This is a genomic window from Collimonas sp. (genome assembly GCF_035566555.1).
GTDB lineage: Bacteria > Pseudomonadota > Gammaproteobacteria > Burkholderiales > Burkholderiaceae_D > Collimonas.
Genome location: NZ_DATMRB010000174.1, coordinates 1 through 105,541, shown reverse-complemented (window position 1 = coordinate 105,541; position 105,541 = coordinate 1). Strand labels below are relative to the sequence as shown.

100 protein-coding genes, 2 pseudogenes and 1 riboswitch are annotated in these 105,541 nt (G+C 59.8%); of the genes and pseudogenes, 41 read left to right on the top strand and 61 right to left on the bottom strand.

The window, feature by feature from the left end:
- The coding region (locus tag VNZ65_RS22200; RefSeq protein WP_325656166.1) for a cold-shock protein at nucleotides 1-88 on the bottom strand (88 nt) is incomplete at its 3' end.
- Nucleotides 89-415: 327 nt separating this feature from the next.
- Here VNZ65_RS22200 and clpS point away from each other — a divergent pair.
- Both clpS and clpA read left to right on the top strand, forming a co-directional pair.
- Complete coding sequence (gene clpS, locus VNZ65_RS22195; RefSeq protein WP_325672936.1) at nucleotides 416-724, top strand: ATP-dependent Clp protease adapter ClpS; 309 nt, start codon at nucleotides 416-418, stop codon at nucleotides 722-724.
- Nucleotides 721-3,021: an ATP-dependent Clp protease ATP-binding subunit ClpA gene (gene clpA / locus VNZ65_RS22190; RefSeq protein ID WP_168229025.1), complete on the top strand. Its 2,301-nt coding sequence runs from the start codon at nucleotides 721-723 to the stop codon at nucleotides 3,019-3,021. Before clpS ends, clpA begins: the two co-directional genes overlap by 4 nt.
- A 92-nt stretch (nucleotides 3,022-3,113) precedes the next feature.
- Here the strand turns inward: clpA and VNZ65_RS22185 are convergent, their stop codons facing one another.
- The 12 genes from VNZ65_RS22185 to speE form a co-directional block, all read right to left on the bottom strand.
- The gene (locus VNZ65_RS22185; protein ID WP_325672932.1) at nucleotides 3,114-4,199 is read right to left on the bottom strand and encodes a M48 family metallopeptidase; all 1,086 of its coding nucleotides are present in this window, start codon (nucleotides 4,197-4,199) and stop codon (nucleotides 3,114-3,116) included.
- Nucleotides 4,200-4,210: 11 nt separating this feature from the next.
- Complete coding sequence (dut, locus tag VNZ65_RS22180) at nucleotides 4,211-4,660, bottom strand: dUTP diphosphatase (RefSeq protein ID WP_062112717.1); 450 nt, start codon at nucleotides 4,658-4,660, stop codon at nucleotides 4,211-4,213.
- Between the two features lie 165 nt (nucleotides 4,661-4,825).
- Nucleotides 4,826-6,031 carry a bifunctional phosphopantothenoylcysteine decarboxylase/phosphopantothenate--cysteine ligase CoaBC gene (gene coaBC, locus VNZ65_RS22175; RefSeq protein WP_325672929.1) on the bottom strand — a complete coding sequence of 402 codons (1,206 nt, stop codon included), beginning with the start codon at nucleotides 6,029-6,031 and terminating at the stop codon, nucleotides 4,826-4,828.
- A 57-nt stretch (nucleotides 6,032-6,088) separates the two neighbouring features.
- Nucleotides 6,089-6,601 (bottom strand): signal peptidase II, encoded by a 513-nt coding sequence (gene lspA / locus VNZ65_RS22170; protein ID WP_325672927.1) that lies wholly within the window; start codon nucleotides 6,599-6,601, stop codon nucleotides 6,089-6,091.
- 154 nt (nucleotides 6,602-6,755) lie between these two features.
- A complete protein-coding gene (gene ileS, locus VNZ65_RS22165; protein ID WP_325672925.1) occupies nucleotides 6,756-9,650 on the bottom strand; it encodes an isoleucine--tRNA ligase in 2,895 nt (964 codons plus the stop codon).
- A 77-nt stretch (nucleotides 9,651-9,727) separates the two neighbouring features.
- Nucleotides 9,728-10,726: a bifunctional riboflavin kinase/FAD synthetase gene (locus tag VNZ65_RS22160; RefSeq protein ID WP_325672923.1), complete on the bottom strand. Its 999-nt coding sequence runs from the start codon at nucleotides 10,724-10,726 to the stop codon at nucleotides 9,728-9,730.
- Nucleotides 10,727-10,969: 243 nt separating this feature from the next.
- Nucleotides 10,970-11,428, bottom strand: coding sequence for a YidB family protein (locus VNZ65_RS22155; RefSeq protein WP_325672921.1), 459 nt, complete (start codon nucleotides 11,426-11,428; stop codon nucleotides 10,970-10,972).
- 236 nt (nucleotides 11,429-11,664) lie between these two features.
- Nucleotides 11,665-12,390, bottom strand: coding sequence for a 16S rRNA (uracil(1498)-N(3))-methyltransferase (locus VNZ65_RS22150; RefSeq protein WP_325672919.1), 726 nt, complete (start codon nucleotides 12,388-12,390; stop codon nucleotides 11,665-11,667).
- A gap of 37 nt (nucleotides 12,391-12,427) precedes the next feature.
- Complete coding sequence (locus VNZ65_RS22145; protein WP_325672918.1) at nucleotides 12,428-12,835, bottom strand: DUF350 domain-containing protein; 408 nt, start codon at nucleotides 12,833-12,835, stop codon at nucleotides 12,428-12,430.
- A 72-nt stretch (nucleotides 12,836-12,907) separates the two neighbouring features.
- Nucleotides 12,908-14,053, bottom strand: coding sequence for a glutathionylspermidine synthase family protein (locus VNZ65_RS22140; RefSeq protein ID WP_325672916.1), 1,146 nt, complete (start codon nucleotides 14,051-14,053; stop codon nucleotides 12,908-12,910).
- 2 nt (nucleotides 14,054-14,055) lie between these two features.
- The gene (locus VNZ65_RS22135; RefSeq protein WP_325672914.1) at nucleotides 14,056-14,472 is read right to left on the bottom strand and encodes a hypothetical protein; all 417 of its coding nucleotides are present in this window, start codon (nucleotides 14,470-14,472) and stop codon (nucleotides 14,056-14,058) included.
- Between the two features lie 42 nt (nucleotides 14,473-14,514).
- Nucleotides 14,515-15,774, bottom strand: a complete 1,260-nt coding sequence (gene speE / locus VNZ65_RS22130; protein WP_325672912.1) for a polyamine aminopropyltransferase — start codon at nucleotides 15,772-15,774, stop codon at nucleotides 14,515-14,517.
- Between the two features lie 275 nt (nucleotides 15,775-16,049).
- Between speE and tkt the strand changes: the two genes are divergently transcribed.
- From tkt to VNZ65_RS22110, 4 genes are all read left to right on the top strand, one after another.
- Complete coding sequence (tkt, locus tag VNZ65_RS22125) at nucleotides 16,050-18,044, top strand: transketolase (RefSeq protein ID WP_325672910.1); 1,995 nt, start codon at nucleotides 16,050-16,052, stop codon at nucleotides 18,042-18,044.
- Nucleotides 18,041-18,613, top strand: a complete 573-nt coding sequence (locus tag VNZ65_RS22120; protein WP_325672908.1) for a GNAT family N-acetyltransferase — start codon at nucleotides 18,041-18,043, stop codon at nucleotides 18,611-18,613. The genes tkt and VNZ65_RS22120 overlap by 4 nt, the downstream gene beginning before the upstream one ends.
- Before the next feature lie 167 nt (nucleotides 18,614-18,780).
- On the top strand, nucleotides 18,781-19,794 hold the full coding sequence (gene gap, locus VNZ65_RS22115) for a type I glyceraldehyde-3-phosphate dehydrogenase (RefSeq protein ID WP_014007231.1): 1,014 nt from the start codon (nucleotides 18,781-18,783) through the stop codon (nucleotides 19,792-19,794).
- A gap of 125 nt (nucleotides 19,795-19,919) precedes the next feature.
- A complete protein-coding gene (locus VNZ65_RS22110; protein WP_062112739.1) occupies nucleotides 19,920-20,270 on the top strand; it encodes a putative signal transducing protein in 351 nt (116 codons plus the stop codon).
- Between the two features lie 16 nt (nucleotides 20,271-20,286).
- Here VNZ65_RS22110 and glnE read toward each other — a convergent pair whose 3' ends face one another.
- Nucleotides 20,287-23,037 carry a bifunctional [glutamate--ammonia ligase]-adenylyl-L-tyrosine phosphorylase/[glutamate--ammonia-ligase] adenylyltransferase gene (gene glnE, locus VNZ65_RS22105; protein WP_325672905.1) on the bottom strand — a complete coding sequence of 917 codons (2,751 nt, stop codon included), beginning with the start codon at nucleotides 23,035-23,037 and terminating at the stop codon, nucleotides 20,287-20,289.
- Nucleotides 23,038-23,242: 205 nt separating this feature from the next.
- On the opposite strand from glnE, the gene VNZ65_RS22100 reads away from it, so the two are divergent.
- The 4 genes from VNZ65_RS22100 (at nucleotide 23,243) to VNZ65_RS22085 (ending at nucleotide 30,387) form a co-directional block, all read left to right on the top strand.
- Nucleotides 23,243-27,463, top strand: a complete 4,221-nt coding sequence (locus VNZ65_RS22100; protein ID WP_325672903.1) for a YhdP family protein — start codon at nucleotides 23,243-23,245, stop codon at nucleotides 27,461-27,463.
- Nucleotides 27,464-27,516: 53 nt separating this feature from the next.
- Nucleotides 27,517-28,341, top strand: coding sequence for a carbon-nitrogen hydrolase family protein (locus tag VNZ65_RS22095; protein WP_325672901.1), 825 nt, complete (start codon nucleotides 27,517-27,519; stop codon nucleotides 28,339-28,341).
- A gap of 101 nt (nucleotides 28,342-28,442) precedes the next feature.
- Nucleotides 28,443-29,903: a metalloprotease TldD gene (gene tldD, locus VNZ65_RS22090; RefSeq protein WP_325672899.1), complete on the top strand. Its 1,461-nt coding sequence runs from the start codon at nucleotides 28,443-28,445 to the stop codon at nucleotides 29,901-29,903.
- 16 nt (nucleotides 29,904-29,919) lie between these two features.
- Nucleotides 29,920-30,387, top strand: coding sequence for a GNAT family N-acetyltransferase (locus VNZ65_RS22085; protein ID WP_325672897.1), 468 nt, complete (start codon nucleotides 29,920-29,922; stop codon nucleotides 30,385-30,387).
- 70 nt (nucleotides 30,388-30,457) lie between these two features.
- On the opposite strand, the gene VNZ65_RS22080 is transcribed toward VNZ65_RS22085, so the two are convergent.
- A complete protein-coding gene (locus VNZ65_RS22080; protein WP_325672894.1) occupies nucleotides 30,458-30,901 on the bottom strand; it encodes a VOC family protein in 444 nt (147 codons plus the stop codon).
- Between the two features lie 124 nt (nucleotides 30,902-31,025).
- Here VNZ65_RS22080 and VNZ65_RS22075 point away from each other — a divergent pair, with 124 nt between their 5' ends.
- Nucleotides 31,026-32,048, top strand: coding sequence for a cupin-like domain-containing protein (locus VNZ65_RS22075; protein WP_325672891.1), 1,023 nt, complete (start codon nucleotides 31,026-31,028; stop codon nucleotides 32,046-32,048).
- Between the two features lie 137 nt (nucleotides 32,049-32,185).
- Nucleotides 32,186-32,557 (top strand): cupin domain-containing protein, encoded by a 372-nt coding sequence (locus VNZ65_RS22070; protein WP_325672889.1) that lies wholly within the window; start codon nucleotides 32,186-32,188, stop codon nucleotides 32,555-32,557.
- A 16-nt stretch (nucleotides 32,558-32,573) separates the two neighbouring features.
- Here the strand turns inward: VNZ65_RS22070 and VNZ65_RS22065 are convergent, their stop codons facing one another.
- The 5 genes from VNZ65_RS22065 to VNZ65_RS22045 all read right to left on the bottom strand — a co-directional run bounded on the left by VNZ65_RS22065 (nucleotide 32,574) and on the right by VNZ65_RS22045 (nucleotide 36,100).
- Nucleotides 32,574-32,873, bottom strand: a complete 300-nt coding sequence (locus VNZ65_RS22065; RefSeq protein ID WP_325672887.1) for an Ada metal-binding domain-containing protein — start codon at nucleotides 32,871-32,873, stop codon at nucleotides 32,574-32,576.
- Nucleotides 32,870-33,949, bottom strand: coding sequence for a bifunctional DNA-binding transcriptional regulator/O6-methylguanine-DNA methyltransferase Ada (ada, locus tag VNZ65_RS22060; RefSeq protein WP_325672885.1), 1,080 nt, complete (start codon nucleotides 33,947-33,949; stop codon nucleotides 32,870-32,872). The genes VNZ65_RS22065 and ada overlap by 4 nt, the downstream gene beginning before the upstream one ends.
- A gap of 79 nt (nucleotides 33,950-34,028) precedes the next feature.
- Nucleotides 34,029-34,697: a DNA-3-methyladenine glycosylase gene (locus VNZ65_RS22055; RefSeq protein WP_325672883.1), complete on the bottom strand. Its 669-nt coding sequence runs from the start codon at nucleotides 34,695-34,697 to the stop codon at nucleotides 34,029-34,031.
- Nucleotides 34,697-35,350, bottom strand: coding sequence for a DNA oxidative demethylase AlkB (alkB, locus tag VNZ65_RS22050; RefSeq protein WP_325672881.1), 654 nt, complete (start codon nucleotides 35,348-35,350; stop codon nucleotides 34,697-34,699). The genes VNZ65_RS22055 and alkB overlap by 1 nt, the downstream gene beginning before the upstream one ends.
- 9 nt (nucleotides 35,351-35,359) lie before the next feature.
- A complete protein-coding gene (locus VNZ65_RS22045) occupies nucleotides 35,360-36,100 on the bottom strand; it encodes a 2OG-Fe(II) oxygenase (RefSeq protein ID WP_325672879.1) in 741 nt (246 codons plus the stop codon).
- 236 nt (nucleotides 36,101-36,336) lie between these two features.
- On the opposite strand from VNZ65_RS22045, the gene VNZ65_RS22040 reads away from it, so the two are divergent.
- The 4 genes from VNZ65_RS22040 to aroG all read left to right on the top strand — a co-directional run bounded on the left by VNZ65_RS22040 (nucleotide 36,337) and on the right by aroG (nucleotide 39,922).
- A complete protein-coding gene (locus VNZ65_RS22040; protein WP_325672877.1) occupies nucleotides 36,337-37,542 on the top strand; it encodes an MFS transporter in 1,206 nt (401 codons plus the stop codon).
- 172 nt (nucleotides 37,543-37,714) lie between these two features.
- Nucleotides 37,715-38,026, top strand: a complete 312-nt coding sequence (locus VNZ65_RS22035; RefSeq protein WP_325672943.1) for a type II toxin-antitoxin system RelE/ParE family toxin — start codon at nucleotides 37,715-37,717, stop codon at nucleotides 38,024-38,026.
- A 2-nt stretch (nucleotides 38,027-38,028) separates the two neighbouring features.
- Nucleotides 38,029-38,319 (top strand): NadS family protein, encoded by a 291-nt coding sequence (gene nadS, locus VNZ65_RS22030; RefSeq protein WP_325672874.1) that lies wholly within the window; start codon nucleotides 38,029-38,031, stop codon nucleotides 38,317-38,319.
- Nucleotides 38,320-38,854: 535 nt separating this feature from the next.
- Nucleotides 38,855-39,922: a 3-deoxy-7-phosphoheptulonate synthase AroG gene (aroG, locus tag VNZ65_RS22025; protein WP_325672872.1), complete on the top strand. Its 1,068-nt coding sequence runs from the start codon at nucleotides 38,855-38,857 to the stop codon at nucleotides 39,920-39,922.
- A 74-nt stretch (nucleotides 39,923-39,996) separates the two neighbouring features.
- On the opposite strand, the gene VNZ65_RS22020 is transcribed toward aroG, so the two are convergent.
- Entirely contained in the window at nucleotides 39,997-40,638 is a 642-nt protein-coding gene (locus VNZ65_RS22020) for a retropepsin-like aspartic protease family protein (protein WP_325672871.1), read from the bottom strand.
- Nucleotides 40,639-40,756: 118 nt separating this feature from the next.
- Nucleotides 40,757-41,242 (bottom strand): YajQ family cyclic di-GMP-binding protein, encoded by a 486-nt coding sequence (locus VNZ65_RS22015; protein WP_061938160.1) that lies wholly within the window; start codon nucleotides 41,240-41,242, stop codon nucleotides 40,757-40,759.
- Nucleotides 41,243-41,432: 190 nt separating this feature from the next.
- Between VNZ65_RS22015 and murB the strand changes: the two genes are divergently transcribed.
- Nucleotides 41,433-42,464 (top strand): UDP-N-acetylmuramate dehydrogenase, encoded by a 1,032-nt coding sequence (gene murB, locus VNZ65_RS22010; RefSeq protein ID WP_325672868.1) that lies wholly within the window; start codon nucleotides 41,433-41,435, stop codon nucleotides 42,462-42,464.
- 164 nt (nucleotides 42,465-42,628) lie between these two features.
- Here the strand turns inward: murB and VNZ65_RS22005 are convergent, their stop codons facing one another.
- From VNZ65_RS22005 to VNZ65_RS21980, 6 genes are all read right to left on the bottom strand, one after another.
- The gene (locus VNZ65_RS22005) at nucleotides 42,629-42,943 is read right to left on the bottom strand and encodes a pyrimidine/purine nucleoside phosphorylase (RefSeq protein WP_325672866.1); all 315 of its coding nucleotides are present in this window, start codon (nucleotides 42,941-42,943) and stop codon (nucleotides 42,629-42,631) included.
- Nucleotides 42,944-43,029: 86 nt separating this feature from the next.
- Nucleotides 43,030-44,364 carry an argininosuccinate synthase gene (argG, locus tag VNZ65_RS22000; protein WP_325672864.1) on the bottom strand — a complete coding sequence of 445 codons (1,335 nt, stop codon included), beginning with the start codon at nucleotides 44,362-44,364 and terminating at the stop codon, nucleotides 43,030-43,032.
- Nucleotides 44,365-44,371: 7 nt separating this feature from the next.
- Nucleotides 44,372-44,785 (bottom strand): VOC family protein, encoded by a 414-nt coding sequence (locus VNZ65_RS21995; protein WP_325672862.1) that lies wholly within the window; start codon nucleotides 44,783-44,785, stop codon nucleotides 44,372-44,374.
- A gap of 3 nt (nucleotides 44,786-44,788) precedes the next feature.
- Entirely contained in the window at nucleotides 44,789-45,706 is a 918-nt protein-coding gene (gene argF / locus VNZ65_RS21990) for an ornithine carbamoyltransferase (protein WP_061938174.1), read from the bottom strand.
- A 255-nt stretch (nucleotides 45,707-45,961) separates the two neighbouring features.
- Nucleotides 45,962-46,918 (bottom strand): ribosome small subunit-dependent GTPase A, encoded by a 957-nt coding sequence (rsgA, locus tag VNZ65_RS21985; RefSeq protein WP_325672859.1) that lies wholly within the window; start codon nucleotides 46,916-46,918, stop codon nucleotides 45,962-45,964.
- Complete coding sequence (locus tag VNZ65_RS21980) at nucleotides 46,911-48,182, bottom strand: M48 family metallopeptidase (RefSeq protein WP_325672857.1); 1,272 nt, start codon at nucleotides 48,180-48,182, stop codon at nucleotides 46,911-46,913. Before VNZ65_RS21980 ends, rsgA begins: the two co-directional genes overlap by 8 nt.
- Before the next feature lie 220 nt (nucleotides 48,183-48,402).
- On the opposite strand from VNZ65_RS21980, the gene orn reads away from it, so the two are divergent.
- The gene (gene orn, locus VNZ65_RS21975) at nucleotides 48,403-49,008 is read left to right on the top strand and encodes an oligoribonuclease (RefSeq protein ID WP_325672855.1); all 606 of its coding nucleotides are present in this window, start codon (nucleotides 48,403-48,405) and stop codon (nucleotides 49,006-49,008) included.
- A 59-nt stretch (nucleotides 49,009-49,067) separates the two neighbouring features.
- Here the strand turns inward: orn and VNZ65_RS21970 are convergent, their stop codons facing one another.
- The gene (locus VNZ65_RS21970) at nucleotides 49,068-49,778 is read right to left on the bottom strand and encodes a UPF0149 family protein (RefSeq protein ID WP_325672853.1); all 711 of its coding nucleotides are present in this window, start codon (nucleotides 49,776-49,778) and stop codon (nucleotides 49,068-49,070) included.
- 142 nt (nucleotides 49,779-49,920) lie between these two features.
- Between VNZ65_RS21970 and VNZ65_RS21965 the strand changes: the two genes are divergently transcribed.
- On the top strand, nucleotides 49,921-50,430 hold the full coding sequence (locus VNZ65_RS21965; protein WP_325672851.1) for a GNAT family protein: 510 nt from the start codon (nucleotides 49,921-49,923) through the stop codon (nucleotides 50,428-50,430).
- A gap of 8 nt (nucleotides 50,431-50,438) precedes the next feature.
- Here the strand turns inward: VNZ65_RS21965 and VNZ65_RS21960 are convergent, their stop codons facing one another.
- From VNZ65_RS21960 to VNZ65_RS21945, 4 genes and pseudogenes are all read right to left on the bottom strand, one after another.
- The gene (locus VNZ65_RS21960; RefSeq protein WP_325672849.1) at nucleotides 50,439-51,311 is read right to left on the bottom strand and encodes a DNA ligase; all 873 of its coding nucleotides are present in this window, start codon (nucleotides 51,309-51,311) and stop codon (nucleotides 50,439-50,441) included.
- A gap of 102 nt (nucleotides 51,312-51,413) precedes the next feature.
- Nucleotides 51,414-51,800, bottom strand: a complete 387-nt coding sequence (locus tag VNZ65_RS21955; RefSeq protein WP_325672847.1) for a VOC family protein — start codon at nucleotides 51,798-51,800, stop codon at nucleotides 51,414-51,416.
- A 76-nt stretch (nucleotides 51,801-51,876) separates the two neighbouring features.
- A complete protein-coding gene (locus tag VNZ65_RS21950; protein ID WP_325672845.1) occupies nucleotides 51,877-52,293 on the bottom strand; it encodes a type II toxin-antitoxin system MqsA family antitoxin in 417 nt (138 codons plus the stop codon).
- Between the two features lie 2 nt (nucleotides 52,294-52,295).
- Nucleotides 52,296-52,586 (bottom strand): annotated as a pseudogene (locus tag VNZ65_RS21945) (type II toxin-antitoxin system MqsR family toxin); the annotation flags it as partial.
- A 163-nt stretch (nucleotides 52,587-52,749) separates the two neighbouring features.
- Here VNZ65_RS21945 and VNZ65_RS21940 point away from each other — a divergent pair.
- Nucleotides 52,750-53,742 carry a serine/threonine protein kinase gene (locus VNZ65_RS21940; RefSeq protein WP_325672843.1) on the top strand — a complete coding sequence of 331 codons (993 nt, stop codon included), beginning with the start codon at nucleotides 52,750-52,752 and terminating at the stop codon, nucleotides 53,740-53,742.
- Between the two features lie 18 nt (nucleotides 53,743-53,760).
- Here the strand turns inward: VNZ65_RS21940 and VNZ65_RS21935 are convergent, their stop codons facing one another.
- Nucleotides 53,761-54,090, bottom strand: coding sequence for a DMT family transporter (locus VNZ65_RS21935; protein WP_098495873.1), 330 nt, complete (start codon nucleotides 54,088-54,090; stop codon nucleotides 53,761-53,763).
- Nucleotides 54,091-54,138: 48 nt separating this feature from the next.
- A complete protein-coding gene (locus VNZ65_RS21930; RefSeq protein ID WP_325672840.1) occupies nucleotides 54,139-55,035 on the bottom strand; it encodes a LysR family transcriptional regulator in 897 nt (298 codons plus the stop codon).
- Between the two features lie 136 nt (nucleotides 55,036-55,171).
- Between VNZ65_RS21930 and VNZ65_RS21925 the strand changes: the two genes are divergently transcribed.
- From VNZ65_RS21925 to fahA, 3 genes are read left to right on the top strand one after another with little or no spacing between them, the layout of a single operon-like run.
- On the top strand, nucleotides 55,172-56,536 hold the full coding sequence (locus VNZ65_RS21925) for an MFS transporter (RefSeq protein ID WP_325672838.1): 1,365 nt from the start codon (nucleotides 55,172-55,174) through the stop codon (nucleotides 56,534-56,536).
- Between the two features lie 25 nt (nucleotides 56,537-56,561).
- A complete protein-coding gene (gene hmgA, locus VNZ65_RS21920; RefSeq protein ID WP_325672836.1) occupies nucleotides 56,562-57,866 on the top strand; it encodes a homogentisate 1,2-dioxygenase in 1,305 nt (434 codons plus the stop codon).
- Nucleotides 57,867-57,879: 13 nt separating this feature from the next.
- On the top strand, nucleotides 57,880-59,148 hold the full coding sequence (fahA, locus tag VNZ65_RS21915; protein WP_325672834.1) for a fumarylacetoacetase: 1,269 nt from the start codon (nucleotides 57,880-57,882) through the stop codon (nucleotides 59,146-59,148).
- Between the two features lie 90 nt (nucleotides 59,149-59,238).
- Here the strand turns inward: fahA and VNZ65_RS21910 are convergent, their stop codons facing one another.
- The 4 genes from VNZ65_RS21910 to lpxO form a co-directional block, all read right to left on the bottom strand.
- Nucleotides 59,239-59,622 (bottom strand): type II toxin-antitoxin system HicB family antitoxin, encoded by a 384-nt coding sequence (locus VNZ65_RS21910; RefSeq protein ID WP_325672832.1) that lies wholly within the window; start codon nucleotides 59,620-59,622, stop codon nucleotides 59,239-59,241.
- A gap of 8 nt (nucleotides 59,623-59,630) precedes the next feature.
- A complete protein-coding gene (locus VNZ65_RS21905) occupies nucleotides 59,631-59,813 on the bottom strand; it encodes a type II toxin-antitoxin system HicA family toxin (protein WP_325672941.1) in 183 nt (60 codons plus the stop codon).
- Nucleotides 59,814-60,123: 310 nt separating this feature from the next.
- The gene (locus VNZ65_RS21900) at nucleotides 60,124-61,188 is read right to left on the bottom strand and encodes a purine nucleoside permease (RefSeq protein WP_325672830.1); all 1,065 of its coding nucleotides are present in this window, start codon (nucleotides 61,186-61,188) and stop codon (nucleotides 60,124-60,126) included.
- A 162-nt stretch (nucleotides 61,189-61,350) separates the two neighbouring features.
- Nucleotides 61,351-62,253: a lipid A hydroxylase LpxO gene (gene lpxO, locus VNZ65_RS21895; RefSeq protein WP_061938231.1), complete on the bottom strand. Its 903-nt coding sequence runs from the start codon at nucleotides 62,251-62,253 to the stop codon at nucleotides 61,351-61,353.
- 160 nt (nucleotides 62,254-62,413) lie between these two features.
- Nucleotides 62,414-62,586: riboswitch (yybP-ykoY riboswitch) on the top strand.
- Nucleotides 62,587-62,697: 111 nt separating this feature from the next.
- On the opposite strand from lpxO, the gene VNZ65_RS21890 reads away from it, so the two are divergent.
- Nucleotides 62,698-63,702, top strand: a complete 1,005-nt coding sequence (locus tag VNZ65_RS21890) for a sodium:calcium antiporter (protein ID WP_325672826.1) — start codon at nucleotides 62,698-62,700, stop codon at nucleotides 63,700-63,702.
- A 20-nt stretch (nucleotides 63,703-63,722) separates the two neighbouring features.
- Here VNZ65_RS21890 and VNZ65_RS21885 read toward each other — a convergent pair whose 3' ends face one another.
- Entirely contained in the window at nucleotides 63,723-64,046 is a 324-nt protein-coding gene (locus VNZ65_RS21885) for a YnfA family protein (RefSeq protein WP_325672824.1), read from the bottom strand.
- Nucleotides 64,047-64,173: 127 nt separating this feature from the next.
- Between VNZ65_RS21885 and sugE the strand changes: the two genes are divergently transcribed.
- The gene (gene sugE / locus VNZ65_RS21880; RefSeq protein ID WP_325672822.1) at nucleotides 64,174-64,494 is read left to right on the top strand and encodes a quaternary ammonium compound efflux SMR transporter SugE; all 321 of its coding nucleotides are present in this window, start codon (nucleotides 64,174-64,176) and stop codon (nucleotides 64,492-64,494) included.
- Nucleotides 64,495-64,508: 14 nt separating this feature from the next.
- On the opposite strand, the gene VNZ65_RS21875 is transcribed toward sugE, so the two are convergent.
- Complete coding sequence (locus tag VNZ65_RS21875; protein ID WP_325672820.1) at nucleotides 64,509-64,829, bottom strand: ribbon-helix-helix domain-containing protein; 321 nt, start codon at nucleotides 64,827-64,829, stop codon at nucleotides 64,509-64,511.
- A 71-nt stretch (nucleotides 64,830-64,900) separates the two neighbouring features.
- Entirely contained in the window at nucleotides 64,901-65,482 is a 582-nt protein-coding gene (locus VNZ65_RS21870) for a DJ-1/PfpI family protein (protein ID WP_092416454.1), read from the bottom strand.
- 260 nt (nucleotides 65,483-65,742) lie between these two features.
- Between VNZ65_RS21870 and folE the strand changes: the two genes are divergently transcribed.
- Entirely contained in the window at nucleotides 65,743-66,369 is a 627-nt protein-coding gene (gene folE, locus VNZ65_RS21865) for a GTP cyclohydrolase I FolE (RefSeq protein ID WP_325672816.1), read from the top strand.
- A 72-nt stretch (nucleotides 66,370-66,441) separates the two neighbouring features.
- On the opposite strand, the gene VNZ65_RS21860 is transcribed toward folE, so the two are convergent.
- Nucleotides 66,442-67,686, bottom strand: a complete 1,245-nt coding sequence (locus tag VNZ65_RS21860) for an MFS transporter (protein WP_325672814.1) — start codon at nucleotides 67,684-67,686, stop codon at nucleotides 66,442-66,444.
- A 180-nt stretch (nucleotides 67,687-67,866) separates the two neighbouring features.
- Entirely contained in the window at nucleotides 67,867-68,775 is a 909-nt protein-coding gene (locus tag VNZ65_RS21855; protein WP_325672812.1) for a LysR family transcriptional regulator, read from the bottom strand.
- 125 nt (nucleotides 68,776-68,900) lie between these two features.
- Here VNZ65_RS21855 and VNZ65_RS21850 point away from each other — a divergent pair, with 125 nt between their 5' ends.
- The 3 genes from VNZ65_RS21850 to VNZ65_RS21840 all read left to right on the top strand — a co-directional run bounded on the left by VNZ65_RS21850 (nucleotide 68,901) and on the right by VNZ65_RS21840 (nucleotide 73,699).
- Nucleotides 68,901-69,785 (top strand): MBL fold metallo-hydrolase, encoded by an 885-nt coding sequence (locus VNZ65_RS21850; RefSeq protein ID WP_325672810.1) that lies wholly within the window; start codon nucleotides 68,901-68,903, stop codon nucleotides 69,783-69,785.
- Nucleotides 69,779-70,501: a DsbA family protein gene (locus VNZ65_RS21845; protein ID WP_325672808.1), complete on the top strand. Its 723-nt coding sequence runs from the start codon at nucleotides 69,779-69,781 to the stop codon at nucleotides 70,499-70,501. The genes VNZ65_RS21850 and VNZ65_RS21845 overlap by 7 nt, the downstream gene beginning before the upstream one ends.
- A 381-nt stretch (nucleotides 70,502-70,882) precedes the next feature.
- Nucleotides 70,883-73,699, top strand: coding sequence for an autotransporter domain-containing protein (locus VNZ65_RS21840; protein WP_325672806.1), 2,817 nt, complete (start codon nucleotides 70,883-70,885; stop codon nucleotides 73,697-73,699).
- A gap of 108 nt (nucleotides 73,700-73,807) precedes the next feature.
- On the opposite strand, the gene VNZ65_RS21835 is transcribed toward VNZ65_RS21840, so the two are convergent.
- Entirely contained in the window at nucleotides 73,808-74,968 is a 1,161-nt protein-coding gene (locus VNZ65_RS21835) for a saccharopine dehydrogenase family protein (protein WP_325672804.1), read from the bottom strand.
- Between the two features lie 155 nt (nucleotides 74,969-75,123).
- Here VNZ65_RS21835 and VNZ65_RS21830 point away from each other — a divergent pair, with 155 nt between their 5' ends.
- Complete coding sequence (locus VNZ65_RS21830) at nucleotides 75,124-75,570, top strand: Lrp/AsnC family transcriptional regulator (protein WP_061938265.1); 447 nt, start codon at nucleotides 75,124-75,126, stop codon at nucleotides 75,568-75,570.
- 176 nt (nucleotides 75,571-75,746) lie between these two features.
- Here VNZ65_RS21830 and VNZ65_RS21825 read toward each other — a convergent pair whose 3' ends face one another.
- Complete coding sequence (locus VNZ65_RS21825; RefSeq protein ID WP_325672801.1) at nucleotides 75,747-76,607, bottom strand: NmrA family NAD(P)-binding protein; 861 nt, start codon at nucleotides 76,605-76,607, stop codon at nucleotides 75,747-75,749.
- Nucleotides 76,608-76,718: 111 nt separating this feature from the next.
- Here VNZ65_RS21825 and VNZ65_RS21820 point away from each other — a divergent pair, with 111 nt between their 5' ends.
- From VNZ65_RS21820 to VNZ65_RS21810, 3 genes are all read left to right on the top strand, one after another.
- A complete protein-coding gene (locus VNZ65_RS21820) occupies nucleotides 76,719-77,627 on the top strand; it encodes a LysR family transcriptional regulator (RefSeq protein ID WP_325672799.1) in 909 nt (302 codons plus the stop codon).
- A gap of 114 nt (nucleotides 77,628-77,741) precedes the next feature.
- On the top strand, nucleotides 77,742-78,797 hold the full coding sequence (locus VNZ65_RS21815) for a permease (protein ID WP_325672797.1): 1,056 nt from the start codon (nucleotides 77,742-77,744) through the stop codon (nucleotides 78,795-78,797).
- Nucleotides 78,798-78,954: 157 nt separating this feature from the next.
- The gene (locus tag VNZ65_RS21810; RefSeq protein WP_325672795.1) at nucleotides 78,955-79,179 is read left to right on the top strand and encodes a hypothetical protein; all 225 of its coding nucleotides are present in this window, start codon (nucleotides 78,955-78,957) and stop codon (nucleotides 79,177-79,179) included.
- Between the two features lie 56 nt (nucleotides 79,180-79,235).
- Here the strand turns inward: VNZ65_RS21810 and VNZ65_RS21805 are convergent, their stop codons facing one another.
- Complete coding sequence (locus VNZ65_RS21805) at nucleotides 79,236-79,685, bottom strand: acetyltransferase (protein WP_325672793.1); 450 nt, start codon at nucleotides 79,683-79,685, stop codon at nucleotides 79,236-79,238.
- A gap of 95 nt (nucleotides 79,686-79,780) precedes the next feature.
- Here VNZ65_RS21805 and VNZ65_RS21800 point away from each other — a divergent pair, with 95 nt between their 5' ends.
- Complete coding sequence (locus VNZ65_RS21800; protein ID WP_325672791.1) at nucleotides 79,781-80,413, top strand: hypothetical protein; 633 nt, start codon at nucleotides 79,781-79,783, stop codon at nucleotides 80,411-80,413.
- Between the two features lie 15 nt (nucleotides 80,414-80,428).
- Here VNZ65_RS21800 and VNZ65_RS21795 read toward each other — a convergent pair whose 3' ends face one another.
- Complete coding sequence (locus tag VNZ65_RS21795; protein ID WP_325672789.1) at nucleotides 80,429-81,709, bottom strand: MFS transporter; 1,281 nt, start codon at nucleotides 81,707-81,709, stop codon at nucleotides 80,429-80,431.
- A gap of 152 nt (nucleotides 81,710-81,861) precedes the next feature.
- Between VNZ65_RS21795 and VNZ65_RS21790 the strand changes: the two genes are divergently transcribed.
- A complete protein-coding gene (locus VNZ65_RS21790; RefSeq protein ID WP_325672787.1) occupies nucleotides 81,862-82,785 on the top strand; it encodes a LysR substrate-binding domain-containing protein in 924 nt (307 codons plus the stop codon).
- Here the strand turns inward: VNZ65_RS21790 and VNZ65_RS21785 are convergent.
- The 4 genes from VNZ65_RS21785 to VNZ65_RS21770 all read right to left on the bottom strand — a co-directional run bounded on the left by VNZ65_RS21785 (nucleotide 82,775) and on the right by VNZ65_RS21770 (nucleotide 85,785).
- Nucleotides 82,775-83,497: a helix-turn-helix transcriptional regulator gene (locus VNZ65_RS21785; RefSeq protein WP_325672785.1), complete on the bottom strand. Its 723-nt coding sequence runs from the start codon at nucleotides 83,495-83,497 to the stop codon at nucleotides 82,775-82,777. The genes VNZ65_RS21790 and VNZ65_RS21785 overlap by 11 nt on opposite strands.
- Nucleotides 83,498-83,615: 118 nt before the next feature.
- Nucleotides 83,616-84,584: an AraC family transcriptional regulator gene (locus tag VNZ65_RS21780; RefSeq protein WP_325672783.1), complete on the bottom strand. Its 969-nt coding sequence runs from the start codon at nucleotides 84,582-84,584 to the stop codon at nucleotides 83,616-83,618.
- A gap of 19 nt (nucleotides 84,585-84,603) precedes the next feature.
- Nucleotides 84,604-85,212: a LysE family translocator gene (locus VNZ65_RS21775; protein WP_325672781.1), complete on the bottom strand. Its 609-nt coding sequence runs from the start codon at nucleotides 85,210-85,212 to the stop codon at nucleotides 84,604-84,606.
- 42 nt (nucleotides 85,213-85,254) lie between these two features.
- Nucleotides 85,255-85,785: a helix-turn-helix domain-containing protein gene (locus VNZ65_RS21770; RefSeq protein ID WP_325672779.1), complete on the bottom strand. Its 531-nt coding sequence runs from the start codon at nucleotides 85,783-85,785 to the stop codon at nucleotides 85,255-85,257.
- 151 nt (nucleotides 85,786-85,936) lie between these two features.
- Here VNZ65_RS21770 and VNZ65_RS21765 point away from each other — a divergent pair, with 151 nt between their 5' ends.
- Nucleotides 85,937-86,590 (top strand): hypothetical protein, encoded by a 654-nt coding sequence (locus VNZ65_RS21765; protein WP_325672777.1) that lies wholly within the window; start codon nucleotides 85,937-85,939, stop codon nucleotides 86,588-86,590.
- On the opposite strand, the gene VNZ65_RS21760 is transcribed toward VNZ65_RS21765, so the two are convergent.
- Nucleotides 86,558-87,754 (bottom strand): MFS transporter, encoded by a 1,197-nt coding sequence (locus VNZ65_RS21760; RefSeq protein WP_325672939.1) that lies wholly within the window; start codon nucleotides 87,752-87,754, stop codon nucleotides 86,558-86,560. The genes VNZ65_RS21765 and VNZ65_RS21760 overlap by 33 nt on opposite strands.
- Nucleotides 87,755-87,946: 192 nt before the next feature.
- Between VNZ65_RS21760 and VNZ65_RS21755 the strand changes: the two genes are divergently transcribed.
- Nucleotides 87,947-88,408: a helix-turn-helix domain-containing protein gene (locus tag VNZ65_RS21755; protein ID WP_325672775.1), complete on the top strand. Its 462-nt coding sequence runs from the start codon at nucleotides 87,947-87,949 to the stop codon at nucleotides 88,406-88,408.
- A 15-nt stretch (nucleotides 88,409-88,423) separates the two neighbouring features.
- On the opposite strand, the gene VNZ65_RS21750 is transcribed toward VNZ65_RS21755, so the two are convergent.
- From VNZ65_RS21750 to VNZ65_RS21715, 8 genes are all read right to left on the bottom strand, one after another.
- Nucleotides 88,424-89,050 (bottom strand): trimeric intracellular cation channel family protein, encoded by a 627-nt coding sequence (locus VNZ65_RS21750; RefSeq protein WP_325672773.1) that lies wholly within the window; start codon nucleotides 89,048-89,050, stop codon nucleotides 88,424-88,426.
- Nucleotides 89,051-89,215: 165 nt separating this feature from the next.
- Nucleotides 89,216-90,946 (bottom strand): ABC transporter ATP-binding protein, encoded by a 1,731-nt coding sequence (locus VNZ65_RS21745; protein WP_325672771.1) that lies wholly within the window; start codon nucleotides 90,944-90,946, stop codon nucleotides 89,216-89,218.
- Between the two features lie 8 nt (nucleotides 90,947-90,954).
- On the bottom strand, nucleotides 90,955-92,133 hold the full coding sequence (locus VNZ65_RS21740) for an ABC transporter permease (protein ID WP_325672769.1): 1,179 nt from the start codon (nucleotides 92,131-92,133) through the stop codon (nucleotides 90,955-90,957).
- 8 nt (nucleotides 92,134-92,141) lie between these two features.
- The gene (locus VNZ65_RS21735; RefSeq protein WP_061938311.1) at nucleotides 92,142-93,080 is read right to left on the bottom strand and encodes an ABC transporter permease; all 939 of its coding nucleotides are present in this window, start codon (nucleotides 93,078-93,080) and stop codon (nucleotides 92,142-92,144) included.
- Between the two features lie 19 nt (nucleotides 93,081-93,099).
- The gene (locus VNZ65_RS21730) at nucleotides 93,100-95,115 is read right to left on the bottom strand and encodes a M3 family metallopeptidase (RefSeq protein WP_325672767.1); all 2,016 of its coding nucleotides are present in this window, start codon (nucleotides 95,113-95,115) and stop codon (nucleotides 93,100-93,102) included.
- 85 nt (nucleotides 95,116-95,200) lie between these two features.
- Nucleotides 95,201-96,949: an ABC transporter substrate-binding protein gene (locus tag VNZ65_RS21725; protein WP_325672765.1), complete on the bottom strand. Its 1,749-nt coding sequence runs from the start codon at nucleotides 96,947-96,949 to the stop codon at nucleotides 95,201-95,203.
- Nucleotides 96,950-97,106: 157 nt separating this feature from the next.
- Nucleotides 97,107-98,915, bottom strand: a complete 1,809-nt coding sequence (locus tag VNZ65_RS21720) for an ABC transporter substrate-binding protein (RefSeq protein ID WP_414649197.1) — start codon at nucleotides 98,913-98,915, stop codon at nucleotides 97,107-97,109.
- A 297-nt stretch (nucleotides 98,916-99,212) separates the two neighbouring features.
- Nucleotides 99,213-100,967 (bottom strand): ABC transporter substrate-binding protein, encoded by a 1,755-nt coding sequence (locus VNZ65_RS21715; protein ID WP_325672762.1) that lies wholly within the window; start codon nucleotides 100,965-100,967, stop codon nucleotides 99,213-99,215.
- Between the two features lie 224 nt (nucleotides 100,968-101,191).
- Between VNZ65_RS21715 and VNZ65_RS21710 the strand changes: the two genes are divergently transcribed.
- From VNZ65_RS21710 to VNZ65_RS21695, 4 genes and pseudogenes are all read left to right on the top strand, one after another.
- The gene (locus VNZ65_RS21710; protein WP_325672760.1) at nucleotides 101,192-101,422 is read left to right on the top strand and encodes a hypothetical protein; all 231 of its coding nucleotides are present in this window, start codon (nucleotides 101,192-101,194) and stop codon (nucleotides 101,420-101,422) included.
- Between the two features lie 184 nt (nucleotides 101,423-101,606).
- The gene (locus VNZ65_RS21705; RefSeq protein WP_325672758.1) at nucleotides 101,607-104,189 is read left to right on the top strand and encodes a TonB-dependent receptor; all 2,583 of its coding nucleotides are present in this window, start codon (nucleotides 101,607-101,609) and stop codon (nucleotides 104,187-104,189) included.
- Between the two features lie 315 nt (nucleotides 104,190-104,504).
- Nucleotides 104,505-105,158, top strand: coding sequence for an energy transducer TonB (locus tag VNZ65_RS21700; protein WP_325672756.1), 654 nt, complete (start codon nucleotides 104,505-104,507; stop codon nucleotides 105,156-105,158).
- Between the two features lie 68 nt (nucleotides 105,159-105,226).
- Nucleotides 105,227-105,541: pseudogene (locus VNZ65_RS21695) on the top strand (MotA/TolQ/ExbB proton channel family protein); the annotation flags it as partial.

Here is a 105,541-nt window from a genome sequence, read left to right as displayed (position 1 = left end):
GTGCAAACAAATCTTCACCGCCGTCATCCGGAGTGATAAAGCCGAAGCCCTTAGAATCGTTGAACCACTTGACTGTACCTGTTGCCATAAAATAGCGTCTTTCAAATAATAACAATCACACGAGCCGTAAAAGCAAGAAGCTTCGCGTAACGCTGCCCCTTCTAGAACTTGCTCACTTCTATTAATAAGCGGAAACATGCTCACCAATGAATGTCATTCTTTGCGCAAAAAATAAAAAAGTCAAGTAATTTCCAATATGCAATTAAATTTCAGAAATCGATGCTTTTTTAGCTCTTGATTTAATCTGTTCCAACGTCATCTGCATAGCAATCGGAAAACGCGTAATATCGATATAAACGTTATTTTATTCAGTGTGGCGCGTTGCGCATTTGCAGGAAGGTTTTAGAATAGGCGCATGGTAACCAAGCACGAAGACGGGACAGTAGCGACGCGACAAGAGCAGAAGCTCAAGCCGCCACCCATGTATCAGGTATTTTTACTGAATGACGACTACACTCCAATGGAGTTCGTGGTCGCTATCCTGCAGGAATACTTCCAAAAGGATCGTGAAGCCGCAACCCAGATTATGTTGAAAGTGCATCGCGATGGCAAAGGCATGTGTGGTGTGTATCCTAAAGATATTGCATCCACAAAAGTTGAACTGGTATTAACGCACGCACGCAAAGCGGGACATCCCCTGCAATGCGTGATGGAGGAAGCATGATTGCGCAGGAACTGGAAGTAAGTTTGCACATGGCGTTTGTCGAGGCACGGCAAGCAAGGCACGAGTTCATCACCGTGGAACATCTGCTGCTGGCCTTGCTCGACAATCCGTCGGCAGCAGAGGTGCTGCGCGCGTGCGCCGTCAACATCGATGACATGCGCAAGACGCTGACCATCTTTATTGGCGACAACACGCCGACGGTGCCGGGTTCGAATGAGGTAGATACCCAGCCGACCCTGGGTTTCCAGCGCGTCATCCAGCGCGCCATCATGCATGTGCAATCGGCTTCCAACGGCAAGAAGGAAGTCACCGGCGCCAATGTGCTGGTGGCGATCTTCGGCGAGAAGGATTCGCACGCGGTGTATTACCTGCATCAGCAAGGCGTGACCCGTCTCGACGTGGTCAACTTCATTTCGCACGGCGTGCGCAAGGATCAGCAAGCCGATGCGCAGAAATCTTCGGAAGGCGCGGAAGAGGTGCAGGCCGAAGGCCAGGCCAAGGAAAGTCCGCTCGACCAGTTCACGCAAAACCTGAACAAGCTGGCGACTGAAGGCAAGATCGATCCGCTGATCGGCCGTGAGTACGAGGTCGAGCGCGTGATTCAGACCTTGTGCCGCCGCCGCAAGAACAATCCCCTGCTGGTCGGCGAAGCCGGCGTCGGCAAGACGGCGATTGCCGAAGGATTGGCATGGCGCATTACCCAGGGCGAGGTTCCCGAGATCTTGCAGAATGCGATCGTCTATTCGCTCGACATGGGTTCGCTGCTGGCCGGCACCAAGTATCGCGGCGATTTCGAGCAACGCCTGAAAGCCGTGCTCAAGCAGTTGAAAGACAGCCCGCACGGCATCCTGTTCATCGACGAGATCCACACCATCATCGGCGCCGGCTCGGCTTCCGGCGGCACGCTGGATGCATCCAACCTGCTGAAACCGGCGTTGTCGAGCGGCCAGTTGAAGTGCATCGGCGCCACCACCTACACCGAATTCCGCGGCGTGTTCGAGAAAGACCACGCGCTGTCGCGGCGCTTCCAGAAGATCGACGTCAACGAACCGACCGTCGAGCAAACCGTGCAGATCCTGCGCGGCCTGAAGTCGCGCTTTGAAGAACATCATGGCGTCAAGTATTCGGCGTCGGCACTCACCAGTGCAGCGGAACTGGCGGCGCGTTTCATCAACGACCGCCATCTGCCGGACAAGGCGATCGACGTCATCGACGAAGCGGGCGCGGCGCAACGCATCCTGCCGAAGTCGAAGCAGAAGAAGACGATCGGCAAGGGCGAGATCGAAGACATCATCGCCAAGATTGCGCGGATTCCGCCGCAATCGGTCAACCAGGACGACCGCAGCAAGCTGCAAACCATAGACCGCGATTTGCGCAATGTGGTGTTCGGCCAGGATCCGGCCATCGATGCCTTGGCGTCGGCGATCAAGATGGCGCGCGCCGGCCTCGGCAAGACCGACCGCCCGATAGGCTCCTTCCTGTTTTCCGGTCCGACCGGCGTCGGCAAGACCGAAGTGGCGAAGCAGCTGGCGTTCATCCTCGGCATCGACCTGATCCGTTTCGACATGTCGGAATACATGGAGCGTCATGCTGTGAGCCGCCTGATCGGCGCGCCGCCGGGTTATGTCGGGTTCGACCAGGGCGGCCTGCTGACCGAAGCGGTAACCAAGAAGCCGCATGCGGTGCTGCTGCTGGATGAAATCGAAAAAGCCCATCCGGACATTTTCAACATCCTGCTGCAGGTGATGGATCACGGTGCGTTGACCGACAACAATGGCCGCAAGGCGGACTTCCGCAATGTGATCATCATCATGACCACCAATGCCGGCGCCGAAAGCCTGCAGAAACGCTCGATCGGATTCACCGACAAGAAGGAAGCCGGCGATGAGATGGCGGATATCAAGCGCATGTTTACGCCTGAGTTCCGCAACCGCATCGATTCCATCATCAGCTTCCGCGCACTCGATGAAGAAGTCATCCTGCGCGTGGTCGACAAGTTCCTGATGCAGCTGGAAGAGCAGCTGCACGAGAAAAAAGTGGAGGCGGTGTTTACCGAGAACTTGCGGAAATTCCTGGCCAAGAAGGGTTTCGATCCCTTGATGGGCGCGCGGCCGATGTCGCGCCTGATCCAGGACATGATACGCAAGGCGCTGGCCGACGAACTGTTGTTCGGCAAGCTGGTGACCGGTGGCCGCGTGACCGTGGATCTCGACGACAAGGAACAGATCAGCCTCGATTTCGCCGAGAAAGACAGCTCCACGCCGTCCGCTCCCGAGGAAACGGTGGAAGTGGAGTAAGCCTTCCCTGGGCCTGAAACGGCTGCAGTAAAGCAAAAAGCCTGAACCACGCAAGTGATTCAGGCTTTTTTATCGCCGGGCGAAAAGTTCGCTTACGGCTGGATGACAGCGCCGCCGGCCTGTTTCGCCTGGATATCGGCAACCGCTTGCTGGATCGCGCTCATGCGGTAGTCGGTGGCAGGGTGGATCGCGGTATAGCCGTTCAGGACTGTCGCCGGATACTGGGTTGCCAGCCGCTGCCAGAAGGCCGCTGCGTTGTCGACCTTGTAGCCGGCGCGTGCCACCATGTACAGCGACAGTTTGTCGGCCGCCGCATCGAGCTGCTGCGGATAAGGCTTGACGCCGGCCGCGCCGCTCAGCGAGGTGGTGTCGGGACGCAAGCGGATCAGGTTGTCGATGACGCCGGTCATGGTCGCCGTGTTGCGCTGGCGTGAAGCATGGGTCAGCGAGTTGTGCGCCATTTCCTTGGCGATCACCAGCGCCAGTTCGTCATCGTTCTGGGTAAATTTCATCATGCCGGTGCTGACCAGCACGCGGCGGCCGTCGGCATAGCTGATCACATTGTCGGTGTTGCCGAGTTCGATGCCAAAGGCGCAGGCGCGGGTCAGCGGCACGTTCATGGTCTGGTTGGCGCCGTTACGGGCGACCGTGACCTTGATATTGTTGCGGCCGTTGACCAGCGGGCCAAGCATCAGCGCGGTCTGGCGTTCCGCATCGGCGCCTACCGGCACCGGTTTGTCCTGTATCGCTACCAGCAGGTCGCCGCGCTGCAGGCCGACTTTGGCGGCGCCGCTGCCGGCCAGCACGCCGGTGATCTGCAACTGGTCGGTCAAGCCGAGCGAGGACGCCGCGGCGATGAATTCCGCGGTAAAGGAGTATTTGGTTTTTGCAGTGAAGCCCAGCAGGTTGCGTGCATTGTTCCGGCACAGCAGTGCATTATTCACGAGCAAGGGAGCCGCAACGTCGTACAGCCGGTCTTGCAGGGCGATCAAGGATTTCAGTTCAGCCTGTTGCGGCGGCACTACCACTACCGGCGGCGCCACCACCGGTGTCGCCGGCTTGACGATACCGGGCGGGATGTTTTCCGTGGTGCTGCAGGCCGCCAGCAATACCAGCGGCAAAGTCACCGCGGCATAGCGTTTGAAGCCATGCCATGCGGGAGCGTTGGTCAATCTCATTATTTTCTCCATCAATGTTTTCCGGTGCTGCCGAAGCCGCCTGCGCCGCGTTCGCTGCTCTCGAAATCTGCTACGACATTAAAACGGACGCGCGCTACCGGCACAATCACCAGCTGCGCCAGCCGTTCCATGGGATTAAGGGTAAATTCGGTCTGCCCGCGGTTCCAGGTGGATACCATCAGCTGACCCTGGTAATCAGAGTCGATCAGGCCCACCAGGTTCCCCAGCACGATGCCATGTTTATGGCCCAGGCCGCTGCGCGGCAGGATCATGGCGGCGTACGCCGGATCGCCGATGTGAATCGCCAGGCCGGTTGGAATCAGGTGGGTCTCGCCGGGTTTGATCGTCAGCGGCGCGTCCAGGCAGGCGCGCAGGTCGAGGCCGGCACTGCCTTCGGTAGCGTAGGCTGGCAGTTGGTCTTGCATGCGTGGGTCGAGAATTTTGACGTCGATGATATTCATGGAATTTGGTAACAATCTGTAAAATGAAAATAAAGCGGCAAGCTGAACAAATGAAAAAGCAGGACAGGAACGGTCCCGCCAAGTGCTTGCATGTAAAGCCGATTCTGGTTTTTGCTGCGCGCCGCCGCTAAACAATCGGCGTCGCGCGGATGCTAAAGATGCAGCCTATTTGCCAAGACGGGTTGCAATGGCGGCGATCAGCTGGCGCGCCAGTTCCTGCTTGCCGGCGCGCGCCAGCTCAGTGTGTCCGCCGGCGTCAAACAATACCAGCTGATTATCGTCCTTGCCAAAGGTGTCATGGCCGATGTTCCCGACCAGCAGCGGCACATTTTTCCGGATGCGCTTGGCTTCGCCATATTGCAGCAGGTTCTCCGATTCGGCGGCAAAGCCGACACAGTACGGTGGTTTTGGCAGCGCTGCAACTGTTGCCAGAATATCGGGGTTTTGCTCGAACACCAGTTGCGGGGCGCTGCCGTCGGCATTCTTCTTCAGTTTCTGGCTGCTGGCGTTGGCTACGCGCCAGTCTGCCACTGCCGCCACGGCGACGAAAATATCGCTGCCGCCGTGCGCTGCCATTTGGGCCATCACGATGTCATGCATTTGCTGCGCGGTCTGGATGCCGATGCGGCGTACGCCATACGGCGTGGCGAGCGCGGTCGGGCCGGACACCAGGGTCACTTCGGCGCCGGCTTCGTAAGCCGCGCGCGCTACCGCATAACCCATCTTCCCGGAAGACAGGTTGGTGATGCCGCGCACCGGATCGATCGGTTCGAAAGTCGGACCGGCGGTGACCAGCACGCGCTTGCCTTTGAGAAGCTTGGGCTGGAACGCGGCAGTCACTTCCGCCAGCAGCTCACGGGCTTCCAGCATGCGGCCCATGCCGACTTCGCCGCAAGCCTGTTCGCCGGCGTCAGGACCGAGCAGCTGGATGCCGTCTGCCTGCAGTTGGGTCAGGTTGCGCTGAGTGGCCGGGTTCTGCCACATCTCGACATTCATGGCCGGCGCCACCAGCAGCGGTACAGTGGCTGGCCGGGCGACGCACAGGGTCGACAGCAGGTCATCGCAGGCGCCATGCGCCAGCTTGAAAATGAAATCGGCAGAGCAGGGCACGATGACGATGGCGTCAGCGTCGCGCGTCAGGTCGATATGCGGCATGTTGTTGCCGATGCGGGCGTCCCACTGGTCGGTAAACACCGTCTTGCCGGACAGGCCCTGCATGGTGACCGGGGTAATGAAGTGGGTCGCTGCGGCCGTCATCACCACCTGCACCGAGGCGCCAGCCTTGATCAGCGCCCGCGTGAATTCAGCCGCCTTGTAGCAGGCGATGCCGCCGGTCAGTCCCAGCACGATTTTCTTGCCAGCGAGATCCATGTCAGCTCCTGGAATAAGGCGTCAGTAATCCGTTTATTGGCTTATTTACTTGTTTATCTACTTGTTTACGCGGCGCAACTCATCAATGACGAACAATACCGCACCGACGCAGATCGCGCTATCGGCGATATTGAAAGCCGGCCAGTGCCAGTTGCGCGCGTAGAAGTCGAGAAAATCGATCACGTGGCCGTAGGCGATGCGGTCGACTACATTGCCGATGGCGCCGCCCAGGATCAGCGCCAGCGCGGTGCAGAACATGCGCTGGCCGGCATGCCGTTTCAGCAAGAAGGTAATGAACAGTGCAGCGGCAATGCCGAGCGCGGTGAACAGATAGCGCTGCCAGCCGGATTCGCTGGACAGGAAACTGAAGGCGGCGCCCTTGTTATACACCAGCACCAGGTTGAAGAAAGACGTGACCGCCAGCGATTCGCCGTAGCTGAACAGGCGCACGATGGTGATCTTGGTCAGCTGGTCGAGCACCAGCACCAGCGCAGCGATCGCCAGCCATGGCGCCAGCCCGTATTTCGAGGAAGAAGTGGAGATAGTGGTGGAGCGCTTTTTGGTAGCCATAATTAATTCTCAGAAAATTTCGTAGGGTGGGCGCTGGCGCCCACGCGTGACCGCCATAACCGGAGTGCAATTCCGCGCAGCATCGAAATGGGCATCTACGTGGCGTGAATTCAATACGTGGGCTGAATTCACGCGTGGGCACGATGTGCCCACCCTACGCAACATGCCGCTGTTCGCCCTTGCCGAACAGATTGGCGACGCAGCGTCCGCACAGGCCTGGATGCTCGGGATGGCTGCCGACGTCGGCGCGGTAGTGCCAGCAACGTTCGCACTTCTGCTGGCTCGACGGCGTCACCAGTATCGCTTCTTCCGCCTCGCTGGCGACTTCGGAAACGCTGGCGCTGGAAGTGATCAGCACAAACTTGAGATCGTCGCCTAGGCTGGTCAGCAGCGCGTACTTGGCCGCTGCAGCCTTGATCTCGACTTCCGCCTGCAAGGAGGAACCGATGCCGCCGGCGACCCGCACTTCTTCCAGCTGCTTGGTGACGTCGGCGCGCACTGCGCGCACGGCATTGAATTTTTCGATCAGGGCCGCAGCGCCGTCGATTTCCGGCAAGGTGTAATAGGTTTGCGTGAAAATGGTTTCATCGCTGGCGGCAAACGCTTCCGGGCTGGCGAAGAAGGACCAGGCTTCTTCCGCCGTGAACGACAAGGTTGGCGCCATCACCCGCAGCAGCGCCTGGGTGATGTGCCAGATCGCGGTCTGCGCCGAACGCCTTGCCGTCGAACTGACGCCGCTGGTGTACAGGCGGTCCTTGAGGATGTCCAGGTAGAAGCCGCCCAGGTCTTCCGAGCAGTACATCTGCAGCTTCGAGATCACCGGATGGAATTCGTAAGTCTCGTAATGGTTCAGGATGTCGGCCTGCAGCTGCGCCATGCTGGCGATTGCGTAGCGGTCGATTTCCAGCAGTTCCGCGATCGGTACGGCATCGGTCGCCGGATTGAAGTCCGAGGTATTCGCCAGCAGGAAACGCAGGGTATTGCGGATACGGCGATACGATTCCGTCACGCGTTTCAGGATTTCTTCCGAGATAGTGATTTCGCCGGAATAGTCGCTCGAAGCCACCCACAGGCGCAGGATTTCCGCGCCCAGCGAGTCCGCCACTTTTTGCGGTTCGACGCCGTTCTTCAGCGATTTCGACATCTTGCGGCCTTCGCCATCCACCACGAAACCGTGCGTCAGCAGGGCGTTGTAGGGCGCGCGGCCGTTCAGCATGGCCGAGGTCAGCAAGGAAGAATGGAACCAGCCGCGATGCTGGTCCGAACCTTCCAGATAGAGGTCGGCCGGGAACTGCAGCTGCTCGGCATGCGAGCCGCGCAGCACGGTCTGGTGGGTCGAACCGGAATCGAACCAGACGTCCAGCGTATCCTTGTTCTTGACGTAATTGTCGGCGTCGGCGCCCAGCAATTCCTTGGGATCCAGCGCCTGCCATGCTTCGATGCCGTGCTGTTCGATGCGCTGAGCGATCTGCTCCAGCAGTTCCGGCGTGCGCGGATGCAGCTGGCCGCTTTCCTTGTGCACGAAGAATGCCATCGGCACGCCCCATTGGCGCTGGCGCGACAAGGTCCAGTCCGGACGGTTGGCGATCATGCCGTGCAGGCGCGCCTTGCCCCAGCTGGGGAAAAACGCGGTTTCGTCGATCGCTTGCTGCGCAGTGGCGCGCAGGCTGGCGTGGCCATCCGTCGGCAGATTGTCCATGCTGGCGAACCATTGCGAAGTGGCGCGATAGATGATCGGCGACTTGTGGCGCCAGCAGTGCATGTAGCTGTGATCGAACATGACCAGCTTGAACAGCGCGCCGGCTTCTTCCAGCTTGCCGCAGATCGGCTTCGAGGCTTCCCAGATGGTCATGCCGGCAAAGAACGGCAGCCAGGAGGCGAACTTGCCATCGCCCATGACCGGGCTGATGATGTCGTCGTCCTTCATGCCATGCGCTTTGCAGGAGATAAAGTCTTCGATGCCATAGGCTGGCGCCGAGTGCACGATACCGGTGCCGCTGTCGGTCGTCACGTAGTCGCCCAGGTAGACCGGCGACAGGCGGTCGTAGCCTGGATCGGTAGCGGCCAGCGGGTGCTTGAAATTGATCAGCGACAGCGCCTCGCCCTTGCAGCTGGCGATCACGCTGCCTTCGAGGCCGAAACGCTGCAGCGAATCCGCCACCAGGTCCTGCGCCAGGATCAGCAGCAGCGGTTCGCCGTTGCGCACGGTCTGCACCAGCGCGTAGTCGACTTCCGGATGGACGTTGAGCGCCTGGTTGGACGGGATGGTCCACGGCGTGGTGGTCCAGATCACCACATAACCTTTATCGGTCGGCAGCGCCGGCAGGCCGAAGGCAGCAGCCAGCTTGGCCGGCTCGGCAAACGGGAAGCCGACGTCGATCGAGGGATCGCGCTTGTCCTGGTATTCCACTTCTGCTTCCGCCAGCGCCGAGCCGCAGTCGAAGCACCAGTTGACCGGCTTCAGGCCGCGGTAAACATAGCCCTTTTCCAGGATGGTGCCGAGCGCGCGCAACTCATCGGCTTCATTGCGGAAGGCCATGGTCAGGTAGGGGTTATTCCATTCGCCCAGCACGCCGAGACGGATGAAGTCTTTGCGCTGCAAGTCGATCTGTTCATTGGCGTAGGCACGCGCCTTGGACTGTACCTCAGCTACCGGCAGGTTCTTGCCGTACTTTTTTTCGATCTGGATTTCGATCGGCATGCCATGGCAATCCCAGCCCGGCACGTAAGGCGCATCGAAGCCGGCCATGTTGCGGGCCTTGACGATCATGTCCTTGAGGATCTTGTTGACGGCGTGGCCGAGATGGATCTCGCCGTTGGCATACGGCGGGCCGTCATGCAGGATGAATTTCGGCCGGCCCTTGGAGGCCTTGCGGATCCGTTCGTAGACTTTCTTTTCCTGCCATTGCTTGACCCATTGCGGCTCGCGCTTGGCGAGGTCGCCGCGCATTGGGAATGGCGTCTCGGTCATGTTGACCGGGTATTTACTCTGCGGCTTAGCTTGCTTGGCCGGCTTGGTGTTCTCTGGTTTGCTGGTCTGGTCGGACATAATTTTCTTTAATGGAATTCAGTGGGGTCTGCTAAGCGCAGGCACGACGCAAGCAACGATAGGTATCGCAGGCAGCGTCAAATTCGATCGGTAGCCGCGGTCGGCGCGCGCGAGGCGACGGCGGTTGCACTCTCATGCTGGCGGAAATACGTCCGCGCATTGTCGACGTCGCGTTCGATGGCTGCGGTCAGGGTCGGCAGGTCGACATATTTTTCTTCGTCGCGCAGTTTCTGCAAAAATTCGACCTGGATCAGCTTGCCGTAGCAATCGCCGCTAAAGTCGAGCAAATAGCTCTCCAGCAGCACCCGGCCGCTGTCGTCGACGGTAGGACGCACGCCGATGCTGGCGACGGCGGGCAAAGGCTGTTCCGCCAGGCCATGCACTTTCACCACGAAAATCCCCGACAGCGCCGGCAGCTTATGGCTGACGCGCAGATTGAGGGTAGGGAAGCCGATCGTGCGGCCGAGCTTCTTGCCATGCACCACGTGGCCCGAGATCGCATACGGATGGCCCAGCAGCGCCCGGGCATGGACGAAATCGCCGGCCGCCAGCGCCGCTCTCACCGCCGATGAAGAGACGCGCGCGCCCTGGTTCATCACGGTCGGCAAGGTTTCCACATGGAAGCCGTATTTCTTGCCGGCTTCGATCAGGGTATCTATATTGCCGGCGCGGCGCGAACCGAAGCAGAAGTCTTCGCCCACCATCAGCCATTTCACGTGCAAGCCTTCGACCAGCACTTTTTCGATGAAGTCCTGCGGCGACATGGCGGCGAAACTGGCATTGAAATGTTCCACGATGACGCGGTCGATGCCGGCCTGCGACAGCGATTGCAGCTTGTCGCGCAGGTTGGCGACGCGGGTCGGCATATTGTTCGGCTGGCCGGCGCGCTGGGCAAAGAATTCGCGCGGATGTGGCTCAAATGTCATCACCGCTGCATCCAGCCCCAGTTCGGTGGCTGCCTTGCGGACGTGCGCGAGCAGCACCTGATGGCCGCGATGAACGCCATCGAAGTTGCCGATAGTGAGCGCACAAGGGGCGCGCGATTCGGCGTTGGGAAGTCCGCGAAATACCTTCATTGAAGTGACCGGAATATTTGTTGCAAAACCTTGGATTATAAATGCTTTCGGGGCCTTGCCCGCGCCAGGAAGATGATCTGGACCCGATTGCACGATTTAAAATTGGCAAAATGGCTATTTTTACTGAATTTACTGCAATGCGCCATTTTTGCACGAAGACGATGTGCGGGCTTACATTCTAGCCGCCCATAAAAAAATCGCTCCGAAGAGCGATTTTTCGTGGCTGCTGCGGTTTCCGGCAGATCAGGCCTGCTTGTTGCCGCCCAGCAGTCCACCCAGCAAACCGCCCAGGTCGAGGCCGCCGGCGCCGGCTGCGGGAGCCTGGCCGTTCGGCGTCAGCTTGTCGACCAGGCCTGGCAGGATTTCCGACAGGTGGCCGGCTGCTTCGGTTGGTGAAATACCGGCTGCTGTCGCCAGTTCTTGCAGGTGGCCGTTGCCCAGCGCCTGTTGTACCTGGTCCGGCGAAATCGCCTGGTTCTGGCCGTTGCCGATCCATGACTGCACCACCGAGCCCAGGCCCGCGCCTTCAAATGCGCTGAGGAGGCCGCCGCCGGCGCCCGCAGCCTGGCCTGCGCCCGCGCCGCCGCCTTGCAGCGCCTTCAGCAGCAATGGCACTGCAGCCGCGATCAACATGGCTTTCGGATCATTCGATTGCTGCTGGCCGCCACCGAGAATGCCGCCTAACGAATCCAATAGTCCCATAATATTCTCCTGAGTAAATAATGCGATGAGCCATCAAGGCTGTTCTCTGCCTTGCAGAAAAAACAGGGCAGTTACAAAATACATAAGCAGACTGATACTACAACGAGGCAGCAGGTTTGAGTAGTTGGACAACTGAAAACGATTGTGTCTTGGCATCCGCTCTTATTTTAGCCAGAGTTTCCACCTTTGCTTAGATCAATTTGTAGCAACCATAGAAAAAGCCTTGGCTACGGCCCCTACATTTCGCCCCAGATCGCATTGATCGCCGCCAACGCCGCAAGGCCGGCAGTTTCAGTGCGCAGGATCCGTGGCCCCATTGACAACATCAGCGCGCCCTGACTGCAGGCCAGGTTTTCTTCCGCTTCTGTGAAACCGCCTTCCGGCCCGATCAGCAACGCCAGCGCCTGCGGCGGCTGATGGCGCGCCCAGTCGGACAGCGATTGCTCGCCGCGCGGCGACAACAGGATGCGTTTATGCAGGTCTTGCTGTTGCGCCCAGTCGTTGAACGGGCTGAGAGTGGACAGGGTCGGCAGGCGATTGCGTCCGCTTTGTTCGGCAGCGGCGACTATCACCGCTTGCCAGTGGCTTTGCTTTTTCTCGGCGCGCTCGCTGTTGAGTCGCACCACGCAGCGCTGCGCTGCCAGCGGCTGGATCGCAGCGACGCCCAGCTCGACGGCTTTTTCGATGATCCAGTCCAGCTTGGAGGATTCCGGCAGCGCCTGCGCCAGCGTGATGGCGTACGGCAGTTCGGCCTCGCGCGGTGAAAAGGTCTTGATCTCGACGCTGACGCGCTTTTTTTCGATGCTGCTGATGGTGGCGGTGAATTCGCCGCCTGCGCCGTTGAACAGCGTGATGGGCGCAGCTGGCCCCAGGCGCAGCACCAGCAGATGATGGGCGACCGCATCCGGCAGGGTCAGCAGCTGGCCGATTTCGAGTGGACTTGAGACGTAAAAACGGGGCATGTAGGAAAGGTTTCTTTAATTTCTTCGGTTTCTTTAATTAATAAGTCATGCAGGCGGCATTCAAGATGCCCAGCCCAAGGCTGACTGTACCAAGAAAGAGGCCGGATGCGATCTTGTTTTCAGGAATATCCGCCACCAGCGTCGGCAGTAGCAGCCTGACAATCAGGAAGGCCAGCAGCTGTATTACCAGCGCCACCACGCCCCACACCAGCATGTCGAGCAGGTTGATGCTGTTCGAAATGGCTGAAGCCAGGGCGATGATGTAGCCAAGCAGGGCGCCTGCCAGGCTGGCGGCAGAGGCGTTGTTGCCGGCGCGGATCAAGGCCAGTTCATGATAGGGCGTGATGAAAATATACACCACGAAAAACACGCCGACCAGCAGCAGCGCCAGGCCGAAGTGGGACAGGAAGGCCGGCAGGCCGACGGGGAGAAAGGCTAGATTCATAGGATCAATGCTCCTGGTGACAAGGGTGGGTATGTTGTACGGCGCTGATTGAATCTGATCGCGGATTGATACTTAATCGACAAAATAATGTGGGATGAAGCGGCTGGTGTCCTTGGTGATCAGCGAGACGTCTTCGCGGATGCCGATGCCGGCCGGGGCATCGCCCACCACCCACGATCCGATCGAGGTGTAGGCAGGCGTGATGCCATCATCGAATTTCGGCTGCGGCGCAAACGCCTGGTAGATATAACCTTCGGCGCCGTACTGGCCGGGTTGGTGGTGGACTTCGCCGCCGGCATAGATCGTGATGTTCTCGCCTTCGCGCGAATACAGCGGCTTCTTGACGAAATCGCCGCTGATGCGCCAGGCGTCGAAAAACGCCGGCAGCAGATTCGGATGTCCTGGAAACAGTTCCCACAGCACCGGCAGGATGGCCTTGTTCGACAGCACCATCTTCCAGGCTAGTTCCACCAGGCGCAGCGGCCGCGCCAGCAGATGCTCGGCAAACGCTTCGCGGCACAGCCATTCCCAGGGATACAGCTTGAACAGGTTGTCGATCTTGCTGTCGTGGTCGTCGACGAATTCCGCGTGCTGTGCATCCCAGCCGATGTTTTCGATCGCCAGCTGCTTGGTGGCGAAGCCGGCCTGGATCGCGGTATCGCGCAGATAGGCCAGGTTGCCTTCGTCCTCTTCATGGCCGCCGATGCAGGCAAAATGCAGCAAGCCCTTGCATTGATGGCTGCCGGCCAGGGTTTGCCATTGGGCGATCAGTTTTTCGTGCAGCGAGTTGAACTGGTCTGCCTGCGGAAAAACGTCCTGCAGCCAATACCATTGCGCTACGCTGGATTCCACCAGGCCGGTCGGCGTATCGGCGTTATATTCCAGCATCTTGGGCGCGCCCTGGCCGTTCCAGGACAGGTCGAAGCGGCCGTACAGCGAAAATTCCTGGTCGCGCCAGCTTTCTTCCACCAGCGACCAGAACGGTTGCGGAATGGCGAATTGCGCCAGGCGTTCCTTGGCGATCACGTGCTCGACGGCCTGCAGCGCCATCTGGTGCAATTCGCTGGTGGCGTCTTCCAGGGTATCGATCTGCGCCGCCGTAAAGCGGTAGGCATAGCGCTCATCCCAATACAGACCGTCGATCGAATGGTAGGCGAAGCCTAGCGCTTCGAATTGTTCCTGCCAGTTGGCGCGCGGCGTCAGGCTTTCGCGGATCATGCTTAACCGCCGGCCGAGGAAATATGGGCGCCGCCAAAGCCGCCGCGCGACACGCTGCGGGCGACCGAATGGTTGCTTTCGCCGCTGGCGCCGGTGAGGCCAAAACTGTTGCCGCCGCTACGGGCGCTGCGCTGGGCGCCGACGCGGTCGTCTGCATCGTAGCTCGGGCCGTAATAGCGGCCGAAGTAAGCGCCGCCGTGGCCGCCGCTGGTGCTGCTGCCGGCTGCCGGCTGGCACAGCTCCGGACGCTCCCAGTCTTTTTTGCAGTCTTCCTGGCTGGCATACTCGTCGCGCGCCTGGCGCGGCCCGCAGCCTGCCAGCAGGGTTGACGCCGCCAGCACCAGCGGCACGGCGCGGCTTTTGCGGGACGACAGGGCAGCGGTTTCCAGGGTTTGCTTCAAAAGACCGGTGGTAGGCAAGACGCTCTCCATATCAGGCAACGATGAAATTCCAGCAACAAGCTAAGCGCCCAGATTTTGCACGAAATTAGGCAAGGCGAATAGTGCCGGATGGACATTTTCGTTGTAGTACTGCAAATCAGCCAGTGCCCGTTCTTGCATGCGGATACCGACGACCTTGCTATCCAGCTGGCGCGGATCAAGCGTATCGCTGGCCACCGCCATGCCCCACAGTGCGCCGTACAGCGGCACATGGACGGTGTAAGGACTAACCTGCCGGAACACAGCGCCGAGACGCTGGCGCAACTGGCCGAAGCGTTGCGGATGATGGAAGGGACTGCCGAGATGCATCACCAAGGCGCCGCCGGGGGCGAGCAAAGCGCGGCAAGCCTGCAAGAACTCCTGGGTGTAGCAGTCTGCCGCCAGCGTGCTGCCGTCGGCCGCTTGCGGATCGGTCAGGTCCAGCAGGATCAGGTCATACAGCTGATCGGCTTGCGGCGTCTGTGCTGCCTCCGTGACAAAGGCAAAGCCGTCCCGTGCAACATGCCGCACCCGCGGATCATCCAGGGCGCCGCGGTGGATTTGCTGCAGATGCGCGCGCGCCAGCTGGATCACCATGGGATCGATTTCGCACAGCGTGATGTGTTCGATCGACGGGTGCTTGAGCAATTCCTCGCTGCTGCCGCCGTCGCCGCCGCCGACGATCAGCGCCCGCCGCGGATGCGGATGGCTGAGTGCGGCCGGATGCACCAGGCATTCGTGGTAGAAGAATTCGTCGCGTTCGGACGTCATGAAGGCGCCGTCCAGCCGCATCACCTTGCCGAATTCGGCGGAGTCGGCGATTTCTATGCGCTGAAACGGCGATTCGGTCTGCACCAGCGGCGGCGCCAAAGTGGTGCCATAGGCGCTATGCGGCGTCAGCTGTTCCAGCGCCAGGGTCTGGCCGCTGGCGCCGTTGCCGCGCTGCAGGCGCTGGGTCTGCCACTGCGTTGCGGCAAAGCCGGCGATCAGCGTCTGCAGCAGGCCGCTGGCCTTGGCGCTGTTGTCCTCCGTGAAATTGCAGACATACACATCCAGCGTCACCGCCTGCCGTTCCGGCCAAGTATGCACCGCCAGGTGCGACTCGGCCAGCAGCAGGGCGCAGGTGACGCCGGCGGCGCTGCCGTCGGCAGCTTGGAATGGGTGGAATTTCTCGCCGACGATGGTGAGTCCCGAACGCCTGGTCTGCGTCAGCACAAATTCCCGCAACAGCGCGGGATCGAGCAGCAAACCCGGAGCGCAGCGGCAGTCGTAGCAATCTGCCGTCAGATGTAAACCTTGCATGGTCTGTTCAGTAAAAAAGGAGGTACGGAGGGATAAAATAGATATTTAATTGACAATTAAACTGTCGAATCCTTATCTGATACGCTTGTTCGCCTACGGCGTTGCGGCAGCATTTTACTGCCGCGGAAGGGGAGAAATGCGCGGATTTGAACCAGTATCGGCTGCATTTTGGTAAAATATCGGCCTTTGTGGCTGTTCTGGCAGCCGGCGCCCGCTGCTCCGGATGACTGACACGCACACTAACCAGTTTTCAACCGTTGCCTACCGCTCACACCATGACTTCCACACTCCCGACTACAAAGATGGCCAATGCAATCCGCGCACTGGCAATGGACGCTGTACAGAAAGCTAATTCCGGCCATCCCGGCATGCCGATGGGCATGGCGGAAATCGCAGTCGCCTTGTGGGCTAAGCACTACCGTCACAACCCGGCCAATCCGCACTGGTTCAACCGCGACCGTTTCGTCTTGTCGAATGGTCATGGTTCGATGCTGCAGTATGCCTTGCTGCACCTGACCGGCTACGACCTGCCGATGGACGAGCTGCGCAATTTCCGCCAGATGCATTCGAAGACGCCAGGCCATCCTGAAGTCGATGTCACGCCAGGCATAGAGACCACTACCGGCCCGCTGGGTCAGGGCCTGACCAACGCGGTCGGCATGGCGCTGGCGGAAAAGCTGCTGGCGGCGGAATTCAACCGCGGCGAACTGGCGATCGTCGATCACTACACTTACACTTTCGTCGGCGACGGCTGCCTGATGGAAGGCATCTCGCACGAAGCGTGCTCGCTGGCCGGTACGCTGCGCTTGTCGAAGCTGATCGCGCTGTACGATGATAACGGTATCTCCATCGACGGCCATGTCGAAGGCTGGTTCAAGGACGACACCCCGAAGCGTTTCGAAGCTTACGGCTGGAACGTTATCCGCGCCGTCGACGGCCACAATGTAGAAGCCGTCAGCGCCGCCATCCATCAAGCCAAGCTGTCCGACAAGCCGACCCTGATCTGCTGCAAGACCGTGATCGGCAAGGGTTCGCCTAACCTGGCCGGCACCGACAAGGTGCACGGCGCGGCGCTGGGCGACAAGGAAATCGCCGCCGTGCGCGAAGCGCTGGGCTGGACTTCCGCGCCGTTTGAAATCCCGGCCGACGTCTACGCCGCCTGGGACGCCAAGCCGCAAGGCCAGCAGTTCGAAGGCGACTGGAATGCCTTGTTTGCCGCTTACACGGCCGCGCATCCACAGCAGGCAGCCGAATTCACCCGCCGCATGAAGGGTGAACTGCCAGGCAATTTCGAACAGACAGCGAGTGCTTACATTGCCGCTTGCGTCGAGAAAAAGGAAACCATCGCCACCCGCAAGGCCAGCCAGAACGCGATCCAGGCGCTGGCGCCGGTGCTGCCGGAATTCCTCGGCGGTTCGGCCGACCTGACCGGTTCCAACCTGACCAACTGGAAGGAAAGCGTGGCAGTGCGCGCTGACCAGCCGGGCAACCACATCAACTACGGCGTGCGCGAATTCGGCATGAGCGCGATGATGAACGGCATTGCCCTGCATGGCGGCTACATCCCGTTCGGGGCGACTTTCCTGACCTTCTCCGACTACAGCCGCAATGCCTTGCGCATGGCGGCGCTGATGAAGATCCGTTCGATCTTCGTCTTCACGCATGACTCCATCGGCCTGGGCGAAGACGGCCCGACCCACCAGTCGGTGGAACACGTCTCCAGCCTGCGCCTGATCCCGCAACTGGACAACTGGCGTCCATGCGACACGGTTGAATCGGCCGTGGCATGGCAGCAGGCAGTGCAACGCAAGCATGGCCCGAGCACCTTGATTTTCTCGCGCCAGAACCTGCAATACCAGGAACGCGATGCAGCGCAGATCGCCAACATCCAGCGCGGCGCCTATATCCTGAAAGATGCGCCTGACGCCAAGGCGATCCTGATCGCCACCGGTTCCGAAGTGGAACTGGCGATGCAATCGGCGGCAGCGCTGGCGCAGGAAGGCATCGCAGTGCGCGTGGTGTCGATGCCTTGCGCCGACGTCTTCGACCGCCAGGAAGCTGCCTACAAGGCCAGCGTGCTGCAGCGCGGCTTGCCGCGCGTGGCGATCGAAGCCGGCGTGACGGCCTTCTGGCACAAGTATGTCGGCCTGGAAGGCGCCGTGGTGGGTATCGATACCTTCGGCGAATCAGCACCGGCGCCGGTGCTGTTCAAGCATTTCGGCTTTACCGTTGAAAACGTCGTGGCCAAGACCAAGCTGGTACTGGCATGAATCTGAGAGCTGCCCGGGCTATCCGCAAGATGGACATCGCCAACATCGTTGGCGATGTCGTCATCCGCCGCGCCACCGTCGACGATGCCGGGGTGATTGCGGCGGTACGTATCGATAGCTGGCGCACCACTTACCGCGGCATCATTCCGGACGATTACCTGGACGGCATGAAGATCGAAGACAGCACGGCCATCTGGAGTCGCATCTTGTCGGCGACTTCGAACGCCGCCAATGTCTTCGTGGCCGAGGTCGACGGCGAGGTGCTGGGCTTCGCGGCCGGCATGACGCTGGCTGAATCCAAGCTTGGCTTCGACTCCGAGCTGTCGGCGATTTACCTGGAGCCTTCGGTGCAGCGCGCCGGCATCGGCCGCAAGCTGGTGGCCCATGTGGCCGCGGCACTGGCCAGCGCCGGCGCCAACAACATGCTGGTATGGGTGCTGGCGGATAATCGCCCGGCCCGGCAGTTTTACGAAATGCTGGGCGCCGAGCTGCTGACCGAGCAGCCGTTCAACTGGGATGGACTGGATTTGCAGGAAGCCGGCTATGGCTGGCGTACTATTAGAATTTAAGACTTAAAGGGGTCTTGAGAAACCGTAGCGAGCGGTGCAAGGTCGGCAGGAGAAGCGCAGCCGTACGACTGTACGGCGAGCATCGCAGTGCCGAGATTGCGCCGCGCAGTAGGTTTATCAAGACTCCCATTGCAGCAAATTTATTGTTGATACCTTAGGAGAAAACCATGACTATCCGCGTCGCCATCAATGGCTATGGCCGTATCGGCCGCAACATCCTTCGCGCTCATTATGAAGGCGGCAAAAAGCATGACATCGAGATCGTCGCCATCAACGACCTCGGCGATTCGAAGACCAACGCCCACCTGACCCAGTACGATACCGCTCACGGCAAATTCCCTGGCACCGTGACTGTCGACGGCGACTTCATCGTGGTCAACGGCGACCGCATCAAGGTCCTGGCGCAGCGTAACCCGGCAGAACTGCCATGGGGCGAGCTGGGCGTGGACGTCGTGCTGGAATGCACCGGCTTCTTCACCACCAAGGAAAAAGCCAGCGCGCATATCAAGGGCGGCGCCAAGAAAGTCATTATCTCCGCACCGGGCGGCAAGGATGTCGACGCCACTGTCGTGTTCGGCGTCAACCACGGCGTGCTGAAAGCCAGCGACACCGTGATCTCCAACGCTTCCTGCACCACCAACTGCCTGGCGCCGCTGGTCAAGCCGCTGAACGACAAGATCGGCGTGCTGAACGGCTTGATGACTACCGTCCACTCCTACACCAACGACCAGGTGCTGACCGACGTCTACCACGAAGACTTGCGCCGCGCCCGCTCCGCCACCATGAGCATGATCCCGGCCAAGACTGGCGCTGCTGCTGCGGTCGGCCTGGTGCTGCCTGAACTGAACGGCAAGTTGGACGGCTTTGCGATCCGCGTGCCGACCATCAACGTCTCGTTGGTCGACCTGTCGTTCGTCGCCGCCCGCGACACTACTGTCGACGAAGTCAACGCGATCATGAAAGATGCTTCGGAAAACGGCGCGCTGAAGGGCTTGCTGACGTATAACGTCGAGCCGCTGGTATCGGTCGATTTCAACCACAATCCTGCTTCCTCCAACTTCGATTCGACGCTGACCAAGGTTTCCGGCCGTCTGGTGAAGGTCTCGAGCTGGTACGACAATGAGTGGGGTTTCTCCAACCGCATGCTGGACACCACGGTTGCATTGGTGAACGCCAAGTAAGACCTTGCTTGCAGCTGCATGGTAAAAGCGCCCCGCTCATTAACTGAGCGGGGCGCTTTTCTTTTGGGAGCAATGCGCTATAGTAGGTCATGTTGCGAATAACCTAACCTGATCCGGGAGCCGGCATGACAGTCAGCGCAGATAGCCAGGGCGATTTCGAAACGATTGCCCGCTCGATGACGCCTTCCGACCTGGAAGTCATGCGGGCCTTGCTGGAGTCCGAGCGGATACCGGCGTTTGTGCTCGACGGCGGCATCACCCAGGTGTATTCGCTGCTGGCGGTGGCCACCGGCGGCGCGCGCTTGCAAGTGGCCTCCGAACATGTCGCAGTTGCCCGCCAGATCCTGGCGGCCTTCGAGTCCGGGCAGCTGACGCTGGACGATGAAGTGATCGGCGAAGAGCGTCTGGCAGCGCCGGACAAGCGCAGGGGGCGTGCGCTTGTACTCATGATCATGGGGTTTTTCGGGTTTGTCTGAATGCCTGCTTGCCGGATCAGATGATCTTGAAAGTCTGCTCCCATAACTGCTTCACCACCGCGATTTCGCCAGCGATGCGGCTGGGCGCCACGCGCGCCCGTTCTTCTCCCTGCAGGCGGCCCTGATGCTGCAGTTTGCGGAAGGTCCGGTAGGCGTCGGCCACCGCGCTGGCCAATGCCGCATCGATCAAGCCTAATTCGCCGCACAGTTTCAGCAATGCGATATTGCCGATGTCCGCCGTCAGCTGGGCGTAGTCGGCGGCATGGCGCAAGATCAGGAATTGCACCAGGAATTCGATATCGATCATGCCGCCGGCATCATGCTTGAGATCGAAACGCTCGCTTCGGTTGGGGTGGGCATCGCGCATCTTCTGGCGCATGTCCAGCACTTCGGCCTGCAGCTTGCCAGCATCGCGCACCTGGCGCAAGACTTCCACGCGCAGGGTTTCAAAACGTTCGCCGATGGCGGCGTCGCCGGCGCAGAAGCGGGCCCGGGTCAGGGCCTGATGCTCCCACAGCCACGCCGATTCGCGCTGGTATTTTTCAAACTTGCCGAACGACGACACCAGCAAGCCGCTGGCGCCGTCGGGACGCAGGGCGATGTCGATATCGAACAGGATGCCGGCCGAGGTGTGGCTGGTCATCCAGGTGATGAAGCGCTGCGCCAGCTTGGCGTACAGGCCGGGGCCGTCCTGGTCCTCGTCGTCATACAGGAACACCACGTCCAGGTCGGAGACATAGCCGAGTTCCTTACCACCCAGCTTGCCGTAGGCGATCACGGTGAACAGCGGGATTTCGCGGTGGCGCGCCGGCATCATGTTCCAGATCGCCTGCACCGTGGCCGCCACCAGGGCATCCGCCAGGCTCGACAGATGATCGGCCAGCGCTTCGATGCTGAGCATGCCTTCCAGGTCTTGCGCCAGCAGGCGGAACTGCTGGGCATGATGCATCTCGCGCAGCAGGTCCATCTGGCGCTCGGTATCGCCAGGCGCCGTTTCCAGCTGACGGCGGCACTCCAGGGCAAACGCCGGCCAGTCCGGCGCCGCGTTGAGGCTGCGCGGATCGAGCAGTTCGTCTAGCAGGATCGGATGCTGGGTCAGGTATTTGGCGGCCCAGTCGCTGGCGCTGATCATGCGGATCACGCGATGCAGGGTGGCCGGATATTCGGTCAGCAGCGCCAGGTAGGCGGCGCGGCGCGCAATCGCTTCAAGAAAATCGAGCAGACGGTTCAAGGTCGGCAGGTGGCGCTCGGGTTCAGGGATCGCAGCCACCACCGGCAGCGCCGCATTGACCAGCGCCAGCAGGCGGCCGCGGCTGCTCACGGGCAGGTTCTGCACGCGCGTCGATTGCCACGTAGTCACCAGCCGCTGCGCCGCCGCCGAGGCGTCGGAAAAGCCGCAATGGGTGAGGACGATGGTGATGGTTTCGTGATTGTCGCTCTCGCTCAGCGTGTGCAGCACATTGTCGGCGTCGTCCCAGTCCTGCCCGGCGCTGCGCTCTTGCTGCTTGTCGTTGAAAATGTCGGCGAACTGGGCATCGACCAATGTCCGGTGCTGGTCGAGCACCAGCATCAGGGCTGGCACGTCGGCAAAGCCCATGGCATGGGCGATGATCAGGCAATCCGCGTCATTGGTAGGAAAGGTATGGGTTTGCGCATCGTCCAGGTATTGCAGGCGGTGCTCCAGATTGCGCAAGAAATCGTAGGCTGCCAGCAGCTTGTCGACCACTTCGGCGTCGAGCAGGTTCTTGCAGGCCAGGGTGCGCAGCGTGGCGCGGGTCGAGCGGTCGCGCAGCTCGCTGTCGCGGCCGCCGCGGATCAGCTGGAATACTTGCGCCAGGAATTCGATCTCGCGGATGCCGCCGCGGCCCAGCTTGACGTTGTTGCTGCGTTCCGGATGCAGCGCTTCCAGGCGCTTTACCTCGGTATGGATCTGCGCATGCATGGAGCGCATGGCGTCGATCGAGCCGTAGTCCAGGTAACGGCGGAACACGAACGGACGGCTGATATTGGCAAGCGCGGCGATGTCTTCCGTGCGGCCGGTAAGCGCGCGCGCCTTGCACCAGGCATAGCGCTCCCATTCGCGGCCCTGGGTCACCAGATAGGTTTCCACCATATTGAAACTGGCCACCAGCGGCCCCGAGGCGCCATTAGGACGCAGTGCCATGTCGACCCGGAAGGTGAAGCCGTCTTCGGTGATTTCGGAGAGGGCGCCGATCAGTTTCTTGCCCAGCCGGGTAAAGAACTCATGATTCGACAAGCTGCGCTGCTCTGCATTGGCCGGCTGGGTGTCGCCGTCTTCAGGATAGGCGAAGATCAGGTCGATGTCGGACGAAACGTTGAGCTCGCAGCCGCCCAGCTTGCCCATGCCGAGCACAATCAATTCCTGCGGCTGGCCCGATTCTTCGCCCTGCGGCACGCCGTGCAGCGCCACCATGTCGGCGGTCAGCGCGGCCAGATGGGTTTGCACCGCAAATTCGGCGAAATGCGTGACCGCGCTGACTACTTCGTCCAGATCGGCGCGGCCGCTCAAATCGCGCTCGATCAGCGTGCATACCAGCAGGTTGCGCAGGCGCCGCATGGCGCGCGGTAACGGCATGCCGGAATCTGTTTCATTTTGTAACAACTGCTTTAGCAGCGCCGGGCTGAGGGTTAACCTTGCAGCTGAGGCCGCCAGCTGGGCGACCCGCTCGGCGCGCCCGGCTTCGGCATTGATCCAGCGCGTATAGAAGCGGGAGGCGGCGGTGCTGCTGATGAGGGATGGAGTCACGGGGTCTGGGCGGTAAATGAAGCGAAATGGAAGAAAATAGGCAGCTATATCGCGCCTTTTTGTTTCTAGGCACTGATCCATGCGAACATATGGGCTGGCAGCTTGTCGAACCTAAATAACAACATGCGCAGCTTGCCGCACTGGAATCAATCAGATGCTGTCATTTTATTCTACCTTGAGCTCTCTATTTTACCGATTCTGATTGATGTTGGAACAACAACCAAATTTACCGCCGCCAGCTAGCCGACTTGCAATCTGCTGGCGCGCCGGAATCGCCACCTATAAGCACCTGAACCTGGTAACGCACCACGTGCTGGGCGCCTTGCTGAAGCTGCTGATCGTGGCGTATTTCCTGTTTTGCGGGCTGTTCCTGAGTTTGCGTTATGTCGTATTGCCGAATATCGGCTACTACAAGGCGGAAGTCGAGCAGATCGCCAGCAAAGCCGCGGGCAACCCGATTTCGATCGGCGCGTTGCAGGCATCCTGGCATGGTTTGCAACCGCATCTGACATTAGATAACGTTGTAATTCACGATAAAAGCGGCCAGGCAGCGCTGACCTTGCCGCAGGTCGCCGCTACCATTTCCTGGCGTTCGCTGCTGGTGGGCAGCGTCCGGCTGGCGGCGCTGGAAATCGACAGGCCGGACCTGCAGATCGAGCGCGATGCGCAGGGCAATCTGTTCGTTGGCGGCATCCTGGTCAACTCCAAGGAAAAAAACGACGGTGCCGGCGCCGAATGGCTGCTGGCGCAGCACCGGATTGTCATCCGCGACGGTCAGTTGCGCTGGCGCGACGATCTGCGCAAGGCGCCTGAATTGACGCTGACCAAGATCGATCTGGTGCTGCAGAACCGCTGGCGCCGGCATCAGCTGTCGGTGCGGGCGACGCCGCCGGCAGCGTTTGCCGCGCCGCTGGACGTGCGGGCGAACTTCGTCCATCCGGTATTCGCGCAGAAAACCGCCGACGTCAAGCGCTGGACCGGGACGCTGTATGCCAACCTGCACGATACCGACCTGGCGGTCTGGAAAGATTATTTCGATTACCCGCTGGAGCTGACGCAAGGCCGCGGGACGCTGCAAGCCTGGCTCGACCTCGACCATGCCAAGGTGCGCAACTTTACCGCCGATCTGCAGTTGACGAATCTGTCGATGCGGCTACGGCGCGATCTGGAGCCGCTGGCGCTGGAAAGTGTCAGCGGCCGCGTGTCCGCCCACGAAGTACTGGGGCCTGTGCCGCAGGACGATGCCCCGACTTTCGGCGCTAACGGCCATGCTGTCGAGCTCAGCGATTTTTCCTTGAAAACCGCAGACGGCCTGACGCTGCCGCGCACCACCATCAGCGAAACCTATGTGCCTGCGCAGGGCAAGCTGGGAGAAAAATATACTTTGCAGGCCAAGGTGTTGGACCTGCAGACCCTGGCCAGCTTTGCCCAGCGTTTACCGCTGTCGGCACCGCAGATCAAGATGATCGACGACTTTGCACCGCGCGGCCAGCTGCGTGATTTTTCCGCGCAATGGCAAGGCGCTTATCCGGCCATCACTGCCTACAGTGCGAAAGGCAGCTTCGAGGGGCTCACCATCAATCCGCAGCTACCGCGCCCGGCTCAGCCAAAGACGGCCAGCCTGCCGGCCATGGCTGCGGTGCCGGGCATTCCCGGCGTCGACAACCTGAGCGGCAGCATCGATGCCAGCCAGGATGGCGGCAGCATCCATCTGGCGTCGGAAAAGATGCAATTGAATCTGCCCGGATTTTTTGAAGATCCCTTGCTGCCGTTCGATAAACTGGATATGCAGGCCAGCTGGGCTTTCCAGCAAAAGAGTGTGCTGCTGAAAATCGACAGCATGAATTTCCTCCAGGACGGCGTGGCCGGCACTCTGTCAGGCAGTCACCTGCTGCCTTTGCAGGACCGGCATGGCGTCGCACTGGGGGCGATCGACATGAACGCTACCCTGAGCGAATTCGATCTCAAGAAAATCGGCCGCTATCTGCCCATCCATACGCCGGAGCATTTGCATGACTGGCTGGTCGGCGCCCTCAAGGAAGGCAGCGCGAAAGATGTTGCGATCAAGATCAAGGGCGACCTGGCCGATTTCCCGTTTCGCACGGACACGCCGAACGCCAAGCCGAAGGGCGAATTCAGCGTTGCCGGCAAAATTGTCAACGGCACGCTGGAATATGAACCCGGCCATTTCGGCCAGGACGGCAAGCAGCCCTTGTGGCCCTTGCTGGAAAACATAGATGGCACTTTCAACCTGGAGCGTACGCGCTTGCAGATCAAGGCCGCCAGCGCCAAGACTTCGGCGGTCGGCGTGAGCGACGTCACCGCCACGGTGCCGGACCTGTCTTCGCATGACGAGATGCTGCTGATCGACGGCAATGCCGCCGGCGCCTTGCAGGACTTTCTGCAGTTCACCAACAACAGCCCGGTGCTGCACTGGATCGATGGTTTTACCAGCGAATCGCAGGGCAAGGGCAACGCCAAGCTGCAGCTGAACCTGCAGATACCGCTGTCGCATGCGCTCGATACCAAGGTCACCGGCGTCCTGCAGTTCCTGAACAACGACGTCGTCCTGCAAAAAGTCATTCCACCTATCGCCAATGCCACCGGCAAGCTCGAATTCAATGAAAAGGGATTCAACCTGAACGGCATCAAGGGCACCCTGCTGGGCGGCCCGGTGCAGGCCAGCGGCGGCACGCAGGCGGATCACCAGACCGTGATCAAGATCGACGGCACGGCCGGCATCGATGGTTTGCGCGCGATGTATCCCTATCCGGCGATGCAGAAACTGCTGTCGCATGCCAACGGCAACACGCGCTACAACGCCACCGTGGCGATTCGCGAGCATCATCCGGAACTGCTGATCGAATCCAGCATGCAGGGGATAGGCCTGGATTTTCCGGAACCATTGCGCAAGAACGCCAGCGAAGCCATGCCGTTGAAATTCGAGTGGCTGGGGGTTGCTTCCGACGATGCCGCGATCGTCCGCGATGAGCTCAGGCTGGCGCTGGGATCCGGCATCGTTGCCCGTTATCAGCGGCAAAAGCCGGTCATCAAGGCTGAAAATGGCAGCGTCAATAATGGCGCGGCACTGGCAAGCAAGGCGGCTGACTGGAAAGTGCTGCGCGGCGGCATCGGCATCAATACGCCGGCGCCGGAGCCGGACAGCGGGCTGGCGATCAACATCAATGTCAAGACCTTGAATGTCGATGCCTGGAACAACCTGACCGGCAGCCTTGGCGATGGCGGCGCCGCCAAGGCCGGCGAGGATTCGACTATGGCCGGAGTGGCGCAATATGCCGAGCCGAACCAGGTGTCGGTGCGCGCCAACCAGCTGGTGTTGCTGGGCAAGACGCTGGACAACGTCGTGGTGGGCGCCTCGCACCAGAAGAACAACTGGCAGGTCAATGTCGATTCCAAGCAAGCTTCCGGTTATGTCACCTGGAGCGCGTCGCCCAGCGGCCGTGGCCTTGGCAAGGTGACTGCACGCTTGTCGTCCCTGATCATTCCGCAGGGCGGTGAAACGGATGTGGGCGACGTGCTGGAGGGCAAGGGCGGCTCTACGCAGATTCCCGGGCTGGACATCATTGCCGACGATTTTCAGCTGCTCGGCAAGAAGCTTGGGCGGCTGGAGCTGAGCGCCAACAATGTGCGTGCCGCTGTCGGCAGCGAATGGCGTATCCATAAACTGTCGATCAAGAATCCGGATGCGGAATTGAAAGCCGACGGTAAATGGACCACGGTCGATGGCGACAACACCACCAGCCTGACCTACGCCATGGATATCGCCGACGCCGGCAAGCTGCTTGACCGTTTCGGCTTCGCCCACGTGCTGCGCGCTACCAAGGGTCGGATGGATGGCGAGGTCAGCTGGAAGGGCTTGCCGTTCACCATGGATATTCCTTCGCTTTCCGGCCAGGTCAACCTCGACATGGCTGCCGGCCAGTTCCTGAAAGTAGATCCCGGTGCGGCCAAGCTGCTGGGCGTGCTCAGCTTGCAATCGCTGCCGCGCCGCCTGACGCTGGATTTTCGCGATATCTTCTCCGACGGTTTCGCCTTCGACAGCGTGGTCGGGACGGCCACCATCGCGCAGGGCAAGGCGCATACCGACAACTTCAAGATGCGCGGCGTCAGCGCCACCGTATTGATGGACGGCGTTGCCGATATAGCGCGCGAGACCCAGGACCTGCACGTGGCGGTGCTGCCGGAGATCAATGCCGGCACGGCCTCGGTGGTGGCGCTGGCGATCAATCCTGTGATCGGCATCGGCACCTTCCTGGCGCAGCTGTTCCTGCGCGACCCGCTGATGCGGGCCTTCACCTTTGAATATAATATTACCGGCGGCTGGACCGATCCGGTGGTCACCAAGCTCGATCACAAGACCGAGACGCCGGCCGCGAGCAATCCCGATCTGTCGTCCGGCCGCTAATCAGTCACCTCGGCAGCTGCATTGCAACTGCCTCAGCACAGGAGTTCGGCATCATGAGCCAGCAGATACCCAGTTCAGCCAGTTTCAACGTCGCCGCGATCCAGATGGTGTCGACGCCGGTGCTGGAAGAAAATTTCAACACCGCACGGCGCCTGGTGGCCGAAGCTGCAGGCCAGGGCGCACAGCTGGTGCTGCTGCCCGAATACTGGCCGATCATGGGCATGGTGGACACCGACAAGCTGACCTGCGCTGAAATCCTGGGCGAAGGGCCGATCCAGGCGTTCATGGCGCAACTGGCGAAAGAATACGGTATCTGGCTGATCGGCGGCACCCTGCCGATGATCGCCGACGAGGTCGGCAAGGTGCTCAACACCACCCTGGTCTACGATCCCGCCGGCCGCCAGATCAGCCGCTACGACAAGATCCACCTGTTCAGCTTCAGCAAGGGCGAGGAGTCCTATGACGAGGCGCGCACCATCGTCTATGGCAAGGAGACCGGCAGTTTCCAGGCGCCGTTCGGCAAGGTTGGCTTGTCGGTCTGCTACGATCTGCGTTTTCCCGAACTGTACCGGGCGCTGGGCGATTGCGCCCTGATCGTGGTGCCGGCGGCGTTTACCTACACCACCGGCAAGGCCCACTGGGAAATCCTGCTGCGCGCCCGCGCTGTTGAAAACCAGTGCTATGTGCTGGCCGCCGCCCAAGGCGGCAAGCATCCCAACGGCCGCCGCACCTGGGGCCACAGCATGCTGATCGACCCTTGGGGCGAAATTAAATCGGTGCTGACAGAAGGCGAGGGCCTTGTCAGCGGCAGCATCGACCCCCATTTCCTTAAGGGAGTGCGGGATAGTTTGCCGGCATTGCTGCATCGCAAATTATAGAAATAATTGGCAATACGATATGACTATTTTCGGCGCCAGGGCCAGCTCAGCCTTGGATGCTCTACAATCCGTACCAACACCACAGTAAAACCGGAATACCAATGAAACCATTCGAACCAAACCTGGGCACTTTAGCCATTGCACGCGATATCCTGCTGACCCCATTCGGGCTGGACGAATCGAGCTTGCTGAAAGCGCTGGGGACCATGTTCACCCACAAGGTCGATTACGCCGACCTCTACTTCCAGTTCACCAAGAGCGAAGGCTGGAGCCTGGAAGAGGGCATCGTCAAGACCGGCAGTTTTTCTATCGACCAGGGCGTCGGCGTGCGCGCGATTTCCGGCGACAAGACGGCGTTTTCCTATTCCGATGAAATTTCCGAGCGTGCGCTGCATGACGCCGCCGTCGCGACGCGCACCATTGCGCGCCAGGGCGCGGGCAAGATCAAGATCGCCGCCGGCATGCAGCAAAGCGGCGGCCGCTCGCTGTATCTGCCGAACGATCCGCTGGTGTCGCTGGATGCCACCGAGAAGGTCAAGTTGCTGGAACGGGTGGAGCGCATGGCGCGCGCCAAGGACCCGCGCGTGGTGCAGGTCATGGCCGGCCTGGCCGCCGAATACGATGTGGTGCTGGTGGCGCGCAGCGACGGCGTCATCGCCGCCGATATCCGGCCATTGGTGCGGCTGTCGGTGACCGTCATCGTCGAACAGAACGGCCGCCGCGAAACCGGCAGCGGCGGCGGCGGCGGCCGCTATAGCTACGGCTATTTCAGCGACGCCCTGATCGAGCAATATGCCGCGGATGCGGTTTCCTCCGCGCTGGTCAACCTGGATGCGCGTCCGGCGCCGGCAGGTCCGATGACCGTGGTGCTCGGGCCTGGCTGGCCTGGCATTTTGCTGCACGAAGCGATCGGCCATGGCCTCGAAGGCGATTTCAACCGCAAGGGCTCGAGCACTTTCTCCGGCCGCATCGGCGAACGCGTCGCCGCCAAGGGCGTCACCGTAGTGGATGACGGCACCCTGGCCGACCGCCGCGGTTCGCTGAATATCGACGACGAAGGCAATCCTAGCCAATGCACCACCCTGATCGAAGACGGCATCCTGAAGGGCTATATCCAGGACACCATGAACGCGCGCCTGATGAAGATGCCGGTTACCGGCAATGCGCGCCGCGAATCGTTCGCCCACTTGCCGATGCCGCGCATGACCAATACCTACATGCTGGCCGGCGACAAGGATCCGGCGGAAATCCTCGCATCAGTGAAAAACGGCTTGTACGCAGTCAATTTTGGCGGCGGCCAGGTCGATATCACCAACGGCAAGTTCGTGTTCTCGGCCAGCGAAGCCTACATGATCGAAAACGGCAAGGTTACCTATCCGGTCAAGGGTGCGACCCTGATCGGCAACGGCCCTGATGTCTTGAACCGGGTTTCCATGATCGGCAACGACATGCAGCTCGATCCTGGCGTAGGCGTGTGCGGCAAGGAAGGCCAGAGCGTCCCGGTCGGTGTCGGCCAGCCGACCTTGCGTATCGATGGCGTGACCGTTGGCGGCACCGCTTAAGGCTATGGCAGAAGCAATGATGTTGGCATGGCGCTGGCTGCCATTCCAGGAGCTGAGCACTGTGCAACTGTATGCAGCGATGCAGTTGCGGCAGCGCGTATTCGTGCTGGAACAGACCTGCGTATTCCAGGATGCCGACGGTATCGACCTGTATTCCTGGCACGGCCTGGGTTATCTGCCGAACGGTGAGCTGGGTGCGTATGCGCGCATCGTGCCGCCGGGGAAAGCGTTCCACTTGCCGTCGATCGGGCGTGTCGTGACCGCGCCGGAATTGCGCGGCAAAAGCGCCGGCCATGAACTGATGCAGCAGGCGATGGTGCAAACCGCCAGGCTGTTTCCCGGGCAGGACGTCAAGATCGGAGCGCAAGCGCACTTGCAGCGCTTCTATGCACGTTTCGGTTTCGAGCCGGTAGGCGAGTTGTATGACGAAGACGGCATTTCACATATCCACATGATTGCGGCACCCGCATCCGCGATCAAGTAATGAAATGACATCGGCTTTCTGTCGGCGTTGATCTGATGTGGCTCGCCTGAGGCGCATTGGCGAGCCAGGTTCATCGATCCGCTTCTAGCAGTTCGATCCGGTTGCCAAACGGATCTTCTGTAAAAATCCTGGTAAAGCCGGCAATCGGCAGGTCATGCTTGACGTTGTGGCCTGCTTCGGTCAGCGCCGCAACCAACGGCGCCAGTTTGTCCACCACTAGTCCGGGATGCGCTTTGCGCGCTGGCCGGAATTCTTTTTCCACCCCCAGGTGCAATTGCACCGCGCCACACAAAAACCATACCCCACCCCGGGCAGCCAGGTCCGCAGGTTTGGGCAGTTCGACCAGTCCCAGGATGTCGCCGTAAAAACGGCGCGCGGCGTCTTCGTGGGCGGCGGGCATCGCCAACTGCAAGTGGTCTATTCCGATAACGGGCATTGCATCCTCACTAATTGATTTGCGTTTCCATACAGAGTGCCATTTTATCATTGCCGCCAACATGGCATTGGTGCGCATGGCTAGGGTTCATGCGGCTCCGGGCGGGCATTGAATTTTCAGATCCGTCCTGCCAAATTGCATCGGAATCGGGTTATCCTGAGCGGCCAGATCGATGCAGGCCGCCCAACCATGAGGATGCTGAATGAGCCATGAATTGCCATCCATTCCTGAACGTTTCAATGTCGATGACAGAACGTTCATGGAAGAAATCGCCGCGCAGTACCAGCCTGTCGTCTTGCGCGGTTATGTAAAGAATTGGCCGGCGGTGAAGTTGGCGCAGACCTCGGCCGAGGCGATCTGCAACTACCTGAAAAAACTGGACAACGGCAGCGACGTCGACGCCATCATGACGCGGCCGGAAGCCAAGGGCCGCATCTTCTACGACGAAACCATGGACGGTTTCAACTACCTGCGCAACCGTTTACCGGTCTCTGCGATCCTGGATCAGCTGATGCGTTACCGCAGCTTCCCCAATCCGCCAGCGGTGGCCGCGCAAAGCGCACTGATCGCCGGTTGCCTGCCGGGTTTTCTGGATGAGAATAAGCTGTCGCTGCTTGGGCCCGAGGTCATCCCGCGGATATGGATAGGCAATGCGGTAACCACCCCGGCGCATTTCGACGATGCCCACAATATCGCCTGCGTGGTCAGCGGCAAGCGCCGTTTCACCTTGTTTCCGCCGGAGCAGATCGGCAACCTGTATATCGGGCCAGTGGATTTTGCGCCGACCGGCGCCCCGATCAGCATGGTGTCGCTGAAGGAACCGGACTTCGCCAAGTACCCCAAATTCAAGGATGCGCTGGCGGCGGCGCAGGTCGCCGAACTGGAAGCCGGCGATGCACTCTACATTCCGCCGCTGTGGTGGCATCACGTCGAGTCGCTGCAGACCTGCAATATCCTCGTCAATTACTGGTGGGGCGGGGCGGTCGGCACTGCCGATTCGATGCATTCCGGCTTTGACAGCCTGATGCTGGCGCTGCTCAACCTGAAGCGCCGGCCACCGGCCTACCGCCAGGCCTGGGCCGCTGTCTTCAACCATTATGTGTTTGACGAAAACGACGACGTGGCTACCCATATTCCTCCACACCGGCACGGGATCCTGGGAAATATGTCGGCCGAACAAGAGCAGCAGGTGAGGAATTATCTGGCGAACAAGCTGAAAGGCTAGGCATGTCCAAGCGCCTGTCATCGGCTGCCAGGGTCAACCGCCGCTGCGACCGCTATAATTAAAGCCGAGGCTGATACTGGAATGAGTCGACTGCTGTACTGGCTGGCATAAAACGATTCGACATCAATGGATGGTACATGACAAACATTACTTCACCCAAGCAGATCGCCGCCGCGCTGACTGAACACTGGTCGCCGCGCGTAGTGGCGGAGGTTGACGATTCCTATATCAAGGTGGCCAAGGTCAAAGGCTCCCTGGCCTGGCATAGCCATGAGAATGAAGACGAGCTGTTCCTGATCCTCAAGGGGCATCTGCGGATTGAAATGGAGCATGGCTCGGTTGAACTGTCCGAGGGCGAGATGTTTGTCGTCCCCAAAGGCGTACGGCATAATCCGGTGGCCGAGGAAGAGTGCCACCTGATGCTGATCGAGCGGAAATCGACGCTGCATACAGGCGACGTGGTGAGCGAGAAAACCCGTTCGCTGGCCGAGCAATTGCGTCCTTTGTAAGCGGAGCGGCGGCGTTCTATTTCCTGCTGTCGGTCAGATTTTTGTTCTTCTTCCAAGCAGCATATTTCTGCGGCAAACAAACCGCGCAAGGTCGATAGCCGGCCGCTTCGGCATCAGCCTGGTGCAAGAAAAATACCCGCTGCGCGAGGTAGCCGCCTCTGGCTATCGCCAGCAGCGCGGCGCGGCAGTCAAGACGTCCGTAGATGCGGCTGCGGCGATGGCCGCCTAGACTGCCCGCCTGCGCGCTGACATAGCGCTTGCCATCTGCTCCCGTCAATTGCCATGTCTTGCCGGCGTGGCCTGCTTCGGCTTTCAATCGCGGCTTTCCCGTTCCAGCAGGGCGAGCTTGCGTTCCACTCCCCAGCGATATCCCGAGGCGCTGCCATCGCTGCGGATCACACGATGGCAGGGAATCGCCACCGCCAGGCTGTTGGCGGCACAGGCTTGCGCCACCGCGCGCACTGCCTTGGGCGAGCCGATGCGGGCTGCAATTTCAGCATAGCTGGTGGTGCTGCCGGCAGGAATGTCGCGCAGCGCCTGCCAGACGCGCTGCTGGAAGGCGGTGCCGCGCACATCCAGCGGCAAATCGAGGCCGAGGGCGGGTGCTTCGATGAAGCCGACCACCTGCGCCACCAGCTGCTCGAAATCGTGATCGGCGCCGATCAGGTGGGCGCGCGGGAATTTATCCTGCAGGTCATGCGCCAGTGCGTTCGGATCGTCGCCCAGCAGGATCGCACAGACGCCGCGATCGCTTTGCGCCACCAGGATCGCGCCCAGCGAGCACTGGCCGATGGCGAAACGGATCTCGGTGTTGGCGCCGCCGGCGCGGTAGTCGGTGGGCGTCATGCCTAGCACTTTTCCCGAAGCTTCGTAGAAGCGGCTGTTCGAGTTGAAGCCGGCATCGTAGATGGCCTCGGTGACGGAATGGCTATGGCTCAGATGGTCGCGTACTTTCCTGGCGCGGTTGGCGTCGGCGTAGCCTTTCGGCGTCAGGCCAGTGACCGCTTTGAATACGCGGTGGAAGTGATACAGGCTGAGGCCGGCATCGGCTGCCAGCGTTTCCAGGCTGGGCAGTTCTAGTGCCGTCTCTATGCTGCGGCAGGCGGCCGCGACCAGTTCGGCGTGTTGGGCGGCGACGGTAGTCTGGTCGGCGCCGCGTTTGCTGGGCCGGTAGCCGGCTGCTTCGGCCGCTGCCGGACTGTCGAAAAATTCGACGTTTTCCGGGCGCGGCAGGCGGGTTGGGCTGCTGGGACGGCAATACACGCCGGTGGTCTTGACGGCGTAGACAAACAGCTTGTCGGCAGACGGGTCCCTGGCCAGCACGGCGCTCCAGCGCGGGTCGCGCTCGGCGCTTTGTGCTGCAGTGTGTTGATGTGGTGTCAGCGTTCGCATATCGGCTTCCGGTTGGATTGGTGTAGCTCTACTTTAGCCATGCATCTGGCTGCCTACACTCCGAGTCTTGCTTTCAAATTCAAATAGTCTGTTCAGCAGCAGGAATTTTCGGCAAACGCCACAGATACCAGGATGCCACGGTGCGGTAAGGGCTCCAGGCCTGGCCGATGTCGATGATCTGTTTTCTGGTCGGCGTCTGTTCCAGGTTTTTCAGGCGGCGATAACCTTCGCGCACGCCGAAATCGTCGGCCGGCAAAATGTCCGAACGCTCCAGCGTGTAGATCAGCAGCATCTCCACGGTCCAGCGGCCGACGCCGCGCAAGGGCAGTAGTCTTTCGACCAGCGCCTCGTCGCTCATTTTCAGCGCTTCCTTGCGCACCGGAACCACGCCATCCAGCGCTGCCTGTGCAATGCCGTGGATGGTGGCGATCTTGTTGGCGGAAAAACCGCAGCCGCGCAATGTGGCGACCTCGGTGGCCAGCAGTTGCTGCGCTGTCGGAAAGTTGTCTTCGCCCTGGTCGCCATACAAGGCCAGCATGCGTCCGAGGATGGCGTCGCCGGCGCGCACATGCAGCTGCTGATAAGCGATCGCGCGCACCAGGGCTTGATAGGGTTCGCGCGTCGGCTTGGCAGCGTGGCGGCAGGGGCCGATGGCGGCGATGTGGCGCGCCCAGTCCTGGTCCAGTCCAGACAGGAAAGTCTCTGCACGGCGATAGGCGGCTTCCGAAATATCGGCGGCGATCTTCATCAGACTACTTTGCGAAAGGTCAGGTTGATGCGCTGCCGGCCCAGCAGGGGATGATCTGCCTCCTTCAGCGGCAGTATGCCGTGAAAGCGCAGACGGTCAGGGCCGCCCCACACCACCACATCGCCATGGAACAGCGGCACGCGCGCGGCCTTGTCGCTACGCTCATGGCCGCCGAACAGGAACAGCGCCGGAATGCCGAGCGATACCGAGACAATTGGAGCGTCGTAGTCGAGCTCATCCTTGTCCTGGTGCAGCGTCAGCCGGGTTCCCGGCGCATAGCGGTTGACCAGGCAAGCTTCAGGCATGAAACCATCGTAGCCGGCTTGCGCGGCGGCGCTTTGCGCCAGTTGCAGGAAACTGGACGGCAGCGGCGGCCAGTGCCGGCCGTTGTCTGGATCGATGGCGCTGTAGCGATAGCCGCGCCGATCGCTGGTCCAGCCGAGGGCGCCGCAGCAGGTCATTGCCACCGACATGCGGAAGCCGCCAGGAGTCACCAGATGGCGGAATGGCGAGGCCCGTTCGATCTGCGCTAACGCCGGCAGCAATTGCTGCACGTAGGGCAGGGCGAAGGCGCGCAGGACAAAAGCGCCCGAGCCCAGCTGTTCCTGGCGCTGTTCGGTCGGTTCCAGCGAATCAAATAAATCGAGAGTCATGCTGTTTCTTCATTGAGCGTCGTGAAAAATCACGCCTAAGGTGTGGCGCGTGCCGGAACGGATGCGGCTGACGCCATGCCGTAAATTTACCCTATATGCGCCGCGCTGGCCTTGCAGCGGGCGATTATGGACTGCGAAGATCACGGCATCGCCTCTGGCCAGCGGCACCACTTCCGCGCGCGACTGCATGCGCGGCCGCTGTTCGGTCATCACGAACTCGCCGCCGCTGAAATCCTGCCCCGGCTGCGACAGCAGGATCGCCACCTGCAGGGGGAACACATGTTCGCCATACAAATCCTGATGCAGGCAGTTGTAGTCGCCGGCGCCATATTGCAGCATCAGCGGCGTCGGCCGCAACTGGCCCGCGCCATGGCAGCGGGCGATGAAGTCGGCATGCCGCGGCGGGAAGCGCGCATCGATATGCATGCTGGCGTGCCAGCGGTTGGCAAGCGGCGCCAGCCTCGGATATAGCAGCTGGCGCAAATCGCCGACCAGATCGGGCAGCGGATAACTGAAATACTGATATTCGCCGCGGCCGAAGCCGTGCCGTTCCATCACGATGCGGCTGCGGAACAGCTCCTTGCGGGCGTACAGCGCAATCAGCGCCTGGCATTCTGCCGGCGTCAGCAATTGCTCCAGCAGGGCGCTGCCATAACTGTCCAGGTCGTGCGCGATACCGTCCCAGTCTGCGCCGGCTATCCGTTCCGCGATGGCATTCTGGTTGCCGCGCGTTGCGTGCCCTGTGTCCATCGTTTTCTCCGTATCGGTTTGATTGCCGCCAGTGTAGGCAGCTTGGCTTGGTGCCGCACCCCGGCTCTTGCGGTCAAATTCGGTGAAATGCTTGGTTTCTGTGAATTGCTGCTGAATGAGCACTAAATTCTCTTCATATTTGATTTTTAATCAAATATGAATTGCCGGCACAGCGGTTTTTCTTTGTCTTTGCAGAGCGCAAACTGCATGACGTTAAATTACAACAGGAAGCCATCATGCCACTCGCACTCTGGGCGCTCACACTCAGCGCTTTTGCCATAGGAACCACAGAATTCGTGATTGTCGGTCTGATTCCGACCATCGCTGCCAGCCTCGGCGTCTCCGTACCATCCGCCGGCCTGCTGGTCAGCCTTTACGCACTGGGCGTTGCGGTTGGCGCGCCTGTGCTCACTGCGCTCACCGGCCGGGTGCCGCGCAAGCATCTGCTGCTCGGTTTGATGGCGCTGTTTACCATCGGCAACCTGGTGGCGTGGATGGCGCCGGGCTACGAGGCCTTGATGGCGGCGCGCGTGCTGACCGGCCTGGCGCACGGCGTGTTCTTTTCCATCGGTTCGACCATCGCGACCAGCCTGGTGCCCAAGGAAAAGGCTGCCAGCGCGATCGCCATCATGTTCACCGGATTGACCGTGGCGCTGGTCACCGGCGTGCCTCTGGGCACCTGGATCGGCCAGACCTGGGGCTGGCAGTCGACTTTCCTCGCCGTGTCGCTGCTGGGCGTGATTGCCTTTGTCGGCAGCTGGATACTGGTGCCGAACGATATTGCGGGCAGCAAGCCGGCGTCGCTGCTGACCCAGGCTGCCGTCCTGAAGAAACCGCGTCTGTTGCTGGTGTATGCGATCACGGCGCTGGGTTACGGCGGTTCCTTTATCGCTTTTACCTATCTCGCACCGATCTTGCAGGAAATATCAGGATTTTCCGCTTCCACCGTCAGCCTGGTGATGCTGGTGTACGGCGTTTCGGTGGCCTTTGGCAATATCTGGGGCGGCAAGCTGGCAGACAAAAAAGGGCCGATACGCGCCCTGCAAATCGTCTTCGCCTTGTTGGCGCTGGTCTTGTTTGTCCTGACCTTTACGGCATCTAACCCATGGTTTGCGGTGCTGACAGTGCTGGCATGGGGCGCCTTCGCTTTCGGCAATGTGCCGGGTTTGCAAGTGTATGTCGTGCAACAGGCTGAACGGCATGCGCCGCGTGCGGTGGATGTGGCGTCCGGCCTGAACATCGCAGCGTTCAACGTCGGCATTGCGCTGGGTGCCTGGGGCGGCGGCCTGATCGTCAGCCATCTTGGCCTGATGGCGACGCCTTGGATCGGCGCCATCGTGGTGCTGGGCGCGTTGGGGCTGACTTCGCTGGCGGGGCGCCTGGATCGGCGCGACGGGATTGCGCCTATTGTTGGCGCGGGGCATGCGGTAGCCATGCATTGAGGATTAATGACCTAAGTTTTGGCTTGCTTTGCGGGGGGCGAGGACGCCCCGCGTGCTTGGATGATTTACAGTTGGACGGCAGTTCGCGACATAGTCGTTTTCTACAAAGCGATTCTACCCATCTGTTAAATGCCTTTATTTGTGATATACGCCATTGGCGTATATCATGGTAATGGAATTCATTGAAACACCTACCTTTACCCGCATGATCACAGCCTTGCTTGCTGATGACGAGTATCTAGGATTGCAAACCGTGCTGGTGCAGGACCCGTCTCGCGGGGATGTCATTAAAAATGGCGGGGGTATCCGTAAAATGCGCTATGCAGCGCAAGGACGTGGCAAGAGTGGAGGAATCAGGGTGATCTATTATTGGATCAAGGACGAGCATCAGATTTATATGCTGCTAGCGTATCCGAAGTCCAGGAAGGACACGCTATCCGACAGGGAAGTCGCTATCTTGCGGGAGTTTGTGAAGGAATTGTAAATATGGAAAATGCACTTTTTGAAGATCTCCTGCAGAGCCTGAAAGAAGCACAGGCTATATCCAAGGGCGAGGTTGAACCATCGCGACGCTTCGAAATGAAGGCGACTGACGTGAAAGCCGTCCGTGAGCAAATTGGTTTGTCTCAGAGTGAGTTTGCCAAGCTGATGCGAGTGAGCATCAAGACTTTGCAAAACTGGGAGCAGCATCGCCGCAGCCCGACTGGTCCGGCTGCCGCGTTGCTCAAAATTGTGGCGGCGGCGCCGGAGGTTGCGCTGCGGTCCTTGCATTGCTGAAATTCGGTAGCGTATTTTCACGGGTTGTAGATCGGGCAAATATCACAATGTTATTTTTGCGTAGCAAAGATAGTCTCCCCCAATATTCAGTCATTTTGCCAAATGGATAAATTTCTGCTTTGGTGATTTAGTTTCATACATCATCTTATTAGCTAAATTCTACCGTCGCGAACGCTCTTACTCCGTGGTCCGCTAAGCGAGGTCAGAGTGAAGCTTCGGCGATGAGGCCTGCCGAAATCACTCTGACCCCGGTTAGCTGGTGCGAGGCTAGTTTCTTTGGGGGAAGGGCTTGTGGTATTCCTGGCCTTGCCAAATTTCTAGAATTACTGCACTATTGGTCTTGATTTTTAATAATCCTTTACTGAACACCATGACTTTCGCACGCGCTTACTTCTTTTTTTACTTTAGCTATTCCAGCCCCACGGCGGTGAAAAGCGGTAAGCGTTCGTAAGTTAAGAGCAAACCGAAATTTCTAAACAACCGCCAGCGATGGCGGTTTTTTTATACCCAGTCATTTTTGAGCCAGGAGAAAAACATGCTACGCACCGACGATCTGCGCATTCGAGAAATGAAAGAACTAGTTCCACCCTCGCATTTGATCCGCGAATTCGGCTGCTCCGAGAAAGTGGCGGAAACTGCCGCCAATTCCCGGATTGCCTTGCATCGTATCTTGCACGGCCAGGATGACCGCCTGATGGTGGTGATCGGCCCTTGCTCGATCCACGATACCAAGGCGGCAATGGAGTACGCCGGCCGCCTGATCGGCGAGCGCGAACGTTTCAAGGGCGAGCTGGAAATCGTCATGCGCGTGTACTTTGAAAAGCCGCGCACCACGGTCGGCTGGAAGGGCCTGATCAATGATCCTTACATGGATAACAGCTTCCGCATCAACGACGGCTTGCGCATGGCGCGCGAACTGCTGCTGAACATCAACGAACTGGGCCTGCCGGCCGGCACCGAGTTCCTGGACGTGATCAGCCCGCAGTACATCGCCGACCTGATCAGCTGGGGTGCGATCGGCGCCCGCACCACCGAATCGCAGGTGCATCGCGAACTGGCGTCCGGCTTGTCCTGCCCGGTCGGGTTCAAGAACGGCACCGACGGCAACATCAAGATCGCGGTGGACGCGATCAAGGCCGCGTCGCAGCCGCATCATTTCCTGTCGGTGACCAAGGGCGGCCATTCGGCGATCGTATCGACCAACGGCAATGAAGACTGCCATATCATCCTGCGCGGCGGCAAGGCGCCGAACTACGATGCGGCCAGCGTGGATGCAGCTTGCAAGGATATCGCCAACAGTGGCCTGGCCTCGCGCCTGATGATCGATGCTTCGCATGCCAACAGTTCGAAGAAGCCGGAAAACCAGATTCCGGTGTGCGCCGATATCGGCCGCCAGATTGCTGCCGGCGACGGCCGCATTGTCGGCGTCATGGTCGAATCGCATTTGATCGCCGGCCGCCAGGATCTGGTGCCGGGCAAGGAACTGGTATACGGCCAGTCGGTGACCGACGGTTGCATCAACTGGGAAGAAAGCGTGGCGGTGCTGGAAGATCTGGCAGCGTCGGTCCGCCAGCGTCGCTTGCTGAACGCCAGTCCGGCCTAAGCAGTACGGTGGGGAAAGGGCGGGTTAACGCTGTGTTAACCCGCTCTGATCAATCTGGCAAGACGCCGAATTGATCAAAACCGCTTGGTCAACACCATCATCTCGCCTTCGCGCCGCATCTCGGTGCGGTTCAGGAAAGACATGCCGAGCAGGGCGAACGGCAAGCCGCTCTCCTGCACCAGGGCATCGACCTGGTTCATTTCAATGTCGCCGACCTTGACCATATTCAGCTTGACCCGGTAAGCAGGCGCCGGGCCATTGGCGGTATTCACCATCACCATCTGACCCTGCTTGTAATTGACGCCCATCCTTGCCGCATCCGATGCCGGCAGCGCAATCATGGTGGCGCCGGTATCGACCAGCATGGTCATCATGGCGCCGTTGATCTGGGCGTCGGCGACGAAATGGCCTTGCGGATTGACCTTCAGGGTGACGCTGGACGACGCGCCCGGCGTGCTGCGGCTGACGTATTCGCCGATGCCGATCACTTGCCGCTTGCCTTTAACCTCTAGCGTAGCGCTGCTGCCGTTGGCTTCCACCAGCTTGACGTCGTCAGTGACTTTGCTGCCGACTGAGTAAGTCTTTGGCGAAGAGCCGTCGATCACCAGCACAGCCTTGCCCGGAAACAGGCCGACCACGCCGATATCGGAAGCTTGTACTACATTGGAGAGGGAGGCGGATAACAACAGGCTGGTGATCAAAACAAACGGGCGCATGGAAGTCCGGCTTTCCTGACAAGGGTTGAGGTAGCGCCGCAACGCCGTTCAAACATGTTGAATGGCTGGCAACAGCAAGTGATGGTAACTCGGTCTGTTGCCAAATGCCACTATTTAGTTAGTCACGGAAATTATTGAATTCCAGCGGCAGGTCCGCCACTTCCTTGCGCAGCATCGCCATCGCAGCCTGCAGGTCGTCACGTTTGGCGCCGGTGATGCGCACGGCGTCACCCTGGATGCTGGCCTGGACTTTCATCTTGCTGTCCTTGACGATGCGCACGATCTTCTTGGCGGCTTCGGATTCGATGCCGTTCTTGATCTTGATCACTTGCTTGACCTTGTCGCCGCCGATCTTCTCGATCTTGCCGATGTCCAGGAAGCGGGTATCGACGCTGCGCTTGACCAGCTTGGCGGTCAGCACATCGCGCACCTGGCTCAGCTGGAATTCCGAATCGGCGTAGGCGGTCAGGTCGCGCTCTTTCAGCTCGATGCGGGCGTCGCTGCCCTTGAAGTCGAAGCGGGTCGAGATCTCCTTGTTGGCTTGATCGTTGGCATTTTTTACTTCGACCAGATTGGCTTCCGATACGGTATCGAATGATGGCATGGTGATATTCCTTCAGTATGTTCAATAAAACCGGCCGGCGACGGTGCGCGCGGCCATCAGGCTATGCGCATTCTATCGGACAAAAAACCCGAGGTGTGGACGGCGTCGCCTATTTTCTTGCCGGAGCGGCCATCTTTCCTGGCGCGTTGCTGCCGCGGCACGGCCCGCTTGCGTTTATAATCCCGGTGCTATGACTATCTCCCAGCTTCCGCTCCAGTTCGATTTTCCTCTACGCCAGCATAATACTTTCGGTATTGATGCCAAGGCACAAGCCTATCTACCGGTGACTTCCGTAGAAACCTTACGCGCGCTCAGATCGGATGCTGCGGCATCCGCCTTGCCGCGCCTGGTGCTGGGCGGCGGCAGCAACCTGGTGCTGACGCAGGATTTTGCGGGACTGGTGCTGCACATGCGCAGCCGCGGCAGGGAAATCGTCGGCGAAGATAACGATGCCGTCTATGTCAGGGCCGCGGCCGGTGAAAACTGGCATGCGCTGGTGCTATGGACGCTGGAGCAGGGCCTTGGCGGGCTGGAAAACCTGTCGCTGATCCCCGGCTGCGTCGGCGCCGCGCCGATTCAGAACATCGGCGCCTACGGCATCGAACTGCAGGACCGTTTCCACGGACTGACGGCCATCGACATGGAGAGCGGCCAGCTCCTGGCGCTGGACCGCAAGGCCTGCGCCTTTGCCTATCGCGACAGCATCTTCAAGCAGCATTTGCGCGACCGCGCGGTGGTGCTGGACGTCACCCTGGCCTTGCCCAAGCGCTGGCAGCCCGATCTGCGCTATGCCGACGTGGCGCAGGAGCTGGATGCACGCAAGCTGGCGCAGCCCACTGCGCGCGATGTCAGCGATGCCGTGATTGCGATCCGCACCCGCAAATTGCCGGATCCGGCGCTGATCGGCAATGCCGGCAGCTTTTTCAAGAATCCGATCGTGACGGAACAGCAACGCAATGCCTTGCTTGAACGGCATCCGCAACTGGTGAACCATGCGCAGCCGGACGGCGCCTATAAACTGGCGGCGGGCTGGCTGATCGATCAGTGCGGCTGGAAAGGCAAGAGCATCGGAGCCGCCGGCGTCTATGAAAAGCAGGCGCTGGTGCTGGTCAACCGCGGCGGCGCTACCGGCCAGGAGGTGGTGCGCCTGGCGCAGGCGGTGCAGGCCGATGTGCTGGCCAGGTTTGGCGTGGCGCTGGAGCCGGAGCCGATTTTCATTTAGGGAGACGTCGCATATTGACGACAGCTTGATTGCCGCGTTTTGTCACTATCAAGTCATATTGCGCGCTTAAGCTTTGAGCTGTCTCATATCCAACGCTCCCTAAAGTAATGGATTTTTCAGCCCGCCATGCATCGCATCGCGGGCTCTTTTTTTACCCGCAGCGTTTAGCCGTAGTGGCAAACGTAGTTGAGCGTTTCCAGGGTTTCAATATCGAAGCTAGAGTTTGCTGCGATTTCAAAGCGCTCGCCGCTGCCGTAGCTGGTCCACTGTTGCTGGCCTTGCCGGCGCACCTTGCAGACGCCGCTGGTGACTTCCATCACTTCGGCGACGCCGGTGCTGAAAGTCAGCGAGGAGGGCAGGATGACGCCCAGCGTTTTCTTGCTGCCGTCAGCGAAAATCACGGTATGGGAAACGCATTTGCCGTCGAAATAGACATTCCCTTGTTTCAAGACTGATACGTGGTCGAATTGTGTGCTCATGATGATTCCTCGCAGGATTCTTGACAAAAAAGAACCGGCGTGAAGCCGGCTCTGCATACGTTAAGGCTGTTGACGCTGGTTTGCGCTTACTCGGCGTCTTTGTCGAGCAGCGGCAGCGACACGGCGTTGCTGGATGCCAGCAGGCCGGTGCTTTGATAGATCGCCAGCTTCTGGCGTGTATCGCTGATGTCGAGGTTGCGCATGGTCAGCTGGCCGATACGGTCTTGCGGGGTGAAGGCGCCGGCGCCCTTTTCCATGGTCAGGCGGTCTGGATGGTAGGTCAGGTTGGCCGACTCGGTGTTGAGGATCGAATAATCGTTGCCGCGGCGCAGCTCGATCGTGACCTCGCCGGTGATGGCGCGCGCCACCCAGCGTTGCGCCGATTCGCGCAGCATGATCGCCTGCGAATCGAACCAGCGGCCTTGGTACAGCAGGCGGCCCAGGCGGCGGCCGCTTTCGCGGTATTGCTCGATGGTGTCTTCATTGTGGATGCCGGTGACCAGGCGCTCGTAGGCGATGAACAGCAGGGCCAGGCCCGGCGCTTCATAGATGCCGCGGCTCTTGGCTTCGATGATGCGGTTCTCGATCTGGTCGCTCATGCCGAGGCCGTGGCGGCCGCCGATGCGGTTGGCTTCCATCATCAGCTCGACCGGATCGGCATACACGATGCCGTTGAGAGCGACCGGACGGCCTTCCTCGAAACGCACGGTGACTTCTTCCCGCTTGACTTCGACCTCGTCCCGCCAGAAGGCGACGCCCATGATCGGTTCGACGATCTTCATGCCGGAGTTGAGGAATTCAAGATCTTTCGCTTCATGGGTGGCGCCAAGCATGTTGGAATCGGTCGAATAGGCTTTTTCCACCGACATCTTGTAGTCGAAGCCGGAAGCGATCATGAATTCCGACATTTCCTTGCGGCCGCCCAGTTCCTGGATGAACTTGTCGTCCAGCCATGGCTTGTAGATCCGCAGATTCGGATTGACCAGCAGGCCGTAGCGGTAGAAACGCTCGATATCGTTGCCCTTGAAGGTGCTGCCGTCGCCCCAGATATCGACCTTGTCTTCGCGCATCGCGGCCACCAGCATGGTGCCGGTGACGGCGCGTCCGAGCGGGGTGGTGTTGAAGTAGGTGACGCCGGCGGTGGAGATGTGGAAGGCGCCGCTCTGCAGCGCGGCGATGCCTTCGGCCACCAGCTGTTCGCGGCAATCGACCAGGCGCGCCAGTTCAGCGCCGTAGGCCTTGGCTTTTTTAGGGATGGCGTCGTAGTCCGGCTCGTCAGGCTGGCCCAGGTTGGCGGTGTAGGCATAAGGAATGGCGCCTTTCTGGCGCATCCAGTGCAGGGCAGCACTGGTATCGAGGCCGCCTGAGAAGGCGATGCCGACTTTTTCGTTAACCGGAACGGATTGCAGGATATTGGACATGATATTTCTAAGTAGGTTGAAATGATGACTGAGGATCGTGGCAAACGGCTTCGATGTTGTGGCCGTCAGGGTCTTTCACGAACGCACCATAATAATTTTGGTGATAGTGCGGCCGCGGACCGGGTGCGCCGTTGTCGGCGCCGCCCGCTTTGAGTCCTGCTTGATAAAAGGCGTCGACCAGGGCGCGGCTGGCGACCCGGAAAGCGAAATGAATGGTTTGCTGGTGGGCCGGCTTTTCCGGGGTCGCCTGGGCAATCCAGAAATCGGGCTTGGGCGCTTCGCCGAAACCGGCGACGTCGGTGCCGGCCACCGCCGCCGGAAACTCGAGCAGCAACTCATAGCCGATCGCACCCAGCGTGGCGCAGTAAAACGCCTTGCTCTTGTGGTAGTCGCTAACGGTAACGCCGGTGTGGTCGATCATGGTCTACTCCGCAACCTTGCCCAGCACCAGATATTCGAGCAGCGCCTTTTGCACATGCAGGCGGTTTTCGGCCTCATCCCAGACTACCGATTGCGGGCCGTCGATGACTTCGGCCGACACTTCTTCGCCGCGATGCGCCGGCAGGCAGTGCATGAACAAGGCGTCCGGATTGGCGCGCTGCATCTTGGGCTGGTCGACGATCCAGCCGTCGAAGGCTTTCAGGCGTGCTGTGTTCTCATCCTCGTAACCCATGCTGGTCCAGACATCGGTGGTGACCAGGTCGACACCCTCGCAGGCGTCGGACGGATTGGCGAAGAAGGTATAGCGCTGGTTGTCGGCGGCCACCTGGCTAGGGTCGATGTCGTAACCCTTAGGGGTCGAGACGTTGACATGGAAACCGAATACCTGCGCCGCTTGCAGCCAGGAATACAGCATGTTGTTGGCATCGCCGATCCAGGCCACTTTCTTGCCGGCGATGGAACCGCGGTGCTCGATGTAGGTGAAGACGTCGGCCAATACCTGGCAGGGATGCTGCTCGTTGGTCAGGCCGTTGATCACCGGCACCCGCGAGTGGGAAGCGAAGCGTTCGATGATGTCCTGGCCGAAGGTGCGGATCATGATGACGTCGCACATGCGCGACATGACCTGCGCCGCATCTTCCACCGGCTCGCCGCGGCCCAGCTGGCTGTCGCGCGTGTTGAGATAGATGGCGGCGCCGCCCAGCTGGTGCATGCCGGCCTCGAACGAGAGACGGGTGCGGGTCGAGTTTTTCTCGAACACCATCACCAGCGTGCGGTCGAGCAGCGTGTAGTGCGGTTCGTAATTCTTGAATTTGCGTTTGATGAGACGGCTACGCTCAATCACGTACTCGTATTCGTCCAGCGAAAAATCAGAAAACTGCAGGTAGTGTTTGATTGCCATAAATGAAAACGGCGGCCGCTGTGGCGACTGCCGCCGAAAGTTGGAATTCCATTTTTAAATCAACCGCTGGTTTTGCTGGCTGTCGAAGATGTTGTGCGCGGGCTTGAAGGAAGGCCCCGCGATTGGCTTAGAAATGAAATAAGTGCTTCAATTATAAGGGATTTCAATAGAAAAGATACCCGTCAAAAGATTGCTTATCTGGCATTAATAAGTTGGTACGGCATTTGCCTGCAAGCGCCATGGCGCTGGCTTGGTTTAATACAGCTTTTGCGACGATTCATGCAGCAACTGCACGTAAAGCTGGTGCCGCATGGGCGCAATCTTGTTTTCCTTGACGGCTTCCAGCACGGCGCAGCTGGGTTCAATCAAGTGATGGCAGTTGTAGAACTTGCATTTTCCCAGGTAGGGAGTGAACTCGACGAAGGCGCGTTCCAGCATGCCTTCACTCAGCTGGTACAGGCCGAATTCCTGAAAGCCAGGGGAATCGATGATGTTGGCCGGGTTGCCGTCCAGGCCAGTGTCATCGGCATCCATCTCGTACAAACGGGTGAAAGTGGTGGTGTGCTTGCCGGTATCCAGGGCTGCCGAAATTTCGCGCACCGCGATATCGGCATCCGGCACGATCAGGTTGATCAGCGATGATTTGCCCATGCCGGACTGGCCGATCAGGATGGTCGACTGGCCTTTCAGCAAAGGCCACAGGGTGGCGCAGGTTTGTTCGGGAAAAGCGCGCGCCGATACTTCATGCACTGGATAGCCGAGGTCTGCATACATCTGCAGCCGTTGCCGGGTCTTTTCCAGCGCCTCGACGATATCGGTCTTGTTGAGCACGATATGAGCTTTGACGCCGGCTGCTTCCGCCGCCACCAGCGCACGCGAAATCAAATCGTCGGCAAAGCCGGGCTCGGTCGCCACCACGATGAACAGCTGCGTGACATTGGCCGCCAGCAGCTTGGATTTGTACTGGTCGGAGCGGTACAGCAGGCTGTTGCGCTCGTCGATGGCTTCGATCACGCCCTGGTTGGGCGAAGTGGTTTTCAGCTGGACCCGGTCGCCCACCGCCACATCGCTTTTCTTGCCGCGTGTGACGCATTGCAGCTTCAGCGATGCGCCGGCTATCCTGGCTTGCACCAGGTAATGGCGGCCGTGGGCGGCGATCACCAGGCCGCTGCCGGCCTGGTTGCTATGCTGTTGCTTGCTGTGGTCAACCATGTGCAGCCAGCAGTCGGTTGATGCGTACGGTGGCTGGCGGATGCGAATCGTAGAACGCGGAATGCAGCGGATCCGGGGTCAGGGTCGAGGCATTGTCTTCGTACAGCTTGACCAGCGCCGTCACCAGGTCGTTGCCGTTGGTGTGCTTGACGGCAAACGCATCGGCTTCGAATTCATGTTTGCGCGAGCTGATCGAGGACAGCGGCGACAGCAGGAAGGTGAAGATCGGCAACGCCAGCATGAACAGGATCAGCGCCATCGCATCGTTGTTGCTGAGATCGGCCAGCAGCAGCGGATTGACGCCGAGGCCGGTATAGAACCACAGCTGCTGCTTGAGGTAGCCCAGCAGCGCCAGGAAAGCCAGCGAGATCGCGAACATGACGGCGATGCGCTTGACGATATGCTTGAGCTTGAAATGGCCCAGTTCATGCGCCAGCACTGCTTCGATTTCATGCGGCGCCAGGCGCGCCAGCAATGTGTCGAAAAAGACGATGCGCTTGCCGGCGCCAAAGCCAGAAAAGTAGGCGTTGCCGTGGGCGCTGCGCTTGGAGCCGTCCATCACGAACAAGCCCTTGGAAGCGAAACCGACACGCTGCATCAAGCCTTCGATGCGCTCGCGCAGGGTGTCGTCGCTGAGCGGCGTGAATTTGTTGAACAGCGGTGCGATCACGGTCGGATACAGCACCAGCATCAGCAGCTGGAAGCCGCTGAACACCAGCCAGGCGTAAAACCACCAGAGATCGCCGGATTTAGCCATCAGCAACAGCACGACCCACACCAGCGGCAGGCCGATGGCGGCGCCGATCAGGGTGTTTTTCAGCATGTCCATGAAGAACAGCTTGACGCTCATCTTGTTGAAGCCGAAGCGCGCTTCCAGCACGAACTGCTTGTAATAATCCAGCGGCAGGTCGATCAGGCCGGAAATCGCGCCGAAGGCCACCAGCAGGCCCAGCTGATACACCATGCCGGGACCGGCCCAGTTGAATATGATGTTGGAAAGCAACTGCAAGCCGCCCAGCAGGGTGAAGCCAATCAGCACCGCAGCACTCAGCAGCATCGAAAACATGCCGAATTTGGTCTTGGCGACGGTATAGTCGGCGGCCCGCTGATGCGCCGCCAGCGGGATCTTTTCGGCGAATTCGGCCGGCACCGCGCTACGGTGCGCCAGCACATGGCGAATCTGGCGCGAGCTCAGCCAGAAGCGCACGATCAAGGTGATTGCCAGGAAAACTACAAACAAAACTGAAAATGCAAATGAAGACATGTAGTCCCTATGTGAGAAAATAGCTTCCAACCGCACCTTCAGGAACCTACTGCGCGGCTCAATCTCTGGTCTGCGATGCTCACTGTACTAGAGTACAGCTGCGCTTCTCTACCAGACATTGACCTGTCAGCTATAGCTGAGGCTACGGTTCCTGAAGGCGCCTTACGGCAGGTTTCAAATGAAATGCCGCAAAAATGCTTAAATAACTAAGAGAACAATTATGTCACAAGCCGCCGATATCTCCGCTAACCCTGTTGCCGCGCCAGTCCCGACGGTACCGCTGCGGCCGAACGAATTCAACCTGATCTGGGTCGACATGGAAATGACCGGGCTGAACCCGGACAGCGACCGCATCATTGAAGTTGCAGTGGTGGTGACCGATCCGCAACTGAATATCCTGGCGGAAGGGCCGGTATTTGCGATCCACCAGGCCGACGAGATCATGGACGGCATGGATGCCTGGAACAAGGGCACGCATGGCCGTTCCGGCCTGATCGAGCGGGTCAAGACCTCGACCGTGACGGAAAACGAGGCGGAACTGGCCTTGATCGAATTCCTGAAGAAATATGTGCCGAACGGCAAGTCGCCGATGTGCGGCAACACGATTTGCCAGGATCGCCGCTTCATGGCGCGCGGCATGCCGAAGCTGGAAGCGTTTTTCCATTACCGCAACCTGGATGTCTCGACCCTGAAAGAACTGTGCCGCCGCTGGAAGCCGGAGCTGGCCAGCGGCTTCAAGAAGCATCAGAAGCACACCGCGCTGGCCGATATCCTGGAATCGATTGAAGAATTGCGCTACTACCGCGAGCATTTCATCAAGGAATAAAAAACAGGCCGGTTGCAAGATGTGCAGCCGGCCTGCGATTGTTGCTTGCGCTTTGGCGCTTAATCTTCAGTCTTGTTTTCAGCGGCGTTCAAGCCGCAGCACTTCTTGAATTTCTTGCCGCTGCCGCAGCTGCAATCGTCATTGCGGCCGACTTTCGGCGCCTCGCGCTGGATGGTCTTGACCGCGGATTTGCGGTGCGGCAGCCAGTAGCGGTAGATTTCCGGAATCGCCGCTTCCACTTCCACTGCCAGCTTGTGGCGTTGCACCGGATCCTCGCGCAGCGCCATTTCCTCTTCTTCCAGCTCTTCCGCACCCAGCAGATAGATAGGCCGCACCACCGTCGCCAGGTTGGAGTGCCAGATCGGCTCCCAGGCCTTGGCGCGCAGGTTGATGCCTTCCCAGAAACCCCAGGCCCAGGCTTCGCCGTCGAGCAAAGCCTTGCCTTCATGCTCTTGTTCGCAAAACAGCGGTTCGTATTCTTTTGGCGCTACTTCCAGCGTGATGGCGATTTCATTCATGTAACGCGCGATCAGGCCGACGATCTTCTCGTATTCCTTGTCGGACTTGAATTTCGGCGCATCTTTCAGCGACGGCCCCCACACGTGCGGCAGCCATTCGCCCAGCAGCACCTGCTCCGGCCCGATCACCAGCGCGGTCAGATAGCCGTGCAGGGTATCCATGGTCATGCTGTCTTCAGCGCAGCGATCGGACAACAGGAAATCGTCCAGTTCGTCAAATTCTTTGTCTGAGAGAGGTTCGTCGAGATTCATGGTGGTAGCCGCTTAATATACGATGGAAATGGGGATACGGATTTTACGATTGAAATGGTCGCGCGCCGCAAAATATTCTCGCTGCTTGCCTGCGAACAATCATTTATCATGTGACAAGTCTATCCAGATCGGACCATCTTATATGAAAATCAGGGCATTAACTCCGGCAGACCTTGCATCCTACCGCCAGCTGAGGCTGGAATCCATCCTGGATTCGCCGTCTTCATTCGTGCCCACCCATGAGGAAGAAAGCGCGCTGCCCGAGGAGCAGATGGCAGCGCGTTTGAAAGCAAGCCCTTTCCAGGTGACTTATGGCGCATTTCAAGACGAGGTCCTGGTCGGCACCGTCGGACTGGTGCGGGATTCTCGTTCCAAGATTTATCACCGGGCCACCGTCGTCGGCGTCTATGTCACTCCAAATGCGCGTTCCGCTGGCGCGGTGCAAGCCATGTTCGAGGCGGTGATCGCCTACGCAAGGAAGATTCCGGAGCTGGTCCAGCTGGACTTGAAGGTCAACACCATCAATCCTCGCGCCAGGGCGGTGTACGCCAAATTGGGATTTGTCTCTTGCGGCATCGACTACCGCGCCTTGCGCATAGACGGCCGCTTTCATGACGAGGAACGCATGGCCCTGCATCTCGATGCGGCATAGCGCCGCAACTATTGTTCGTACACTCGCATGAAACTGGCGAACCGGGGGATGCCGCTGTCATTCAAGCCGCGGAAGCGGTAGGTCACGACACTGTCCAGCGCCGGCGGCTGGCGCCGCTGCGCGTCGCTGAAGCCGCTGCCGAGCTTGAAGCGCAGGCCGTCCGGCGTTTCCACCAATAATGCTCCCAGCATGCCCTGGTATTTGCCTTTGCCGGGCAGATGGCCGACGACCCTGGCTTCGGCATCCTCATGCGTCTTCACTTTCAGCAGGTCGTCGCTGCGTTGAGCACGGTAGAGCGATGCCCCCCGGTGCAGCATCAGGCCTTCGCCGCCTTGCCTGACGGTTTGTTGCAGCAAGCCTTGCAAGGCTGCGTGGCTGCCCAGCTTGCTCTGTTCCACCGGCTGCACCCAAGGCACGGCAAGTTTGGCGAGCGTGCTTTGCAATGCTGGCAGACGCTGGCTGAACGTGCCGGCATGGGCGGGCAGGTCGAACACCATGAAGCGCATGCGACGCCAGGCGGCATCGTCAGGCGCTTCGCGGCGCACGGTCGAAACCGCATGGCTGAATTGACCGCGGCCAGCCCATAGTTCGCCATCCAGCGCCACTTTTGGCCAGCCGGCGATGAACCAGTGCGGAGCGTTGATCCGCTGGCCGCCGCGTGTCAGCAATTGCTCGCCATCCCAGTAAGCGCGTACGCCGTCCAGTTTCTCGCTGACCCAATAATCGGCCAGCGCGATGCCGGGATGGTAGACATTTGCCAGCATCAATGGCGGTGCTGGCGTGGAGGACAGGGCGGCGGCAGGCAGCCACAGAGAGAGGCTGAGCAGCAGGGCGCGCAGCAGGCCGGCAATGCGTGGTGGAGCGGATGATGGCGTGGGCATGGTGCTTGGCTGTCGGGCATGAAACCGTTATCGTAAAACGATGTTGCCCAGCCCTGCTGCCGAAAACGACTTAAAAAGCAGCTTAAAAAAGCGCTTTGATATTTAGCTTATGTAGGTGAAATTCAATTCCACTCCATTGCCCGCGGGATCACGCAGGAAGATCTGCTTTTGCTGCATGGACGGCACAAATGCCACCTGATAGGGCAGCTGGCGCGCTCGCAGAAGCGCCTCCATGTCCTCGGGATCGATGCAGCTGAAGGCGACGTGGTCGAAGCTGGTGGCGATATCGGTATGCCTGACATCGCTTGTCCGCGCTTCGCTCAGGTGCAGCACGGCTTGACCGCCGGCGTACAGCCAGTAGCCGAAACTGTCGAAAGGCGGCCGCGCGCCGACTTCCAGGCCGATCACTTCGCAATAAAATTCCTTCAGTTGTAGCAACAGCGCGCGCGGCGCACGCAGGTTGTAATGGTTGAGGGCGATGGCTGGCATAAAGGGCTCCTGGTGCGACGGCTGCGGGACTATTGGTGTAATGGATGCTAATGGCAAGGGGCCGCCGGCGCCTACGTCATGCTGACGCCGCGTGAACGGTCCTGATTTCCGCCAGCAAGTCGGGATGCCGGTCCAGCAGTTGCAGCAATTTCACCAGAGCCACGGAAGGTTTGCTTTTGCCGTTTTCATAGCGTGAGAAGGCATTCACGCCGCCGCCAAAAATCTCGGCGGCTTCGCGCTGGTCGAGCGCGAGTTTTTTGCGGACATTGGTTATGAAAGCAGGGTCGACGCTCGCTGCATTCACATGCTTGTTGAATTCATTCATCAATTTCATGGTGCGGCGCGATTCTGCCGCATCTAGAATTGCTTCGCCGCAGGCGGGGCAGTATTCGCCGCTCACCGCCGGAAGCGTGGTGGATTCACCTTTATACGTGTACGGCATGGGGCGTGTGTCGTGAGCCAGTTCAGCCGCGCCGCAAGTTGGGCATTTCATGTTCAGAGTTCCTTGAATGACACGATGAGCAATTCATCAATCACCGTCAGTTTCAGGTAGATCTTGCCAAATGGCGTAACCGGCCTGTACACATCCTGCCATATCCGATGATCAGCATGGCTAGTCATGCTCTTATAGAAATCGGCAGAGCTCAGAGCCATGACTACCTCAAGCATGGCGCCGAAATCCAGGCCCAGTTCAACAGCTCCTTCGCGGGTGCTTTTGGTCGTACACACTTGCCCTGCCTTAACCAAAGTTTTGACGATGGATAAATGGCAGTGCGGCGTTGGCTTTCCATTTTTAACCTAGTAAGTTAATTTTAGCAGATTAATCGGCCTGGCATGCCACTGGCACTAAATGATTTTTTTGCAACTTATCATGATGCTTTAGCCGGCATCTATAGCTTTAGTGCCTAATCGCGTCGGGAAGTAAGCCGCCGGCGCTTACAATGGACGGATGAATACTTCGTCCCCTGCATCATTCGCCACGCTCACTCCCGATACCGTACTGGATGCACTCGACAGCATCGGCCTGCACGGCGACGGCCGACTGCTGGCGCTCAACAGCTATGAAAACCGCGTTTACCAGATCGGCATGGAAGAGGGGCCGCCGCTGGTGGCCAAGTTCTACCGGCCGCAGCGCTGGAGCGACGCCGCCATCCTGGAAGAGCACGGTTTCGTGCAGGAACTGGTGGAGCGCGAAATCCCGGTGGTGGCAGCCTGGGCCGCTACCGACGGCAGCACCCTGCATCAATTCGACGGTTTCCGCTTCGCGGTGTTTCCGCGCCACGGCGGCCGCGCGCCGGAGCTGGAGGATGACGCTACGCTGGAATGGCTGGGCCGTTTCATGGGGCGTATCCATGCCGTTGGCGGCTTGCGCAACTACCAGCACCGGCCGACTCTGGATATCGCCAGCTTCGGCGAAGAACCGAGCGCCTTCCTGCTGGCCAACAACTTCGTCCCGGCAGATTTGCTGGAAGCCTATCGCAGCATTGTGAACCAGGCGCTGGAGGGCGTGCGGCGCTGCTTCGAGCGCGCCGGTACGGTCGGCTCGCTGCGCCTGCATGGCGATTGCCACGGCAGCAATGTGCTGTGGACCGACGCCGGACCGCATTTCGTCGACTTCGACGACAGCCGTATGGGACCGGCAGTACAGGACCTGTGGATGCTGTTGTCCGGCGAACGCAAGGACATGGTGCGGCAGATGGGCTCATTGCTGGCAGGTTATGAAGACTTCTGCGATTTCGATACCCGCGAGCTGTACCTGATCGAGGCGCTGCGCACCTTGCGCCTGATCCACTACGCGGCATGGATCGCCCGGCGCTGGGACGACCCGGCCTTCGCCGTGGCCTTCCCATGGTTCAATACCCAGCGCTATTGGCAGGACCGGGTGCTGGAATTACGCGAGCAGATCGCCCTGATGGACGAGCCGCCGCTGTGGCAAAACTGAAGCCGGCTTGACGAGCGCTTAGTGCGCCACGGTCTTCGAGAACACGTTCAGCACCAGCACGCCCGAGACAATCAGGCCGATGCCGACCAACGCTGCGGCATCCAGGCTCTGCTTCAGGAACAGCCAGCCGACCAGGGCAATCAGCGCGATGCCGATGCCCGACCACATCGCGTACACGATCGCCACCGGCAGGGTGCGCAAGGTCAGCGACAGGAAATAGAAGGCCGTCAGGTAGCCGGCCACCACCACCACCGACGGCACCAGCCGGGTGAACTCGGCGCTGGCCTTGAGGGCGCTGGTGGCAATCACTTCGGCGACGATGGCGATCAATAGATAGACCCAATGCATGACTTCTCCTGGCTGATAAAACATAGAAAACGTGGATGACAGCAAACTCTAGTCGATCGCGGCAAACAGCTCTGTAACGAAATCGACAAAAACCCTGACCTTGGCCGACAACTGATGACTCTGGTGATACACCACCGACACCGGCGGCCCCGGCGTGGCCCAGTCGGCCAGCACCGGCGCCAGCAGGCCGGCGCGGATCTGCGGGTTGAGCGACAGCGTCAGCAGCTGGACGATGCCGGCGCCGCTGGCGGCTGCGTGGATCAAGGTTTCCGCGTGATTGATGGCGATATTGCCGGGCGGCGCCCAGCTGAATTCCTGCTTGCCCTTGCTGAAGGTCCACGGCACGTTCTGGCCGCTGTTAGGATGGATGAAAGCCAGGCAGCGGAAGTTGCTTAGGTCCTGCGGCGTCTGCGGAGTTCCGTGCTGCGCCAGAAATCCGGGCGCGGCGCAGCATAGATTGCGGGTCTGGTAGATGCGGCGCGCCACCATGCTGGAATCTTTCAGTTCGCCGATGCGGATCCAGACGTCGCCGCGGCCTTCCACCATGTCTACCATGCGGTCGCCGACATTCAGGCGGATCGACAGCTCGGGATAGAGCGCGCTGAAGCGCGCCAGCGCCGGCGCCAGGTAGATGCGGGCGATCACGGTCGGCACGTCGACCCGCAAGATGCCTTGCGGCGTCACGCGCCGGCCCTGCAGTCCGTCTTCCAGTTCGCTCATGTCGCCAAGCAGGCGCTGGGCCCGCTGGTAGCAGCTGTGGCCATCGTCGGTGAGGGAAATCTTGCGGGTGGTGCGGTTCAGCAGGCGCGCGCCGAAATGCCGCTCGAGGGCGGCGATATGATTGGTGATGGTGGCGTTCGACATCTCCAGCTGTTCAGCGGCGCGGCTGAAGCTGTTCAGTTCTACCACCTGGCAAAATACCCGCAACGATTCCAGCCTGTCCATGATGATGATTTTATATTATTTAAGTTAATTAAAAAATGATTTTAATTATTGCCTATTTTTCTGATTATTAAAAAGGATGATAATGGCAAAAAACAGATCGTATTGATACGACGCCAACATCCTCCCGGAGACACGCATGGCCATTGCGACGCAAAGCTCTAACAGCAGCCCGATCGACATTCCCGCCCTGATCGACCGCAGCCGCATCGGCGGTTTCCAGATCGTCATGCTGACCCTGTGCGCCATCTGCCTGATCATCGACGGTTTCGACGTCCAGGCCATGGGCTATGTGGCGCCCGCCATCATCCAGGAGTGGGGCATAGACAAGGCCAACCTCGGTCCGGTATTCGGCGCCGGCCTGTTCGGCATGCTGCTCGGCTCGCTCACCTTCAGCATCCTGGCCGACCGCATCGGCCGCCGTCCGGTGCTGATCGCCGCCACCCTGTTCTTTGCCGCCTGCATGCTGGCGACGCCGCTGGCCGCCACGGTCGATCAGCTGATTGCATTGCGCTTCATCACCGGCCTTGGGCTGGGCGCCATCATGCCCAACGCCATGGCGCTGGCGGGTGAATACAGCCCGCTGCGCAAGCGCGTCACCTTGATGATGCTGGTTTCCTGCGGCTTCACGCTGGGGGCGGTGCTGGGCGGCTTGTTATCGGCAGCGCTGATCCCGCGCTTCGGCTGGCAATCGGTATTCCATGTCGGCGGCGTGGTGCCGCTGGTGATCGGCATCCTGATGATCTTCTTGCTGCCGGAGTCGATGCAGTTCCTGGTGTTGCGCGGCAAGCGCCTGGAACAGGTCGGCAAGTGGCTGCGCCGCATCGATCCCGCCGTCGCGATTGGCGAGGATACGCGTTACGTCGTCAACGAAAAAGCCGGCAAGGGCGCGCCGGTGATGCAGCTGTTCCAGCAGGGCAGGGCCAAGGTCACGATCCTGCTGTGGATCATCAATTTCATGAACCTGGTGAACCTGTATTTCCTCTCCAACTGGCTGCCGACCATCGCCAGGGATGCCGGCCTGTCGACCGCCACCGCCGTCATGGCCGGCACCGTCTTGCAGATCGGCGGCACGCTCGGCACCCTGATCATGGGCCAGCTGATCGACCGTTCCAGTTTCCGCCGCGTGCTGATTCCGGTATTCCTGATCGCCGGCCTGGCGGTGGCCCTGATCGGCCGGCCAGAAATTTCTCTGCTGTTCCTGTTTGCCAGCATCTTCGTCGCCGGCTTCTGCATCGTCGGCGGCCAGCCGGCGGTGAATGCACTGGCCGGAACTTACTATCCAACCACCTTGCGCTCCACCGGCATCGGCTGGAGCCTGGGCGTCGGCCGCATCGGTTCTATTGTCGGGCCGGTGCTGGGCGGCGAGCTGATCCGCCTGCACTGGCCCAACAGCAGCATCTTCCTGCTGCTGGCGGCGCCGGCGCTGGTATCGGCGGTGATGCTGATGTTGATGCAGGACACCTCAAATCGCCACAATGCGCAGGCGGTGCTTGCGCCCTAAGACCAGACCATCAAGGATAAAACCCATGGAATATATCAACACGCTTCGTTACCAGTCAGGATTCTGCAATGACTTCGCCAGCGAAGCCTTGCCCGGCGCCTTGCCAGCGGCGCAGAACTCGCCGCAGAAAGCGCCTTACGGCCTGTATGCGGAACAGCTGTCCGGCACCGCATTCACCGCGCCGCGCGCGCACAACCGGCGTTCGTGGCTGTACCGCATCCGGCCGGGCGCGATGCATCACGCTTTTGAAAAGCTGCAGCAGCCGCTGCTGGCCAGCGGTCCATTTACTCAGATTGATACGCCGCCCGACCAGCTGCGCTGGAATCCATTGCCGGCTGCCGACCAGCCCACCGACTTTATCGACGGCATGGTCACCTTTGCCGGCAACGGCGACGCTGCTGCACAGGCCGGCATCGCCATCCATCTGTACGCGGCGAACCGCTCCATGCACGAGCGCTTTTTCTACAATGCCGACGGCGAACTGCTGATCGTGCCGCAGCAGGGGCGCTTGCTGGCGAGGACGGAAATGGGCGTGCTGGAAGTCAAGCCAGGCGAAATCCTCGTTATTCCGCGCGGCGTGCGTTTCCGCATCGAACTGCCGGACGGCGCGGCGCGCGGCTATGTCTGCGAAAACTATGGCGCCGCCTTCCAGCTGCCGGAACTGGGGCCGATCGGCTCTAACGGCCTGGCCAACGCGCGCGATTTCCAGGCGCCGGTAGCGGCCTATGAGGACCGCGAGGGCGAGTTCCAGCTGCTGGCCAAGTTCGGCGGCAAGCTGTGGGCGGCGCGCATCGATCATTCGCCGCTGGATGTGGTGGCATGGCACGGCAACTACACACCGTATAAATACGACCTGGGCTTGTTCAACACGATCAACACGGTCAGCTACGATCATCCCGACCCGTCGATCTTCACTGTGCTGACTTCACCGTCGGATACGCACGGCACAGCGAATGTCGATTTCGTGATTTTCCCGCCGCGCTGGATGGTGGCCGAGCATACCTTCCGGCCGCCCTGGTTCCACCGCAACGTCATGAGCGAGTACATGGGCCTGATCCATGGCGCTTACGACGCCAAGGCCGACGGTTTTACACCGGGCGGCGGCAGCCTGCACAATTGCATGAGCGGCCACGGTCCGGACGCCGCCACTTTCGAGAAAGCGTCGCATGCCGAGTTGGCGCCGCACCGCATCGACAATACAATGGCCTTCATGTTTGAAAGCCGCTACGTAATTCATCCGACGCCCTATGCGCTGGCGACGCCGCTGCTGCAGAAAGACTACCTGCAATGCTGGCACGGCTTGAAAAAGAACTTCAACGGTCAACCCTAAGAGAAAAGACATTATGCAAGCCAACGATCCGACATTGAAATCCTTCGTTCCGACTCCGCCGGAGTCGCACTTTCCTATCCAGAACCTGCCTTTCGGCGTGTTCAGCACTGCCGCCGATCCGGCGCCGCGGGTCGGCGTCGCGATCGGCGACCAGGTGCTGGACTTGGCTGCGCTGGCCGATTCCGGCCTGCTGACGCTAAGCCCTGCAGTGTTCCGCCAGCCCACCCTGAATGCCTTCATCGCGCTGGGCCGCCAGACCTGGCGCAACACCCGCGCCAGCATCAGCGAACTGCTGCGTCACGATAATCTCCAGCTGCGCGATAACCAGGCTTTGCGCGACAAGGTATTCGTGGCGCAAGACCAGGCGACGATGCACCTGCCGCTGGAGATTCCTGGCTATACCGACTTCTATTCATCGAAAGAACACGCGACCAACGTCGGCTCGATGTTCCGCGACCCGGCCAATGCGTTGCTGCCGAACTGGCTGCACATCCCGATCGGCTACAACGGCCGCGCCAGCTCGGTGGTGGTTAGCGGTACGCCGCTGCAGCGCCCCATGGGCCAGCTGAAGCTGCCGGACAGCGACGCCCCGGTGTTCGGAGCTTGCCGCAAGCTGGATTTCGAGCTGGAGACCGGCTTCATCATCGGCCAGCCGAATGCCCTCGGCGAGCCGATCGATATCGCCAATGCCGAGCAGCACATCTTCGGCATGGTGCTGCTGAACGACTGGAGCGCGCGCGACCTGCAGCAATGGGAATACGTGCCGCTCGGCCCGTTCAACAGCAAGTCCTTCGCCACCTCGATCTCGCCGTGGGTGGTCACCATGGATGCGCTGGAACCGTTCCGCGTCGATAGCCCGGCACAGCAGCCGCAACCGCTGCCGTATCTGCAGCAGAGCGGCAAGAACGGCTACGACATCACGCTGGAAGTAGTCCTGCAACCAGGCGCCGCCGCCCAGCCGCAAACCATCTGCCGCACCAATTTCAAAGCCATGTACTGGACCATGGTGCAGCAGCTGGCGCATCACACCGTTTCCGGCTGCAACACCCGCATCGGCGACCTGATGGGCTCCGGCACCATCAGCGGCAGCACGCCGGAAGCCTATGGCAGCCTGCTGGAGCTGACCTGGAACGGCAAGAATCCGCTCAGCCTGGCGGACGGCAGCCAGCGCAGCTTTATCCAGGATGGCGATGAAGTGGCGATGACAGGCTGGTGCCAGGGCGACGGCTACCGCGTCGGGTTTGGCGTGGTCAGCGGCAAGATATTGCCGGCGCGGGGTTGATGGAGTAAATACGCAGGCGACGGGCATTTCGAAAGGAGCGCCTGTCGCGACTTGATCATGGCTGGCAATAAAGCGCCAGGTCCTGATTCTTTACCGAGCCATCGCCTTCAGCGCAGCCTGGGCCAGGAAGCCGGAACGGGTCAATTGATGGGCTTTGGCGAAGGCGTCAATCTCGCGCAACAGGTTTTCCGGCAATGAAATGTTGAGCCGCACGGGCTTGGTGTTGATTCTGGAACGGTCGATGTTGACCAGCATCCAGTAGCCGCCGGCGTAGTCTGCCGCGTCTTTCCATTTTTCGATGGAGCTCGCTTCAGGCATATGCGCCTCGCCCTCATACATGGCTTCCGCAGCTTCCTGGGCTTTTGCCGGCAGGTCGTTCATATCGTCTGCCGCAGTGAAAACGCCGGGAAGATCCGGAAAGCTGGCGCCGTAAGCGCTATTCTCGTCCTTCCATACATACAGTGGATATAACATTTTTGCCCTCACTTCAGTTTGGCCTGTTTCAAGATGTTCTCGGCGGTACCAAGCGGCAGATCCTTCTTTGGATGCGGAACAACTACGGATTTGCCGCTGACAGGATGGCGATACTTATGGTGACTGCCTCGAGTGGAGACATGCAGCCATCCGGCTGCTTTCAGTTGTTTGATAAGGTCTGAGCTGTTCATTGGTATTTTACACAAAAATACACAAAATAAGCATTTCCTGTGTGTTTTTGTGTATTGCCTGTTGTTTGGAAATTGTTGAGGGCCGTATCTGGGATAGTCGGCGATCAATTGTGAAGAAGAGCAGGTCGCGGCAGTAGTGGCAAAAGCCTGAAAAGCAGTGAGCAGGTTGCTGCGAGTCCCATTTGTTGGAATGGCGTAGGGCGCAAGGAACAGACGAAGAAAAAGCCGCGAGCGCGGCTTGGAGTGAAGCAGGCCTTGCTTCAGATTCAGGTCACGCAGTAAGACGTGACCTCTTTCTTCTGTCACAGCATTATCGGTGCGGCACCCCGTCACGCCACTCGCCCCAATGCGTCACGATATCCTGCACCAGCGGATTACCCGCGCGGTACAGATTCTCGGTGGCCGGCACGAAGCCGCCTTGGTCGGCATAGTTGAGCAGGTTGTCGGCGCTGGTCTGCCCTTGGTAAGGGCGGTCGAAATCCGAGCCGGTGCGCAATGCCGCCACTCGGCTGAGATCAACCCGCTTGATGCTGGATGCGCGCTTCAATGCTTCGAAAGTAGCGTTGTCTTCCTGCGCCGTCATGCAGTACACGCCCTTGTTGTCGGTCAGGATCTTGGTCCACTGTCTTGCGCGTTCGCCCAGCAGCGTGCCGGACCACCAGGTATTGCCGGAGGCGATGTCGCACTGGACTACTGTCGGCGGCTGGTTGGCGGGCGCATAGCTGAACTTGGAGCGCGCAACCTGTGCTTGCGGGCTATCCGCCAGCACCACGTTGCGCGACAGCGCGAAGGCGGCGTCGGCCAGCTTTGGATTCAGCTGGAAGACTTCATTACGGTAGTCGAGCGGCGGTTTGTCGCTCGGGCTCTTGGTGTTGATGCCGAGATAGCCGGTATTCCAGCCGGCCGGGATTTCGCGCGCATCGAGTTCCCACTGGATGCCGAAATCGACCAGGTACTTAGCCCATGCCGCCGAGCCGACGGTGGCGCGGCCAGGATCGACGCCGGCAATCCCGGAAATCAGGAAATAGGTGTGGCGCAGGTCGAAACGCGACGAGAAGGTGAGGGCCATGATCGACGCCGATGCATTGGCGTAGCCCATGCCGGTGGTGACTACGCAGACGTCTTGCCGGTTGCAATGGACATCGGGATAGTCGGGCGACAGGCCGGGCACGGAGACGGTTTTCCAGGGGCCGATACGATCCAGCCAGGCCTGGCCTTCGGGGCCGAACATGGTGATGATCATGACCTTGACCGGCCGGTTCTGGGCGTTGGATTCAGCGAGTCCATCGCTGCCCCTGTCTTGCGCCAGCGATGGCGCGGTGGAGCATGCTGCAAGCGACAGGAAAGCTGCGGAAATAAGCGAGCGAGTCATCATGGGTTTTCCTTATGGCGAATAGAAACGGTAGTCTACCCGTGAAAGCCGATTTATATTTCCGCATCGCAATATAACGATCTGTATATCCGTTGCAAAAGAGACGGAAACAGGCGCAAAAAAGCCGCCCGCAGGCGGCTTGCTGAAACGTGTCCGGCGTAGCGATCAGAGATAGATAATGGCCAGCACAACGCCGATGATCAGCCCGAACTTGATGCACATGTATAGCGGCTTGCTGAATTTCTTCAGGCGGCGGCGGTACTGTCCTGCAGCCCAGACGAAACGGAACAGCTTGTTGATGCCGCCGGTCTCGTCGCCGGTTTCGTTGGGCGAGGCCGCCGCGCTCATCATGTGGCGGCCGAGCCAGCGGTTGATGGCTTGCGCCCAGCGGTAGCGCATTGGCCGCTCGATGTCGCAAAAGATGATGATGCGGTTGCTGTCGCAGCCGTTCTGCGCCCAGTGGATATAGGTTTCGTCAAACACCACGCCCTGGCCGTCGCGCCAGCTGTAGCGCTGCTGGTTGACTTCGATGAAGCAGCGGTCGTCGTTCGGCGTCACCAGGCCGAGGTGATAACGCAGCGAACCGGCAAACGGATCGCGGTGCGGATTCAGAGTGCCGCCCGGCGCCAGTTCGGCAAACATGGCCGCCTTGACGCTCGGCGTGCGGCGCAGCAGCGCCACCGTCTTCGGGCAGAACTGCTCGGCCGAGGGATGGCTGGCGTCATACCATTTCAGGTAGAAGCGTTTCCAGCCGGCCTTGAAGAAAGAGTTGAAGCCGGCGTCGTCATTCTTTTCCGCGGCGCGGATTTTTTCCAGGCCGATCAGGCCCTGTGCTTCATCGCGGATGGTTTCCCAGTTGTCTTCCAGGATCTTGAGGTCGGCAAAGGTGCTGGTCGGCAGGTAAGGCGTGTTGGTCGGCACCTTCGAGAACATGTACATGAAGATGTTGAGCGGCGCCATGATCGACGAATGGTCGAACAGCTGCCGGAAAAACGGCAGGCGCGCCTTGCCGCGAAAATGGACATACAAGACCGACAAAATGAAAATACTGACTACTGCCCATTTCATAAAAATGTGCTCCGTTACAAATAAGCCGCCATTTTATCTCTTTTGCGCCTGTTATCTGTTATCCAAGCCGTTTGTTACCTGGCTTGTTGCGCAGGAGAATGTTTAAGGGGGCGGCGGCTATCATTGCCGCCGGTAATATTTCAATGATAAAATTGCGGCTCCTTAGGGGAGTAGCCGCCTTCGAGTCTTTCGAAGAGCACATGTCAACATACTTGGCGCTGTATCCAATTTACGCCATGGCATGCGCGACCGCACGGTTTGGCAAGACCTATGGTGCATGTCCTTTACCCGGCCGGGCGAAGGCGTCGCGCCATTCGTCAGTGCCCGGCCCTCAGGATGTCCCATGCTTAATTATCGCCAATGGCAGTGCCGGCGCACTGCTACAGCCAGCTTTTCCTCTGTATCGCTTGTCTTGTCTCCTGCATTCGTGGCCGAGGTGTGCGCATGATGCTCGCTATCGCCTTGCTGCTCGGCTCCGCCGTGGTCATCTACTTGTCTTGTGAATATTTCGTCAACAGTATCGAGTGGGTAGGACGCCGGCTCGGCATTGCCCAGAGCGCGGTAGGCACGGTGCTGGCGGCGTTTGGCACGGCCTTGCCGGAAAGCGTGGTGACCTTTGTCGCCGTGGTGTTCGGCCGCGATGCCGCGCACCGCGAAATCGGCGTCGGCGCGGCCCTCGGCGGTCCACTGGTGCTGGCCACCATCGCCTACGCGGTGGTGGGACTGATGTTCATCCTGAACCGCAAGAAGCTCGGCAATATCCTGCTGTCGGCCAGCGCCGCCGCGCGCCTGAGCCGGGATCAAGCCTGGTTCATCGGAATTTTCATCGTCAAGGTCGGCCTCGGGCTGGTGGCGTTTGCCATCAAGCCTTGGCTGGGCGTATTTTTCCTGCTGGCCTACGGTGTCTACATCTGGGGCGAAATGCGCAAGGAGGAAGATGCCGATGCCGAGATCCACGAGCTGGAACCGCTCAAGTTCCGCCCCCACGATCCACAGCCGGTGCTGGGCTGGGCGCTGCTGCAGACACTGGTGGCGCTGGTGGTGATTTTCCTGAGTTCGCAGCTGTTCGTGCATCAGCTTGGTGAAATTTCACCCTGGCTCGGCATCTCGCCGCAGCTGACTGCCTTGCTGCTGAGTCCGATTGCGACCGAGCTGCCGGAAATCCTGAATGCCGTGATCTGGGTCAGGCAGGGCAAGCAGACGCTGGCCTTGAGCAATATCAGCGGCGCGATGATGATCCAGGCCACCATCCCGACCGCCCTGGTGCTGATTTTTACGCCGTGGATGCTCAGTCCCGCATTGATTTGGGCCGCCGCCGTGACCATGATGTCGATGTTCGGTTTATACGCGCTGCTGCGCAAGGGCATGCTGAGCGGCGGTATCCTGGCGCTGTTCGGCTTGCTGTATGTGGTGTTCGCCGCCGGCCTGGGATGGATCGGCGTGCACTGATCCGTTAGATCGCTTCCTTGTCAGGTGCGCGCGCCCAAGGCGATCACCGCCGCGCCTGACAATGCGAGTCCTGCTCCTAGCAGATCGGTCCAGCGTGGCGCAATGCCGTCGACGCTCCACAGCCAGAAAATCGCCGTTGCGATATACACCGCGCCATAAGCGGCATACACGCGGCCGCTGGCGGCAGGGTGCAAGGTCAGCAGCCAGACGAATATCGTCAGGCTGATTGCCGCCGGCAGCAGCAGCCATGCCGAAGCTTTGTTGTTGAGCCACAGCATCGGCAGATAGCAGCCGAGCAGTTCGGCGATGGCGGTCAGCAGGAACAAGCCGAAGGTTTTTGTCATGGCGCTTAAAAAGAGTGGAGGGGCAGGTAAGCGGCGAAACCGCTATACTAATATTCTTTTGATATCCGGTGCCTGGACGACCTGGCACAGCATTCTATCCGGGGACGACCCCACTACTGGAGGTCGCATGGCCTGGATCATTCTCTTTCTCGCCGGCTTAGCCGAAATCGTCTGGGCCGTCGGCCTCAAATACTCTGAAGGTTTTACCCGCCTCTGGCCATCCGTGATCACGGTGACCGGCATGGCCATCAGCATCTGGCTGCTGGCGATCGCGATGCGTACCTTGCCGCTTGGCACCGCCTACGCGGTATGGACCGGGATCGGCGCATTGGGCTCCTTCATTGCCGGCATCATGCTGCTGGGCGAGACGGCCAGTCTGGCGCGCATCGCCAGTGTCAGCCTGATCGTGCTGGGGCTGATCGGCCTGAAGCTGTCGACTGCGAGCTGAATCGCTAAGGGCCTTTAGGCTGAGGCGCTGACTTTGGTCGCCGCCGTGGCTGCCGTAGTTGCAAACCCGGCGTGGGTTTTCAGGCTCTGGTAACGCAGGCAGGTGACGCGCAAAAACGATGAAAAGTTGCTGGCTTCGCCCAGATGGGTAGTGACTTCGTCGTGCAGCTTGGCGATCAGCTGGTTGGTGGTCAGGTCGTTATCCGCCGCCAGTTCCGCCAGGGTTTGCCAGAACAGGTTTTCCAGCTTGATGGTGGTGATGACGCCCATGATGCGCACCGAGCGGGCGCGGGACTCATACAGTATGGGATCGGCCTGGGCATAAATCTGACACATCGGACGCCTCGTTTCTTGCGGTTGTGCATGCTGGTAAAAGTGCGGCCGCACAGGCAGCCGCACGCTGGCTATCATAACTCGATGCGGGTCCCCAATGCAGCCAGGAACAGCGCCAGCCAGGCCGGATGTGCAGGCCATGCCGGCGCGGTCACCAGATTGCCGTCGCGATGCGCCGCCGTGACATCGATTTCGGCATACTTGCCGCCGGCCAGCTTGACTTCCGGTGCGCAGGCGGGATAGGCCGAGCAGGTTTTACCTTCCAGCACGCCGGCCGCCGCCAGCAATTGCGGGCCATGGCAGACCGCGGCGATCGGCTTGTCGGCGGCGTGGAACTGCTGGACGATTTCGATCACGCGCGGATTCAGGCGCAGGTATTCCGGGGCGCGGCCGCCGGGGATCAGCAAGGCGTCGTAGCGGCTGACGTCGACGTCGCTGAACGCCGCATTCAAGGTGAAATTGTGGCCGGGCTTTTCGCTATAGGTCTGGTCGCCTTCAAAGTCATGGATGGCGGTGCGGATCTGGGCGCCGGCGGCTTTGTCCGGACACACCACGTCGACCTGGTGGCCGACCATCTGCAAGGCCTGGAACGGCACCATCAGTTCATAATCTTCAACGTAGTCGCCGGCCAGGATCAGGATTTTCTTTGCGCTCATGATGGTTCTTTCAGTGAGGTTGGTGGGGCAGGGAAGGTCGAGTATGGGACCATGAAAACTTGTGCAGGTAATAACCGGGTATTACTGCGCCAGGTTTCGATGTTGCGTCGCGCAAACGACATGTTTTGACTAATCGAATGCACTAATGCGATAGCTGAATTACACTGTCGGCATTGGCCGCGGCGCTTGACCGCATTGATTCAGCATAAGTGTGCGGCTGCACAGCGGCAAGTAAAAATTATTTTAGAAAAGGTAAGCAGATGACCTCAAAAGATTCATTGCCGGCGACGGCGGCTAGCACCTTGCCGGAACGTCCAAGCCGGGCCGAGGCGGAGTCGGCGATTCGTACTTTGCTGCGCTGGGCCGGCGACGATCCCGACCGCGAAGGCCTGCTGGACACACCGGCGCGCGTGGCGCGCGCTTACGAAGAGTTCTTTGCCGGCTACAGCAAGGATCCGGTCGAGATCCTGTCGACCACGTTTTCGGAAGTGGAAGGCTATGACGAGATGGTGGTGTTGACCAACATCCGTTTTGAAAGCCATTGCGAACATCACATGGCGCCTATCATCGGCAAGGCGCACGTGGCCTATCTGCCGGACCGGCGCGTGGTGGGGATTTCGAAGCTGGCGCGCCTGGTGGATATCTATGCGAAGCGTCTGCAGATCCAGGAAAAAATGACCGTGCAGATCGCCGATACCCTGCAGCAGGTCTTGCTGCCGAAGGGCGTGGCGGTAGTGATCGAGGCATCGCATGGGTGCATGACCACGCGTGGCATTCATAAGCCAGGCACCAGCCTGGTGACCAGCCGCATGCTGGGCGCGTTCCGCGACGATCCGTCGACACGGCGCGAATTCATGAGCATCATCAGCCAGAAACGCAGCGAGTAAAGCTGTCTCTATACGCGGACGCCGGCCGGGGCCGGCGCCGGAAGCGCAGGCGTTGCGCTTCCGGCAATCTGCTCAGATCAGCGGTCCCGTTTCTTTCTCTTCATGGCCGGTCACCCGCGCCTGCATGGCGCGCGCCACCACGCTGCGCGACAGGTACCAGTACAAGCCGATGACAGCGGTCGAGAACAGCGCAAAACCCATCATTCCTGCATATAGATAAAACACCTTGTACAGTTCGATGCCGACGCCATACAGGGTCATGTTGATCATGCCCATGGTGGCGGCCACGGTCGCTTTCGAGACCGGACTTTCGGTCAGGGTGAAGCGGATCATCACTGCCGCCGACAAGCCTTCGCCGAAGGCAATCACGCTGATTGCCGCCACCAGGAAATAAGGCTTGTCGAGGAAAGCCGCGCCGAGCAGCATGATCAGGATGCCGAGTGCGATCGGGTAGAGCGCGATCTTGATTGAACTGCCCAGGCGCCAGCGGTCGACCTGGCGCGCCAGCAGCAGGTTGCCGGCGATCAGGCAGGCGAACACCGGAATCTGCCAGTAGCCGTATTCGATCACGCTCAGATGGCCGTCGGCCACCAGGATTTCCGGCGACATCGCGATCCAGCCGATCAGCGGAATCGCCAGCAAGGGCATGCACATCGCCGCCTTGACGAAATGGCGGTTGCCGACCACTTCGCGGTAGTCGTGCCAGATCTGCACCAGCGGCAGTTTTTCCTTGCGCGGCTTGACGGTTTCCGGCATGTGCCGCGCCAGGCCGATCAAGGCAATGGTAGCGATCGCGGCGATGAACACGAACACCATGCGCCACGGCAGCAGTTCAATCATGAAGGCCCCGGCCACCGGACCAATCAATGGCGCGATCAACGCCACATTGGCCATCAGCGCAGTGACCCGGATCGCCGCCTTTTCCTCAAACGCCTCCTGCACCACGGCATAGCCGACGGAAGAGATGAAGCACAGGCCCATGCCTTGCAACACACGCAAGACAATGAAGCTTTCGATGCTGCGCGAAAACAGCGTCGCCAGGCAAGCCACGATGAAAAACAGGGTGCCGCCCAGCATGACAGGGCGGCGGCCGATACGGTCCGAGAGCGGCCCGAACAGCCATTGGAAGATCGCGCCGCCGACCAGGAAGGCGGTCATGGCGGAGGCCATCCAGGCCGCGCTGGCGCCGAATTCGCGGGTTACCGTCAGCATGCCGGGCTGGATCATGTCGTTGGCGATGTACACCGAAAATTCGAACAGGACCAGGGCCAGCGGGAACATCAGCGTGTTGCGGGTAAGCGTAGAAATTTTTTGCATTGTTTGATTCGCTTGGTAAAGACGGGGTGAAGCTATAGAGCCAGAGATCGGGCATCGCGCCGGGCTGCGGTGGCCGGCTTGCGATTAGGTACAGGGTGCTGATCCGGCGAGGGCGGCAAAGCCGCACATGGCGTCAGCGGGTGAGGTTGTCTGGCGCAATCGCCTGAAGAAATGACGTAATCAATGGACCGGCGCTTCCCAGCCGGAGTCTGCGCTGAATTCCTCGACCAGAAAATCGAGCATGGCGCGCAAGATGGCAGGCATTTGACGGCGCGAAGCATAGACGCCGTAAATGCTCAATTCGCGCGGGCGATATTCGCCGAGCAGCGCCCGTAGTCTACCACTATGCAGCAATCCTGAGGCGGCGTGCAACGGTTGCAGTGCGATCCCGGCGCCGCACGCCGCCGCTTCCAGCAATACCGACGATTCGTTGGCGCTCATGTTGCCGCCCACCGGCACCGCGAGCGGCACGCCATCCTTCTCGAACTCCCACAGGCTTTTACCGAAGTAGGAATAGGTCAGGCAGTTGTGCAGGGCCAGGTCTTCGATGGTCTTCGGCGTACCGTGTTCTTGCAGATAGGACGGCGCCGCCACCACCACCGAATGGCACACCGCCAGCTTGCGTGCGATCAGGTTGGGGTCGAGCGCATTGGTGATGCGGATCGCTAGGTCGATCCGCTCTTCGATCAGGTTGACGGTACGGTCCACCATCAGCATGTCGATCGCGGTGCCAGGATAGCGCTTGAGGAAGCGGGTCAGCAGCGGCACCAGATAAGTCTGTCCCATCGACATGCTGAAGGTCAGGCGCAAGGTCCCTCGCGGCGTGTTCTCAGAGGCTGCGGCCGAGGATTGGATGTCGCCCGCCATGTCCAGCATTTGTCTGCAGCGCGGCAAGGTGTCGCTGCCGGCCGAGGTCAGGCTGAGCTTGCGGGTGGTCCGGTGCAGCAGGCGGGCGCCCACCCATTGCTCCAGCTCGGCCAGGTAGCGCGACACCATGGCGCGCGACATGTCGAGCCTGTCGGCGGCAGCGGTCAGGCTACCCTGGTCGGCAACCTCGACAAAGACTTGCATCGCGATCAGTCTGTCCATGGCTATTCTTGTCTATGTATTCAATTAGATCGATTCATGCAACAAACTATGCATCATTTTAGGGTTTTTTGCATCGTTTTTGGCAACTATGATGATGGTTCTTTCACCGCACTCAGGAGATATCGATGTTCAAACCTACTGTATTCCGTTCGCTGCTGGCAGCTGCCGCCGGCCTGATGATAGCTGCCGCCGCCAGCGCAGCGCCGCAAGCGCTTAAGCTGGAAGTCTACAATCCTGGCGCCAGCGGCATTTTCCCGGTGTCGTCCGAATTGATAACCGGCAAGACTGACGCCATCGTCATCGATGCCCAGTTCGACCGCGCCAGCGCCGGGCAACTGCTGAAGAAGGTCCAGGATAGCGGCAAGAAACTGACCACCATCTACATCAGCCACGGCGATCCCGATTACTACTTTGGCCTGGAAGTACTGACGGCAGCTTATCCAGACGCCAAGGTCGTGGCGCCGGCGCCGGTGGTCGCCCACATCAAGGCCACCATGGATGGCAAGCTGGCGTTCTGGGGTCCCAAGCTGGGCGCCAATGCACCTAAGCAGCTGATCGTGCCGGAACCGCTGGAAGGCAACACGCTGACCCTGGAAGGCCGCAAGCTGGAAGTCATCGGCCTCGACGGCGCCAGCCCGGACCGCACTTTCGTCTGGATTCCATCGCTGAAAGCCGTGGTGGGCGGCGTGCTGGTGGTCGGCAATGAGCATGTGTGGACGGCCGATACCCAGACCCTGGCCGCGCGCCAGCAATGGATCAAGATGCTCGACCAGATCAGCGCCCTGCATCCGCAAGTCGTGGTGCCAGGCCATTTCAGCGCCGGTGCGCCGCAGAACATCGCATCGGTGCGCTTCACCAAGGACTATCTGAAAACCTATGAAGCCGAGACCGCCAAGGCCAAGGATTCCGCAGCCCTGATCGAAGCGATGAAGAAGCATTACCCGAACCTGGACGGCGTCTCTTCCCTGGAACTGGGCGCCAAGGTCAGCAAAGGTGAAATGAAATGGTAGAGCGCAATCATTGCAGCGACGACAGCTGCGCACTGCCCGGCGCAGCTGACGCAGGGGCTGGCGGCGCTGCGGCAACGGGGGCTGCCGGCGGCACCGTGCTGCATTACATCTACGATCCCCTTTGCGGCTGGTGCTATGGCGCTGCGCCCTTGCTGAAAGCGGCGCAAGAGGTCGACGGCCTTGCCATCGCATTGCATGGCGGCGGCATGCTGAGCGGCAGCAACCGCAAGCAGGTCAGCGCGCAGTTGCGCAACTACGTGATGCAGCACGATCACCGGATTGCAGCGATGACCGGCCAGCCGTTTGGCGACGGCTACTTCAACGGTTTGCTGCTGGACACGAGCGCGGTGCTGGATTCGGATCCGCCGATCACTGCGGTGCTGGCCGCCGAAGCTTGCGGCGGGCTCGGGCTGGCCATGCTGGCGCGGATCCAGACCGCGCATTATGTAAATGGCTTGCGGGTCGTCGATGCTGCAGTGCTACGTGGGCTGGCCCTGGAAATCGGTCTTGATGCGGCCCTGTTCGACAGCGCGTTTGCGGCTCACGGCGGCGCTGCCGCCCAGGCCCACATCACTGCCAGCCGGGCACTGCTGAAGCAGGTTGGCGGCCAGGGGTTTCCTACTTTTGTTTTGCAGCGCGGAGAGCAATTGCAGATGCTGGATGCCGGACGTTTCCTGGGACAGGCGGAAGCCTGGAAAGAGGTTTTGCAGGGCTGATGGCGCTCCCGCAGGGATAGCTGCATGTCGATAAAAAGTCTGCCGCGAGGCAGGCTTTTTTTTTGTTCTGATCGCTTGCTTCGATGAGCGAAAAACGCTGGATTCAAGAATGTTTCTTATTTGGTATTTAGTTGTTAGTCTGCAGTCAATTAATGACAACTACTTGCTATTTTCTACTAAAGATGACGATCTTGCATGCGGCGATTTCACAACAATTTACAGAAACTGCTCATTTTTTTAGCATTTAATGACAGCCTTGCATTGTATCTGCGATGGGCCAACGGTATCTTTGCAAGCAAATTTTCACCACGTAATTTAGCGTAAGACAGGTACGACTTTTCCAGACCGTGTTTGCCGCAAGTTATTCAATCGAGTAGATCCATGAATCGCAAACATACCAGTCGTTTTCCTTTGTCAGTCGTTTCCGTAGCCGTTCTTAGCACGCTCGCAGCCTGCGGCGGCGGTGGCGGTGGTTCCAGCAACCCCGATGGCGCCCAGCAGCCAGTGTCCACCAATCCAGCGCCGGCCACGCCAGCGCCGACAGCGGCGGCGCCAGTCCTCAGTCCCAGCGATCCAAGCAACGCCAATGCAGCGCATGCACGCGGCATCACCGGCGCTGGCGTGACGGTAGCGGTGGTCGACACCGATTTCAATGTCTCCGATCCGGAGTTTGCCGGACGCCTCACTAAATACGTCTACGCCAGCGGCGGCGCCGGCAATCCGCACGGCAGCGAAGTGGCGGAAGCGCTGGGCGGCAGCACTTACGGCGTGGCGCCGGCGGTCAGCATGCTGGGGGCCGCGGTCGGCACCGGCGGCGACAATGTTTCTTTCACCAGCCCGGTGTACCAGGATCTGTTCAACAAGGGCGCGCGCATCTTCAACCAGTCGAATGCCTTCGGCTCGATCGCCACGCCGGGCGGCAACGGCCCGACCTTCTACAATATTTATCAGCCGTTCGTCAGCCAGGGCAGCCTGTTTATCTGGGCTGCCGGCAATGACGGCAGCGCCCATCCCAGCCTGACCGCCGGCTTGCCGGCTTTATATCCGGACCTGCAAAAGGGCTGGCTGACCGTGGTGGCGGTGAACGCTGTCGGCGGCGCGCAAGGCTACAGCAGCAGCGACACCACGCCGGGCGTGATTTCCAGCTATTCCAACCGCTGCGGCGAAGCCGCCAACTGGTGTCTGGCGGCGCCTGGCGATTTCATCTCGGCGACGGCCGGCGGCCGCGTCTACGGCACCTCGTTTGCGACGCCAGCGGTTACTGGCGCGGCAGCGCTGGTGCAGCAGACATTTCCCTGGATGAGCGCTGACCAGATCCGCCAGACCATCCTGTCGACTGCCACCAGCATGGGCGACACCGCCACTTACGGCTGGGGCTTGCTGAACGCTAGCAAGGCTGCCAGCGGACCGGGCCTGTTCGATACACGATTGACGCTGGGTGGCAATTTCGTCGCCAAGTTCGACTCTGTCAGTTCGACCTTCGGCAACGACATCGGCGGCAACAGCGGCTTGCTCAAAGACGGCACCGGCACGCTGACGCTGGCGGGCAATAATACCTACAGCGGCGCCACTGAAATTCTCAAGGGCACGCTCAATGTCACCGGCGCGGTGGCCACTGCGGTGACCATCGATGCTGCTGGCGTGCTCTCCGGCGACGGCGGCAAGGTCGGCGGCAGCGTCTTCAACTACGGCCGTCTCAGCAATACCGGCAACGGCATGACCATCAACGGCAATTACACCGCCAGCGCCAGCGCCGTGCTGGCCAACCAGTTCAACTCGACCTTGACGGTGGGCGGTAACGCGGCGCTCGGCAATTCGCACCTGGTCGCCACCACGCCGGCCGGCAGCAGCGATCCGTCCGGCTATGTGGCGCAGCAGGTCGGCGTCAAAGGCAAGGTGCTGACGGCTGCCAATGGCGTCACCGGGCAATTCCAGGACGTTTCGTTTGAACATGACGGCACCGCCTTCAATCCGGGCACTTTCCTGAGCGCGACGCTGGGCTATACGCCGACGGAAGTCGACCTCACCATCGCGCGCAACAATGTGCAGGCGGTTGCTGCGCAAGCCTTTGCTGCCGATCCTACCCGCACCAGCAGCGCCGCCAACGTCGAACAGGGCCTCAAGGCCGCCGACGCCATGGTCGCCAGCGGTAACACCGGCGGCAATAATGCAGCGTTCCTCAGCAGCGCCGCGGCCATCCAGCGCACGGCGGATATTGCGGCTGCCGGCCAGGTATTGGACAGTTTGTCCGGCCAGATCTATGCCTCGTCGCAGGCCCTGACTTTCCAGCAGTCGCAAGCCATCAACCGCGATTTGTCGAATCGCCTGGCGCTGCTGGGCAGCCCGATTTCGTCGGACGCCAAGGCCGGTCTGTGGGCTAGCGTGATCGGCGCCACCGGCAAGCTCGGCCAGTCCGGCTATTCCTCGGCCGATACCTCGACCTGGGGCGGCCAGTTCGGTTTCGATACGCATCTGAATGACAAGGCGATCGTCGGCGCCGCACTGTCCTATTCGGAAAGCAAGGCCAGTTTCGACCGCTTCGGCGGCGCTTCCGACAGCCAGAACACCAGCCTGTCGCTGTATGGCCGCTATGCACTGAGCAAGGACGGCGTGTATGTCTCCGGCCGCGCCGGCGTCGCCAGCATCAGCAGCAAGATCAACCGCACGGCGCTACTTGGCAGCGAAACCGACAGCCTGTCCGCCAAGCATAACGACAGCATGATTTCGGCCTATGCTGAAACCGGCTACGTGCGCCAGTTGTCGCCGACAGCGACGCTGACGCCGTTCGCCGGCATCAGCTACGACCGTCTCAAGCGCGGCGGCTTCACGGAAGCCGGCAGCGCCTTCGGCCTGACCGCCGGCAGCAACACCTATCAGCAGACTGCGAGCGTACTGGGTTTGCGCGGCGACACCAAATTTGACTGGTTCGGCGGCGCCAGCAACCTGCAAGCTTATGCTGCCTGGCAGCACGGCTTCAACAGCGGCAACCTGGATTTCAACGCGGCCTTCGTCGGCGCGCCGGCTGCCGGCTTTAGTGTGCAAGGCATCGGTCTGGCGCGCAATAGCGGCTGGGCCGGTATCGGTATCACTACCGCGGTCAGCCGCAAGTGGAGCTGGTATGGCAATTACGATGCGCAGTTCGGCAAGGGCGGCGTAGTCAACAATGTCTTCTCGCTTGGCGCTCGCATGTCCTTCTGATTTTCCGAAGCCATTGCGGGTGACAAAAAAACGGCCGGTATAACTCTCGCGAGCTATACCGGCCGTTTTACATGATGCTGTCTGTCTGTCGGCTTGCTGGCGCTCAGCTTAAGCAACCGCTTTCAATTTGTTGAAATCGGTATTGCTGGCAGGTGCAAAGCCGCCGTGGCCAGGCGCGTGGCTGGCGTAGAACTGGCCGAAGCGGTTGCCCAGGAAGTCGGACAAAGTCGCTTGTTCCTGGCGCACGAAGCCGCTTTGCGGCAACACACCGGTCACTACCAGGTCCACCATCGCGCAGATGCCGGCCGCGGTAGTCAGCTGGATCGCCGACAGCAACTGGCCGTTGACATGCTGGCTGTAGATCTTCTTGGCATAGGTTTCTTGCTCAAGGCGGCCATCGCGCATGCCGCTGACGCTGACGAAAGTCAGCACCACGTCTTGCTTGGTGATTGGAATCGAAGTTTCCAGCACTTCCTTCAGGATCGGACGGCGATCCAGCTTGCCCAGTTGCAGGTCGCGCACCAGGATCTTGATGATGTCGCGATGGCCAGGGTAGCGCACGGTCTTGTAATCCAGGTTCTGGATCCGGCCTTGCCAGCTTTCGCACAAGGTGCCGAGACCGCCCGAGGTATTGAAGGCTTCGTAGTCGATGCCGTCCAGCGAGAAATGCTCCAGCTCTTCCAACGGCGAAGTTTCGCGCAGGGTGCCGTCGACAATCGCTTCGCAAGGATTGCAGTACTCGTTGATCAGGCCGTCGGTGCTCCAGGTCAGATTGTATTTGAGTGCGTTGCTCGGGAAAGTCGGCAGCGCGCCCACGCGCATCTTGACGTCGTGCAGGGTTTCAAAGCGGTTGGCGACATCGTTGGCGACGATCGAAATGAAGCCTGGCGCCAGGCCGCATTGCGGCACGAAAGCGGTAGTCGAATCCTGGGCGATCGATTTGACGAAGCGGGTGCTCTCGACATCTTCGGTCAGGTCGAAGTAGTGCGAGTGGGCAGCCTTGGCTGCCGCTGCGATGACTGGCGTCAGGAAATAAGGGCAGGCCGACAAGGTGACGTCATGGCCGCTGATCAGCTTGGTCACGGTAGGGGCGTGCGAAATGTCCGCCAGGATCGTGGTGACGTTGGGAAAGCCCGCTTGCTTCACGTATTCCAGACGTTGCGGATCGCGGTCGGCCACGGTCAGGATATAGTCGCCTGTATGCGACAACAGGTTGAGGATGGCGTCGCCGATCTTGCCGGCGCCTAATAGGATCAGTTTGGTAGTCATGTCGTCGCTCACTCTTGGTTATTTAGTTATGGCCAATGCCGCTGTTCTGCTGACACCATTCTAAATTCAAGCAAAGTCAGATAATAGAGTGTAAATAGTCGTCAAAATGTATAATAACGATACAATTTGACGACTATTGAAGATGGATTGTAGCGATGAGAGAGAAACTCGACGAAGTCGACCACAAAATCCTGGCCTTGCTGATGGACGATGCCCGCCTTTCCATGGCGACCGTCGCCAAGCGCGTCGGTATTGCCCGGACTACCGCGATCGCGCGTCTGGCGGCGATGGAAAAGAAGGGCGTGATTGCCGGTTACGGCGTGCGCCTCGACCTGGAGCTGTACCAGCCGGCGGTGCGCGCCTATGTCGGCATTTCCATCGATTCCCGCAACGCACCACTTTTAGTGCAGCAGTTGCAAAAAATGTCACAGGTCGAGACCTTGTGCGCGGTGAGCGGCGTGATCGACTACATGCTGACCTTGCGCTGCCAGTCGACCGACGAGCTGGACCGCCTGCTGGACCAGATCGGCGCCATGGAAGGCGTACGGCATACTTCGACCTCGATCATCCTGAGCAAGCGCATTGACCGCGGCCCGATTTGACAGCTCCGGAAGATATGTGATTTATCTATAACTGTTATACAAATAATAAAGCAGACATCCATGCTGCACTGCCATATAGTTACACCTGTCTCCTCCAACACCTCCTAAGGTTTGGATTCAACCCGCTACCGCAAGGTCAGGCGGGTTTTTTTTTGCCCTGGCAAATAGCAGGCTGCTTAAACGGCCTGCGCCGCCAGCAATTGCTTTAGCACCGTGGCCAGCGCCACCTCGCCTTTACGCGCTGTTCCGGCAAATTCGATCCAGCCCTGGTTAAAGCCGTCCAGCATCCGCATGCGCGGCTCCGGATCGGCCGCGCCCTGGGCGCTGAAAATATCGCGCCAGGTCTCGCGCGGCACGGCCTCCATGCGTACCGGCTGCGCCAGCAGTTCGGCAAAGGTGGCGGCGATCTGCTGCGGCGTGACCCGTTCCGGTCCCTCCAGTTCAACGATACGCCGGCCTTGCCATTGTTCCAGCAGTAATTCCGCCGCTACGCTGCCCACGTCGGCAGTGGCGATCATCGGCACCGGTTTGTCCAGCGGCTGCAGGAAGCTCGGAATCACGCCGCCGTTGCGCGCCGGCGCCACATCCCACAAGGCGTTCTCCATGAACCAGGCTGGCCGCAGGAAGGTCAGCGGCAGATCCAGCTTGCCCAGTTCGGTTTCCATGATCTGCAACTGGGTGAGCAGATTGGTTTGTGTCGCCTGCGCGCCGATCGTCGACAGGCACACCGCTTTGGCTGGCCTGGCCGCAGCCAGCGCCTGGTATAGCGCCGCCACGATGCGCCTTACCTCGGGAAAGCCGGGCGACGGCGCAAAATTCGACGGCATCAAGATGAATACGCCGTCGACGCCGCTGAACGCGCTTTGCAGCGCCGCCGCATCGTTCATCTCAGCCAGAGCCACCTGGCAGCCTTGTTTTGCCCAGGGTTCGCCCTTGGCGGCATCGCGTACTACGGCGCGTACCGCATGGCCTTCTGCCAATAGGGCGCGGGCCACTGCGCCGCCGACCTTGCCGCTGATACCTGTGATTGCAAACATTTCATTTCTCCTGTTGAAGACGACTGTTGTCGCATTGGCGAGAATTATGCAGCGCTGGCTTTAATTCTCCGATAGCATGAGTATCAATGAATAAATGACGAGGAATCACTAATGAGTTTCGACGGACGCCTGGTCGGCGGTATGGCAGTGTTGTCGGCAGTGGTAGATGGCGGCAGCTTTGTGCAAGCCGCCGAAAGCCTGGACATGACGCCTTCCGGCGTCAGCCGCGCTATCGCCAGGCTGGAAAAGCGCCTGGGTATCCGGCTATTCGACCGTACCACGCGCTCGGTCACGCTGACCGATGAAGGACGGCGCCTGTATCAAGAGATCGCGCCCTTGCTGGCCAGCCTGGAGCAGGCCGCCGATGGCGCCGCCGGCAGCGCCAGGGTGGTGCGCGGACGCTTGCGGGTAAATATCGATCCCTACTTTTCACGCCTGATTCTCGGCCCGGCGCTGGACCGGTTCATGAGCAGCTATCCGGAACTGCAGCTGGACCTGTTCACCAGCAACCAGTTGGGCGATCTGGTGGCGGACGGAGTCGACCTGGCGCTACGTTTCGGCCATCCGGCCTCGTCCTCGCTGGTCGCCAGGAAACTGCTGGAAACCCGGGTCGTGACGGTGGCGGCGCCGGCCTACCTGCAGCGGCACGGACGGCCGCGGACGCCGGCCGAACTGGACGGCGCCCGGCACGCCCGCATCGAATTCCGCGATCCCGAGTCGGGCCGTCCGTTTGCCTGGGAATTCCATCGCGGCGCCGAACGCGTCATACTCACCGGCAAAGGCCGGCTTACCGTCAACGACGCCGGCACCCTGTATAGCGTGTGCGAGGCCGGGCACGCGATTGCGCAGGTATTTGAACTCGGGGTGGAACGCGCCTTGCAGGAAGGCAGGCTGGTCGAGCTGTTTCCAGACTGGCGCGACGAATTGTTCCCGCTGTATGCCTTGTATCCCTCGCGCCATCTGCCGCCTGCCAAGGTCACCGCCTTCCTGGAATTCGTGACTGCCTTGTGCCGCCCCTGAGCGGCCAGGAGTGGCAGTTGCCAGGCATGCAGCAGAGAATCTCGGGCGCCATGCTGTATGGCGGTGCTGCTGGGTTATCATGCGTTTTTATCTTCAACTATCGATTATTCCGCCATGAGCACTCTTACTTCCCCGTCGCCCGCAAGAGGCCTGTCGTTCTGGTGGAAACCCGCCTTGTTTGTACTGGTGGCCGTGATCGGTCTGTATTACGTCAAATGGTCGCCTTATTACCTGAAATCGTTCGTCGCCGCCGACAAGCACAGCATCGGCGCCTCGATTCTCAATGACAGCCCGGGCGAACCGCTCAGCGCCGCCCTGAGCTACGCCAAAGTGTATTTCCTGGCCATCTGGAAAGCCGCCGTGCTGGGCGTGATCCTGGGTTCCTTGCTGCAAGTGCTGATTCCGCGCGACTGGCTGCTGCGCATGTTCGGCGGCAGCAGTTTCGGCTCAGCCTTGCGTGGCGGCCTGTTCGCCTTGCCGGGCATGATGTGCACCTGCTGCGCCGCGCCGGTGGTAGCGGGCATGCGCCGCCAGCAGGTTTCGGTGGGTGCGGCGCTGGCCTTCTGGATCGCCAATCCGGTATTGAATCCGGCAACCCTGATATTCATGGGTTTCGTGCTGGGCTGGGGCTTCGTTGTCTTGCGGCTGGTAGCCGGTGTGGCACTGGTGCTGGGCGTCGCACTGATCGCTCAGCGCATTTCGCGGCCGGAGCAAATGCCCGAGGCAGCGCTGGACGCGGTGGTTGCAGCCAGCGCGCCCGATCAGAAAAATTTCATGGCGCGCTGGGCGCGCACCCTGTGGCAGCTGTTCTGGAGCACCATCCCGGTGTACGTGCTGGCCGTGCTGGTGCTGGGCGCGGCGCGCGTATGGCTGTTTCCGCACGTCGACGGCGCCATGGGCAGCGGCTTGCTGTGGCTGCTGCCGATGGCGATTGTGGGCATGCTGTTCATGATCCCGACTGCCGCCGAGATCCCCATCGTGCAGACCATGCTGTCGCTCGGCATGGGCATGGCGCCGGCAGTGGCGCTGCTGATGACGCTGCCGAGCGTCAGCCTGCCGTCGCTGCTGATGCTGCGCAAGGACTTCGACGGCAAGGTGCTGGTGGTGGTGGGTTTGTTGACGGTGCTGGTGGGGGTGGTCAGCGGGCTGGTGGGCGCGTTGCTGCTTTAATCCGCTGCGCAGGGTTCACTGCGCTCTGCGCTGAAAGATTCTACTCATTGGCGTCAAGTTTGATGTCAAAGTCACGCGGCCAATGAGATGCAGATCTTCAAATTAGTCAGTTATTGAAATTAGTAAATTTCTCAGAGAATCTTTGATAAATAATAGAATGGATACAGAGGAAGAGGTGCTGAGCGAGCCGGAGAAAATAATGCGCTTCGGATGCGGTGCACTCTTGGGTGTTTTCATTGCTCTGTTGATTGTCTTTAAATTTATGCTGTCGAATTTTGGTTTGATAGCAGCAATTGCCGTAGTTGCCATATTCGTGTGCGGGGTGCTTGCGTTGAAGTACGGCGATGAATTTTGGCGCGAGGTCAAAAACTGGTGGTACTGATTTTTTCTGCAATTCGGTACGGAAGCAGCCATATGGATTGAGAAGCATCCCGGCGATTAGCGGTCTGCTAGTTGCCTGCGCAAATGTAGTAACGGATACGGCCGACCTTCGCTATCGATATCCGACCTACCTACTTGAACAAAACCCATGTGCAGATAAAATCCGAATGCCTCGGCGTTTTGCTCGTTAACATCGATCGTCAGGTCGGTAAACAATGCAATTGCATGCTGGACCAGCGCTTTTCCGAAACCCTTTCCGCGTCCTTCGGCGTGCACAAACAAGGTGTCGATATTGCGCTCCGTGATTCCCATGAATCCCATGGCATTGTCCTGATCGTCAGCGGCGATCCAAAGCCGGGCCGCGGGCAGATATCGGTCCCGGACGATGATCGAGAGCGCTTGAAAATCCGCTTCGGAAAGAAAATGATGCGTGGCTCTAACGGCGCTGTGCCATATGTCGAAACTGCGTGGATAGTCTGTTGCTCGGGAGGCGCGAATGGATATCACAATGGCTGCAATCGGTGATGGACTGTTTATCGCACGAGGTTAAGATAGGCGTACATACCTATGAATTCAGGTCGATCATTTTACATGGGATCAACATGCTTCACCACATTTCACTACGCGTCCGCGATCTCGCTTGCGCAAGCACGTTTCTTTGCGCTCTGCTATGTGGCGGATGTGCTGCAGCCCAAGCTGAGTCCCTGCCCAAAAACATAGCCGGACAAATTCCCGCCGGCTACACCGTGCTCTCCTACAAGAGCGGAGAGTTGAATGACGATAGGCTGGAGGATTTCCTGGTCGCCATACACAAAACCGACGAAAAGACTATCGCCGAGAAAACCGGCAAAGCGCCGCGCCGTCCGCTCCTGCTGTTTATACAGAATGCCGATGGCACGTACGCGCTAGCCAAACGCAACGACCATGTGATTTTCGCGATTGACGAAGGTGGTCAGTGTGATCCGTTTGAGGATGGCTACGAGGGGCTGGAGATCAAGAATCATTACTTCACCATACAAAACGGCGTCGCCTGCGGTTCCCATTGGACCGATTTCATCACTTTCCGCTATGACCCCAAGCTGCGCGACTGGATTTTCCACAAACGTGTCAGCGAAGACTGGGTCATGAACAATGGTCGTGATCCGAACGGCGGCATGCTGGTTCTGGGAAGCCGGAGTGTTGCAAGCGGCAAGGGCAAGCCGCCCGTGCCGTTTGAAAAATATAGCGCTAATTAAAGCCTTCACGAACCTTTAAGCCGCCTGGCAAACCATCGTCGCTTGCACGGGCTTAGGAAAGAACGGCAGCGCCACCAAGGCCAGCACGCTTCCCAGCAGCCACACGCCCGACCAGCTGGCCAGCGCCAGGATATGCGGAAGCGCCAGCGGCGTCAGGAAGCACATCACGAACACGCTGGTATTCGCCATGCCCAGCGCGGTGCCGGCGTTGCGGGCGCCGGCAATAGTCGCCAGTTCGGTATAGGCCACGCCGTGCCAGGCAGATACGCTGATGCCGGTAATCACCAGCATCGCGAGCAGCAGCGTTCCCATCAACGGTGTGACGGCAGGCAGCTGTCCGGCAAGCGTCACCATCGCGGCAAGTGCTGCAAAGGCAACCGCAACCGAGATGGTGCAAAAGCGCAGGTACTCGCGGCGATTGCGGTTGCGGTCGGTCCAGCGGCCGCTCCAGACTCGCATGATCATGGCGCCGCCTTGCAGCGTCGCCATGGCTGCAGTGATGGCGGCGATACCAGCATGGGTGAAATCGTGCAGGAAGACCGTGCCGAAGGACAGTATTGCAAACTGTGGCGCGCACAGGATGCCGATGGCGGCGACGATGCTCCACAGCCGGCGATTCTTCAGGGGCGCCGGTCCGGCAATCGCTGCCTTGGCGACATGGCCGGTTGTCTTGTTTGCCGGCGCTGCAGCAGGTTCGTGCAGCCACAGCCAGGTGAAGAACAGGGTCACCAGGCAGAACAGGGCAAGTACACCATACACGGCGGCGAAACCGAGGTGGGCCGCCAGCGCAGGCAGGATCAGGGCGCCGGCGGCGCCGCCCAGCGGCACGGCGGTCTGCCGAATGCTCATAGCCATGCCGCGTTCGCTTTCGCCGAACCAGGTCATTACGGCGCGTCCGCTGGAACCGTTGACGCTGCCGCCCAGCAGGCCGACCAGCAGCAGTCCGGCGGCCAGCAGCGGCAGGGCGGGTATGTGGCCGGCGACAGGCGCAACGAACAAGGCCATCAATGCCAGCGCGGCGGCGGTAGCGGCGAGGCCGGTCAGCAGCACGGGGCGATCGCCCCAGCGGTCGGTCAGCAGGCCCCAGGGCAATTCGCTGATAGCGATGCCCAAGCCCATCAGGCCCAGCACCAGGCCCAGCTCTGAGTTGCTTAAGTGGTAACTTGAGCGTATCAACACTGCTGTAATTGGAATGCCGCTGAAAGCGGCGGAAAAGCTGGCGTTGGCTGCCACGCCGACGCCCAGTACTTTCCAGCGATGGCGGCGGTTATTGGTGAAATCTGCAGAGTCGGACATCGAAATTCTCCCGTGAGATAGGGGCTGGCAAGGGGATAAGAGCAATGGAAATGCGCTTGTTTTTAACTGCTTGCGGCAAGTATCGCTTTGCGCGATACTTTTGAATATCAGATAGTTTTGAATCGATTGTTTTGAAAAACAGGACGATTAACATGCGACAAATCAGCTTTGACCTGGATGTGCTGCGCACTTTCACCACCGGCATCGACCTCGGCAGCTTTGCCAAGGCGGCCGATCGGCTGGGGCGTTCCACCTCGGCGGTGAGCGCTCAGCTGAAAAAGCTGGAAAAACAGGCCGGCGCGCCGATTTTCCGCAAGGCCGGGCGCGGCCTGGCGCTGACCGAAGCCGGCCAGACCCTGCTCGGCTATGCGCGACGCCTGCTGGAGTTGAATGATGAAACCGCCAGCGCGGTGCGCGGGGTCGAGCTGGAAGGCGAGGTCAGGCTGGGCTTGCAGGAAGATTTCGGCGAGGCGCTGCTGTCGTCGGTGCTGGGACGCTTCATGCGCGCCCATCCCAAAGTCAGGATCGAAGTCTGCGTCGCCCGCAGCAGCGACTTGCGCGAACGCGTGACGATGGGGCGCATCGATCTTGCCTTGCTGTGGGAATGCAACGCGCCGACGCTGAATGGCGAACGGGTCGCCGATCTGCCCTTGTGCTGGATCGGTCCGGTGCACAACGGCGCCGAATGGAACCTGCAGGCCGAAGAGCCTGGGCTGGCGGCGGCCGGTGCGCCGGTTTCACTGGTGCTGCTGGATGCGCCTTGTTTGCTGCGCGACCTGGCCTCGAATGCGCTGGATGCTGCCGGCATCCCGTGGCGCCATGCCTTCACCAGCGCCAGCCTGTCGGCGCTGTGGGCAGCCTCGGCAGCCGGGCTCGGGCTGACCGTGCGGACGCCGATCGGCATGCCGGCCAGCCTGCGCATCCTCGATCCGCAGGAGGCCGGTTTGCCGCGCTTGCCGGCAATCGGTTTGTCGCTCTATCGCGCGCAGACGATAGCGGGGCCGGCGGTGAATCGCCTGGAGGAACTGCTGCTGCAAGCCGTGCAGGAAGCGGTGCAGCGGGTTGCTATGGGGTAGCGCCGGCAATAGCGGTCACCATGTTTTCATCGATATCGAGCTGCGCTTTCAAACCAGCCCATCCCTTCTGCGTGACTTCCACCGCGCGCGACGATTTTGTGCGCCGCAGCCATCCCGCAACACACAATGCGTTCAGCAGTTCCACGCCCAGCGGCCCGGCCAGATGATGGCTGCGTTCGGTCCAGTCCAGGCATTGGCGGGCAAGCCCGTTGCGGGTCGGCTTGAGCGCGTCGACATCAACCCCGATAGTGGCAAACCATGCGCTGCCGGCTGGCGACAGCTCGAATTGCTTGTCCGGAGCCGTTGCGATGAAGCGGCGCTGTTGCAGTGCCTGGGTTACGGCGACCCCTAGCTGTCCTGCCAGGTGGTCGTAGCAGCAGCGGGCAAAACGCAGGTCGCGCTGTGCGCGGTTCAAGGGCCTGCGCCTGACGGCATCGAGCGAACTGATGGCAGCCAGATGTTCGATGGCGGCGGCGACATGGAGATCCGCCAGGCGATAGTAGCGATGCCGGCCTTGCTGCTCGCAACTGAGCAAGCCACCATGCAGCATCTTCGCTAGGTGTGCGCTGGCGGTTTGCGCGGTCACGCCGGCCGCGTGCGCCAGTTCGCCGGCCGGCATGGCGCTGCCGTTGACCAGGGCCATCAGCATGGCGGCGCGTGCCGGATCGGCAATCAGGAAAGCGACGGACGAGATGTTCGGTTGCGGTGACATGGGCGGATCTCCTGCGATGGCTGGCAACTGTTGTGGATTGCCAGGATAGCAGTATAGGCCCGAAAGCCGGCCACATGCTTCGTTGGCTGACGAAGCATGCGGCCGGTACTGCAATGGTTCAGAGCGGTACTACGGGAATGCAGATATCGCATTCGAAGGCGCAGGTTTCCGCGTCGTAGGCGGCGTCCGTCGGGTAGTACTCAAAGCAGGGCCGGGCATCGAGCTGCATGCCGCTGGCCGGCAGCCAGTCGCGCAGCAAGCCGGTCCAGCTGTCGCCGATGTCGCGACCGGTGCCGCGGTAGCGCGTGATGGCGTAGCTGCCGCCGGGGATGTTGGCGGTGAAGCTGGGGCCGCTGGCGACAAAATCGGCAGGCACTTCGACACAGGCATCGTAGCGGCACTTATCGGCGCTGGTGATGCCAGGATCGTCGTGGCTGATGCCGTAGCGCGGCTTGCCGAACAGGTTGTTGGTTTCCATCCAGGGTCTGACTACATTGCCCCAGAATTCTGAAATCGGCTGGCCGTAGGGGCCGATGTAGCGCAGGTAGGCGATCTTGACTTCGGGCCGTTGAATCACTTGGACTTTCATGGGAATCTCCATAACGGTTGGTCGGGAGTTCTCATGATCGGCGTGGTCGTCGCGGCCGTCTTGATCCTGCTTGCGAAGCGGCTGACCAGGATTGCTTTTTTGCGCCTCGTCCTGGCGGCGTATCGCATCCAGCTGGCTGGCCCAGCGGCCAGCTTGTCCCTGGCGCCACTCGGTGGCGGTGCAGCCGAAACGGCCTTTGAATGCCCGTGCAAATGCCTCCGCGGAGCCGAATCCGACCGCCAGGGCAATATCCAGCACCGGCGCACCCGGTTGCGCGATCAGCCGCAATGCGGCCACCTCAAGCCGGCGCCGGCGCAGGTAGTCGCCGAAGGTTTCGCCCATCCAGGCGGCGAACAGGCGGTGGAAATGAAACGCAGAGAAATGCGCGACTTCGGCCAGCATGGCCAGTTCCAGGACCTGGTCCAGATGCTGGTCGATATGCGCTTGCACCTTGTGCATGCGCTTTGCATAGACAGCCTGGTTTTCTTGCGATCCCATGGTCTGTGCCGCCTGTCTCTCAGCGCGTCGCCAACACGATGCCAACACCGACCATCATGCCGCCCGAGGCGCGCTCGAGGTTGGCCTTGGCGCGAGAAGAACAGAATATTTTGCGCGCCAGTTCGGCCAGCAAGCCGTAAGCCAGCACGATCGCCAGCATCACGCTGACGATGATGGCGCACAGAATCAGGTAGCTGGACCAGCTGACGCCGCCGACGTTGACCACGCCCGGCAGCAGCGCCATGTAAAAAGCGATCGCCAGCGGATTGGTGATGGTCATCGCCAGCCCCAATCCGATCTCGATGCCTATGCTGGCAGCAGGAGCATCGGCGGTTGCCGCTAGTGCCTTGCCTGCCTTGCGCCATTTCCTGATGCCCAGCCATGCCAGGTAGACGGCGCCCGCATATTTCAGCATGACGAAAGCCGGCCCCAGAATCGCGAGCAGGGCGCTCAGGCCGATAAGCGCCGCGCTCAGCATGATCAGCTTGCCGGCAATGATTCCGCTCGCCAGCGGCAAGCTGCTGCGCAGGCCGCCGCCGATGGAGCGCGACAGCAGGGCGGCGATTTCAGGTCCGGGCAGCGCTGCCGAGGCGGCAAAGGCGAGCAGGAAAATCAGGTACTGGGTCATGTGCATATCCTCGATACGGCTGTTGCAAAAAACAGGGGTGGTTCACAGGGCCTTTGTTGTAAATGCAGTGCTACAAAGCTCTGCAAAAATAGACTGTATTTCCGAGGGTGTCTGCTGCATGCCATTCTCGCTCCACCATGCCAATACCGTGAACAAGGACGCTGAAATGAAGCGTCCGTGCAAGCTGGCCGGCAACTCCTCGCGGGCGTCCAGGATGGCGCTTAGCTTTCGCTCCAGTATTTCCTGCGCCATGCGCGACACCGCCGGACCACCTGCGCCGTTCATCAGTGCCGAGTACATTTGCGGCAGCTCGCGCAGATGAGCGAACAGGCTGCTTGCATCGAGTAGTCCCGGCAGCTCCGCCGATACCAGGACGTGGCGCTCCAGAACGGCTTCCAGCCGGGTACGGAGCAGTTCGTCCTTGCTGTCGAAATGGGCGTAAAACGTGCCTCTGCCGACGGCTGCCTTTTTTGCAATATCGCTGACGCGGATGGCGTCGTACGAACGGCGCAGCAAGAGCGTGGCGAGGGCAGCATTGATGTCGTGGCGGCTGCGGCGTGAACGCAAATCCACGGGTTCCTGAACAGAAGCAGATTTTTGTTCGATATCAGACATAAATGTAGACCTGTCCATTGAAGTCACGCGGCTTTGACGAAATACTTGTGGCTCCTATGTTATCGCAAAGCAATCCCATCCTCCCTTTTGTTCAGCTGGAAAGGCAAATATGACGAATCAACGAATTCATGCGGCAGCCCTGTTTATCGGCATGCTGGCCGCTATCCTTACCATGGCGATCCACCCGACCAGCTTCGATCTGCATGCTTCGGCAGAAGCCATCGCGCACGTCAATCACGTCAATACCGTGACGCATACACTCGGCCTGGCAAGCATTCCAGTCACTCTGCTGGGTGTTTTCGGGATATCCAGCCGCACCGGCTGGAACAACATCAGTGGACTAAGCGCGTTCATTGTCTATTGTTTTGCGTCGATAGCCGTCATGCTGGCGGCGGTGGCTGACGGCCTGATCGGTTCCAGCCTGGCCCAGGAGGCAATCAACGTCGACGACAGCAAGCGGCAATTGCTGATGATGGCGCTGCATTACAATTTTCAGCTCAACCAGGCGCTGGCGAAAGTGTATGTTGCCGGCGCATCATGTGCATTTATCCTATGGTCGATAGCGCTGACACGTTTGGGAAAAAGCACAAAGGTCCTGGGTGCCGTCGGCGGCATTCTCGGACTGTGCGGGCTGATTGCCGTGCTGGGCGGGCATATCCAGATGAATGCACATGGATTCGGGCTGCTGGTTCTGGTACAAGCTATCTGGATCGTGCTGATCGCCATCTGGCTATTCAGAGAGACTCCGCTTGACGCAAGGTAAAGTCAGCCTCCAGAACGTCAGCGCCAGCAGGCTGACGATCGCCCCCAGCAGGCACACGCCGTTCCAGCCGGCGGCGGCGTACATGCAGGTGGACAGGATTGCGCCGGCGCCGCTGCCGACAGTGTAGAACAGCATGTAGCAGGCAACCAGGCGGCTGTGCGCAGTCGGCTGGGTCTGGAAAATCATGCTCTGGTTGGTGACATGGATCGCCTGCCCGCCCATGTCCAACAGGACGATGCCCAGCACCAGTGCCCACAGGCTGTAAGGCATGAACCAGAGCGCCAGCCACGCCAGCAGCAACAGTGTCAGCGCCGCGCCGGTGGTGCGCTGGCCATGCCCGCGATCGGCCCAGCGGCCGGCGCGCGACGCGGCCAGCGCGCCAAGCACGCCGACCAGGCCGAAAGCACCGATCGCGCTATGCGAGAAGGAGTAGGGCGCAGCGCTCAGGGGCAGCACCAGGGCAGTCCAGAAGATGCTGAAAGCAGCAAACATCAGCATGGCCAGCAAGCCGCGGATTTGCAGCACCCGTTCGGTTGCCAGCATGGCAAACATCGAAGCTATCAACCTGAAATAAGAAAGTCTCTGTGCCGGCGCTGCCTGCACCGGCAGGACGCGCCACAACACCAGCAGCATCAGCAATGCCGCCGCCGCTGACGCAAAATAGACGGCGCGCCAGCCAGACCAGTCGGCTAAAAAACCTGCCACGGTGCGCGCCAGCAGCAGTCCGATTACCACACCACCTTGCGCCGCCCCCACCACGCGGCCGCGTTCCGACGGCGCTGCCGCACTGGCGGCATAGGCGATCAAGCCTTGTGTCATGGCGGTGCCAAGCAGACCTGTGCCTAGCATGCCCGCCAGCAAGGCGGCCGGCGAGGACGCCAGGCCGACCGCAGCCAAGGCTGCACATAACAGGCATAGCTGGGCAACGATCAGGCTACGCCGGTTCATCAAGTCTCCCAGCGGTACGACCAGCAGCAACGCCAGCGCGCAGCCGACCTGGGTCGCTGTGATGACGATGCCGACACTAGCCTGGCTGAAACCGAAGTCCTGCGCCAAGGCATCGAGCAAGGGTTGTGCGTAGTAGACGTTCGCCACGCTGAAGGCGCAGGCGACGGCAAACAGCAGCACCAGTCCAGTGCTCAGGGTGGGCGTCGGAACCGGCATGGGATCGAAGGCCGGGTTTTCCGCCATGCTGAACTCGAGGCCGCCGTATTGGCCGGCGGGGAATGGGGATTTGTGATCTGGCATGAGAAGTCCTTATTTGCAACTAGTTTCAAATTAAAACCAATTGAAGTTTATGGTTTCTGGTTTTAAAATGCAACTAGTTGGGACGTGAAAATACTCCAAAGGACAAGCATGGCCAAGCGAAAGAGTTTGAAAGGCGACAGCTGCCCGGTGGCCAGGGCGCTGGATGTGGTAGGCGACCGCTGGTCGCTATTGATCATCCGCGATACCTTCGACGGCATGCGCCGTTTCGGCGAATTCCAGAAAAGCCTGGGCGTAGCCCGCAATATCCTGGCCGACCGCCTGCAGACGCTGGTGGCGGAGGGTATCCTGGAGGCCGCGCCGGCCTCAGACGGCAGCGCGTATCAGGAGTACCTGCTCACTGCCAAGGGCGAGGGACTGTTCATGGTGGTGGTGGGTTTGCGCCAGTGGGGCGAGAAACACCTGTTCGGCAATGGCGAAGCGCACTCGCGCATGGTCGAGAGCGCCAGCGGCAAGCCGATCCTCAAAATGGAATTGCGCTCACGCGACGGCCATCTGCTGGGACCATCGGATACGCTGGTGCGCAAAGTCGGCAGCGCAACCGCCGGCTGAGCGCCTGTCTGTCAGCTAGGCGCGCGGCAGATGCCAGCCGCGCGATACCGCCACCAGGCGCAGCGTAAAGCAAGCCGCTCCGCCAACGCACGCCGCAGCGCCAGGCGACAAGCCGAGGCGGCGCGCAGCCAGCACCACGAACGCGCCAAAAAAGGCTGCCGTGGCGTAGATATCCACTTGCAGCACCGCCGGCACGCGTGACAGCAGGATATCGCGCACTACACCGCCGCCGACTGCGGTGACGGTTCCCATCAGCATGGCGATGAACGGCCGGATGCCGAACAGGATGGCTTTTTCGACCCCGGCGACGGCAAACAGCGCCAGGCCGGCGGCGTCCAGCACCAGCATCCAGGCCGGCGGAAATGCCTGCACCGTTGAATGAAAAATGAAAGTAAAGAAGCCGGCCAGGAAAGTCAGCACCGGATAGCGCCAGTCACGGATCGCATTGGGCGGCGTGGCGCCTATCAGCAGGTCGCGGATGACGCCGCCGCCCAGGGCGGCGACGAATGAAATCACCATCACTCCCAGCAGGTCGAGACCGCCGCGCATCGCGCTCAGTGCGCCTTCGATGGCGAACACCAGGGTGCCGATCAGGTCGGCGGCCACGACGACGGTTTCTGTCTTGAGCTTGAGTTTGTACATGGAGGGAAATATCCATTCCGGTTGCTGGTGCTGGCACGCTATAACGAAAGAATCGCCGCGTCAATCAATCCATCCATGGCCGTAAACGGGAACGGGGTGCAAACCGCGCCTTGCAGCGCCGCTCGCACCCCGCTTAAGGTCTCGATGAGAGACCGGCTAGCTTACTTAGTTCTGCAGGCCGCGTGGAATCGCGCTCAGCAACTGACGCGTGTAGGCATGCGTCGGATTGTGATAGAGCTCGTCCGAGTTGGCCAGTTCCACTACTTTACCCTGATGCATCACCATCACCTGGTCGGCCAGGTATTTCACTACCGACAGATCGTGCGAGATGAAGATGTAGCTCATGCCGAATTCTTCCTGCAGGTCTTGCAGCAGGTTCAGCACCTGCGCCTGCACCGACACGTCCAGCGCCGACACCGACTCGTCGCACACCAGGATTTCCGGACGCAGGGTCAGGCAGCGCGCAATCGCGATCCGCTGCCGCTGGCCGCCGGAGAATTCATGCGGGTAGCGGTGATAGGCCTGCTGCGGCAAACCGACTTTCTGCAGCAGCTGCATGGCCATTTCGGTGCGCTCGTTGTCGTCGCTGCCGATCTGGTGGATGCGCATCGGTTCCAGCAGGATCTGGCCGATGGTGAAGCGCGGATTGAGCGAGGCGTACGGGTTCTGGAAGATGATCTGGATGCGGCGCTTGTAGGCCATGAAATCCTTGTTGGACATGCCGATGATGTCCTTGCCTTCGAACAGCGCCTGACCGGCGGTAGCCTGGTGCAAGCGCATCAGGGTCAGGCCGACCGTGGTCTTGCCGGAACCGGATTCGCCCACCACGCCAAGGGTCTTGCCGCGCGCCAGCTTGAAGGAGACATCCTGCACCGCCTTGAATTCCTTGCGGCCGAACAGGCCTTCGCGGAAATAGAAGCTCTTGCCCAGGTTGCGCACGTCCAGCAAGGTCTCTTCCTGGCCGCTGCAGCCACGGGTGCGTTCGCGCAGGTCGAGCTCGGCGCCGTTGTTGCCGTTCACGCCGTTGTTCATATAGTCGCTGATGACCGGCAAGCGCCACGGACGGGTGTCGAGTGAAGGACGGCACATCAGCAGCGCCTTGGTGTAAGGATCCTGCGGCGCTTCAAAGATTTGCCGCACGTCGCCCTTTTCACGTACTTCGCCATGCCGCATGACGATCACTTCGTCGGCGATTTCACCCACCAGCGCCAGGTCATGGGTGATGAACAGCACCGACATCTTGTGACGCTTGCGCAGCGCTTCGATGAGGTCGATGATCTGCTTCTGGATAGTGACGTCGAGTGCAGTGGTCGGTTCATCGGCAATCAGCAGCTTCGGTTCGCAGGCGATCGCCATGGCGATCATCACGCGTTGCTGCTGGCCGCCCGACATCTGGCTTGGATAAGCGTCGATCTTGGTGGCCGGCGAAGGAATGCCCACTTCCTCCAGCAGGGCGATGGCGCGCGCGCGGGCCTGCTTGGCGTTCATGCCCATGTGCAGCTGCAGTACTTCGGCGATCTGGAAACCGACCGTGAAGACCGGATTGAGCGAGGTCATCGGCTCCTGGAAAATCATCGAGATTTCCTTGCCGCACATGTCGCGCCGCTCGTCCGGCGACATCGCTAGCAGGTTGCGGCCTTCGAACTCGATCACGCTGGTGGGGGCGATGCTGGAATTGTCCTTCGGCAGGAGGCCCATCACGGCCAGCGAACTGACCGATTTGCCGCTGCCGGATTCGCCCACCAGGGCCACTGTCCTGTTGTGCGGAATGTCGAAGGAAATGCCCTTGACGGTTTCCACCATGGTCTTTTTATCGCTGCGGAAACTCACGCGCAGGTCACGCACGCGCAACAAAGGCTGCGCGCTGTCTTGTTTGTTGAGGTTACTGGAATCCATGATGTCTCCTATTTCAGCTTCGGATCGAGGGCGTCGCGCAGCGCATCGGTGAACAGCGAGAACGCCGTCACCAGGATCGCCATGGCGATACTCGCAGCCGCCAGCTGCCACCACTTACCCAGAATTAATTCGTTTTGCGCTTCATTCAGCATGCTGCCCCAGGAGACGACGCCGACCGGCACGCCGAAACCGAGGAAGCTCAGGATCACTTCCGACTTGATGAAGCCGACCACCGAGATCGACAGCTGCACCAGCGAGACGTGGCTGACGTTAGGGAAGATATGGCCGAACATCTTGCTCCAGTGGCTGGCGCCGATGGCGTCCGCCGCCATCACGTATTCGCGCGACTTGTGCTTCATGTATTCGGCACGGATCAGGCGGTAGGTGCCGGTCCAGCCGGTCAGGCCGAGAATCAGCACGATCGCCGTCACCCCTTTTTGCTGCAGCACCGCGGCCACCGCCAGGATCAGCAGCAGATAGGGGATGGAAGTGAAGATGCTGTAGAACCAGTTGAAGGCATCGTCGATCCAGCCGCCGAAGTAGCCGGAGACGGCGCCGAAGATGGTGCCGAGTGCGACCGCCAGCAAAGCCGAGACCAGGCCGACGATGATCGAGGTTTCCGCGCCCTTGATGGTTTTCTTGATGATGTCGTGGCCCCATTTGTCGGCGCCGAACGGCAGCGTCTGCTTGCGGATCAGGGTGGCGCTGCTGCCTTTCTTGGCCAGCTCGGCGCGGATTTCAGCCATTTCAGTGGCGAGCGGATCGGCGATGCCGTAGTCGTTGGCGATCACCGGCGGTGGTGCCGCCGCGGTGCCGCTCTTGCGCAGGTCGCGCAGGATGTCGCGCAGCGGATCCACCGGATTTTCCGGCGGTGGCGCTTCCACCGCTGCATCGTTGTCGGCGAAGCCGCGCTCGGCGTCGGTTTGCGCGCCGAGGAAGGTCGGTGGCGCGTAGTTGACGCCGACTTCCTTCGACCAGTCGCTGGCGATCAGGCCGCTGGCGGACATTGCCAGCATGATCAGGTAGAGGCCGACCACGGCCATCGCCGCCATCGCCACGCGGTCGGCGCGCAGGCGGCGCCAGGCCAGCGCCCACAGGCCCGGGGAGTGAGTCTGGGTAGCGCTATTCAGTGCTACTGTGCTTGCCGGCGCCGCTTGGGTAGGGGCCGAATGTATACTTTGAGTCATGGCGGCTCCTACTTCAGTTGAACGCGTGGGTCGACAGCTTGGTACAGCAAGTCAGTCAACAGGTTGAATATCATGGTGGCGGCGGCGACATAGATCGTGATCGCCTTGATCACCGGGAAATCGCTGCGTTCGACCGCCAGGATCACTTCGCGGCCGATGCCTGGAATCGAGAAGAAGCGTTCGATCAGGAAGGCGCCGATCAGCAGGGCAGGCAAGTTCGACATGACGTTGGTGATGATCGGGATGGCGGCATTGCGCAATACGTGCACCCACAGGATGCGGCGTTCCTTGACGCCTTTGGCGCGTGCGGTGCGGACGTAGTCCTGGTTGACTTCATCCAGCACGAAAGTACGGTACAGGCGCAAGCTGGGAGCGATACTCACTGCCAGCATGATCAGGATCGGCAGGGCCGAGTAGTGGAACAGGTTTTCCCAGAAGCTGTTGCCCCAGCCTTGCACCGGGAACATGCCCAGCTTGTAGGCGAACCAGTATTGGAACAGGATGATGTAGACCAGGATACTGATCGACATGCCGACAGTACAAGCCACCATCACCGCGCGGTCGGTCTTGGAGCCGCGCACGAATGCCACGGCCAGCGCCAGCGCCACGGCGATCAGGGTTTCCAGGATGGTCAGCGGGATCAGCACGGTCATGGACGGGCCGAGGCGGGTCAGGATCACGTTGGCGACCGATTCACCGGTGCTCCAGCTGGTGCCGAAGTTGAAGGTGACAATCTGCTTGATGAAGATCCACAGCTGGATGTAGTAAGGCTGGTCGATGCCCAGCTGGGTGCGGATGTTGGCGATCTGTTGCGGGTTCGACATCTTCCCCGCCAGGATGTAGGCTGGGTCGCCCCCGACCCAGTTGAACAGGAAAAATACCAGTACGATGACGCCGAGCATGGTCGGCAGCATTTGCCAGAGTCGGCGCAGGATATAAGCGGTCATGATGGTTCCTTAGTCTGGCTCAATGCAGGCGCTGGCCTGAAATTTCGTCAAAGAATGCCTTGCTGTTCGGCTCGCGGCCGAGGAAGGTGCTGACCATTTCGCCGGCCGGCTGTTCGCCGCCGCGGGAAAGGATGTCTTTACGGTACAGATGGCCGACTTCCGGATTCATCAGCTTGCCGTTGTAGCGCGACAGCATGTCCAGCGCCAGCACTTCCGACCACATGTAGCCGTAGTAGCCGGCTGCGTAGCCGCCCATCAGGTGGCCGAACTGGCCCGGGAATTCGGTGCCCGGGACATAGCCCAGCGGCGTCGCCCCCTCCATTTTCTGCCAGACTGCCAGCGGCTGTTCCTTGTCGGCCTGGTCGTTATGGATGGTCATGTCGTAGCTCGCGTACAGCAGCTGGCGCGCATAGCGTATGCCGCGGCCGTAGTTGTGGGCGGCGGTCAGGCGGCCCAGCAGAGCGTCGTCGATGGTCGGGCAGGCAGTCTTGCAGAAGCCGGCCAGCAGGGTCAGCGATTCCTTGCGGCGGGCCCACTCTTCATACATCTGCGATGGCGCTTCGACAAAGTCGAGTTCGACATTGGTGCCGGCTTGCGCTACATATTTGGTATGCGAGAGGACGCCGTGCAGCACGTGGCCGAATTCATGCACCAGGGTTTCCAGTTCGTCGCTGTTCAAGCCGTTGCGATCGAGGTTGGTGACCAGGGTAGAGATCGGCGTGCGGTGCGCCAGCGTGCTGACGCCGCGCGTACCCCAGGCGGCAGCGTGACCATATTTACCTTCGCGCGGATAGAGGTCGAGATAGATGCCGGCGATGCGTTCTTTGCTCTTGCTGTCGATGACGTCGTAGTACTGGACTTCAGGATCCCAGACAGGCACTTCGACACGTTTGAATTCGACGCCGTACAGGGTGCCGGAAACATGCAGGATCCAAGGCACCGCGGCTTCGCTAGGGAAGTACTTGCGCAGCGCTTCCTGGTCGACGTTGTAGCGCGCCTGCTTGATTTTCTGCTGCCAGTATTCCGAATCCCAGCGCTCCAGCTTGGTCTCGGCCAGCGGCGTTTTCAGCGTTTCCGATTTGAACACGCGCAATTCTTCGATTTCCTTGCGTTCCAGCTCAGTGACCGCGGTCTGCACTTCGGTCAGGAATTTTTCCACGGTTTGCGGATTCTTGACCATGCGGCGGCGGGTCACCAGGTCTGCGTAGCTAGGCAGACCGAACAGGCCTGCCATTTCATGGCGCAGATCCATGGCTTGTTTCAGGATCTCCAGGTTTTTCGGCGTGCCATGGTTGGTGAAGGCGATCTGGTAGCGGCGGCGTGCATCGCTGTTATCCGCCGATTCCATGAACGGCTTGTAATCAGGATATTCGAAGCCGAGCAGGTAGTTGCCCTTGTCGTCGCGCTTGGCGCGCGCCAGGTAAGCGGCTGGCATGCCTTGCAGTTCGGCTGGGGTGAAAGTCAGTTTCTGGTTGTTGTCGCGGATATTGCGCGCGAATTCCTGGCTCAGCTCGCCCAGCTTGTCGAGGATTTCCTTCATGCGCGCGCGCTTTTCCGGCGGCAGGGAAACGCCGGTGTCGTCGAAGCTGTACAGGATGTCCTGGCGCAGCTTCTGTTCGATCGGGTCGGTCGGCTGGATGGCTTTGAAGCGGGCGTACAGCTTTTCGCTTTGCAGCAGGTCGGTGGCGAACTTGTTGGTTTCGATCAGGCAGGCTTCGGTGGTGCTGCGGACTTTTGCGTCAGGTGAAACGTTGTTGAGGATATCGACCGGGCCTTGCAGGTCTTCCAGTGCGATTTGCAGGTCGTTCCATTCGGTCAGCACTTTCTTGCTGTCTTTGGCATGGGCCGGCGGCAGTTTCTCCAGCATGGCGACGCGCTTGCGCAAGCCGTCCAGGGTGTTGCTGCAGAGAGTAGGGATCTGGTCCGCCTGCAACAGCGGAATCAGGGGCCGCTGTGCGCCTTGGGCGACTGCCTGGTTCATCATCAGCGTGAAGAACGCTGTGGTGACCGGCAAGAAAAGTGACGATGTTTTCATGCATTACCTCAAATATGGGCCGAGTGAAAATTAACAGTGATTGGGGAGGCAGGCGGGAGGCTCTGTGCCGTCCCGCTCCGCGTGTTTATTTAGTGCGTTTTTCGATGTCGAAATACATCCATTCGGTCGGCATGACCGGATGCTTCTTGTAGCCGATCACACGCGGCTGCGCGATCATGTTGCGGTAGCGGGCGTAGCCGATGCGCGACGGCGAATCGACTTCCAGGATGCGCGCCATCTTGTGATACAGGACATCCCGCTCCGGGCCGGCGGGTAGTTTTTGCGAGGCGGCGTACAGCACATCGTATTCGGGAATCTTGACGCAGCCATTGTTGTTCTGGCCAACGTTCGGACCGTAGAACAGCTGCATGAAGTTGTCGCCGTCAGGATAGTCGGCGATCCATGGCGCAGTGCGGGTCTGCAGCTGGCATTCTTTTTCCGCCTTGAGCAGGTCAGGGAAGGTTTTCAGGTCGCCGACCATGCGGATGTGGATGGTGTCATAGGTCTTCTTCCACATTTCCGACTGCTGCTGGCCGTTGGAGTCGGCGCGGGCGGAATAGCGTACTGTCAGCGGCTTGCCGTCCGGCAGGTTGCGGTAGCCATCCTTGCCGATCTTGTAGCCGAACTTGTCGAGCAGGGCATTGGCGACTTCCGGTTCGTACTGGATGCTGCTCTTGTAATCCGGATCGTAGCCGACCACGCCTGGCGGGATCGGGTATTCCAGCGGGATCGCTTCGTCGTTCCAGACCACCTTGATTTCTTCACGCACGTTGTGCGCCATGGCGATGGCGCGGCGCAGGGCGATTTTTTCCTTGCTCATGCCGCCCAGCACCGGGTCTTGCATGTTCCAGTAGAAATAGCTGATTTCAGGATCGACGATGCGTGACAACTGCACGCCGCGCTTGACGAATTCCGGTTTCAGCTTGCCGCCGGCCATGACCTGCGGCGCCAGCGGGCCTTGCAGTTCGGTGATGTCGACTTCGTCGCCTTCGAAGGCCAGCAGGCGCGACTGGTCTTCCACCATCACGCTGATTTCGACGCGGCCGATCTGCGGCATGCGCTTGCCCTTCATCTTGGCGACGATGGCAGCATCGCCAGGGTCAGTGCTAGGCTGGAAATCCCAGGTGTAGCCACGGTAGTCCGGGTTGGCGGTCAACACCATGCGTGAGCCGCGTATCCATTGGCTCAGGATGTAAGGGCCGGTACCGACCGGGTGTCCCATCACGGTGCCCTGGGCGTCGCGGTATTTTTCGATGACTTCGCGCGCCACGGCGCTGGTCGGCTGGTGGGCCAGGATCATGCCAAGGTTGAAATCTGGTTGTTTCAGGTGAATGCGCAGGGTATAGCGGTCCAGCAGTTCGAAGCCGGGGACATTGGCGTCGTAGTCGAAATGGCCGGTTTGCTTGGCTTTGGCGGCAACTTCGTCGAGGCCGACCACTTTGCCTTCCAGCAGCCAGGTTTGCGGCGAAGCCAGCTGCGGATCGAACAGGCGTTTCCACGAATAGACGAAATCGCCCATGGTCAGTTCGCGCTTCTTGCCGTTGAACACCGGATCGTCGGCAAAGTAGATGCCTTTTTTCAGGTGGATGGTGTAAGTCATGCCATCGGCGCTGACTTCCGGCAGGGCTGCCGCTGCCGAAGGCATCAGCTTGGCCGGACGGGCCAGGTATTCGTAGGCGAACAGCGTTTCAAATACCGACTGGTTCACCAGTTGCGAATACAGGTCGCGTGTGACGGCCGGATCGAAACCGGTTTCCGGCGCCACGAAGACGAAGCGCAATACCTTGTCGGGATCAGCTGGCGAGGTCGGCGCCGCCGCCGCCGATGCATGCATCGGCAGGGCACACGCTAAACACGCAACCAATATCCCGCGTAACCAAAGCGAGTTCATACCATTTGTCTCCTTCATAAATCTCTAGCTAAATCGGGACTGCGGCAGGCTGATAGGGCTTGCCGGAGCAGGGTGTCTTGTCAATTGCTGAATAGGCGGCTTAGTGTTTGTCGACGTCGATGTACTGCCATTCGGCGTGCAGGATCGGATGCTTCTTGAAGCCCTTGACCCATGGACGCGCCAGCCAGCTGCGGATGCGGGTAGTGTTCACCACCACGGCCGAGTCGGCTTCGATCTGTCGATTCATCTGCAGGTAGAGCTGGTTGCGCTCGGGCCCCGGCGGCAAGGCAACGGCTTTTTGGTAAAGCGCGTCGTAGGTTGGCGAGCTATAGCAGCCGTGATTGCCCTGGCCGACATTCGGGCCATACAGCAATTGCATGAAATTCTGCCCTTCCGGATAATCGGCCATCCAGGCGGCGCCCCACAGCATCAGCTTGCACTGGGTGGCGGCTTTCAGATTGTCGGCGAAATTGTTGATGATGAATTCGGAGCGGATGCCGATCTTGTCCAGGCCGCGTTTCCACAGTTCCGACATTTCCTGGTAGAACACCGCTTGCTCGCGCGTGAATTTCAGCAGCAGCGGTTTGCCGTCCGGCATGGTGCGATAGCCATCGGCGCCGCGCTTGTAGCCGAAATGATCCAGCAGCTTGTTGGCCAGCGCCGGATCGTAGGCGACGCTATTGCGGTAAGTCGGATCGTAGCCGACCACGCCTGGCGGAATGAACATCTCCAGCTTGGTGGCCTGGCCGTTGCGCAGGATTGAGACTTCCTGCTTGTTGTCGTACACCATGGTGATTGCGCGGCGCAGGGCGATCCGGTCGAGGCTGTTGCCGCCGATGGTCGGATCCTTGTAGTTCATGACGGTGTAGGTGACGCCGGCATCAACCACGCGCTGCAGCTGGATGCCTTGTTCGGCGTACTCAGGCTTCAGCTTGTCGCCGTCCAATACTGTCGGGGCGGCCAGTTGCGGCATCTTGTCGAAGTCGATCTGCTTGCCCTGGAAGGCCAGCCAGCGCGATTGTTCTTCTTCTATGATGTTGATCTCTACCTTGCCAACCTGGGGCATTCTCTTGCCCTGCATGTCCTTGACGATTTGCTTGTCGATGGCGTCGGAGGAGGGCTTGAAGTCCCAGGTGAAGCCGCGGTATTCGGGATTGGCGACCAGCACGATCTTGCTGCGCGGGACATAGGTTTGCAGCATGTACGGGCCGGTTCCGACCGGATGCTGTCCGCTTTGCGCGCCGTAGGTGCTGATGACTTCCTGAGCCACCGCGCCAAAGGCCGCATACGCCATGATGTTGAGGAAGTTATAGTCCTTGGCGTTGAGGGTGACGCGCAGGGTGTAGCGGTCTGGCGCCTGCAAGCCGGCGACCGGGGCATCGTAATTGAAGTGGCCGCGTTTTTGCGCCTGGGCGGCGAGGTCATCGAGACCGGCGATCTTGCCTGCCAGGAAACTCGCGTGTACCGAACGGCTCTGCGGATCGAGAACGCGCTTGAACGTATATATGTAGTCTTCTGCGGTCAGTTCTCTGCGCACACCCTTGAATGCCGGATCGGGAGAAAAATAAATACCTTTTTTGATGTGAAAGGTATAGGTCTTGCCGTCTTCGCTGATTTCCGGCATGGCTTCCGCGGTCTGCGGCACCAGCTTGGCCGGCCTGGCCAGATAATCGTAGGTCAGCAGGGTTTCGTAGATGACTTCGCTGACCCAGCCGGAGTAGAAATTCGCGGTCCGGATCATGTCGAAGCCGTCGTCGGCGGCTTCGAAGCCCATCCTGATCACTTTCGATGGGTCGGCCGGATTGGTGCTGGTGGCAGCGCTGGCGCTGCCTGCAAACGCCGCGACCACCAGCATTTGCCCTATCAATACTTTTTTGAAGCCAAGCAGATTCGATAATTTACGATGCATTTTCATTGCCTTTTGAGCAGGTGATTATTTTCTTGTGCTTAAGATTGCTTATCTTCAGCCAAAATAGTGTCATTTCCAATGACATCGCGCGTTATGGCGGGTAGCGAACGCGCGACTGGTACTGTTTTTTGCTTAGCAATCCATCAAGATGAAATAGTGTACGCCTGCTCTGCTTAGTTGAAACCTGTTCATGTGGGTTGTCTCCTGTTTTGTTTAGTTTTTGGGGCCGATGCCGGCCGTACGTTCCAGGTTAAGGCGGCATACTACAGAATCCCGCGCAAAAAGATAGATAGGCGCTCAGTGTTTTTCAACATCGAGGTACTCCCAGTCGGCCTGCAGGATAGGATGGCGCTTGAAGCCCTTGATCCACGGCCGTATCATCCAGTTGCGCAAACGCGACGTTGTCAGGACCCAGGCGGTGTCGGCTTCCATCTGGCGGCTCATGTCGATATACAGCTGGTTGCGCTCCGGCCCCGGAGGCAAGGCCTTGGCCTTGACATACAGGGCGTCATAGGCCGGCGAGCTATAGCAGCCGTTATTGCCTTGCCCCACATTCGGGCCGTACAGCAGTTGCATGAAGTTGTCGCCTTCCGGGTAGTCTGCGGTCCAAGAACCATTCCACATCATCAGCTTGCATTCGGTCGCCGCCTTCAAATTGTCGGCAAAATTGCTCACCTTGAACTCGGCGCGGATACCGATTTTATCGAGCCCGCGTTTCCAGATCTCCGAGGAAACCGTATTGATCGCATTGGGTTCTGTCGCAATTTTCAAAGTTAGCGGCTTGCCGTCCGGCAGGGTGCGGTAACCGTCGGCGCCGCGCTTGTAGTTGAAGCGGTCAAGCAATTTGTTTGCCAGCACCGGATCGTAAGCGATGCTGTTGCGGTAGCTGGGATCATGGCCGACCACGCCTTCAGGGATCGCCATCTCGGCTTTTACCGCCAGACCGAGGCGCATCTGGCTTATTTCATCGTCAATGTTGTAAGACATTGCGATTGCCCGTCGCAGGGCATTTTTCTCCAGGCTGCTGCCGCCGATCAGAGGGTCTCGGTAGTTGAGGAAGATGTAAACCACGCCGGCTTCAGTGATAGTATCGAGGCGAACGCCTTCATCGATGAAGGATTGCTTCAGTTTTTTGCCGTCGAGAACGGTCGGCGCGGCTGCCTGCGGCAGGTAGTCAAAATCGATCTGCTTGCCTTGGAACGCCAGCCAGCGCGATTGCTCTTCCTCGATGATGCTGATTTCGACGCGCCCGACCTGCGGCATTTTCTTGCCCTTCATGTCGTGCACCAACTGGTCGTCCCAGGCCGATCCGGACGACTTGAAGTCCCAGGTGTAGCCGCGGTATTCAGGATTGGCAACCAGTACAATTTTGCTGCGCGGCACATACTGCTCCAGCATGTAGGGGCCGGTGCCGACCGGATGGGCTTGGGTCCGGTCGCCATAGGCATCCACGACTTCATGCGCTTGCGCGCCCAGGGCGACGAATCCCATGATGTACAGGAAATTGTAGTCCGGCGCCGTCAGCTTGATTTGCAGGGTGTAGCGGTCAGGCGTTTGCAAGCCGCTGACTGCGGCATCGTAGTCGAATTTGCCGGTTTTTTTGGCGGCGGCGATCAGCTCATCCATGCCGGCGATCTTCCCTTGCAAGACATTGGCATTTGGGGACAGGTTCTTCGGATCGAGGAAGCGCTTGAAGGTATACGCATAGTCGGCGGCCGTCAGTTCCCGGCGCACGCCTTTGAAGGCGGGGTCGGGAGCAAAATAAATCCCCTTTTTGATGTGGAACACGTAGGTCTTGCCGCCATCGCTTATTTCCGGCATGGCTTCCGCGGTGCCGGGGACCAGTTTGGACGGGCGCGCCAGATAGTCATAAGTCAGCAAGCGTTCAAAAATGGCTTCGCTGACCCAACTGGAATAGGCGTTATAGGTGCGCACCATGTCGAAACCATCGTCCGGCGCTTCCAGCGCTACGCGCACCACTTTGGACGGATCCGCCGGATTATTGCCAGTTTGAGCAGGAAATGCTGCACCTGCGATGCACGAAATGAGCATTAATGGTGCAATGCACGATTGCGTAATTTGCTTAAAGTTCCACATAATCCTGTCTCTATTTCCTTGCCACATGGCAGTTAAATGTTCCGCATTCTAGGCCCAAACAGCCCGCGAAATGGCGTAGTTTCGCCATTAAATCAATCTATGCGACTTTACTTATACGTATATGCGTATTTGTTATTTGGCGTATATAAGCAACAGTTCGCAGGCGTTGCCCAAATTAAATGCTGTTTTTATTTTTTTTAGGATACACTATTTTAGCTGCATTAAAACCTGTGGCATATTTTTTGCTTGTAGCTTTAGGCGGAAATGTTGCTGGCAAACAATTACAAATTGGTACCAGTAAAGTTGCCGTGCAGTTTGTTTTACTCGCGAAAAAAATCTGCTTTTTGGTCGTTGTTGTGCAAAAGATTTTGGACGCATCGCTCAGAAGGCGATTAACAAATCGTACTTAGATTTACTATAAAACTTAAATTTCAACTCTAACTTTTACCCATAGGGAGTTTGGTTATGATGAAGGAACGGGGATTGCCACGTTCGCTGCGACTGATGTTTTCAGGCGGCGTAGCTGTTGGGCTAGGTCTGTTGGCCCATTCAGTGCAGGCGCAGGAGACGAAGACGGACGATGCTCCACAACAAATGCAACGAGTCGAAATTACTGGCTCATCGATTAAACGCATTGCGGCTGAAGGTATTTCACCTATCACCGTGATCAAGGCCGACGATTTCACCAAGATGGGATCGACTACAGCGGCTGAAGTGCTGTCCAATATTTCGGGCAACCAGACACAATTCAACACCTCGTCCAACGTGGGCGCCGGCAAGACTGTCGGTGCTGCTGCAGACTTGCGTGGCCTGGGCTCCAACAAGACACTGGTTCTGCTGAACGGCCGTCGTCTGGCCAACAGCGCGTTCGACGGTTCGGCAGTCGACTTGAACGTCATTCCAATCGCTGCGCTCGACCGCGTTGAAGTACTCCGCGACGGCGCGTCTGCGATCTACGGTACCGATGCTATCGGCGGCGTTATCAACTTCATCACCAAGCGTTCTTACACTGGCTTGAACGTCAGCGGCGAAGGCATCCTGCCGCAGCAAGCGGGCGGAGCTGAAAAGCGTGTCAACGTTTTGGGCGGTATCGGCGATCTGGACAAGGATGGCTACAACTTCTTCGGCGTGATCGACTATCACACCCAGAACGGCGTGAAAGCCAGCGACCGCGATTTTGCCAAACTGGGCGGCCAAAACCCAGGTGTTGGCCTGAACGCCAGCAGCGGCAACTCTTATCCGGCCAACTTCACCGATGTCGGTTCGGGTAACAGCAGCAACCCTTATGCAAGCAACTGCAGCTCCGTGTCGTCATATGCCTTCAGCAAGAGCGGCATTTGCCGTTACAACAGCCAGGCAAACATCGGCATCGTCCCGAAAACAGAGGAAATCGCTGTAATCGGCAAGGGTACTTTCAAGCTGGGTCCTGACGATACAGCCTCGATTGAATACCTGCACTCGCAAAGCAAGGTGAAAACCTATGTTGCGGGCGACGTGTTCGCTGGCGACGTCAGCGGCACCAGCACCGACTATTACATCACCAAAAGCAGCCCGTTCTATCCAGGCAATGGCATTACGCCAGCCAACTCGACTGCCAGCGGCGGCCCGTTGTCGCTCAACTGGCGTTCGGAGACTGCCGGCCAGCGCGTGACTGAATCCAAGAACAGCACCGATCGTTTGCTGCTGAGCCTGGAAGGCACCAAGTTCGGCTGGGATTACAAGACTGGCCTGTCCTATTCGGTCAGCAAGGCGGAAGACAATCTGGCAGGCGGCTACCTGAACAACGATATGGTCAAGGCCGGCTTGCTGAACGGCATCATCAATCCGTTTGGCCCGCAAAATGCAGCTGGCACAGCCTATCTGAACAGCGCCCAACTGTACGGCACTTATGAAGATGCACGCACGCAAACCACATCGCTCGACTTCACTGCCAGCCGCGAGCTGTTCCAGTTGCCAGCCGGTCCGGTGGGCTTTGCGATTGGTGGCGAGTACCGCAAGGAAAAGGCCAGCTTCAACGTTGACCATGCACTGGCCGACCTCGATTCCAGCACCGGTTCGCAGGATGCGCAGTCGTCTTCCGGCCAGCGTAACGTCAAAGCTGTGTTTACAGAGCTGAGCGTACCTATCGTCAAGAGCCTGGAAGCACAATTGGCAGCACGCTACGACCGCTACAGCGATGTCGGCGGCACGATCAATCCTAAGATCGGCTTCCGTTGGCAGCCAGCCAAGCAAATCATGTTCCGTACTTCGTACAGCACTGGTTTCCGCGCTCCTAGCCTGTATGAGTTGAATGATCCGACTTCGAAGACCTTCACCAACAGCGCCTACAACGATCCAGTCCTGTGCCCAGGCGGCAACGTGGCTGCCGGCGGCGTCGCTGCACGTGATTGCGGTCAGCAATTCATGAAGCTGCAAGGTGGTAACCCGAATCTGCAACCGGAAAAATCGAATTCCTTCACGCTCGGTATGGTGATTGAGCCGATTCCAACGGTGACTGCTTCTGTCGACTACTTCAACATCAAGATCAAGAATCAGATTTCGGCGATTCCTGAAGCCGATATTTTCGGTGATCCGACCAAGTACGCGGGCAACTATGTACGCAATGCTGACGGTTCGTTGAACTACGTCACAGATACCAACATCAATCTGGGCAACGTTCACACCTCGGGTTTCGATATCGGCGCCGCATGGCGTCTGCCGAAGACCGCATGGGGTAATTTCGGCCTGTCGCTGGATGGCACATACGTCACCCAGTACGACTATCAAACCGAAACCGGCGGCGCTTACCTGAACAACCTGGGCGTCTACGGCGGTGGTGTCGGTGCTGCGGGCGGCGTGGTGTTCCGCTGGCGCCATACTGCTACGCTGAACTGGAGCCAAGGTCCATGGAGCGCAGCAATGCAACAAGTCTATACAACCGGCTATCGCGATCAGAACGGTCCTAACGTTGTCGATGCATACAAGAACCACACAGTCGGTTCCTACACGCGCTACAACCTGTCCGGTAGCTATACCGGCTTCAAGAACCTGACTCTGACTGCCGGCATCAAGAACCTGTTCAATACGAACCCACCGGGCACCAATGTAACCGACAACTTCCAGTATGGTTACGATGCTCGTTACGGCGATGCTATTGGCCGCGCGTTCTTTATCCGTGGCAACTATCAGTTCTTCTGATAGCGGGAATCAATTGACTTAAGCGCTATTCGTAAGTAAACCACCTGGGAAGTTATCCAGGTGGTTTTGGCTTTTCCGAATACATAAGTTAAGTTGCATCTTTCTGCTGTTTTAGGAGTCCTTGATGTAGTATTTACGGATGCGCAGAAATTGAGTGGTGACAGATTGGTATCTTTGTAGGGTTCGTACTGAAAATACCAGAATGGTGCACCACGGCAGGTACAATTTTTGCGTTACCGTATCTGGGCAGTAGTTCACTCATCAGATTGCAGGCAGTTCTGGCAATTGAATAATGTAGTATCGGAGGAAAGAGGCATGGATTTCACGCAGGATGGGAGAAACCCTTCCAAGAATGTAGTTGGCATCAGCGTGGTGGTTCTTCTGCATGTGGCGCTAATTTATGCGCTGGTTACCGGTCTCGCCCGCAAGGTCGTTGAAGTGATTCAGCAACCGGTCGAAACCAAGATCATCGAGGAGATCAAACCGCCACCGCCGCCACCACCACCGAAACAGGTTGTGCCGCCACCGCCAAAATCGGTTGCGCCGCCACCACCGTTCGTACCTCCACCAGAGGTAAAGGTAACACCGCCGCCAACAGAGAACGTGATTGCAGCAGTCACCAATGTCAAACCACCGACAAATGATTTGCCGACTTCTGTAGCACAACCATCGACCACCGGTGAAGCAGGTCCTTCGCATACCAGTGCAAAAATTTCTGGCAATTGCGAAAAACCGGAGTATCCGAGAACTTCTTTGCGTAATGAAGAAGAAGGTACCGTGACAGTCAGACTGACGATTGGTCCTGACGGTAACGTGGTCGATTCTGCAGTTGAAAAGGGCAGCGGTTTCAAGGATCTGGACAGAGCCACGGTGAAAGCCTGGAGCCTGTGCCATTTCACCCCGGCCATGGCCGACGGTAAACCTGTGCAGTCAACGACAAAAATGCAGTATGTCTGGAAGCTCGAATAATCGACGTGTAGAACCACTACGTTGTCCGTTATCCTAGCAATCTAATTTATAAAATTTGGAGTATTAGTATGTCTACCACTCGTAATCGCTTATCCGCCCTGGCTGCCGCTCTGATGATCTCCGCCGTGACGATCTCGCCGCTGGCCGCAATCGCCCAGACACCAGCCGCAGCTTCCGCTCCTGCTGCCGCTTCCGCACCGGCCACAGCCGACGCGCCTAAAGCTGCCGATGCAGCTGCAGCGTCGCTGGTCGACACCCCAACCCCACCGCCAGCACCTGCTGACCACGAAACCGTCAACAATCCATACGGCCTGGACGCCCTGTGGAAAGGCGGCGACTTCGTTGCCCGCGGCACCCTGATCATCCTGGTGCTGATGTCGATG

Coding starts and splice junctions, on each gene's coding strand:
- clpS (WP_325672936.1), top strand. CDS start 416: ATGGTAACCAAGCACGAAGACGGGACAGTAGCGACGCGACAAGAGCAG.
- clpA (WP_168229025.1), top strand. CDS start 721: ATGATTGCGCAGGAACTGGAAGTAAGTTTGCACATGGCGTTTGTCGAG.
- VNZ65_RS22185 (WP_325672932.1), bottom strand. CDS start 4,199: ATGAGATTGACCAACGCTCCCGCATGGCATGGCTTCAAACGCTATGCC.
- dut (WP_062112717.1), bottom strand. CDS start 4,660: ATGAATATCATCGACGTCAAAATTCTCGACCCACGCATGCAAGACCAA.
- coaBC (WP_325672929.1), bottom strand. CDS start 6,031: ATGGATCTCGCTGGCAAGAAAATCGTGCTGGGACTGACCGGCGGCATC.
- lspA (WP_325672927.1), bottom strand. CDS start 6,601: ATGGCTACCAAAAAGCGCTCCACCACTATCTCCACTTCTTCCTCGAAA.
- ileS (WP_325672925.1), bottom strand. CDS start 9,650: ATGTCCGACCAGACCAGCAAACCAGAGAACACCAAGCCGGCCAAGCAA.
- VNZ65_RS22160 (WP_325672923.1), bottom strand. CDS start 10,726: ATGAAGGTATTTCGCGGACTTCCCAACGCCGAATCGCGCGCCCCTTGT.
- VNZ65_RS22155 (WP_325672921.1), bottom strand. CDS start 11,428: ATGGGACTATTGGATTCGTTAGGCGGCATTCTCGGTGGCGGCCAGCAG.
- VNZ65_RS22150 (WP_325672919.1), bottom strand. CDS start 12,390: ATGCCCCGTTTTTACGTCTCAAGTCCACTCGAAATCGGCCAGCTGCTG.
- VNZ65_RS22145 (WP_325672918.1), bottom strand. CDS start 12,835: ATGAATCTAGCCTTTCTCCCCGTCGGCCTGCCGGCCTTCCTGTCCCAC.
- VNZ65_RS22140 (WP_325672916.1), bottom strand. CDS start 14,053: ATGATCCGCGAAAGCCTGACGCCGCGCGCCAACTGGCAGGAACAATTC.
- speE (WP_325672912.1), bottom strand. CDS start 15,774: ATGCAAGGTTTACATCTGACGGCAGATTGCTACGACTGCCGCTGCGCT.
- tkt (WP_325672910.1), top strand. CDS start 16,050: ATGACTTCCACACTCCCGACTACAAAGATGGCCAATGCAATCCGCGCA.
- VNZ65_RS22120 (WP_325672908.1), top strand. CDS start 18,041: ATGAATCTGAGAGCTGCCCGGGCTATCCGCAAGATGGACATCGCCAAC.
- gap (WP_014007231.1), top strand. CDS start 18,781: ATGACTATCCGCGTCGCCATCAATGGCTATGGCCGTATCGGCCGCAAC.
- VNZ65_RS22110 (WP_062112739.1), top strand. CDS start 19,920: ATGACAGTCAGCGCAGATAGCCAGGGCGATTTCGAAACGATTGCCCGC.
- VNZ65_RS22100 (WP_325672903.1), top strand. CDS start 23,243: ATGTTGGAACAACAACCAAATTTACCGCCGCCAGCTAGCCGACTTGCA.
- VNZ65_RS22095 (WP_325672901.1), top strand. CDS start 27,517: ATGAGCCAGCAGATACCCAGTTCAGCCAGTTTCAACGTCGCCGCGATC.
- tldD (WP_325672899.1), top strand. CDS start 28,443: ATGAAACCATTCGAACCAAACCTGGGCACTTTAGCCATTGCACGCGAT.
- VNZ65_RS22085 (WP_325672897.1), top strand. CDS start 29,920: ATGATGTTGGCATGGCGCTGGCTGCCATTCCAGGAGCTGAGCACTGTG.
- VNZ65_RS22080 (WP_325672894.1), bottom strand. CDS start 30,901: ATGCGCACCAATGCCATGTTGGCGGCAATGATAAAATGGCACTCTGTA.
- VNZ65_RS22075 (WP_325672891.1), top strand. CDS start 31,026: ATGAGCCATGAATTGCCATCCATTCCTGAACGTTTCAATGTCGATGAC.
- VNZ65_RS22070 (WP_325672889.1), top strand. CDS start 32,186: ATGACAAACATTACTTCACCCAAGCAGATCGCCGCCGCGCTGACTGAA.
- ada (WP_325672885.1), bottom strand. CDS start 33,949: ATGCGAACGCTGACACCACATCAACACACTGCAGCACAAAGCGCCGAG.
- VNZ65_RS22055 (WP_325672883.1), bottom strand. CDS start 34,697: ATGAAGATCGCCGCCGATATTTCGGAAGCCGCCTATCGCCGTGCAGAG.
- alkB (WP_325672881.1), bottom strand. CDS start 35,350: ATGACTCTCGATTTATTTGATTCGCTGGAACCGACCGAACAGCGCCAG.
- VNZ65_RS22045 (WP_325672879.1), bottom strand. CDS start 36,100: ATGGACACAGGGCACGCAACGCGCGGCAACCAGAATGCCATCGCGGAA.
- VNZ65_RS22040 (WP_325672877.1), top strand. CDS start 36,337: ATGCCACTCGCACTCTGGGCGCTCACACTCAGCGCTTTTGCCATAGGA.
- VNZ65_RS22035 (WP_325672943.1), top strand. CDS start 37,715: ATGGAATTCATTGAAACACCTACCTTTACCCGCATGATCACAGCCTTG.
- nadS (WP_325672874.1), top strand. CDS start 38,029: ATGGAAAATGCACTTTTTGAAGATCTCCTGCAGAGCCTGAAAGAAGCA.
- aroG (WP_325672872.1), top strand. CDS start 38,855: ATGCTACGCACCGACGATCTGCGCATTCGAGAAATGAAAGAACTAGTT.
- VNZ65_RS22020 (WP_325672871.1), bottom strand. CDS start 40,638: ATGCGCCCGTTTGTTTTGATCACCAGCCTGTTGTTATCCGCCTCCCTC.
- VNZ65_RS22015 (WP_061938160.1), bottom strand. CDS start 41,242: ATGCCATCATTCGATACCGTATCGGAAGCCAATCTGGTCGAAGTAAAA.
- murB (WP_325672868.1), top strand. CDS start 41,433: ATGACTATCTCCCAGCTTCCGCTCCAGTTCGATTTTCCTCTACGCCAG.
- VNZ65_RS22005 (WP_325672866.1), bottom strand. CDS start 42,943: ATGAGCACACAATTCGACCACGTATCAGTCTTGAAACAAGGGAATGTC.
- argG (WP_325672864.1), bottom strand. CDS start 44,364: ATGTCCAATATCCTGCAATCCGTTCCGGTTAACGAAAAAGTCGGCATC.
- VNZ65_RS21995 (WP_325672862.1), bottom strand. CDS start 44,785: ATGATCGACCACACCGGCGTTACCGTTAGCGACTACCACAAGAGCAAG.
- argF (WP_061938174.1), bottom strand. CDS start 45,706: ATGGCAATCAAACACTACCTGCAGTTTTCTGATTTTTCGCTGGACGAA.
- rsgA (WP_325672859.1), bottom strand. CDS start 46,918: ATGGTTGACCACAGCAAGCAACAGCATAGCAACCAGGCCGGCAGCGGC.
- VNZ65_RS21980 (WP_325672857.1), bottom strand. CDS start 48,182: ATGTCTTCATTTGCATTTTCAGTTTTGTTTGTAGTTTTCCTGGCAATC.
- orn (WP_325672855.1), top strand. CDS start 48,403: ATGTCACAAGCCGCCGATATCTCCGCTAACCCTGTTGCCGCGCCAGTC.
- VNZ65_RS21970 (WP_325672853.1), bottom strand. CDS start 49,778: ATGAATCTCGACGAACCTCTCTCAGACAAAGAATTTGACGAACTGGAC.
- VNZ65_RS21965 (WP_325672851.1), top strand. CDS start 49,921: ATGAAAATCAGGGCATTAACTCCGGCAGACCTTGCATCCTACCGCCAG.
- VNZ65_RS21960 (WP_325672849.1), bottom strand. CDS start 51,311: ATGCCCACGCCATCATCCGCTCCACCACGCATTGCCGGCCTGCTGCGC.
- VNZ65_RS21955 (WP_325672847.1), bottom strand. CDS start 51,800: ATGCCAGCCATCGCCCTCAACCATTACAACCTGCGTGCGCCGCGCGCG.
- VNZ65_RS21950 (WP_325672845.1), bottom strand. CDS start 52,293: ATGAAATGCCCAACTTGCGGCGCGGCTGAACTGGCTCACGACACACGC.
- VNZ65_RS21940 (WP_325672843.1), top strand. CDS start 52,750: ATGAATACTTCGTCCCCTGCATCATTCGCCACGCTCACTCCCGATACC.
- VNZ65_RS21935 (WP_098495873.1), bottom strand. CDS start 54,090: ATGCATTGGGTCTATCTATTGATCGCCATCGTCGCCGAAGTGATTGCC.
- VNZ65_RS21930 (WP_325672840.1), bottom strand. CDS start 55,035: ATGGACAGGCTGGAATCGTTGCGGGTATTTTGCCAGGTGGTAGAACTG.
- VNZ65_RS21925 (WP_325672838.1), top strand. CDS start 55,172: ATGGCCATTGCGACGCAAAGCTCTAACAGCAGCCCGATCGACATTCCC.
- hmgA (WP_325672836.1), top strand. CDS start 56,562: ATGGAATATATCAACACGCTTCGTTACCAGTCAGGATTCTGCAATGAC.
- fahA (WP_325672834.1), top strand. CDS start 57,880: ATGCAAGCCAACGATCCGACATTGAAATCCTTCGTTCCGACTCCGCCG.
- VNZ65_RS21910 (WP_325672832.1), bottom strand. CDS start 59,622: ATGTTATATCCACTGTATGTATGGAAGGACGAGAATAGCGCTTACGGC.
- VNZ65_RS21905 (WP_325672941.1), bottom strand. CDS start 59,813: ATGAACAGCTCAGACCTTATCAAACAACTGAAAGCAGCCGGATGGCTG.
- VNZ65_RS21900 (WP_325672830.1), bottom strand. CDS start 61,188: ATGATGACTCGCTCGCTTATTTCCGCAGCTTTCCTGTCGCTTGCAGCA.
- lpxO (WP_061938231.1), bottom strand. CDS start 62,253: ATGAAATGGGCAGTAGTCAGTATTTTCATTTTGTCGGTCTTGTATGTC.
- VNZ65_RS21890 (WP_325672826.1), top strand. CDS start 62,698: ATGATGCTCGCTATCGCCTTGCTGCTCGGCTCCGCCGTGGTCATCTAC.
- VNZ65_RS21885 (WP_325672824.1), bottom strand. CDS start 64,046: ATGACAAAAACCTTCGGCTTGTTCCTGCTGACCGCCATCGCCGAACTG.
- sugE (WP_325672822.1), top strand. CDS start 64,174: ATGGCCTGGATCATTCTCTTTCTCGCCGGCTTAGCCGAAATCGTCTGG.
- VNZ65_RS21875 (WP_325672820.1), bottom strand. CDS start 64,829: ATGTGTCAGATTTATGCCCAGGCCGATCCCATACTGTATGAGTCCCGC.
- VNZ65_RS21870 (WP_092416454.1), bottom strand. CDS start 65,482: ATGAGCGCAAAGAAAATCCTGATCCTGGCCGGCGACTACGTTGAAGAT.
- folE (WP_325672816.1), top strand. CDS start 65,743: ATGACCTCAAAAGATTCATTGCCGGCGACGGCGGCTAGCACCTTGCCG.
- VNZ65_RS21860 (WP_325672814.1), bottom strand. CDS start 67,686: ATGCAAAAAATTTCTACGCTTACCCGCAACACGCTGATGTTCCCGCTG.
- VNZ65_RS21855 (WP_325672812.1), bottom strand. CDS start 68,775: ATGGACAGACTGATCGCGATGCAAGTCTTTGTCGAGGTTGCCGACCAG.
- VNZ65_RS21850 (WP_325672810.1), top strand. CDS start 68,901: ATGTTCAAACCTACTGTATTCCGTTCGCTGCTGGCAGCTGCCGCCGGC.
- VNZ65_RS21845 (WP_325672808.1), top strand. CDS start 69,779: ATGGTAGAGCGCAATCATTGCAGCGACGACAGCTGCGCACTGCCCGGC.
- VNZ65_RS21840 (WP_325672806.1), top strand. CDS start 70,883: ATGAATCGCAAACATACCAGTCGTTTTCCTTTGTCAGTCGTTTCCGTA.
- VNZ65_RS21835 (WP_325672804.1), bottom strand. CDS start 74,968: ATGACTACCAAACTGATCCTATTAGGCGCCGGCAAGATCGGCGACGCC.
- VNZ65_RS21830 (WP_061938265.1), top strand. CDS start 75,124: ATGAGAGAGAAACTCGACGAAGTCGACCACAAAATCCTGGCCTTGCTG.
- VNZ65_RS21825 (WP_325672801.1), bottom strand. CDS start 76,607: ATGTTTGCAATCACAGGTATCAGCGGCAAGGTCGGCGGCGCAGTGGCC.
- VNZ65_RS21820 (WP_325672799.1), top strand. CDS start 76,719: ATGAGTTTCGACGGACGCCTGGTCGGCGGTATGGCAGTGTTGTCGGCA.
- VNZ65_RS21815 (WP_325672797.1), top strand. CDS start 77,742: ATGAGCACTCTTACTTCCCCGTCGCCCGCAAGAGGCCTGTCGTTCTGG.
- VNZ65_RS21810 (WP_325672795.1), top strand. CDS start 78,955: ATGGATACAGAGGAAGAGGTGCTGAGCGAGCCGGAGAAAATAATGCGC.
- VNZ65_RS21800 (WP_325672791.1), top strand. CDS start 79,781: ATGCTTCACCACATTTCACTACGCGTCCGCGATCTCGCTTGCGCAAGC.
- VNZ65_RS21795 (WP_325672789.1), bottom strand. CDS start 81,709: ATGTCCGACTCTGCAGATTTCACCAATAACCGCCGCCATCGCTGGAAA.
- VNZ65_RS21790 (WP_325672787.1), top strand. CDS start 81,862: ATGCGACAAATCAGCTTTGACCTGGATGTGCTGCGCACTTTCACCACC.
- VNZ65_RS21785 (WP_325672785.1), bottom strand. CDS start 83,497: ATGTCACCGCAACCGAACATCTCGTCCGTCGCTTTCCTGATTGCCGAT.
- VNZ65_RS21780 (WP_325672783.1), bottom strand. CDS start 84,584: ATGGGATCGCAAGAAAACCAGGCTGTCTATGCAAAGCGCATGCACAAG.
- VNZ65_RS21775 (WP_325672781.1), bottom strand. CDS start 85,212: ATGACCCAGTACCTGATTTTCCTGCTCGCCTTTGCCGCCTCGGCAGCG.
- VNZ65_RS21765 (WP_325672777.1), top strand. CDS start 85,937: ATGACGAATCAACGAATTCATGCGGCAGCCCTGTTTATCGGCATGCTG.
- VNZ65_RS21760 (WP_325672939.1), bottom strand. CDS start 87,754: ATGCCGGTTCCGACGCCCACCCTGAGCACTGGACTGGTGCTGCTGTTT.
- VNZ65_RS21755 (WP_325672775.1), top strand. CDS start 87,947: ATGGCCAAGCGAAAGAGTTTGAAAGGCGACAGCTGCCCGGTGGCCAGG.
- VNZ65_RS21750 (WP_325672773.1), bottom strand. CDS start 89,050: ATGTACAAACTCAAGCTCAAGACAGAAACCGTCGTCGTGGCCGCCGAC.
- VNZ65_RS21745 (WP_325672771.1), bottom strand. CDS start 90,946: ATGGATTCCAGTAACCTCAACAAACAAGACAGCGCGCAGCCTTTGTTG.
- VNZ65_RS21740 (WP_325672769.1), bottom strand. CDS start 92,133: ATGACTCAAAGTATACATTCGGCCCCTACCCAAGCGGCGCCGGCAAGC.
- VNZ65_RS21735 (WP_061938311.1), bottom strand. CDS start 93,080: ATGACCGCTTATATCCTGCGCCGACTCTGGCAAATGCTGCCGACCATG.
- VNZ65_RS21730 (WP_325672767.1), bottom strand. CDS start 95,115: ATGAAAACATCGTCACTTTTCTTGCCGGTCACCACAGCGTTCTTCACG.
- VNZ65_RS21725 (WP_325672765.1), bottom strand. CDS start 96,949: ATGCATGCATCGGCGGCGGCGGCGCCGACCTCGCCAGCTGATCCCGAC.
- VNZ65_RS21720 (WP_414649197.1), bottom strand. CDS start 98,915: ATGCATCGTAAATTATCGAATCTGCTTGGCTTCAAAAAAGTATTGATA.
- VNZ65_RS21715 (WP_325672762.1), bottom strand. CDS start 100,967: ATGCTCATTTCGTGCATCGCAGGTGCAGCATTTCCTGCTCAAACTGGC.
- VNZ65_RS21710 (WP_325672760.1), top strand. CDS start 101,192: ATGCTGTTTTTATTTTTTTTAGGATACACTATTTTAGCTGCATTAAAA.
- VNZ65_RS21705 (WP_325672758.1), top strand. CDS start 101,607: ATGCAACGAGTCGAAATTACTGGCTCATCGATTAAACGCATTGCGGCT.
- VNZ65_RS21700 (WP_325672756.1), top strand. CDS start 104,505: ATGGATTTCACGCAGGATGGGAGAAACCCTTCCAAGAATGTAGTTGGC.